Raw genomic sequence first — 113,391 nt, forward strand, 5'->3', positions numbered from 1 at the left:
AAAAGCACAACTGTGCAGCTGGGATTAAGGGCTGAACAAACCAATTCGAAAGGCAATTCGATTACAGAAAATAAAATTGTGAACAGGCATTACCTTAACTTTTTTCCTAGTGTGTTTATCAATCAGGAACTGTCAAAAAATCATGAAATGGGATTTTCTTACAGCAGAAGGATCGATCGCCCGGACTATGGGTCCTTAAATCCGTTTATTGATTTTCTTGACCTCTATTCGTACAGATTCGGAAATCCCTTTCTGAAACCGCAGTATACCAATTCTTTCGAGCTTTCTTATTCGTTCAGGAAAACATTGAATGTAACGCTTGGTCACAGCCACACCAAAGACGTGATGTCTGATGTATTGCTGACCGATACCGCAACAAAAACGATATTTATTTCTAATCAGAACCTGGCCACACAGGATTCCTACAACCTGAATGTCAGTTATCCTGTTCAGCTTACCAAATGGTGGAGCAGCAGCAATAACCTGAGCGCCTATTACAATAAGTTCAAAACACCTAATCTATTGGGAATGCCGTATGAAAGCGGCAAACTTGCCCTCAATGTAAATACCACACAAACCATTACGATCAATTCTTCTACCAATGTAGAATGGTCCGGATGGTACCAGACCAGGCAGGTTTGGGGAACTTTATTGATAGATCCCCAATATAGTATTGATCTGGGACTAAGCAAATCTTTCATGGATAAACAGATGAGTATTAAACTGGCGGCCAATGACATTTTTAAATTTCAAAAAAGCAGGATCACCAGTACCTTGCCTTCTCAAAACTATGTGATCAACGAAAGGTGGGAAAGTCAGGTTTTCAGGATAACCTGTACTTATCGCTTTGGCAGCAGCGAAATCAAGGCCGCCCGCCAGCGATCAGGAAGTTCAGATACAGAAAGAAGACGCGTCAAATCAGGCGGTTAGCATTTAATTTGAAAAAAGATTTTGTCATTCAAAAAAAGACACTACATTTGCAATCCCAAACGGGAAGTAGGTACGGTAGCTCAGTCGGTAGAGCAATGGACTGAAAATCCATGTGTCGCCGGTTCGATCCCGGCCCATACCACACTTAGATGAAAGGCCTTTTTTGAAAGAAAAAGGCCTTTTTTTTTGCATTTAAACGCTATATTTGGTTCGATTTCCATGTCAGTCTGCTCAGACTTAGATTACGAGTTAAACAGGTTTTTTTGTTTAATTTACCGATATCTGTTCCACAAATGTTCCACAAAAAAAATGGAAGGAAAATTATATCAAATATATATTCTTTAAACTTGGTTTTGATCTGCTCGTGAAATGGCCCATCAGTTGCCCAATAAGTATTTTCACAGTGGTAAAAACTACTATATGTATGATTGCATGTATCCTTTAATAATAGTAAGTGAATAAATGATCTCAGATTTGTCTTATACTTTTGGGCCGGATATTTTTGCCAGGGAAAAAGCCCCTATGGCCATTGTGAGGTCACGCACAGCAACATCTAAATAATTTCCGCTCGTGAGCAAGGTTATAGCGATCGCGACCAGCCATATGCAGACCAGATAGGCGCCTTTCTGTGGATTCAGGAACACCATAATTCCTGCTATAATTTCAATGATACCAACGATGCTCATAAAGGTATGCACATGTAAAGGTAGAATGGATTTAAGCGCAGGGTTAAGATACTGGGACCAGTCCGTTAAAAGATTGGTAAATTTATCTGCTCCGGCAATTATCGGAATCAGACCGTAAGTTAATTTTAATAACCTTTGAACCTTTTTAACAAGTTCTAATTGAGTTTCCATAATGACTGTTTTATATATTAGAGGTTAGCTGTTAAAAAAGGGTTACAAATTATTTCATCGTAGTTTGTAACCCTTTACTATCTGATTGCTCTATTTATATATTACTACCCAATCCGGATATCTATGAATGCATCAATAAGTGACGATCAATTAATACAAAAAATATTGAATGGCGAAAAGCATCTTTTTGAAGTTTTCGTCCGCAAGTTTAATCAGCAGCTTTACCGGATTAGTATGTCCATTGTTAATGATGAGCAAGAAGCAGAAGATATTATGCAAATCGCCTACCTAAATGCTTATCAAAACTTATCAGGTTTCAATAATCAATCGAGCTTCAGTACCTGGTTGACTAGAATACTCATCAATGAAAGCATTTTGCATAAAAAACAAAAGATGAACTTGAAAATCAAGGTGATAGAAAGTAAATATAAGCACATCGATACTAAAACCCCTTTAGGCAATCTTATGAATAAGGAATTAAAAATAATCCTGGAAAAAGCTGTAGCGGCGTTACCTGAAAAGTACAGGATCGTATTCGTCATGCGTGAGGTACATGGCATGAGCACCAATGAAACCATGGAAGCCTTGGACATCGGTGAATCTAATGTTAAAATTCGTTTAATCCGAGCCAAAGCGATGTTACGTACCGAATTAAGCAGTTACTGGCAACCGGGACAACTTTATGAGTTTAACCTGGTCCGGTGTGATGTAATTGTAAAACATGTGATGACCCAAATCAATCTTATCTCTTCGTCTGTACAAGGTTGAGCTGTTAGATTAGAATCATCCAAGCCAAAACCCCGGAAAATTATGCTTGTTGCTAAATCATATAATTTTCAAATATAAGCCCTCTAGATTCTCATCAACTTGCATTTGGCACGACAAGCGACAGTTTTTCTCTGTAATGTTATGTTTCAAAAGAGTAACGGTTTCATTCCTTTCAAAAATGAACCCATTTTCCTTTGAATCTATTTCAACCAGGCATGTAGCACATCTGCCCATTCCTCCGCATTCTCCAAAAGAATCAAGAAACAGTTTATCTTTTAGGAGTGTCATTAGGTCCCTGTATTCGCCCTTAAATGTGCTAACTGGAGATGTTTTTCCAGATTCAATCACAATGAAATTTATAAGTTCGTTTGTCATCCCTGAAATACCTGTTAGTTCGATTTATGTGTAAGTCTAGGCCATAATAGTCACCTGCATTGTTACTCCGGTTTTTTATTATCTTCATACTGATGGGCTCTCCGCAGATGTTCGACTAACTTAGAAGAGCGATATCCAAAGCCTGCCCCGTAGCCATTGATCACTAATCCTTTGACATTATACCTTGAAGAAGAAATGGCATAAACAATGCTCTCATCCGATGGGTCCGTCATGCCTTCAAAACGGTAAACCTCGTCAATCACGAAATCTTCAGGCGACAACTCTAATGAGTTGTTTTCACAGAGCAGGCATTCCTTTTCTTCATGCAATAAAAAATCTGTCACATAGCCTCTTATAATCAAATCGTTTACGGCTTCACTAAGCGTATCATAATTATGTCGTAAGTATTTGTTGTTCATAATCTTAGGGAATTTGGATCAATTAGTTACACAATTTACTTAGGTACTCTGTAAGCTTTCCTCAAGGCCAATCGACTTAGGAAACAGAATGTTATTCTCCAGGTGGATATGCAAGTGCAGGTCATCTTCAAATTCTTTTAATAACGAATAAGTGACTTTATAGGTATTACACGCGTCTAAAGGCGCATGATAACTACCCGTTAATGCATTAATTTTTCGAAAGCGTTCACCTTCTGTATCATGTTCATGCATCATCATCCGTATAGGGTGCTGAACACTACCAAAGGCTGCCTGTAACTTTGTTGCAGAGTGCTTTGCCTGTTCCAGTTGACGGATATAGGGAAAAAGTATAAGCTCTTCTTTTTTCATATGTGCTGTCAGTTCTCCCGCAGAGTCTGCAAACAACTGGGCTATTGTTGAAAGTTCAGGATGGGCCTTCCCATGTACGCTTACGATTTTTTCCAAAAAAGTGCTGATTTCCTGAATGCTTTTTTGAACATACCGATGGTGGATTTTTTCTATATAATCTGCTAATAAGTCTAGCGGCCAGGAATTGTAATTAACCGATGACCCTGAGTCTTGATCTTTTAGCGATTCAAGATGGGCGATCAAACCGTCACTCTCAATCTGCTTCTGATTACAGGCTTCTTGAATAGTCCTGTTGCCGTTGCAACAGAAGTCAATTCCATTCTCTTTAAATACCGATGCGGTCCGGTATTCCCGCGCTACTAATTCACCAATGATGGTTTGTTTTGTGATATGCATAATATATGGTTTAAAATAACTATTGTTTGCGGTCATTAAAATCTGCTACGGCCCTTCATGTCTTAGGCTTACCATTGTTTCCAACACCCTCTTTCTTGACCCAGAATTCATCGGAGAATTCATCTTTGAAGCTGTCTTTATGGTCTGTTTCCAAAAACAGGGCAACCCCTTGCAATGTTGACCCGGCGAGTTGAGTTTCCAGGATGGGAAAAACAATCCGCTCTTCAAAACGGATGTGATTAGCTAGCATATCAACAAGTATCTTAAAGACGCTTGCTTCAGCATTTGTACTATTTATTTTCTCAATTTGCATGGTAATAGCCAGATGGTCAGTTTTAGCGTGCCGGCAAACGGCGTCATCGATTCTATTAAATAATAATACCTCTTCGTTTAAAAAATGATCTTTCAGATGTGCATTCCAAAAATAATTGAGGTACTTCTTAAGCCTGACTGTTTCGATCCGTAATTTAAGCCCCTGATTTATTTTCCAGCAAAATAGCAGTCCCAGATGATGTTCTCTGGATAGTGTTTTCAATTCATTGCTTCTCTTAATAGGTTGATTTTTCATGGGAGATAACTGATTTTTTCCATCGGATTAAACATGCTCAAGGGCTCGTATGCCGTGAAAGGTTCTCTTTAATTCCCTGCCAGGCAATCATCAACAAAACAACTGATTTGGTAATGTCGAACAGAAAAAAAACAAAATGAGTATAGCTTGGAACCTGAGTTTTGCCCTCAATAATCTGGATCGCCCGACTATCCAAAACGGGCAGCAACCAAACAGACTGCAGGACTAAAATGACGCACATGATCAAGATTAATACAGTTACCAATCGCGAAGCAAAGCGCACAAGCAGACTGATGCCCAGAATAGCTAGAAATGCCCACTCAAACGTATTCAGTGCCTTGAAAACAACACGCCCTACCGACAATCCTTCCTGCAGAGTCAATACAGAGAATTTTAAAGGCGCTTCCACAAAACTGATCGAGGTAAAAAAACCAAGCCAAAATATGGCGATACTGCTTCTGAGTAACTGTAGTCGTCTATTGATAATGTTCATTTCATAGATTTTGATTTCTTGCTACACTATAACTCTTCCTGCTCCTCCCCGCATGGCCTGGAGTTTACTTAAAAACATAATGGCCATCGTCTCCGCTCTCTTTTTAGTGTTCTCGGCGGTTTCTCCTTCAAATAAAATGTCAATGGTTTGGTAGAAAAGCTGGATCCAGCGGTCAAAGTGCTTCGCTTCTATCGGCAGGGGTGCGTGCCTTGCAAACGGGTTACCGGTGAAACCAGGAACCCCAAACAGCACAGCATTCCAGAAAGCATACATCTTTTGCAGATGCGGTTCCCAGTCCTGGATCACTTCATTAAAAATCGGGCCGATAACATCATCTTGCTGAACCTTGTTGTAAAACTGATTCACAAATAAAATGATGTCATCCAATCCTTCAATATCCTTTTTTGTTTCCATAGCAAAAGGTTTTAGTTTGTAAATAGCTGAACTGATGATGATGTAAAATGATAATATACTGCCCAGGCCGCAAAAACAATCAGCAACACGAAAATCCAGAAAGGGATGCTCTGCGGGGTTTCACTGCCAACGATCATAAAATTTTTCTGATCACCTTTACCGTAAGCGTTGACCATGATCGGAATCACTCCATCCACAACCGCATTTTCTTTAATGCCTTCAATAGAAATTGCCGGGCCATTTCTCACCTCAAAGGGGACCAGGCGAATGCCTTCTTTTCCCGTAGGGTCTTTACTGATGATTTTTAAAGTATGTTTACCGTCTACCAATTTTGTAGTATCCAGTTCAAAATTAACTGGTGCAACCAGTTCAGCAACCGGTTGGTTTTCCTGGTCAATGAAAATATAGATTTTACTGCGTTCTTCCATTATAATCTGTATTTAGTACAATTTGTTTGATGTGGTCCCTGGCATGCTCACCCGGTCTGAGCAACCATTTAACCGAATAAAAAAGTGTAAAAAGAACGATGATCACTGCGATGGCAATAATGATGAAATCCTGGTTCCCTTCCGGACCTGTCCCGTGGGTGATGCCTTTTAATAATGCTGGCTGTTGTTTTTCACATACAGGGCAGGCATTAGCTGAACCTACACTGAGACCAAAAAGAACTGTCAAGATGGATATTCTGATCGTATTGTTTTTCATCGTCTTCTATTTACCGGTTGCTTTTACTTTTTCCATTAGTTTCTGTACCTGCTGTAGAGTGACTTTTTTTCCGTTGTTGCCCCAGCTGGTACGCTCGTGGTTCATAATCGCTGTAACTTCTTCAGCTTTTAATCTGTTATTTGTGCCCACAGCAGGCATCACGCCAAATCCCTCTTTCTCTCGTCCGCTGTAACCATTCATAATGATATCTACGAAAAGTTCAGGGTTCTCATCTAAAACTATCTTACTGCCTTTAAGTGGTGGAAATGCACCTTTTAGACCTTCACCGTTTTGCTGATGACAGCTTTGACAATTGTTGGTATATAACATCGCGCCGTTCAGTTCTTTTGTTGCACCTGGCTTGCTCCCCGCATTCGGTTCACCGGTCTTTTTATATAAAAAGGCGGGCTTAGGCGCGTCGCCAGGCAACTTAGTTTGCTTTAAAGCTTGAAGATAGGCTACCAGTTGCATGGCTTCTTCTTTTGCTACAACTTTGCCTTTTTGGCCGTTCATAAACTCTTCGGGCACACTTACACTTACATCACCTTCTGCCAGTTTATCTTTGACTTCAAACATCCAAGTGTAGGCAGGCATAATGGACTCTTTTACAACGATGCGAGGGTTAAACAAATGGGAAAGCTGCCATTCCCTGCTTGGCTGGCGTGAGCCAATATTGGTCAGGTCTGGCCCCGTACGTTCAGTGCCCATCAAGGTGGCAGTATTTCGCCAGAAATCCGTACGATAGTTATCAGCGTAATCCGCAGCAATGCTGGGGCGTTCTCCCCAAACCTTGTCCATATCGACATTTCGCACCTGCTGGGTGTGACATGCGACGCAGCCGTTAGCAATAAATACTGCTTTTCCTTTAATAGCTTCTTCGCTTAGCGCCTGTGCAAAAGGGAGCGGTTCATTATTGGTCTGGTTATCAAGTGCAGGAATAATACAGACAAATAAAGTGAGACCAACAAAAAGTAAAAATGCCGTGGTAAACAATTTGGTATGGTTGTTAAAAAATTCCATCTGAAATCTGGTTATATTATAAATTACGTTCTGTGGCCGTGTAGGATTGGTTGAGTTTTTCAATAGCAGCTTCACGGACATCTAGTGTTGTACTTCCTGTCAGCATCTTGTACAGATTATAAGCAAAGAAGAGATGTGAAAGCCACATCAGGCTGCCGCCGATGGCACGCCATAACCAATAAGGGGTCATAAATACCACACTATCAATGAAAGGTTTGCCCTGCATCCACATCATCCCTTTAAGTGTACTGCCATACATGAGCGGAATGGTATAGAATAACAATCCGATCAGTGCAAGCCAAAAATGCGCGCCCACTGTAATTTGGGGAGCCTCTTTTCCGGTGAGCCTGGGAACTAGGGCATAAATACCTGCCCAAAGTAAAAAACAGATGATACCATACATGGTTATATGCGAATGGGCGACGGTGAAATCGGTGAAATGCCAGATCAGGTTAGTGGAACGAAATGCTTCCGCGGTTCCCTGAAGCGAGCCAGTAAAGTAAAAAATGATACCGATGAGAAAGAACGGGAGAGTATAACTGGAGGGTATTTTGTACCAGGCGCCTTTGAAGGTCAGCAAGAAGTTTGTCGTTCCTGCCGCTACCGGGATCACCATACCAACACTTCCGACTATTGCTGTAGTCTGCAACCACCAGGGGATGGAACTAAACACAAAATGGTGCGTGCCGATCACAGTATAAAAGAGAATCTGTGCCCAGAAAGCCAGTATACCCAGACTATAGGAATAAATCGGCTTGTTGAGTTGTTGAGGAAGAAAATAATAAACGATACCCAAAGTAAACAGCATAAACCACATACCTACTCCCTGGTGCATGTAATACCCTTGGATAATCGTTTCTCCAAGTCCGTCCTGCCAGAAAGGCACATAAGCAACAATAGCAATCACTATAGCAAAGATTATAGCGGCGACAATGTACCAGTTAGAGATGTAAATCTCTTTAGTTTTTCGACGTGCAATTGTCTGTAAGAAGTTAATCAGCGTCAATAACAGTCCAACGCCGAAAAACAGCATAACCGGCCAAATGTACTCCCGGTACTCGCCACCACCGTTGTTGAGCCCTGACATCAGACAAATCGTTCCCAAAAACACGGAAATATTTATCAGGTAAAGGGTGTACCAGCCGAGTTTTATGCTTTTAAGCGCAACATTACTGACCCGTGGAACAACATAGTAACCCAATCCAAGCATGCCTAAGGATGCCCATCCCCAGAATACCGCATTCGTATGTACGGGACGTAAGCGACCAAAACTTAGCCAACTTAACTGGTCTGCATCCGGTGAGATAAATTTAATTCCCAGATATTCTCCGACAGTGGTTCCGAAAATTAACCAAAAACAGGCAGTCCCTGTAAACCATAAAATAAGCTTTGAAAGTGCAGGATCTATCTGTGGCCTTTTAACTGCTCTTTTTTTTACGGCAACCACCGGTAAAACTGCGTCTGTATTGACCTGTTGCAGTAAGCCTTTGGTGTCTTCAGGCTGGAGAGTTCCTGAAAGTTCCTGATGATTTAAAGTAAAATCCAGTGCTAGCTTTCGCTTGATCAGCACTTGTTCAATATCATCATTGCCTGGTTGCTGAAGATAGGCAGCTAGCTTTTCTGCTTCTTCAAGGTTTTTTTTGTTCTGGTAAACTTGAAAAAGCTTACTGACTTTGATCGTCATAAGAAAAGCTCCTGCGAGAATGGGAATGGCGATGAGCAAAACGGTAATTATCACACCTCCCTCTGTCCAAAATGAAGATGGTGCCTGTCCTTGCGCATGCGCAGGAAGTGAGTTAAATGTGAGAACCGAAATGACTGAAAACCAGATCAAAATCGAAATACCATGATCATCGTTCTGTTTATCCTTGTCTCTTCTAAATTTCAGATAGCTATCAATTTGCCTGGAATCCATATCAACTAGATATTCTTTAAGCGGCTTTGACCCCCCACTGTTTCTATCGGAAATCTTTTTAATCTGTTTTACTTTCTCATAAACATATAATGCAGCAAAAAGCAAGAACAGAAGCACGATAGCGAAAAACCACATCAGCTCCCTGGCATTAGAATTATGCACCACGGTGCCTTGTGCTTCATCAGCGAAAACCGGAATGGAAATGCAGATGAGCGAAAGGAGGACGATTAACTTCTTGAATGTATTCATGGTTGTTGTTAAATATATTAATACCTTTTTATCCTTTTTTAAGGCAAATTTTTATTTTTTTAATCTCGTGACTCCTAAATTTAAGTCTTCATTGAACTCTTCTATCGTCGTATTTTCCAGCATTTGATGGATACGTTCCCTGATTGCTTTGAATTCATTGTGCAGTGGACATGGATCGGTTTCAGAACAATAATCGAGACCCAAGCCGCATCCGGTAAAAAGACCATTTCCATCAACGGCCTCAACAACTTCAGACAATCTTCTCTTGAGGGTGACATCATCCATGAAAAAGCCTCCATTTGGCCCTTTAGCGGACTTGATGATGTTTCTGCGTCCCAGATCCTGCAAAATTTTCGCTAAGAAGTGTTCCGGGGAATTAATTCCTGTTGCTATTTCCTTAATGCCCACCCTTCCACCATTGGCAGTCCGGTGTGCGATGAAGAAAACTGCTCGCATTGCATATTCACACGTTTTAGAAAATATTCCCATAACACAAGCAAAACTAAGTAAATTTTCCGAACATAAAAGAGTTTATTGTCTTTTATTGCGCCAACTGATCACAATTTATTTCTGATCATTTATTTCAGTCATTAAACTTTCTTTTTTATTGCTTAATCTTTATACATTAATCCGCTAATGAGATATTTACAACAATCAATAGAATGGTTGTAGGCCTACCCTATTGCTTTCCCACTGCAATATATTGCAGGATTTGACCTAAGTGATTATAACGACCTCTTGAATACTATGTTAACAGACGTAAGTCAAACGAGACGATAAATACTGAAGTCCTTCCAGTGGCAGTGTTATACTCCTTTAGCAGACCGACGTCCCCGAAACTGGTGTAGAGTTTCCGGCCAAATACTTCCACTTTGGTCACCGAGCGGGAATATTCCAGGTCTTCCAGCCAGATGCGGCCCTCAGACCAGCTATCGGCGTCCGGATTGTACCGGACTACGTTTTGAGTAACTGAGAAAACAGTATAAGGTTCAAAATAATTGATATATCCATACCCCAAATACAATGTTTGGTCAAGTACAAAAACCGCATTGTCTCTGGGGGTTTGCTGCAGGAAGAAAAAGCAGCAGACAGAGGGCAAGGGTAAATATCGGGAGCAATAATTTCATAATTCTGAGCTTGTTAGAATTCTAGATGCAGCAAACATAGGATCAGGTAAGATGCATTTTGCATGCTAACAAATAATAATCTGCACAAGGGAGTGTGAAAGTTAGAAATTCTTTTATGTAACTACCATTTTCGTATCTTTAAGTACCTGATCAGGACAATCAGGATTTAGTTGAATTTGTGCTACTAAAAATTAGAGCAGTAATGTAAAATATTGAAAAACAAACATTTACTGAATCGGATCAATGGACTGAAAATCCATGGGTCGCCGGTTCGATCCCGGCCCATACCACACTTAGAAAAAGGCTTTTTTTTGCGTTTAAACGCTATATTTGGTTCGATTTCCATGTCAGTCTGCTCAGACTTAGCTTACGAGTTAAACAGGTTTTTTTGTTTAATGTATTTTAATAGCGCCAATAATTCCGCTAAGGCTTCCCGGCACCTTCTATGCCGAAGCATGTCCAGAAACTTATGAAATAAATAGTTTAAAAAACAGATATTTATATATCGCATATAACCTTGTATATTTATGAGTTAGCGATAACAGTTCAGACAAATCAAAAGTAACCATCGTGGACTACTTAAAAAAAATTATAGATGAAATTGAAGTTCACTCAAAGGAAGGAATAAAAGTATGCTTTGAAAACGGAATAAATCCTAATGATTATTTTAAAGGTAAGCCACTAATCTATGAACTCATTACAGAATATTCACGGGGACCAAAATTTAAGGAATGTTTTAAAGTCTTTGTAGATTATGGCCTGAACTTCGATGATAAAATATTGTTGTCCGTTTTCTTGGACGATGCTGTCTCTTTGGATGCTTTATTAAGTAACAATAAGCAGGCGTTAAAGAATAAATATACATTTGACTGTACATTTACCCCTTTGTATGAAGTATCATTGCTTCATATTTGTGCAGAATACAACCACCTTGCCTGTGCCAGAATACTCGTGAAACATGGCATTGATATAAACATTAAGGCTGCGATTGACGAAAACGGTTTCGGCGGACAAACGCCAATTTTTCATACAGTAAATCAGAACTCAAACAAGTGTATTGATGTAATGAACTACCTTATTTCTGAATCAGCAGATTTAACGCTAACTGTCAAAGGGCTTGTATGGGGGAAAGGTTATGAATGGGAAACATTTGTTCCATCTGTTAATCCACTTAGTTATGCAATGATGGGACTACTCCCCCAATTCCAAAGAACGGAAAAATTGATTTATGAAGTTGTTGCCGTTTTACTTAGAGCGGCCTACGGCATCGATTATACACCTTTAAATGTCCCTAATAAATATTTAAATAGTTAATTCACCGAAACTACCGCAGCGTTCATGGACCGGTATTATTCTCTCAGTTGTCAAAAGATCAGCCCAAACATAAGGTAGATAACTGTGCATCCACATTAACAACTAACCGCTGCCAGGCAATAAAAATGCTTAACCAAACACCTCCTTTGCTTTTTTAACCGCTTTTGACAGATCAATCCCTTTACCAAGTACCCCTTTGAACAGGTCACCGGTTTCTTTCAGCCTGTCTATCGAATTGAAAATTGTAAAATCTTTCATAGTAAGACCAGGCTTCAGCTCGTCCCAGTCCAGCGGCATGGAAACCGTAGCGCCCGGTTTCGGTCTCAGCGAATATGGCCCCGCGATGGTTGCTCCTGGTCTGTTCTGTAGAAAATCAAGGTACATCTTTCCTTCTCGGTTGGCAATCATACGCTCCAGGCTGGTGAATTCGGGAACCTGCTGATGTACCAGAGTGACGATGATCTTGGCGAACATCTGGCTTTGGTCATAGGTATACTTTGCACCCAGCGGGATATAGATGTGCATTCCTGTCGAACCAGATGTTTTTACATAACATGGAACGTCTATCTGACCGCACACTTCTTTAACTATCTGCGCGACATGGATGACCTCATCGAAAGTATTTTTATCCGGGTCAAGGTCAATCACACAGTAATCCGGGTTGTCCGGGCTTTTGCTCCTTGAAAACCATGGATTCATCTCAATACAGCCGAGCGATGCCATCCAGAGCAAAGCAGCTTCATCGTTACCCAGCAAATACGCTTTGTGTTCCCCTTCACTGGTGATATAAGGGAAAGTATCCGCCCAGTCAGGCGCCTTTCCCTTTACATCTTTCTGATAAAAACTCTTGCCATGAATTCCACCAGGAAAACGGTTAAGCGACATCGGCCTGTCCTTCAGATAAGGCAGAATATAATCAGCCACCTGGTAATAGTAATTGAACATATCCCTTTTGCTCACTTTATCTTCCGGCCAGTAGAGTTTGCTCAGGTGTGTAAATTTCAGTTCGTGACCATTTACCTTGCGGACCTGCGTTTCGTCCTTCGGGTTTAACAGCGTCTTTCGGCCTGCAGATTTAGGCGGTCTGATTGCCGAAGCATGCTGGTCTTTGTGCACGGGTATAGTCTCTTTCTCATCAGGAAGCGCCGTCTCAACGATTGCCTTGGTTTCTACTTCGGTCTCGCGGATCACTTCCCTGGCCTTCTTGTCATCCCTCATTCCCTGGAACGAGGGATGGCGGAATACACCGTCGTTGGTCACCTCGGAAAAGGCAACTTCGCAGACCAGTTCAGGCTTAAGCCAGGTTGCCTTAGCTTTAGGCGGGTTCGGCCGGAAGCGGGAAGGTTTATTTATATCCGGAATCTCCTCAAATGGACTTTTATCAGTTATCAGTGGCCTGAACTGCGCCATCATCTTTTTTTGTGCTGCATTGTTGAAGCCTGTGCCCACTTTACCCACATACTGCAACCTACCATCTTCATACACGCCCAGCAGCAAAGAACTGAACTGCTTAGGCGTATCCTCGTTTTTGGTAAAACCTGCAATGATGACCTCCTGTCGCTTACTCACTTTGATTTTAAGCCATTCCTTAGACCTGTTATTTTTACTGTATAGACTATCAGATTTTTTTGCAATAACACCTTCCAGTCCCATTTTAGATGCTGCATTGAAGAACTCGCTCCCCTTGGCTTTGAAAACCTTGCTGAGCCTTACACGGTCATCATCCTGCGGCAATACCGCTTCCAGAATCGCCTGGCGCTGGGCTAAAGGAAGATCCGTAAAGTCCCTGCCTTCGTACCAGATCAGATCAAACACGTAATAGACCAGTTCCCCATCCGCCTCACTGCGCCAGTTCTGGAGATCGCCAAATTTCGAAACTCCTTTTTCATTGATCACCAGGATCTCACCATCCACTACAATGTCCATTTTCCAGGTTTGCAGCACCTGGAAAATAGGATAGAATTTTTCATTAAACTGTTTATTGTTGCGCGACAATATTTGTACATCCCGATTCTTCAGACAAAAACCCAGGGCCCGGTAACCGTCCCATTTGACTTCATACACCCATCCCGGATCATCAAATGGCTTATCCACCAGTGTAGCCAGCATGGGCGTCATCCCGATGGGTATCTTTGATTTTGTCCCCTTCTTTAACAATGTTTTAATCTCCGGACTCAGCTCCTGCGGGTTTTCGTTGACCGCCTCCTGTTCGAAATTAGCCGCGACAACTTTAACTGCGCCTTTTTTTACAGTTTCCTCATGGCCATGCTGCCACACTTTCTCACTGCTTTGTTCCACCTGCCTGATGGTCTTTCCCGAAACCACCGATTTATCCTTTTTAGTGATATCACCGGCTTTCGGTTCGGACGTTTTGGTAAAATCACGTTTTTCCTTGTATCTCTGAAGGCTCATGACATGAGTATTTTAATGCTAAACACCAGCAGCCGCATTAAAGTTTCCTCATTTTGATATCACATTAGCCAAAAATACAGGCATTGACCTGGTGGTTAGTTTAGAGACAATCTATTTTTGGTTCAAACAGGATTATCTTAGATAAATGCTGTAGCGTTCCCCCAATTCCGCGCGTTTTAACAACAGAATATAAACTAACCATGAACAAAAAACTACATTCAATAAAAATCCTGTGCGCGCTATTCATCCTGCTGACCGGCTTTGCTGCCTGCAAAAAAGACACATTAAAAGTTGACACCGAGAAAAATTATACAGAAGAAAAAACCACTCCTGCTACAGACCTGGCTGGCGGGGCCATGCACCTCAGCTTAAAACCTAATGGAGTTGCAGACATCAATCCAGGCGGAGACATCATGTGGAGAGGCACCTATACCATCAGCGGGAAAAAGATTACGGTGACAATCCCTGATTTGGACAAGAAATTTAAGTTTACCATTTTGTCAGAGACGGAACTGGAATCTGAAACGGGTGTAAGACTGAAACTCCATCCAACTCCTTAATCAGGCTCCTTTTTTCGCATTCAAACTACCCATGAGCTGACTGTACAGATCCTCATCTTTCTCTTTTCTGGGCTTAAGTTTTTTAATGGTCGGCCGTTTTCCTTTAGCTTTGGCCTCAATCAGTTTCAGCAACTTGGTATGGTACTCATCCTTATACCTGGATACGTCAAAATCTTCGGCATATTGATTAACCAATGCCAGCCCCACTTCAAGTTCCTTCTTATTGATGGTAACTTTGTCATTAATTTTAAGTTCGTCCTGATCCCGGATCTGCTGCTGGAACCGGATACGCGTTACGACCAGTGCGTTGTCTACCGGGTGTACAATACATAAACTTTCCGAACTACGGAGCACAAAGCGTGCAAGTCCGGCTTTCTTCGATTTTTTCAGCACTTGCAGCAGCAATGCATATGCTTTATTACTTTTAGCCTCCGGCTCGGCATAGTAGGATGTCTCATAAAACATCGGGTTGACTGAAGCAATGTCTACAAAACTTTCTATTTCTATGGTTTTGGTCTTTTCAGGGGCAGCTGCTTCAAAATCACTCTCCTCAACAATCACATAATTGTCGTCCTTGTATTTGTAACCCTTGACAATCTTTTCGTATGGCACCTCTTTCCGCGTGTGTTCGTTGACGCGCTGGAACTTGATGTGCGCATGGTCGCGCCCGTCCAGCATGTCCAGATCCAGCGATGAGGTCTGAACAGCAGAGTACAGTTTAATCGGGATACTGACTAATCCGAAGCCAATAGTCCCTTTCCAAATTGATCTCATATTTCCTGATTTAAGTCCTTATTAATGCCATGAGGATGATGCGCCTCTATTTGATCGGCTAGTAAATGCAGCAGGTCTTCAGCCAGCCTCCCGGGATTCTGACAGATATGGAGATAGCTATAGGCATCCGGTTCAAAACTTGCCACCAGATTTCCCTGCTGAAACACTTTTACTTTACAGCTTTCGCCATTATGGTGCAGGTATTCACCAACCTCAAAATGATAAACTTCCTTGTCCCGGCGGATTGTTATCGGATAATTTTCCATAAACTGTGCTGTTATTCTATTCAACATTATTCAAGACGATTACGTGAGTCTTACATCACATGCCTGATGCATAGCATAACAAATGCGCCCGCGGGTTGTTTCCCTGGATTATTCTAGCCCTGCATTTTAATTGCCAAAACCAATCCAGCATAATAAATTCATCAACAGCAAAATATCATTAATCATAAGTATCTTTAACACAACTGAAGACTTTATGCTGCAAAACAGGGTTGACCCCAACGGAAACATCATCAAAACCCCGGCCCGTGGCGCCTGGATGGGAAACCGGGGCGTTATCCACAACCCCGCCAAAGAGATCGTACGGCCCTTTAAACTAAAAGCCTGGATCACCTGCCTGCTTCATTTCAAAGGATGGCACAGGGAGGTTATGGCCCCAAACCGCTATACCGAACTGTTCTTTATGGACGAAGCCACTGCCCTTGCATCCGGCCACAGGCCGTGTGCAGAATGCAGGAGAAGTGATTATAAAAAATTTAAGTCCCTGTGGATTAACGGAAATCCTGAATACCAATTTGACGAAAAAACCCGGATTTCTGAAATAGATGACATTATGCATAAAGAGAGGATCGGCAGTGATCACCTTAAGATCACTTACAGGGAAAATTTCTATAATTTACCTGACGGAGCCTTTATACGCCATGAAAACAAAGCTTATCTGGTAATGGGTACTAAATTGCACCTATGGTCCCCCTCTGGCTATGTGCGTGTAATTGATCCGCCGGAAGCAGATCAGGTTGAAGTACTTACGCCTAAATCAATAGTGAACGCCATTCAATCCGGATATCTCCCGCAAATATCAGTGTTTTGTTAGACTCATTTTGTTTAAAAAAATTCATTTTTATGCAAGCATAGCAATATGTTTTGTAGTATTTATTTAACTTAGCATACTATAATTCTTAACATAAATGGTAGCACAAATCTTATTTATAGCAATTACAGTGGCTGCTATAGCCCTGTTTAGCTATAATCTCAGAAAAGTTATCCGCAACATCCGTTTGGGCAGATCCGAAAACCGGTCTGATCAGCCTCAGAAAAGATTAATGACCATGCTCAAAGTAGCATTTGGACAAACGAAGATGTTTTTCCGTCCTGTACCTGCTTTGCTCCATTTTGTGGTATATGCTGGTTTTGTCATCATCAACATCGAAGTACTGGAGATCATGATAGACGGGATTTTCGGCACACACAGGGTCTTCAGTGGATTGGGGCTATTTTACAATGCGCTTATCGGTTCGTTTGAATTTCTCGCTCTGGGGGTATGGTTGGGTTGCGTGGTATTCCTGATCAGGAGAAACCTCATTAAACTTAAAAGGTTTACCGGGGTTGAAATGACCCGCTGGCCCAGATCAGATGCCAATTTAATCCTCATTTCAGAAATCCTGCTGATGACTGCTTTCCTGATTATGAATGCTGCTGATGCAAAACTTCAGACAATGGGTGCAGGCCATTATACGTCAGCGGGTGCATTTCCGGTCAGTCAATATCTGCAAGGATTTTTACCCGCTTCAGAAAGCGCTCTGATTGCCCTTGAGCGTGGCTGCTGGTGGTTCCATATCATCGGCATCTTTTGTTTCCTGAATTACCTGCCTTATTCCAAGCATTTCCATATTTTATTTGCCTTTCCCAACACCTATTTTTCTAACCTGGAACCAAAAGGTGAATTCACAAATATGGCAAGTGTAACCAACGAGGTGAAGGCAATGCTGGATCCTTCATTTACACCGCCTGAAGCCGAAGCCGGACGCTTTGGCGCTAAAGATGTCAATGACCTTACATGGGTGAACCTGATGAATGCTTATACCTGTACTGAATGTGGAAGATGCACCGCTGTTTGTCCTGCAAACATTACCGGCAAATTGCTTTCCCCGCGTAAGATCATGATGGACACCAGGGACCGAATGGAGCAGGTCGGAAAAAATATTGATAAAACAGGCAATGGTTTTGACGACGGAAAGTCCCTCCTCGACACACACATCAGCAGAGAAGAAATCTGGGCCTGCACCAGCTGTAATGCCTGCACACAGGCTTGTCCTATAAATATAGATCCACTGGCCATCATCACAGAACTGAGAAGATATGCTGTAATGGAGGAATCGCAGTCGCCCGCCAGTATAAATACCATGCTTGGCAATATTGAAAACAATGGAGCGCCATGGAAATACGCTCCCGCAGACCGGTTTAACTGGGCTGATGAAAGCTAATCACGATAAAAAATGAGCGAGAAACTGAATTTTGAAGTGCCGACCATGGCACAATTGATAGCCAGAGGCGAAGAACCTGAAATCTTATTTTGGGTAGGCTGTGCTGGCAGTTATGACGAAAGAGCACAGAAAACCACACGTGATATTTGCAGGATCCTTCATCATGTCGGTATAAAATATGCCGTACTCGGTACCGAGGAAAGCTGTACCGGCGACCCTGCCAAACGTGCGGGAAATGAATTCCTCTTCCAGATGCAGGCGATGACCAATATAGAAGTGCTAAACGGTTATAATATTAAGAAGATTGTTACCGGCTGCCCGCACTGCTTTAATACCATAAAAAATGAATATCCTGGATTAGGCGGCGATTATGAAGTCATTCACCACACCCAACTCATCCAGCAGCTCATTGATGAAGGAAAGCTGAAAGCCGAAGGCGGCGAAAGCTTTAAAGGAAAAAAAATCACCTATCACGACCCTTGCTATCTGGGTCGGGGAAATGATGTTTACGAGGCTCCCCGGAAAGCACTCGAGGTCCTTGACGCTCAGCTTGTAGAAATGAAACGTTGCAAGTCTAATGGGCTTTGCTGTGGAGCTGGAGGTGCACAAATGTTTAAAGAACCTGAAAAAGGCTTCAAAGACATCAATATTGAAAGAATAGAAGAAGCCCTGGAGACTCAGCCTTCCATCATAGCGGCGGGCTGTCCGTTTTGCATGACCATGCTTAGTGACGGAGTAAAATTAAAGGACCAGGACCAGCATGTCCAGGTTTTGGACATCGCAGAAATAACAGTCAGGGCAAATGGACTCTAATACGCTTTATATTGCCTCCTTAAATTCCGGAAGCAATGGCAATTGTTATTATATCGGCAATGAAACCGAGGCAATACTTGTTGACGCAGGCATTTCCTGCAGGGAAACTGAAAAAAGAATGTCCCGGACAGGACTTTGTATGAGCAAGGTCAAAGCGATCTTCATTTCACATGAGCATTCCGATCATGTAAAAGGACTTTGTACGTTGGCGGCTAAATATAACCTGCCAGTTTATATCACTTCCGGCACGTTAAAAGGGTGCAGGTTTAACTTGCGCCAGGACCTTATAAGACCTTTATGCAGCAACCAGGTAACACAGATAGGCACCCTTGCTGTCACCAGCTTTTTAAAAATTCACGATGCTTCAGAACCACACAGCTTTATGATTTCCTGCGGCAGCACAAACGTAGGGGTATTTACGGACATTGGTGATCCCTGTGAGCAGCTGATCTTTCATTTTAAGCAATGCCATGCTGCGTTTCTGGAGGCAAATTATGACGATGAAATGCTCAGTACGAGCTCCTATCCTTATTTTCTTAAAAGCAGGATCAGCGGCGGAAGAGGTCACTTGTCCAACAAAAAAGCTTTGAATCTGTTCAATACCCACAGACCTCCCTTTATGACGCATCTGCTGCTCGCCCATCTTTCTAAGGACAACAACTGCCCTGAACTGGTGAAAGCGCTCTTTAATTCACATGCAGGTAATACTGAAATCATTGTAGCATCCCGGTATGTGGAAACACCGGTTTACACTATTTCTGAGCAAATCGCTGCGTACTCAATTTAATCAGTTTTTCATGGAGGTCTGACAGGTCCTGAGGTTCCATATTTTTCAGCGGTATCACCATATAAGTTGCCATGCTGTCTACATCCCCCTCATCTTTATCATTATACGTTTGCACAATTACATCATCACTTTTCGTACGCAGGAATAAGTCCCCGCTTTTATCCGTACCATAATAATCCAGATCCTTAAATTTCAACAGATTGAAAGAGAAATACTCTACCTTTCCAGTTGTAAAATGACGTTTATATCTGCAAAATCCAGTGTTGGTAACATTAAGTTCATACCGGTCTACAGATAGTGGGCCGGATGTATTGTCGTAATGACTGCTGAGTAGCTTCTGAATATAATTAACCTGTTCATCGAAGGAGAACACCGGAGTAAAAGCCATAAAAACCACGCACAAAAACAGAAACAAGCACATTTTCAAGAGTAATGTAAACTTTTTCATTACGTTAATTATTTAGCCCCGCCAAGTTAATTAAATTCGTATTTTTGAACTATGAGTTTTTCTCCACAATCCAGAGTATGGGTCTACCAGAGCGACCGTGCCTTTTCGAATGCCGAAGTGAAAACTATTCAACAGCAGCTGGATGAATTTAGTGCGCAATGGAAAGCACATGGCCATCAGCTAAATGCAAAAGCAAAAGTACTTTACAATTTCTTTATCGTATTTATTGTTGATGAAGCATCCGCAGGGGTTACCGGGTGTTCTATTGATTCCTCAGTCAGGATCATCAAGGAAATCGAGCGGACTTATGAGGTTGACCTGTTCAACAGGTTCAATATGGCTTACAAACTTGACGACAGGGTTATTGTAGTAAACAAGGAGGATTTTGAAACACTGGTAAACATAAAGGCCATTGGTCCCAAAACAATTGTATTTAACAACATGGTACAATCTCTTCAGGAGTTTGAGACTAAGTGGGAAATCCCATTTGAACAAAGCTGGCATAACACGATATTTGCCCACTTGCTCTAATCCTAAAAATCCAGTGGCCCCAGTCTCCGCATATTGCGCATGATCAGGTACTGCCGGTGACGAATGTATGGAGTGGCTTTTTTAGGCGTCCATCTTCTGGGATTGGGAAAACAAGCTGCTATTAAGGCCGCCTGGGACCGGCTCAGTTTGTGACAGGACTTTCCATAATAAGCTTGTGCAGCAGCCTCGGCACCATATATCCCATCTCCCATCTCTATTACATTCAGATACACTTCAAGTATTCGCTCTTTACTCCATAATATTTCGATGAGCAGGGTAAAATAAGCTTCAAATCCTTTACGGATCCACGATCTTCCAGGCCATAAAAATACATTTTTGGCAGTTTGCTGAGAAATGGTACTCCCGCCTTTTATTCTCTTGCCTTTCTTATTGGTCTTAAATGCCTTTTCTATTGCCTTCACGTCAAATCCGAGGTGCTTTAAGAACAACTGGTCCTCGGCAGATACTGCCGCGCGTTTCATATTGTCAGAAATATCCCCGAAATCCACCCATTTCTTATCCATTTTATAGGGTTTGTCATCGGCGTTACGCTCTATGTTGCGCTGGACCATCAAAAGCGTAATGGGAGGATCAACAAAACGGTAAACCAAGACCCAAAAAACAGTAACCATCAGAAACCACAAAAGCACTTTGAGTGCTATCGAAGATATTTTATCTAAAAGCGGTGATTTGACTTTAGCTTTAGCCCGTCTTTGTTTTGTCATCGGCCAAAGGTAAGATTTACGCCAATGATTCTAAACAAAAAAAGCGTCCCGATGTAAGATCGGGACGCTTTTAATATCTGATATAGCAGATTACTCAGCTACAACTTCAAAAGGAACCTTAACTTTCACTTCTTTGTGCAAGTTTAAGTTAGCGATGTACTCACCAACAAATTTAGGCTCAGTTTCGAATGTGATGCGACGACGGTCAACATCAAATCCTTGTTGTTTCAATGCGTCAGCGATCATAATGGTGTTTACTGCACCAAATATCTTACCGCTTTCGCCGGCTTTAGCACCGATAGACAATTTAACCTCAGTTAAACGTTCTGCGATACCTTCAGCGTCTTTCTTAATTTTATCTTGTTTAAAAGCAGCTTGCTTTAAGTTCTCTGCTAATACTTTTTTAGCTGAAGGAGTAGCCAACTGAGCAAATCCTTGTGGGATCAGATAGTTACGGCCATATCCAGGCTTTACAGAAACGACATCATCTTTTTCCCCTAGGGACTTGATATCTTGTTTTAAAATAATTTCCATCTCTCAGCTCCTATTTTAATTGGTCAGCAACAAAAGGCAACAAACCGATGTGACGTGCACGTTTTACCGCCTGGGCCACTTTACGCTGAAATTTCAATGAAGTGCCGGTTAAGCGGCGTGGTAAAAGTTTACCCTGGTCATTGATGAATTTCAACAAAAAGTTTGCGTCTTTGTAATCAATATATTTAATACCATTCTTTTTGAAACGGCAATATTTTTTTCTGTTATCGTCCACTTTTGGAGCAGTAACATATTGTATTTGATCCTTCGCCATTATACTGCAGCCTCCTGTTTAGGTTTTTTATTAAAAGCCCCGCTACGTTTTTTCTCATTATAGGCTACCGCATGACGGTCAAGTCTAATGGTTAAGAAACGCAGTACACGCTCATCACGCTTAAGCTCCAATTCCAATTTACTAATCAATTCACCTGAAGATTTGTACTCTGTAAGATGAAAGAACCCGCTTGCTTTTTTCTCAATCGGGTACGCTAATTTTCTCAAACCCCAATTGTCCTCTTGAACAATTTCGGCTCCGCTGTCAGAAATGATCTTGCTGAATTTAGCTAATGCTTCTTTAGCAACTTCTTCTGACAACAACGGGGTTAGAACGATAACAGTTTCGTACTGATTCATTGTTATTTATTTATTTTTATGTTTTATCCGCTTTAATTGCGGGTTGCAAAAATAGAAATAAATTTCTATTAATCAAACACATAATTAAAAGATTAGTAGCTGCCGAACAGATAATTGATACCAAAAGTCATTCTTTTGATCCGCACATTGTAAGCAGAGTAGCTGGTTAGCGCTGAAGGAATGATGTACCCCAGCGAAATTTCTATTCTCTTATGCACTACAGCACCTATTTTGCCCAGCGCAGTGATGTTAAAGGGATTAAAGTCTACCGGCTGCAGTTCAAATCCTTCTTCTCCTCCAGGTACAGCAGGCGAAAAAAGACGGCCAGGTTTATTGTTGCTGTAACTGGAGTAGTAAATACCGGCTCCAATTCCCGCGAACACCCTGAAGCGGTCCCTGCTATAAAAACTGTATATAAACTGTGGCTCCAGACCAAATGATTTCTGATCAAAACTATGTATCGAATTGCCGGTTGAAACTATTTTATTCTTACTCATGTATAGTGACGTCCCCACCTTCAGTGTATACCGCATCATGGCAGGATCCAGAAAAATATCAAACCCTGCAGTGAGTATGGGATCATATGATGGTGTGGTCACTGCTTCATCGTTTGCAAGTACGTGGAGGCCCTTATAGGTAGCGCTGCTTATGCTCAGGCCCGTGCCAGCGAAAACCTTGACCCGGGAAATCTTTGTTTTAGGTGGTTTTTGATTATTGATCGCCGAAACTACCTTCAACAAATCTTTCTCTTCATATCTTAATGTATTCAAATCAAGAGGATTATACGAACCCACGCCTTCATTGCCTGTAAGCTCAGCCATTAATTGGTCCCTGAACTTAAAATCCCCAATAACAGTAGCCGAACGTGGTGCCAGAAATAGTGCCCTGAATAACTCATAAGGTTCCTTGCTTTTTTTATTTAACAAATAGAACCGCTCCTTAATCTCGTCCGTGTAAGAGAATAAGGTTAGGTTTTTCCCCTCCTGCAGGAGTTTTAGAAAAACTGTTCCGCGTTTAGTCGTAGTATCCAGGCCATGTTTCAGCGCAGAGATCCTGGTTGGCGACTGACTTAAACTCACGGTAAACCTTTTAAAATCCGCCTTGTTTTCAATACCGTAACCCTGACAATTTTCGACAGTAAAGGTCTGAGGAGTCATGGTCAGATCTTTTTTGAACCGGATTTCCGAAGGTGTAAATGGCCCACCCTCAAAGTCAACATAGCCTTCGAGCTTTTCCTTAGTATTCGTAATGATATATCCTTTAAGATAATTTGACTGTGAACGGCACAAGAGAGGGGTAGCCAGAAATAGGCAAATGAGTAAGCGTTTCATTACTGGTATATTTAGATAAATCAAAGTTAAATTTATTTACCATGTTTAGGTGCTATTGAACATCAATTTTTATTTTCTCACATTTCCCTTCCGCTCCGTAAAAAATTTATAATTTCGTTGCGATGGAAAATTTTATAGTTTCTGCCCGTAAGTACCGCCCGGCAACGTTTGAAACCGTTGTTGGACAAGGACACATTACAGGCACCCTAAAAAACGCCATCAAAAACAATCAGCTGGCACAAGCATTCCTGTTTTGCGGCCCACGCGGCGTAGGCAAAACCACCTGTGCGCGAATCCTGGCAAAAACGATAAACTGCACCAATTTAACTCCTGAACAGGAAGCCTGCGGCAAATGCGAATCCTGTATATCTTTTCAGACCGGGCATTCTTTTAACTTTCATGAACTGGATGCCGCATCCAACAACTCCGTTGACGATATCAGGAGCCTGATAGAGCAGGTCCGCATACCCCCTCAGGCGGGTAAGTATAAGATCTATATCATAGATGAGGTGCATATGCTTTCAGCAAATGCCTTCAACGCATTTCTGAAGACACTGGAGGAACCACCTTCCTATGCTATTTTTATATTAGCTACCACAGAAAAACATAAAATACTGCCTACTATATTATCACGCTGCCAGATCTTTGATTTCAACAGGATCCAGGTTGATGATATTTCCGGACTTCTGAACAGGATTGCGCTGCGTGAGCAGATCTCGGTCGAAGCAGATGGCCTCCACATCATCGCGCAAAAGGCAGATGGAGGCTTACGGGATGCCCTTTCGATGTTTGACCAGATCGTGAGTTACACCAATAAGAATGTAACTTACAAATCGGTTATAGACAATCTGAATATACTCGACTACGATTATTACTTTCAGCTGATCCAGTACCTCAGCTCAGCTGATGTCAGTAAGGCCCTGATTCTCTTTGATGAGATCTTAAATAACGGTTTTGATGGAAATCATTTCATCAATGGGCTGGCAAGCCATTTAAGGAATCTTCTGGTTGCCAAAGACCCGCAGACCACCAAATTATTAGAGGTAAGCGAGAACATCAAACAAAAATACATCGGGCAGAGCCAGCAAACATCAGTCTCATTTATATTGACTGCGCTGAACCTGGCCAACCAATGCGACCTAAACTACAAAAACAGTAAGAACCAGCGCCTGCAGGTAGAGCTGACACTAATCAAAATGTGTCACATACCTTCGGTACTTCAACTGGCACAGCAACCCAATTCCGCAACTGACAACGATCAGATTAAAAAAAAAACTAATGTAAGTGCTGTTGTTCCGGTTCCGGCTGAGCCGGAAGCGCATCAGGCCGCCCGGCAAGACACCAGCCAGCTCTTACCTGTTCCCGAAGAAAAACAGGTTGCCGATTTACCGGAAAACATCCTGCCGCCCTCTGGTCCAGGCCCCGCGCCAACACCATTAAGCACAGCTCCGACAGGAAAAATAACACTTAGTCCGAATACAAATTCAAAGATCAGCAGCCTTATTCCGTCCTTAACAGACCTTGAGCGCATGGCAAACGGAGAGGATAGCGACGAACCAAAATATATCAATGGAGACACTAAAGAACCATTTACCTACGAACAGCTGATGCTGTACTGGAACCAGTATGCCAATCAAACAAAAGAAGACGGAAAAATAAATGTGTATACCATAATGACAGCTTCAGAACCCCTGCTGGAAACACCTGAAGAAATCACGGTACATGTTGAACACAAGATACAGGAAGGACAGCTTCAGGATGAAATGATCGACCTGCTAAATTTTCTAAGGCCGAGGCTCAAGAACTTTAATATCTCCATACAGTGCAAACAGGTAACGCGCGCTGTCGTAAACAGGCTTTATACCAATGTAGAAAGGTACCAATACCTTGTAGACAAAAACCCTAAACTGGAAGAAATGAGAAAAAGGTTTAACCTGGATGTCAACTCCTAAAACTTTTTCCCGGGCTTATCGTTAACAGGATAGCCTTCATCATCAAGATCGTCCCGTTCATCTTCCGGAGTGCGGCCAAGTAACTCATCTTCAGGGCTCAGTTCAAGATCCTCCTCATCACTGATGCGCATTGCGGCACTTTCAAAACTTTCATCAATCTGCTTGTCTTCACTGTACTCAGATCCATTATAAGGATTGGCTTCATCATAAGTTGAAATGCTATCCTCTCCGTTTGGAGCAGAGGTGTCGTAAGGCAGCGGATGATCGTAGCCTGTGTCCTGGTCCGCTACATCAAACTCAAAACTGTTTTTATCTTTATTGAAGGACAAATTACTAAAGTCTTTTGTCTCGCCCAGATCAGTAGGATGAAGTTTATCAGTCCTCTTACCAGTTCCCTGATTGTTGTTTTGACCCGTATTCATATGGTTAGGTTTTTATAGGGATATAACCTGAAAATATCTTTAAATGTTTTGAATTATTTAACGCCCTCATTTAAAAAAGAGCCGTCCCAACTTAATGAAACAGCTCTTCTTATGGAAATAAAAATTATCTTATAAATTTGCCAGCGCAGTATTTAAAGTTTGGCTTGGGCGCATTGCTGCGAATGCCAGTTCATCATCAGGGTGATAGTAACCCCCGATATTCTGCGGTTTACCTTGCGCGCCTATTAATTCTGCTACAATCTTAGTTTCATTCTCGGTTAAAGCTTTGGCAAGCGGCTCAAATCTGGCCTTCAATTCCGCATCTTTAGTTTGCGCAGCCAGACCTTCCGCCCAATACAATGCCAGGTAAAAGTGCGAACCCCTATTGTCTATCTGACCGACTTTACGTGCCGGTGATTTATCATTTGCCAGGAATTTCTCTGTTGCCAGATCTAGTGTTTCTGCAAGCACCAAAGCTTTCGGATTGTTTTGCGTTTGTCCCAAATGTTCAAGTGAAACAGCCAGGGCTAAAAATTCGCCCAACGAATCCCAGCGTAAATAACCTTCCTCGATAAACTGCTCAATGTGTTTTGGCGCAGAACCACCTGCCCCGGTTTCAAACAGGCCACCACCATTCATTAGCGGAACAATGGACAACATTTTCGCCGAAGTACCCAATTCCAGGATCGGGAACAAATCTGTTAAGTAATCGCGAAGCACATTGCCTGTCACAGAAATTGTGTCCTCTCCTTTACGGATCCTGTTTAAAGTAAATTTAGTAGCCTCTACCGGCGACAGGATACGGATATCTAACCCTGCAGTATCATGGTCTGCCAGATACTTGTTAACTTTCTCAATAATTTGTCTGTCATGCGCCCTGTTTTCATCCAGCCAGAACACCGCCGGTGTAGCCGATAAACGGGCCCTGTTGACCGCCAGTTTAACCCAGTCCCGGATTGGTGCATCCTTGGTCTGGCACATCCGGAATATATCCCCTTTTTCTACCTGCTGATCAAAGAAAACTTTACCATCTGCATCAGTGACACGGATTGTGCCATTTGCAGCGGCCTGGAAAGTTTTGTCATGGGAACCATATTCCTCTGCTTTTTGGGCCATCAGACCAACATTCGGCACTGAGCCCATTGTAGTTACATCAAAAGCACCATTGGCTTTGCAATCATCAATAGTGGCGGTATAAACACCAGCATAGCAACGGTCAGGAATCAGGGCAATGGTATCCTGAGGTTTACCATCTTTGTTCCACATCTGACCGGATGTGCGGATCATTGCCGGCATAGAAGCATCCACAATCACATCAGAAGGCACATGCAGGTTCGTAATTCCCTTATCAGAATTTACCATAGCCAGTGCAGGTCCATTTTCAATTGCAGCATCAATAGCCGCTTTTACCTCTGCTTCTTTTGCATTTCCAGTGATTTTAGCATAGACATCCCCTAAGCCATTACGGGTATCTATGTTCAGCGTGGCGAACAACTCTGCATATTTCGCGAAAACATCAGCAAAATACACTTCTACAATGGCACCGAAAATAATCGGGTCAGAAACCTTCATCATGGTTGCCTTCAGGTGTGCTGACAACAAAACACCGGCGGATTTAGTCTCCCCAATTGCTTTGGCTACAAATGTTTTAAGGGCAGACAGGCTCAGTGCCGAACTGTCTATTACCTCACCTGCTTTCAAAGGGGCTAAACCTTTCAGCTCAGTTACCGCACCATCAGCGCCGACAAACTCTATTTTAAACTGAGTTGCCTCAGCAACAGTTACCGATTTCTCTGAACCATAAAAATCACCCTCACTCATGCTCGCAACCCTGGTCTTAGACTCCCGGGACCATGCACCCATTGAATGCGGGTTATTCCTGGCATAATTCTTAACCGCCTTAGGCGCCCTTCTATCTGAGTTTCCTTCCCGTAAAACCGGGTTAACAGCAGAACCTAAAACCTTTCCATATTTTGCCTTAATTGCTTTTTCTTCATCGCTTTGCGCATTATCCGGGTAGTCAGGAACAGCAAAACCCTGTGATTGCAATTCCGCAATAGCGTCAGCCAATTGCGGAATAGACGCTGAAATATTTGGTAATTTGATAATATTGGCCTCCGGCGTAGTTGCCAGCTGCCCCAGTTCTGTCAACGCATCTCCAACTTTTTGATCTTCTTTTAAAAACTCAGGAAAATTTGCCAGGATCCTTCCTGCTAAAGAGATATCCCTGGTCTCCACATCAATACCCGCTGAGGCTGTAAAAGCTTGTACAATTGGCAAGAATGAATAGGTAGCCAGCATTGGCGCTTCATCTGTTTTGGTATAAATAATTTTTGATGTATTTGACATATCTTTATAAATACGGTTATATAATGAAAATTGAAAGCTTATCGTCTATAATAAACGTGCTTTCGGTTAAAATCGCCTAAAGATAGGATAAACAGATGAAAATTTTAGCTTTGCCACAACATGAAATCACTTTTAACCGCCACCCTTATTCTCTTCGCTGCAATCACATCTGCGCAAACAGGACAGGACACCACAAAAAGATTAAATGAGGTAACCATCCGTCCATACTTTTCCATACAGCCTTTACTGAGATCAACCGGAAGCATAGGCTTCGCCGATCAAAATATCATCGACAGGCAGCCATCCAATTCATTGGTAAATGCTGTAAATACAATATCGGGTGTCCGGATGGAAGAACGTTCACCCGGCAGTTACCGCCTCTCCATAAGAGGAAGTTTGCTGAGGTCTCCTTTTGGTGTCAGAAATGTAAAGATCTATTTTGGTGACTTTCCGCTCACTGACGCAGGCGGTAACAGTTACCTCAACGCACTGGACGTAGCAGGCGCAGGATCATTGCAGGTACTAAAAGGCCCGCACGGAAGCATTTTTGGTGCAAACTCCGGAGGGGTGGTCCTCATACAGCCGCAGCTGGTTCCTGCCGACAGCACCCTGGCCACGCTAAAGATGGAAGGCGGATCTTTTGGCACATTTCATCAAAATGCAACATTGAATCAGCAGTTTAAAAAATATACCATCAATATTACCCAGGCCTATCAGCGCAGTGACGGCTATCGTGACCACAGCGATATGGACCGCAAATATTTTCAGCTGTTCCAAAAGTACGATTATGCAAAAAAAGCCAGTTTAAAGGCACTTCTTTTCTATTCGGATCTCCGGTACAACACTCCCGGAGGACTGACTGCCGCGCAGTTCCTGGCCGGTCCGGAAGCGTCAAGGCCCGCCACACCTGCAACCAAAAGTGCCATTGAACAAAACGCCGGAATTTACAGCAAGACCATTTACGGCGGGGTTTCCAGCGACTGGATCATAACTGACCATTTCAAACACGTCTTGTCTGTTTTCTCTACTTTTACAGATTTTAAAAACCCTTTCATTACCAATTATGAAAAGCGTAAAGAATTTACACTTGGCCTGCGCTCTTATATAGAATACGCCAGACAGGCCCAAAACATAAACTGGAAACTCAACGCCGGACTGGAAAGCATGCAGACTTCCACAAACTACGACAACTTCGACAACGATTTTGGAATCCCCGGGAATATCAAAGAGGCGGATGATCTGAGGGCATCAGGAAGTTTTGCATTTGTACACCTTAACTTTGACCTGTTTAACAAACTGCTTATTGAAACCTCGGCAAGCGCCAATTTATACGAATATACTTATAAAAGCATTTCGCCGGTTCCCATACCAAAGCGGGTTAAAACTTTCCATGTGCAGCTGATGCCCAGACTGGCACTATCTTACCTGATTGATCCCCGGTTTTCCTTAAGAACATCCCTCAGCAGAGGATATTCACCGCCATCGCTTGGAGAAGTACGGGGATCAAATAATGTGGTGAACACCAGCTTACAACCGGAATATGGATGGAACTATGAAGCTGGTGTCAGGTATCAAACCATGGATGGCAGACTTTTTCTGGACGTAGGCGGCTATTATTACAAACTGAAGCAGGCAATTGTGAGACGTGTTGATCAGAATGAAAAAGATTACTTTGTAAATGCGGGAGGCACTAAACAATGGGGACTTGAAACCTCGCTTTCCTATTGGGTCCTGCCCGCAAAGTCATCTGGTTTTATAAGAGGGCTTCAGCTGCGCAATGCTTACACCCTTAGTCATTTTAAATTTGAAGAATACCTGAACAATACCGATAATTTTTCCGGAAATGCGCTGACAGGAGTCCCCAGGGCAGTCGTGGTCAGCAGTGCCGACATCCTGCTGCCAAAAGATTTTTATGTATTTCTGCAGCACAACTATACTTCAAGCATTCCTTTAAACGATGCCAACACTGTCTACGCACGGAAGTACCACTTAATCCAGGCCAAAGCAGGCTGGAGGAACCTCAGGATCGGCAATACACCGGTAGAGGTATTTGCCGGGGCAGACAACCTGCTGAACCAGAAGTACAGTCTTGGCAATGACCTGAATGCTGTTGGGAACAGGTATTTTAACGCCGCAGCAACACGAAATTTCTATGCAGGGCTGGCATTAAAGTTCCATGGAAAAGAAAATAGATCCATATGGTAATGTTATATTCTGGTTCACACTTTCTTCACACCTCCTTCACACCAAAGCCACAAACAGGTACCTTTTTGTGAAGAAAGTGTGACTCAGGTGTGTTTCATGTGAGGGACAGTTATTTACAAGACGTTTAAAGTACAGCTGGAAAACCGCGGATGGACCGGGTAATTATAATTTGGCAGGGCAATTGCAGTATTCTTTTTCCAAATCCTAAAAAATGCAGAACATGAAATTATCATTCTTTTTTTTGGCCATGGCAGCGAGCCTGCTAACCGCCTGCAACAGCGAAAAGTCAGATAAGAAGACGGCTGACAGCACTGGGCTGATTGCTGAAGATACTACATTTACAGCTACAAGACCGGCAGAAGGCAACAGCACGGAATGCTATGTCTATATTAAGAACAGGGATACGGTTTCCATGAGACTGAATATAGCCGGTGAAGAATATACCGGTGAGCTGAACTACAGATTTTTTGAAAAGGACAAAAGCACAGGCACTTTTGCCGGCGAAATGAAAGGTGATACCCTGATCGCTGAATACACCTTTGACGCTGAAGGGATGAGATCGGTCAGGGAAATTGTCTTTTTACGGAAAGGCGGAAACCTGGTAGAGGGATATGGCGATATTAAAGATGAAGGCAGTAAGGTGATGTTCAAAGACAGGTCTAAACTCACTTTTGGAGATACGGTGGTGCTTGCGAGGGTGCCTTGTAATTAAAAGATCACTGTGACTAACCTTAAAATTCCTCAAAGCGTTCCCAAAAACCGTCCACAGGAAGTTTTGCAAAGATATTTACCGGTTCTTTTTTCACGGGATGAATAAATTGCAGGCGACGCGCATGCAGGCAAATGCTGCCCTTGCGGCTTCCCCTTGGATACCCATATTTATTATCGCCCACTATGGGACAACCCAGGGTCGAAAGCTGCACACGAATCTGATGTGAACGCCCTGTAAGCGGGTCCACTTCTATCAGGTAATAGCCACCCAGCTCACCAAGCAGCCTGTAGCTGAGTTCCGCACGCTGGCTTCCGGCAACTTCTGCCTGGTGTGGCGTCACTACATTTTTTTGAGGATTCTTGACCAGCCAGTGCACCAAAGTACCTGAGGGCCTTGCGGGTTTGTTGCGCACAACGGCCCAGTAGGTTTTCTTGACTTCACGGTTCTTAAATACCGCATTCATCCGTTCCAGCGCCTTGCTGGTCTTGGCAAACAGGATGACTCCGCTTACCGGCCTGTCCAGGCGGTGCACTACGCCCAAAAAAGCACTGTTTGGTTTATTGTATTTTGCAGCCAGGTACTTTTTTACCTGTTCGTCCAAAGGTTCATCCCCTGTTTCGTCAACCTGTACAATATCCCCGGCACGCTTCATAACAGCTATGAGGTGGTTGTCTTCGTAAAGTATATCCTTATCGGTTACCGGCATTTAGTATTGCTCCTTTTCGTTAGGAAAATCCTTTGCTTTGACATCTTTAATATAAGATTGTGTAGCTTCCAGTATCCCCTCATACAGGTTCAGGTACTGACGCAGGAACCTTGGCTTAAAGCCTTTGGTCAGTCCGATCATGTCATTCACGACCAGCACTTGTCCGTCACAGTCGGTGCCGGCACCTATACCAATGGTCGGTATGTGCAGGCTCTCCGAAACCTCCCTGGCCAGCTTGGCGGGGATCTTTTCAAGCACAATGGCAAAGCAGCCTGCTTCCTGCAGGGCCAGCGCATCTGTCTTTAGTTTTTCAGCTTCCTCTTCCCCTTTGGCCCTTACGGTATAAGTTCCAAACTTATAAATGGACTGCGGGGTCAATCCGAGATGTCCCATCACAGGAATTCCCGCAGTGATGATGCGTACCACAGACTCGGCAATTTCAGTTCCGCCTTCCAGCTTTACACCGTGTGCGCCTGATTCCTTCATGATCCTGATTGCAGAATTTAAAGCTTCTTTTGAATTGCCCTGATAGCTTCCGAAGGGAAGGTCTACAACCACAAACGCACGTTTTGCTCCCCGTACTACGCCCTGGGCATGATAGATCATCTGATCTAAGGTGATAGGAAGGGTCGTTTCATGTCCGGCCATCACATTGGAAGCCGAATCGCCCACCAGCAATACATCCACACCAGCATCGTCAAGAATGGTCGCCATAGAATAATCGTAAGCAGTCAGCATTGCAATCTTTTCTCCGCTGTGCTTCATCTCCTGAAGTATGTGTGTGGTTATCCGTTTAACTTCTTTATTTACAGACATGGCGCTATCGTTTTGTACCCGCAAAATTAGGTTTTACAATTGAGAATAAAGGAGATTTAAAAAAATTGAAATAAAACCACGCAAATCTCCTATATTTGTACCCCGAAATGAACGGATTCTATAACAGCACATTCTTCTTTTTTTACACCACCAAATTTTCATTATTACCATGACTAACTATATAAAGTTACCTGCGATCTTGTTACTGGCAGATGGTACTGTTTACTACGGTAAAGCCGCGGGCAAAATAGGCACAACCACAGGTGAGATCTGTTTCAATACGGGAATGACCGGGTACCAGGAAATCTTTACTGATCCATCATACTTCGGACAGATCATGGTCACTACCAATGCGCACATTGGTAATTATGGGATCCATAAAGATGAAATTGAGTCAGGCAGCATCAAAATTGCCGGTCTGGTCTGTAAAAACTACAACATCGGCTTTAGCCGTAAAGAAGCTTCAGAGTCTATACAGGATTATTTCCAGAATGAGAATATTGTAGGCATTTCTGACATTGATACCCGTGCACTGGTACGCCATATCAGAAATAAAGGCGCGATGAATGCGATCATTTCATCTGAGATCACTGATCTGGAAGAACTGAAAACGAGACTTGCAAAAGTCCCTTCGATGGATGGCCTGGAGCTGTCCTCTCAGGTATCCACTAAAGAACCTTACTTCTACGGCTCACCGGACGCTGCACTTAAGATTGCGGCGCTGGACCTGGGCATCAAGAAAAACATCCTGCGCAATTTTGACAACAGGGACGCTTATGTACAGGTATTCCCCGCCAAAACTACATTTGAAGAAATGGACAAATGGGGTGCCGACGGTTATTTTATCTCGAATGGCCCTGGTGATCCTTCGGCAATGCCCTACGCCATTGAGACTGTTAAAAAGGTACTGGGCGCCGGCAAGCCTATGTTCGGCATCTGCCTTGGGCACCAGCTGCTTGCCGAGGCAAACGGGATCGGGACGATGAAAATGTTCAACGGACACAGGGGATTGAACCACCCGGTCAAAAACATCATCAAAGACCATTGCGAAGTTACTTCTCAGAACCATGGTTTCGGCGTGATTCCTGACGAAGTTAGAAATTCAGATAAGGTAGAGATCACCCACCTCAATTTAAATGACCAAAGTATAGAAGGCATCCGTGTAAAGGGTAAAAAGGCATTTTCAGTACAATACCACCCTGAGTCTTCACCCGGCCCTCACGATTCGCGTTATCTTTTTGACGATTTTATTGCCATGATAAAGGGCGAACTGGCCTGGTAGTCTAAATTTCACCCGGCAAATACATCATTTTACCGATATTTTCAAAAGAAGTAACCCCTGGTTACTTCTTTTCGCATAAAACCTTATTACATTTAAGCCATGAATAACACTAATGCGATCATAAGTGTCAAAAATCTGGTCAAAAAATACGATGATTTCACTGCTGTAAACGGAATTACTTTTGACGTTTATGAAAATGAGATCTTCGGGTTATTAGGGCCTAACGGAGCGGGAAAGACCACTACACTGGAGATCATTGAGACCCTTCGGGAAAAAACTTCCGGGGAGGTGCTGGTTGATGGCTTTTCTGTAGACCGCGAAGCGTCAAAGATCAAAAGGATCATTGGGGTACAGCTACAGGCTGCCGGCTATTACCCCAATCTTAATCTTGTTGAGCTCATGGAGCTTTTTTCCGGGCTGTATGGTGTAAACATCAGACCCATGGAGATGCTGGAAAAAGTCAACCTGCAGGATAAGGCAAAGGCAAAATACAAAGCACTGTCAGGTGGGCAGAAACAGCGTTTCTCCATCGCTACTACGCTGATCAATTCTCCAAAGATCATCTTTCTGGATGAGCCGACCACGGGGCTTGACCCCCAGGCACGCCGTAATTTATGGGACCTGATCATTGACATCAGAAATAACGGGACCACAGTAGTGCTCACCACACATTATATGGACGAGGCCGAACAGCTCTGCGACCGGGTGGCTTTTGTAGAGCGGGGAGAGATCATCGTGCTGGATACTCCGGACAACCTGATCGACAACCTGGTCAGCAGTGGATTTGAACGAAAAAAAGAAGTTAAAAAAGCCAATCTGGAAGATGTTTTTATCCATCTCACCGGCAAAGAATGGCGGGAAGACAATTAAAAAAATGAGTAAATCCTATAGTAATACAAAAGCTACGCTGGCCCTTGCAAAAGCGAGTTTCCGTTCCATTATGCGCAGCCCGTCGGCGGTCGTCTTTACACTGGCTTTTCCACTGATCTTTATCCTTGTATTTGGATTTTTAGGCGGCGGTGGTGTCCATGTAGACGTAGCAGTAGCACCAGGTTCTGATCTGCAAAACCCGGTGATAAAGGCGCTTGAAAACATCAGTGTCATACGCCTGGTCAAAGACAAAGATGCTGCTGAGATCAGAACAGCACTCGAAAAAGGAAATTATGATGCAGTAATTGAGGTGCAAAGAAATAAAGCAGGTACACCGGCTTATATGGCCAATGTAACATACACTTCTGCTTCTTTGGATAAAGGTAATATCCTTAAATCTGTATTGAACAACCTCCTTTTCACGCTGAACAGCAAAGATGTAAGGCCGACCGTGGCTCAGCTCAACGAAAGTACGGTGAAAGGCAGGATCTACAGGACCATAGATTTTATACTTCCCGGTCAGCTTGGTTTCTCTTTACTGAGCACCGGTGTATTCGGCACTGCCTTCGTGTTTTTTAGTTTGAGACAGAACCTGGTGATCAAACGCTTTTTCGCAACACCCGTCAGCAGATCCAGTATTGTATTTGGAGAGGGCATCGCAAGAATTGGCTTTGCTTTACTGGGGGCCATATTCATCATCCTGATCGGGCACTTTTTCTTTAAGTTTACCTTGATCCATGGTGTCATCACAGTATTAAACATGCTCTTGCTCGCCCTGATTGGCCTGATCGTATTTATGGGTTTTGGCTTTGTCGTATCAGGTGTGGCCAAAAGCGAAAGTACCATTCCTCCTATTTCCAATATCATTACTTTACCCCAGTTCCTGTTGTCAGGCACTTTTTTTTCTATCGATGCATTTCCTTCCTGGCTGCAGCCGATCAGCCGTGCACTGCCGCTGACCTACCTGAACGATGCCATGCGAAAAGTGGCCTTTGAGGGAGCAGGACTGTGGGACGTAAAACATCAGATCCTGATCCTGGTCATCTGGGGAATTGGCATCTACGCAGTGGCGGTAAAGGTATTCAAGTGGGAATAATAATGCTCAAAATCCTTGAAAATAAGGCCCTAATGAAAAAATATTCCGATCAAACCGTATAATTTAAAATTTATTCTAACTTTGGATAATGCCTTAGTAATTGTAATTTTTACACTAAGGCTAATTAACTAATAAAAACCAATAAAAATGAGTTTAATAATTGATGTTCATGCGCGGCAAATACTTGACTCCCGTGGCAATCCTACAATTGAAGTAGATGTAATTACAGAAAATGGCATTCTTGGTCGTGCTGCAGTACCTTCTGGTGCTTCAACCGGTGTGCACGAAGCTGTAGAGCTAAGGGATGGTGATAAAAAAGTTTACTTAGGCAAAGGTGTATTGAAAGCCGTGGCTAATGTAAATGATAAGATCGCTGCTGAATTGAAAGGTATTGATGTATTTGAACAAAATGCGATCGACAGCTTACTGATTAAGCTGGACGGCACTGAAAATAAAGGTAACCTTGGTGCCAATGCAATTTTAGGCGTTTCTTTGGCAGTCGCCAAAGCTGCAGCTCAGGAAAGCCGTCAGCCTTTATACCGTTACATTGGTGGTGTCAATGCCAATACATTGCCTATCCCGATGATGAACATCGTAAACGGAGGTTCTCACTCTGATGCCCCTATCGCTTTTCAGGAGTTCATGATCATGCCGGTTGGTGCTTCGTCTTTCTCCGAGGCATTGAGATGGGGAACAGAAGTATTCCATAACTTAAAGGCTATCTTGCACGACAGGGGCCTTTCTACCGCTGTAGGTGATGAAGGTGGTTTTGCGCCAACTTTTGACGGCACAGAAGATGCGGTTGAGACCATCCTCAAAGCTATCGAAAAAGCAGGTTACAAACCGGGTGAGCAAATCTGCCTTGCATTTGACTGTGCGGCTTCTGAATTCTATAAAGACGGCAAATACGATTATACTAAGTTTGAAGGCGACAAAGGTGCGGTCCGTACCAGCGCAGAACAAGCTGAATACCTGGCCTCACTGACTGAAAAATACCCGATCATCTCTATTGAAGATGGTATGGGCGAGGATGACTGGGCAGGATGGAAATTGCTGACCGACAGAGTAGGTGACCGTGTTCAATTGGTTGGTGACGATTTGTTCGTAACCAATGTGAAACGTTTACAAAGAGGTATCGATGAGGCTACCGCGAATTCTATCCTGGTAAAAGTAAACCAGATCGGTTCGTTAACCGAAACCATCAATGCGGTTTCCCTGGCCCAAAACAATGGTTATACCTCAGTAATGTCTCACCGTTCGGGTGAAACTGAAGATGTAACTATTGCTGACCTGGCAGTTGCCTTAAACTGCGGACAGATTAAAACCGGTTCGGCTTCACGTTCTGACAGGATTGCAAAATACAACCAGTTGCTGCGTATTGAAGAAGAACTTGGAGCTGCTGCACGTTTTATCGGCAAAGACTTTAAGTACGCTTACAAAAAATAGATCGTAACAGTATTATTGACATACCTGTTAAAAGGCCCGGCTGCGTCATGCAGCCGGGCCTTTTTTTGTTTCATACAGAACCCACCGCATATTATTCCTGTAATCCAAGCAAGCAGCACTCATTATCCAAATTAAATTCTGTTTTAAATCAACAATTGGACATAATTAATTGAAAAATCACAAACACAAGGAATTAACAATTCTACTTCCGACCTTCGGCCCTGAAATAAAACATTAAGGTACTTTACTCCGGAACGATCATCCGGGGATAAGTTCACAGGGAGTGGTTATCCTGTGGTCAACAAATCATTTTCATAAAATGGTTAAAATTTAGGTTTAACAGCAGGACCGTTCCGGATGGAAGTTCCTGCTGTTTATGGTTCAAAGCCCATCAGGTTTTCTATAATAGCGGCCGTCCTTTCATAAGGATATTTGTGGGTGATGAAATAATGTTCTGCGTTGATCTCCGGATTCCAGGTATTGAAGCCCTGACCGTCTGCAATGAACTTTCCCGGCCCGTTTACGTAAAAATATTTCCCGGCTCCTCTAACCGCACATAAAACTGCCGTCTGGTCCCATGAAGGCCTATTGCTCTGAGGATTTTTATCGTATGTTTTTAAGTTATACCGGTATGCCCATGCCACTGGATTTTTATTAGTATCCATCTTCGCAACGCCTGCTCCGGTCATGATGTGCTGCCCTATCTCAAACCCACTAAATAAAATAGGTTTTGGCCATTTACTGAAAGCTTCAAAAGAAGCTTGTGCGTCCTTTTCTACGTTAAATTCTTTTCCCTGCGGAAAAGCACCCGCCATAGCCACCCAGTTCTTCACTTTCTTTTTTACCAGGTCAACTCCTGAAAGACCGGAGAATTTGTCCGCCTTTGAATTGAGCAGGTCCCTGATGTTCGATATAAATCCCACTGTGACAATAGTTACACTATTGTCAGCCTGTTTCGCAAGTACTTTTCTGTAAACTTCAACAGCGGCAGGGTAACTTTCAACTTTTTTTTTCATGAGAAAACGGGTGACAAGCGAATCATTCCAGTTATTACCCGCTGTGAAGCCCGGCGATCCAGTCGATGCAACACCAATGGGCATATCCGCCCTCCCAAAATACCGGTTAAACACTTCGATAGTAGGCGCTATTGAAGGATGCGCATCACTTGCTATGGTAGCTAGTATCTCACATTCGCCCCTTTCTGCCAGTGCATACAGCAATGTAATGGCGCCAACATCGTCATAATCCGGGCCCATATCTGTGTCAAATATGATGAGGGGCCTGCTGCTCTTTTTCGTCTTTTCCTGCGGAGCAGACCAGCCACCTGATAGAATAAGCGTACTGAAAACCAGTACAGACCAGCCGATTGATTTAATTTTCCTGTTCAAGATCAATTTTTACTCAATATAACCAATATGTGGATAAGTGTATAAACTCATTTGTATAAAACTCCGTTTTTTTTACCTTTGATAAATGAATCGTTTACTCGAACTGATACGCAATAAATATATCCTCGCCGTAGTTGCATTTGCAGTATGGATGCTGTTCTTTGATAAAAACGATTTCATCGCACAATATGAATACAGGTCAGCAGTAAATAAACTTCAGGAAGAAAAAGACTTCTACGTAAAGGAAATATCCCAGGTAAAAAAAGACCTGAACGAGTTGAATACCAATCTAAGAACAGCAGAAAAGTTTGCCCGTGAAAAATACTTCATGAAAAAGGACAATGAGGATGTTTTCGTAATCGTCAAACAAGCTCCAAAAGACTGACAGGCTCCCGTCAATATCCAAATTTCGGAAGCGCCACCTTATACCTGACCACAACAATCCTGAATGCGAAAATAGCCGCGATGACCACAACTTTGGCAATGTCTTCTTTCAAATCAAAATAGAGCAATAAAAAATAAAGTAAGCCGCCTAAAATGCAGGCTGTCGCATAGACTTCCTTTCTAAAGATCAGGGGTATGGTATTTAACAATGTATCTCTGATAATGCCTCCAAAGCATCCCGTAATGGTCCCCAAAGCAATGCAAATACCCGGGCTGAGTCCGAAGCTGATTCCTTTCTGAACGCCCAGAATGGTAAACAATCCAAGTCCCATCGAATCGAACAGGAACAATGTGACCTTAAATTTTTTGATATGTGTTTTGAAGAAAATAGTTGCTATTGAACTAAGCAGTATGAGCAGGCAATAATTAACATCCCTCATCCAGGCAACCGGAGTGTCACCCAACAGCAGATCCCGCACCGTACCGCCGCCAATAGAAGTTACAAAGGCAATGATCAGCACCCCAAACGGATCCAGTCTTCTTTGCATAGCTGCGAATGAACCGGATATCGCAAAAGATATTGTCCCCAGAATCTCGATAGCTTCCATTGTACTGATCTGCATACGCTATATCGTTAAATTTCGCCGTTTCTTTTTCTAAAAAACCATTCCAGGGTCAGCAGTGAGAGGATAAATGCAAACAACCACTTAAAGTTAATCAATTCCTCATACTTGCGGTCTTCATAGCTCAATGTTTTAATTTGCTCATTACCGGTGATATCCTTCATAATGCTCAGCAAATCCTGGGGCATGTACATCTTGCCGTTGGTTTGCGCAGACATGCTGTTGAGCAACTGGTGATTGGCCAAAGTCTGCTGGTATTCCGCATTCAATGCATTTACATAAAACAAACCCCGGGCGCTATGCCTTTTATTACCAAGCGTTGTTGAGGCTGTAAAAGTATAATTCCCTGCAGGCAGTGTCCCCGCATCAAGCTGATAGGCCGATTCAGTTCTGGAAAACAAAAAATTATAAATCTTTCCTTCCATATTCTTAAGCTGCACATTCACATCAGGTGTATTTACGGTCTCGTAACTGTCGTTGTACAAAACCGCATTGATCAGCACATTTTCGTTTTCATCAAAAGTATTTTTGGAGGTATAAACCTTAAATTTCCTTTTATCATCCTTTATTGCCAAATATTGGACGGTATTGGATATCAAGCCATTAAAAACCCCTGCCGGTTGATCCTGCTGTGCCTCGGACAAGCGCCATCTCCACATTCCTTCACCAATCAGATACCCTATTTTACGTCCGTTGTCATTCACGAAAAACAGCAATGGTGCGCCCGTCCTGATCTTCCCTATCCGCTGGCTCAAAGCTACCGCAGCATTGGCAGCAACCGTTATTTTCCCAAATGGAGATTGTAAAGGATCAAAATCCTCTATAATTTTGGCAGCCGAAGGATTCAAATCAAAAGCTGTAAAATTCGGATCAGCATAGCCAAAGACATCTTGCAGTGTGGCGGGGTTGCCATTGTAATTTACCTGTTTCTGGATTTGATTGAACGCATAAAGATCGCTTTGCGCACCCAGAATATACCATACTGCTGCCTTGCTTTCCTGTATCTTGCCCAGGAAGGCATTGACTTCTCCCTGCGCAGCCGGTAACTGATATAAAATGACCAGGCTGTAATCTTTCACATTCAGGCCATTCAATTCATCCCCAAGGGCAACTTTAAGATCGTAATATTTGTTTAAAGCTATCGCTTCTTTCAAAGCCGCGATATCCGGATGAGGTGCCGCAGCTGCAATCAGTACTTTCTGACGTGCGTCGATCACATCAATAAAGACTTGCTGTATATTATTTCGCTCAGATATCTCGTTTCTAAGAGGACTTAGCTGTACCGTGTATTTCCGGAGGCCTAGCCTGGAAGCTTTCAGTTTGACCGGCACATGCTGCACAAAAGCATTAGATGTTACTTCAACTTTACTTTCATACACCTGCCTGCCATTTTCCATCACAGTAAGCCTGGTTGCCTCTCCTTTGCTTTCAAATGCCTGGACCTGTATTTCCATCGTAAATTCATTGTCCAGGTATACAAGGCTATTGTGGTTGACATTGGAAATGAGCACGTCTTTTTTGGGCACAGTATCTCCAAGTGCAATGGTATAGACCGGTGCTTTTAACTTATTAATATCATAAAGAGGGCTACCGCCGCGATTAAAGATCCCGTCAGAAGCCAGGATCACTGCCCCGACGTTACGGTTCAGCAGCTCATCATTGAGCCGGTCGATGAACTGAAAACCGTTGGTCAGTTTGCCTTTGTAGCTAAAGTCAAATCCGTTTCTTACGCCATCACTAAAATTATAAACTTTGACTTCATAGGATCTAGCCAGCTGATCTGCGAGTCTCTGCAGATCTTCCTGATATTGCTTTTCATTAAATCCCAGCGGTTTAATGCCCCCAACAGACAGAGAATTATCCTGACCAATTACAATGATGGGCTTTTCCAGGTTGTAAGATACCCTTCTTACCAGCGGAAAGAACAGCAAAAATCCTATCCCGGCTACAACGACGACCCGTGCAGCGGCAAGGCCATAGCGCAATCTTTTATCCAGATGTTCTGTACGCCGATATAGGAGCCATGCAAAAAGCAGGCCTGTCAGCAAACATCCGGAAAGGACAAGTAAAGTATATATTGTAAAAGAATCATTCATCATGCTACAGCATGCCGCCGCACACAGACAGCACCTGTCCGGTTACATAAGCGCTCATATCTGATGCAAGAAATACACAAACATTGGCAACATCTTCTGTTTCGCCGGCTCTTTTCAAAGGAATTCCCTCTTCCCACCCTTTGACAACCTTAGGATCCAGTACATCCGTCATTTCTGTCCGGATAAACCCGGGAGCAACCACATTGGTACGGATATTCCGTGAGCCCAGTTCCTTTGCCACAGATTTGGAGAATCCAATGATACCCGCCTTAGATGCAGCATAATTGGCCTGTCCGGCGTTGCCCTGTACACCAACTACGGAACTCATATTGATGATAGAACCTTTGCGCGCCTTCATCATGACCTTTGAAACCGCCTTGGTCACATTAAAAACGGACTTCAAGTTTACATTCATGACCTCATCCCAGTTTTCCTCTGTCATGCGCATCAGCAATCCGTCCTTGGTAATCCCTGCATTGTTCACTACGACATCAACCGTTCCAAAATCAGCAACAATATCATTGATCAGTCTTTCAGCTTCCTCAAATTTGGATGCATCAGAACGGTAGCCCTTCACCTGTGTACCGAAACTCTGCAGTTCCTGTTCTAAGGCCTGTCCTTTTTCTACTGAGGACAAATAAGTAAAAGCCACGTTGGCACCTTGTTCCGCAAATTTCTCGGCGATCTTACGGCCAATTCCTTTAGATGCACCTGTAATCAATGCTGTTTTTCCTTCTAATAACTTCATCTGTAATTATGTTTGATTGAATGTTTTTAAATTATAGTGTTAAGATACGAATAGAATCAGTCAATCCTAAATCGCGGGTTCCTGCTGGCTTAGACAGTGAAAACTACCCAGACCCCAAATGATATCTGTAGAGTCGATCCCTACAACCTTCCTATCCCGGAAGACGCTTCTTATGATTGCCAAAGCTTTTTCATCGTTCACATCCCCGAATGTCGGCACAATTACAGCCGAATTTGCGATATAAAAATTAGCATAAGATGCCGGCAGCCGGGTATCTTCATGGATCACCGGTGAAGGCATCGGCAGCTGAACGATATTCAGGGGCCTGCCATCCAATAACCTCAGGCTTTTTAAAGTTTCCAGATTTTCCTGCAGCAGGAGATAGTTTTCATCCAGCGGGTTACTTTCAACCACGGTCAGTACGGTATCGGCGTTCACAAATCTGGTGATGTCATCAATGTGTCCGTCAGTGTCATCACCCACTATGCCATCACCCAGCCACAGTACTTGTTCAGCACCATAAAATTCCAGCAGATAATACTCAATCTGCGCTTTAGTCAGCCCTGGGTTTCTATTTTCATTCAGCAGGCAGGCAGTTGTAGTCAATATTGTTCCCGCTCCGTTAAACTCCACTGAGCCACCTTCCATAACAATTCCCGGATTGTATACCGGCAGGTTAAAGTACTCTCCAATCTTGGTTGGGATCACATCATCCAGATCATAGGGGGGATATTTACCGCCCCATGCATTATAATCCCAGTCTACGATCGCTTTTTTTGTACCCGCAGTATTTAATAAAAATGCCGGGCCATGGTCCCTGCACCAGGCATCATTGCTGGTATTAAAATAAAACTCGATCTGGTCCAGGTCAGCTCCCGCTTTTTCCAATTCTGAAATCGCAAACGACCTGGTTTCCTCATCGTTAACATTAATCCTGACTTTCTCGCCTTCTGCAACTACCTTTATAAACTGACAGTAAGGCGCATAGATGGTGTCTATTTTTCCCGGCCAGGAGGCTTCTTTATGAGGCCAGCTTAACCATGTTGCCTCATGTTTTGACCATTCAGCCGGAAAACTGTAGCCATTCTTTTTGGGACTGCTGTTGAATATTACTTCGTTAAATGATGACATTTTTAAATCTTAATCTTCGTCAATAAACCTTTTGGTGATCGGCTGATAAGAATCTATCCTGCGGTCCCTTAAAAAAGGCCAGTGCTTGCGGAAGAAGTCAGATTCAGCTAAATCAAGCGCAACAACCTCCGTCTCTTCCTCGTCATGTGAACTTAGATATAAGATCCTTCCCTGAGCATTCGTAGCAAAACTCCCGCCCCAGAATTTCATTGCACCACCCTGCTCAAAACCAACACGGTTTACACTTACAACGGGGACTCCGTTTGCAACAGCATGCGAACGCTGGATGGTTTGCCAGGCATTATACTGGTCTTTATTTGTTTCCTCGTCCTGATCTGTTGCCCAGCCAATCGCTGTTGGGTAGAACAAAATCTCAGCACCCATCAGCGCCGTAATGCGCGATGCCTCAGGATACCACTGGTCCCAGCAGATCAGAACACCGATTTTCGCGAATTTTGTCTGGAAGACCTTATAGCCCAGATCGCCCGGAGTGAAATAAAATTTCTCATAAAAGGCAGGATCATCCGGGATGTGCATTTTACGGTATTTACCCAGATAAGCACCGTCAGCATCTAAAACCGCAGTAGTATTGTGATACAGACCTGCTGTGCGTTTTTCAAATAATGAAGCGATGATCACTACACCCAATTCTTTGGCTACTTCAGCTAAGGCATCAGTAGAGGGGCCGGGAATAGCCTCGGCCAGGTCAAAGTTTGAATAATCTTCAACATCACAAAAATACAGAGAAGTAAAAAGTTCCTGCAAACACACAATCTGTGCCCCTTTTGCAGCAGCTTCCCTGATTTTCACAATCGCTTTATCTAAATTTTCCTGCTTATTACTGGTACAGCTCATTTGCACCAATCCAACTTGTACTTTTGCCATTCTTTGTCAACAAATAATTCGGCGCAAAGTTAGTAAAAAAAAGAAAGATAGGACTCAGGAAGAAACGGCATCCCTGTATTCCTGCTGCAGTTCAAACAAGCATCTGGCACACAGGCATCCATCGTAAAGTTCACTGATATACTGAACCTCATTCAGATCGAGCTGCACCGCACTGCACTGGCATTTGGTGTATGCATTTGCCTTACATTCTATCGGTGTGCCGCAGCGCTCGCAGGGTATGATCTCATGTTTAGCCATCGGTACAAAGGTACGATGTTTTATAACACCTGTTTTACAACTTTTGTCATGCGATGATTAAAAATAATTAAATAAAAAGGGCGGTCCCGACAGATGTCGGGACCGCCCTTTTTATTACAAATTTTGAGGTCTCAAAATTCCATTCCGTATTAGCCGGAGCAACTGATGCATCCTTCTTCCATTGTACACACCGGGCCCTCTATAATCTCTTCAGCAGCCTGTGCCTGTTCAATGTGCGCAGGGATCACCGGCTCCATATTTTTACCGGCCTGGTTCTCTACTGTAAATTTAACAGCCTGAGAAGCAGCTTGCGTACGCAGATAGTACATACCTGTTTTCAATCCTTTTTTCCACGCATAGAAATGCATAGAAGTCAGTTTGGATGTATTCGGCGCATTGATGAACAGATTCAGCGATTGTGACTGGCAGATGTAAGCACCTCTGTCAGCAGCCATATCGATAATGCTGCGCATCTTGATTTCCCAAACGGTTTTATAGAGTTCCTTGATATAATCAGGGATCTCAGCGATGTCCTGGATAGAACCATTAGCTAAAATGATCCGGTCTTTCATTGCCGGGGTCCACAGACCTAAGGCTACCAGGTCTTTTAGTAAATGTTTGTTGACTACGATGAACTCTCCGCTCAATACCCTTCTGGTATAGATGTTAGAAGTATAGGGTTCAAAGCATTCATTATTTCCCAGGATCTGAGAAGTTGAAGCAGTAGGCATCGGAGCTACCAGCAATGAGTTGTAAACACCGTCTTTAACCACTTTCTCACGTAAGGTCTCCCAATCCCAGCGGTTACTCTCCGGTTTTACATTCCAGAGGTCAAACTGGAATTTGCCTTGTGATAGCGGAGAACCTTTAAATGTCTGGTAAGGTCCGTTTTTAACCGCAAGATCATGAGATGCAGTCATTGCAGCAAAATAGATCGTTTCAAAAATGTCTTTGTTCAGGATACGTGCACCTTCACTTTCAAAAGGCAGGCGCATCAAAATAAAGGCATCTGCCAGTCCCTGGACACCCAAACCAACCGGTCTGTGGCGCATGTTGGAGTTTCTCGCCTCTTCTACAGGATAATAGTTATAGTCGATGATTTTGTTCAGGTTTAAAGTGGCCTGATAAGTTACATCATATAATTTTTGGTGATCAAACTCACCGTTGATCACAAATCTTGGCAACGCTAATGAAGCAAGGTTACACACTGCCACTTCATCTTTAGAAGTATATTCGATGATCTCGGTACAGAGGTTGGAACTTTTAATCGTTCCAAGGTTCTGCTGGTTAGATTTGCCGTTAGCCGCATCCTTATATAACAAATAAGGAGTACCGGTTTCAATCTGCGAATCCAGTATTGCGAACCACAATTCCTGTGCTTTAATGGTTTTACGTGCCCTGCCTTCTTTTTCATAACGCTCATATAAAGCGTCAAATTCCTCGCCGAAGCAATCTGCAAGACCAGGGGCCTCGTGCGGACAGAACAGGCTCCAGTCGCCATTCTCTTCCACTCTTCTCATGAAAAGGTCACATACCCAAAGCGCATAGAACAGGTCACGTGCACGCAGTTCTTCCTTACCATGGTTTTTACGCAGGTCAAGAAAACTAAGCACATCGGCATGCCATGGCTCCAGGTAAATCGCAAAGGCACCTTTACGCTTGCCACCGCCCTGATCTACATATCGTGCAGTATCATTAAATACTTTCAGCATTGGCACTATCCCGTTGCTTGTTCCGTTGGTGCCACCGATATAAGAACCTGTAGCGCGGATATTGTGGATGCTCAGGCCAATACCGCCCGCACTTTGCGAAATCTTAGCAGTCTGTTTCAAAGTATCGTAAATACCTTCAATACTGTCATCCTGCATAGTCAGCAGAAAACATGACGACATTTGGGGTTTAGGAGTAGCTGCATTAAACAGGGTTGGCGTAGCATGGGTGAACCAGCGCTCGCTCATCAGGTTATAAGTAGCTATGGCACTGTCAATGTCACTTTTATGAATCCCGACCGCCACACGCATGAACAAATGCTGCGGCCGCTCTACGATCTGTCCCTCAATTTTCAGCAAATAAGACTTTTCCAAAGTTTTAAAACCGAAATAGTCAAAGCCAAAATCCCTGTCATAAATAATGGTACTGTCGAGCACATCTGCATTATCCCTGATTACTTCCCACACATCATCAGCGATCAGCGAAGCAGGCTTGTCTGTTTTAGAATCAATATAATTGTACAGCATCTCCATTGTCTTAGAGAAAGACTTGGTTGTGTTTTTATGCAGGTTTGATACCGCTATACGTGACGCCAGCAGTGCATAATCCGGATGCTTGGTGGTTAAAGAGGCAGCCGTTTCCGCAGCAAGGTTATCGAGTTCTGACGTAGTTACCCCATCATACAGACCTTCAATCACCTTTTTGGCAACATCTATAGGATCCACAAGGTCAGCGTTGAAACCATAACATAACTTCTCGATCCGGGCAGTTATCTTGTCAAATCTTACCGCCTCTTTGCGGCCATCTCTTTTTACTACAAACATATTTTCTAGGTATTTATGGTGCGTATTGGACTTCAGAGCGACAAACCCAGCATCGGCACCGATTATAATTTATTTATTAATTTTCTTATCGTCTAACCCCGATAAGCCTTAAAAATCATCATCCAGAGAGAAAGCCGAAGCCTTATCTTCAGTAGAGGTCAGCACACCGCTTTTCTGATAGTCGCCCACCCTCTTTTCAAAGAAGTTGGTTTTTCCCTGCAGCGAGATCATCTCCATAAAATCAAACGGATTACTGGCATTATATATCTTGCTGTAACCCAGTTCCTGAAGCCACCTGTCGGCCACAAACTCAATATATTGCGACATGAGCTTTGCATTCATTCCGATCAATGCCACAGGCAGGGCATCAGTAATAAACTCCTTTTCTATTTCCACAGCATCTTTAATGATGTCGTGAACCGCTTTCTCACTCAGTTTATTCTGCAGCATACTGTACAGCAGACAGGCAAACTCACAGTGAGAACCTTCGTCTCTGGAGATCAGCTCGTTACTAAAAGTCAGGCCAGGCATTAAACCGCGTTTTTTTAACCAGAAAATGGAACAGAAGCTTCCGCTGAAGAAAATACCTTCTACCGCAGCAAAAGCTACCAGGCGTTCCGCAAAGTTACCGCCTTCGATCCAGCGCAAAGCCCATTCTGCTTTTTTCTTCACACACGGAACCGTTTCTATCGCATGGAACAGCCTGTCTTTTTCATCAGGATCTTTGATATAAGTATCAATAAGCAGCGCATAGGTTTCTGAATGGATGTTCTCCATCATGATCTGAAAACCATAAAAGCAGCGTGCCTCAGGCAACTGTACCTCACTCATGAAGTTTACCGCGAGATTTTCATTCACTATACCATCACTAGCAGAGAAGAAAGCGAGAATGTGAGAAATAAAATGTCTTTCACCATCATTCAGATTGTCCCAGTGCTTCTGGTCATCCGAAAGATCAATCTCTTCTGCAGTCCAGAAGCTGGCCTCACTTTTCTTATACATCTCCCAGATCGCAGGGTATTTAATCGGCAAAAGAACAAAACGGTCTTTGTTCTCCTTCAATAATAATTCTTCTTCTTGCATAAGCCTCTGTTAACTAGGGTAAATGATTTGTTGAACTTAAAAGCCCTTAATAAATCCAGTAGCCGAGGGAACTAATACCTAATGACAAGATTAAAAAGACATGAAATCCTCTGACAACCTTAAGCAACTAAATATTAAACCTTTAACTAAGAATCTGTGTGTGATTTATTAAAGAATCTTACTAAAACAAATATAAAGTAAGCCGCCTTTTTTGTAGAACAAAGTTGTTAACACGCTGTGGGTTTCACATACTGAGACCATCAAATTAACGTCGTAATCAGTCAGCAAAAAAGCTAATTATTTCTTTTTTAGGGGGTACTGAAAAAAAACAATTGTTAATAATTTAAGAAAACTGACTTTGAGAGCAGGAAAGTTAGCGGATTATTCCTTTTCAGTGGCGTAGCTGATTTCCAGCCGGGCCACCCCTTTTCCATAAAAACCAAGGGCCTTTGCGGCAGCAGCGGAAACATCGATTTTAAACTTTTTGGAATGCGGGCCCCGGTCATTGATCTCCACATCTACAGAACGGCCATTATCAGGATTGGTCACTGTCACTATCGTTCCAAATGGAAGGGTAAGGTGTGCCGCAGTCAGTTTCTTTCCCCGGTAACGCACACCGCTGGTCGTTCTCCGGCCTTCAAACTTACTGGCATAATAAGTTGCATAAACCGTCTCAGAAAATATCCGCGATGTTTTATCGATCACATCTAACGCATAATTCTTAGCTTTTGTAATACTCCCTGAAGGTTCATTAGTGCTTTCTTTTTCAGGTTTATCTTGGCTGAAAGCCAAAGAAGAAATCAGCATCCCGCATAATAATAAACAATACTTCATATATTTACTTTAGTTGGTGAACACTGCAAACATAAGCAAACTCAACTCTTATAAACAAACAATGCCCGACAAGTTATCATCGGGCATTATAGCAATATCATTACTGATTAAATTATTTCTTATCAGGCACAAAACTCATAGAAATTGAGTTTACACAGTGACGTGTATTTTTATTTGTAAATCCTTCACCAATAAAAACGTGCCCCAGGTGTGCCTTACAGTTTGCGCATACAATCTCCGTCCGGGACCCGTCAGCGTCCGGAATCCTGATCACGGCTCCCTTGATCTCATCGTCGAAACTCGGCCAGCCGCAATGTGAATCAAACTTAGAATCTGAGCGGTAGAGCGGCGCATTGCAACGACGGCAAACATAAGTACCTTTCTCTTTATTGTTGAGTAACTTGCCTGTTCCAGGGTATTCGGTGCCTTTACGCACGATCACATCCTCTTCTTCTTTGGTTAATTTATTCCATTCCATATTACCAGTTGTTTTTTTAGGCGCTTCCTTTTTAGGCTGCTGGGCACAAGCCAACAGGCCCGTCATAGCTAACAAAGCCCCCAGCATAAATGTTTTACCGATCAATCTCATCTTTTCCTTTATTATTTATTAAATATACGCAGCACTGCGCCCGATAGTTTCATCAGGAAGTAATAATAATGTCATTCTACCGGGCATAGAACTAGAAAAGCTCCAACGAAACAAGTTTCATCAGAGCTTTCAGTTTATACAAGAAGATCTTATTCCTATTTTAACAGCCTGGCCATCGCTTCACCAATCTCAGCAGGGCTTTCCACTACAGTAATCCCGCACTCAGCCATAATTTTCATCTTGGCAGCGGCTGTATCATCAGCACCGCCAACGATCGCACCCGCATGACCCATTCTGCGTCCGGCCGGAGCAGTCTGGCCCGCTATAAAACCAACCACAGGCTTAGTCCCGTTTTCCTTGATCCAGCGCGCAGCTTCAGCTTCCATGCCCCCGCCAATCTCGCCAATCATGATGATGCCTTTAGTTTCAGGATCATTCATCAGCAACTCCACTGCTTCCTTCGTAGTTGTCCCGATGATCGGGTCACCACCAATACCGATTGCAGTAGTGATACCCAGACCTGCCTTTACTACCTGGTCTACCGCTTCATAAGTAAGAGTACCTGATTTCGACACCACACCTACAGTACCTTTTTTAAAGATAAAACCTGGCATGATACCAATTTTGGCCTCATCAGCAGTGATGATACCCGGACAGTTAGGACCAATTAAACGGCAGTCTTTATCTGAAATATATTCTTTAACCTGGATCATATCCTTGGTTGGGATACCTTCAGTGATACAAACAATAACCTTGATGCCCGCTTCGGCTGCTTCCATGATGGCATCAGCCGCAAACGCAGGCGGAACAAATATGATAGATACATTAGCGCCGGCTTTGTCAACCGCATCCTTTACCGTATTAAACACTGGTCTTTCCAAATGAGTCTGGCCGCCTTTTCCGGGTGTAACACCACCTACAACGTTTGTCCCGTACTCAATCATCTGAGCAGCGTGATATGAACCCTCATTACCTGTAAAGCCCTGAACAATAACTTTTGAATCCTTATTTACTAAAACACTCATGTATCTTTAATTTTTGTGCAAACTTAGGTATAATTGTTTTTAAAAACAATTATACCTAACGCGCTCCCCCTATTAAAAAACGACTTTATTCAAATCTTTTTTTCCACTCTCCGGTCGGGTATAAACCAGATTACTGCGACCAGAACATAGCAGGCAATCCCGATCAGCGGACTGATAAAACTACCCCCAATCGCAACCAGATAAATCAGGGTCGAAATGATGTCTTTAACGTGCCCCTTAAAGGCAGAAGAAAAATCTGAGTCAGGCCCGTGCAAGCTGACCAAAGTCCGTTCCAGGATAAAGTAAGCCATTGCAGCCATGAACATGACACAGCCATAAACCATCACCGGTAATGTTTCAAAATGATTTTCGCCCATCCAGGCAGTAGCGAAGGGAAACAGCGACAGCCAGAACAGCAGATGCAGGTTTGCCCATAGCACTTTCCCATTGACCTTTTTCACCAGCTGCAGCATGTGGTGATGGTTGTTCCAGTAAATTCCCACATAAATGAAACTCAGCACATAACTCATAAATACCGGGGCCAGTTCCAGCAAAGCATGAAACGAACTGTCGTGAGGAACCTTCAGTTCCAAAACCATAATTGTAATAATGATGGCCAGTACGCCATCACTAAATGCTTCCAACCTGTTTTTATTCATGAATTAAATATAATATTTGTATTCAAATTTATATAGCTTTCAGATACAAATGAAACCACTAAAAATATACTTCAGAATATTGCAGACAGGAAACGGGATTTACCTGAAAACCAGGAACGAGGTAAACAACCTCATCGTGGACACCATTGACCGGAATCCGAGCAAGTCTGCATCAGCGATCCGGGAGATCGCTATCGAAGAGTTTAAGAATAACCCCGCCGCTCAAAAAGTCTTGATGAAGAGTGAGCGGTTCTTCATAGACAACATAACCGCGGTAGAGATCTTTGTCACTTTTCTGCCCGCGGAGAAAAAACCGGCGGACCAATTTTATACCCAATGGAGGTTCTTTCAAAATTCAGCACCATACAGGCTTGTCCAGTATCTGGATGAGAACAGGATTGTTGTATACAGTGAAAAGACCAAAGTCCTGCATACCATTAAACTGGACAAGGACGTTACCGTTATTGTCGACGAAGCTGTTTGATTTCTATATTTTTAAAGTCGACCGGCTGACCCTCACTTTGCAGCGCAATAAAACCGCTGCTCAGCAATTTGCCATCCTGTTTGTACTTAGGATCAAAGCCATTGGCTACGCCACCACCTATTTGTGGCTTTGAATATTGCAATACCGTATCGCCATTGATGATGTGGGTGATCAGTGAGTCACCCAAAACGATCAGTTCCCCCCTTACCCACTGCTCACCGTCATAAGTTTTGGAAGTCGAATTGATACAATGATCGGGCGAAATCCTGCCTTTGTAGATCACGTCAGTACCGGGCGAGCACATATTACCGGTTGGCCTTGGCTTTCCGTCGCCCAATCCGGCCAAAAGCTGCATTTCAATGGATATCGGCCAGTCCTGTTCTTTGAGCATCGTTCTGGGATCCTGTGAATGGAACATAACCCCGCTGTTTAGCAGCGTATATCCCGGCGCCCCTTTCTGAAGCTTGCCCACAAAACGGTACTCAAACTTGAGGTGATAATAAGAATACGGGGTCTTATAATACAAGTGTCCAAACTGGTCGTTGAAATCGCCATACTGATCATACCTGATCTTGATGATTCCATCTTCCACCCTAAAAGTATTGCCATAGTTTTCCCCTACCTCATGGTGATGGATTTTCACGAACCAGTCGTTAATGTCCTTTCCGTTAAACAGTTTTTTCCAGCCTTTTTTATCGTCGCCTGCGGTATCAGAAGTTTTTTTCATCTGGCCGCAGCTGGACAGCATAAAGCAGGCAATCAGAGCCAGGAAATACGTATTTTTCATTTGTGTGAGATTAAGGATTTGGTTTCCGCACAAAATACAAATTAAAAAACAGTTTCAAAACCCGGCTGCGGGAGGGAACGGTGCCTGTAGGATCACCTGATCAGCACCAGCGAACCGGTCAATGGCTTCGCGGATTTTTTAGTGACTACATAATAATAAGTACCATCAGGAACATCAGCGCCTTTGACCTTGCCATTCCAGAAGGGCTGTTTCGCCGAACCATCAAACACGCTGACACCAAAGCGGTTGTAGACATGTATTTTTGCATCCGGATCATCTTCAAGGCCTGCTACAGTCCAGAGGTCGTTGACACCGTCACCATTTGGACTGAAAGCATTGGGTGGCACTGGTGGCGCGCAGTAGGGCACGACGATATATGTGGTACTCGCCGTACAGCCACTGGCATCCTCCACTTCCAGGAAGTATTCTCCCGGAGCTGTCACTTCCAGGAAATTTGAAGTACCCGCCACACCATCCCAGGTATAAGTCATAAAGCCCTGGGCTGCGGTCAGTTTTAAATTCTGCCCCCGTATGGTACAAATCTGCGTTTGGGCTGGCGCCTCAAGTTTCAGCAACTCGTTGATTTCTACTGGCGCAGTCGGGCTTCGCGGGCCGGTACAGTCCTCACCCAAATTAATAGTGGCATCATAATTACCTGCCTGACTCACCTTTATCTCCCTTGAGGTCTCTCCGGGGATAACACTTCCGTTTCTCTGCCACCTATAGGTAAAAGTAATTCCGTCGATATCCGGATCCTCCACACTCAGTGTCACGGTATCCCCATAACAAAGTGACAGGTTTTTACTGCGTGTGATGACGGGGGCCGGTACTTCAACTTCGTTTAATTGTACGGACTTCATCGGCATAGGCCTTTCCGTGCAGGGATCGATATAAAATAACTGGTACCTGCCGGGCAGCTCCGCCTTCAGGACGTTTGAAGTTTCAGATAAAGGCTGATCATTCCTGAACCATTGATACTTCATGCCTGGGGTGGTGCTGGTGGCGCTGAAAGTAAATTTGCAACCTTTGAGCATAGATACCGTATCCGGATAATTAAAATCGATTATGGTTCGCTCAGGATCCCGAAGATAAAAAGGACCAACGTCCACATATTCTCCACATGACAATAAAGTAATTTTAATGCTGTACATCCCCCTGTCCGACAAAGTCCACTCAGTCAGGCCTTGTAAACTATCAATCTCTATACGATCTCCATAATTTTCCGGATCCCTGTACCACTGCACCAGGTAATCTGCTGGATTACTGCCAGGCAGGTTTACCCTGAACTTATACTCCTCACCATTGCTTACGCAATAAGCATCCTTTAACCCTGCGTCCACGGAAACCAACAGGCCATTTCTGCCAAATGTATCCTTACCAACATTTTTTGTAGCTGGCGCCATCGGAATCTTCACAATCCCCTTATCGGTGGCCAGCCAAACTGCAGTCTGACAAAACAGCTTGTCTCCCTCTTCAACGCCTGCCAGCTCGAGTGCTATGCTATTTACCCTCCTTTCGAAATCAAAAAGTTTAGTGAACCCTATTTTATCAATTTCAGAAGTCACATCAGGACTAAATGATCGTGCTGAATAATAAAGACCGTCATTTGCTCCCGCCAAAACTATCTTATCATTAAAAATATCCCTGAAAAAATTCAGTTCCTCGAGGTCATTTATATTGAAATCCAACTTCCTTCTAACCTCGGCTAATCCGCAACTTCCGGAAGTCTTGACAAACAAGCCTTTGTTCGTGCCCCAATAATCAAAGCCTTTTTTACCACCGTCTTTTTCCTCATTAAAAGGGGCTTCAAAATAGGTGCAGTTTACAATTCCATCATAGACAGGAGAGCTTTCCGGCAATAAGGTTTCTGTAGTCACCGTATCTACTCTGTTATAGTAGGCAGTAGTTAAATTGCCGAAGCACTGCGAAACGGGATGAACCTTATATTGAAAATCAATGGACTTAAGACTGGAATTGCTGATCTCGATATCCGGACTAGATCCGGTACTTACTGGGGTAAAAGACGCAAATGTGCCATCATCCCTGAAAAGTGAATGTGCCAGGGTGTAAGTAGCAATGGCCAGCCAATCGCGTTTACCGTGATAACCTTCCAGATATGTATTCCTGCTGGCATGAACGACAGCAATTCCGTTTATCTGCTGTCGCGAACCCGGCAAAACAATTTCTGTCAGCGCGGCCATATTTTTAACCTGGTAGAGCTTATCCCCGGCAAGGAAATACATTTCACTGGCATTATAGCCCGCAATGTCTGTGACAAATACATTAGGTATTGTAGCAAAAGGAGTAAAAACAGCATCACTGCTAAGCTTATAATAAACTTTACCAGCATCAGAAATCGCCCATACGGACTGGTCTTCTCCACAAACGATTACCTTGCGCATGTCAATAGCCTGTGTTTCCGGAAAACTCACCCTGCTCTGAAATATTGACCCGACATCCTGTGGACATGCACGAACAGCCCAAAACAACAGCAAAAAGACAAGTAGAGAAGTCAATTTCATAGAGCAATTTAATGATTTTCAGCTAAATATCGGCTTCCGCCTTTTCGATTGCCTCGGGGGCTCGTAGCCAGCAAATATTTTTCCTCGTCAAATTCATTCTCACTCTTCGCGATCACAATGGTCGCAATCCCGTTGCCGATCATATTGGTAATCGCCCGGGCTTCAGACATGAACCTGTCTACGCCCAGCAAAATGGCTATGTGTTCTACAGGCATGATCTTCAGCGCCGTTAAAGTAGATGCCAATACAATAAAACCGCTTCCGGTCACTCCTGCGGCACCTTTGGAGGTGACCATCAATACCGCAAGTACACTGACCTGCTGCCCAAGAGACAGGTCTACCCCAAACACCTGGCAGAGAAAAATGACGGCCATAGAAAGGTAAATCGCTGTTCCGTCGAGGTTAAAAGAATATCCGGTAGGAATCACCAGTCCCACCACAGACTTTTTGCAGCCGATGGCTTCCATTTTTTGCATCATACTGGGAAGGACAGATTCAGAAGAAGAAGTGCCCAATACAATCAGGATCTCCTGACGGATATACCTCAAGTATTTCCACAGGCTAAACTTATAATACCTGCAAATGCCGTTGAGCACCACAAAAATAAAAAGAAAACAGGTCAGGTATACCGATCCCATCAGCTTAGCCATAGGCAATAGAGTCTTTAACCCATAAGTGCCGACGCTGAAGGCCATCCCGCCGAATGCGCCAAGAGGCGCCAGGCGCATCACCACTTTCATGATATTGAAGAAAACTTTAGAGATCTTATCGAATGTACTCAAAAGAGATGCGCCCTTTTCTCCCATTTTATTGAGCCCGTAGCCAAACAAGATCGCAAAGAACAGGATCTGCAGGATGTCCCCCTTGGCAAAAGACTCAAAAATGTTGTGCGGGATAATGTGTGTCAGGAATTCTACCCAGTTGATGCTGCCCGCCTGATCGGTATAGGATTTGATTTTGCTGACATCACCTTCTGCGGTCTGTATGCCTGCACCCGGCTTTAATAAATTGGCTACCAGCATCCCTATAATAATGGCAGCGGTCGTCACGATCTCAAAATAAAGCAATGCCTTTCCGCCTACCCGGCCTACTTTTTTCATATCACCCATATGGGCTATGCCCAGCACAATGGTCAGAAAAATGATCGGAGCAATCAGCATACTGATCATATTGATAAAACTCTGGCTGATCAGTTTGGCATGCGGTGCAAAGCCCGGAAAAAAAGCGCCAACCAGTATACCAAGCACAATAGCGGTCAGCACCTGAAACGTGAGATTTGAAAAAATAGATTTCATCGGACTATAATACTGATTTTTTATTATAATATGATTTCTCTGTTTTTTGCATTATCATTGACATCCAGAGCCATGAAATATTTTTTGATCCTGACATCCGCCCTATTTTTTTTGACTTTATCCTGCACCGCACAAAAAAGAACCGCATTGCAGGATCTGGACGATATCCGCAGGGCTTATGAGCAGGGAAAGTACCTGCAGGCGCTGGCCAAATTAAAAGTCGCGGAAAAGCAAAGTAAAAAGACAGGGCCTGAGCTTCTATATTTGAAGATTCTTTTGCAAAAAGCAATTTTACCACCCGCAGACGACGATGCCTTTTACAGCCAAATCGAACAGTTTGACAGTCTGGAAGAGCTGCGTGACAACTGCAAAATATACCTGCATTTTTACGGGCCTTCAAATGCGGAAAGCCCTAAACTGAAGAAAGTGCAGCAAATCCAGCTAGACCTCCGCGAATATCCTGTCGCAAAAGTTCAGTTTGATGAGCTCATGCATTTGCGCAAAATCCAGAAAAAACATAGCGATTAATGGCACCAAAAAAATAGTATAGGTGGAATAATTAAAGTATCACAGAGACGTTTACATAACAATCGGCCATATTAACGATTATCCCTATACGTCTATGGAAGAAAAGAGAAAGTGCCCTAAATGCAAAACAGGTCGCCTCGAGGAACGTGTCAAGCGTCCTGTGATTGTTAAAACGCTGCTGTTTTGGTTGCCCCTAAAACGGTATCGTTGTTTTGATTGCGACCGGAAATCTTATGTCCTGAGTAGCTGAAAGCGTACTGTTGCTAAATCTTCATGACTTCTTTTCAACCTCTTCTAGGGGGTTGCTAGGGGGTTGCATGATCCCCCGGGCTTTTCAACCCTTTTACCTGGTTCGCGTGATCACCTCGGGGACATTGAGCAGCAAAGGACAGAGAAGCCTGGCATAAAGCAGGCAGTAAGCAGGAAATTAAATAGTAGTGATGCCGGTTGAGTTAAACTGAAGGTCGTACAAGCGTTTGTAATAGCCATCCAGTTTAAGCAATTGCTGATGTGTCCCCATTTCTTTGATCTCGCCTTTATCCAGCACCAGGATCTTATCGGCTTTTTGAATGGTTGACAGGCGATGGGCAATGACGATAGAAGTCCTGCCCTGCATCAGGTTCTCTATAGCCCTTTGAATCAGCATTTCAGTTTCCGTATCTACAGATGAGGTAGCTTCGTCGAGTACCAGGATAGAAGGATTGTATACCAGCGCACGAATGAACGAGATCAGTTGCGCCTGACCAGCTGATAAGGTAGCTCCGCGTTCCATTACATTGTACTGATAACCGCCCGGCAATCTTTCAATAAAATCATGGGCGCCGACTTTTACCGCCGCGTCCACAACCTCTTCCATGGTGATCTCCGGGTTGTTTAAAGTGATGTTGTTGAAAATGGTATCTGAAAAAAGAAAAACATCCTGAAGTACAGTTGCGATATTGCTGCGCAGGTAGCTGAGCTCGTAATCCTGAATCCGTACTCCGTCTATTTTAATGTCTCCTTTTTGAATTTCATAAAAGCGGTTCAAAATATTGATCGTCGATGACTTTCCCGCACCCGTAGCACCGACCAAAGCAATCGTTTTTCCGGCCTCCACTTCAAAAGAAATGTTTTTCAGCACATAGTTCTCCTCGTTATAGGCAAACCAGACCTGCTGAAAAGAAATCTGTCCGGTCATTTTATCCGGGGCGAAGACGCCTTTATTTTCTGTAACCTCATCTGTATCCAGCACCTTAAACACGCGCTCGGCACCAACCATCCCCATCTGGAGGGTGTTAAACTTATCCGCAAGCTCCCGGATTGGACGGAACAGCATACTGATGTACAGGATAAATTCTGCGATTGTTCCTGGTGTGACTTCCAGCGGATTGGCTAAAATGCTCCTTGATCCGTACCAGATCAGTAAACCGAGCGACATGGCCGAAATGATCTCTACAACCGGAAAAAATATGGAATAGTACCAGTTTGACCTGATGTTCGCATCGCGGTAACGCGCATTGATCTTTACAAACTTTTTGTATTCCTGTTCTTCCCTTGCGAAATACTGAATGATCGAAACGCCGGTAATGTGCTCCTGCAAATAGGTATTCAGATTGGATACCTCTGTCCTGATCTCCTGGAAAGCTGATTTAATTGCTTTTTGAAAGATCGAAGTCGCAATGATCAGTAAGGGCATGGGCAGCAGTACAACGAGGGTGAGCGCCCAGTCTTTATAGATCATTACACCAATGATGACGATCACCATCAGGATGTCTCCGATGATGACGATCAGGCCTTCAGAAAAAATTTCCGCAATTGTCTCCAGGTCTGATACTGTTCTTGTGATCAGCTGTCCTATAGGCGTATTGTCAAAGTACTTTAACCGGAGCCGGGTGATGTGGTTAAACACATTTATCCGGAGATCGCGAACCGCCGACTGCCCAAGGGTGTTGGTCAGCAGGGTATGGCTGAACTGTATCCCGGTCTGCAGTACAAGCAGCAGCAGCATAACTACCGTCATGGAGAGCAGGCCCGAATAGTTGTCTTTCATGATGTAATTGTCCAGTGTATACTGAATCAGAAAGGGCCGTGCCGGAGCGATCAGCGCCAGTAAAATCGTCAGCACCACAGCCCAGGCAAAGATATTGCGATAGGGCTTTACGTATTGAAAAACTCTTCTCAACAAACCTGCATTGATCGCATCTCCTGTTACTTTCGACATATTTATTTTACAAATGGATAGCTTACGCTGACCAGGTACAAGCCGCAGGCGGGCACAGATTGCCCGGCGTTACAGCGGTCCTTACTTTCTATAATTTCTTTAAACTGTGTTAGGTTAATTTCATTTTTGCCAATTCTTACCAGTGTCCCGATTATTGCACGGACCATGTTCCGCAGAAACCGGTCTGCCCGTATGGTAAATTGCAATCCGCCGTCACTGGTTTCAAAAAAAGCTTCCGTGATCCTGCAGTTGTTGGTAAATGTCTGGGTGTTGGACTTACTGAAGCAGGAAAAATCGGTATAAGCGGGCAACAAAGCTGCGGCTTCATTCATTGCGTTCAGATCCAGGGCACCCTTATACAGCCATGAACGGTCTAGTTTAAAGGGGTCTTTGTGGAAGTGCAGATGATAATGATACGCCCGCTCAGTAGCGTCAAACCTGGCATGGGCATCGGCTGCAACTTCAAAAATGCGCTTTACAGCAATTTCGTAGGGCAATAGAGAATTGATTCCCGCAACCCATTTTGAAGGTACCCCGGTTTTCACCGGCTCTTCTTCACTGGCAGGGCCCAGGTCAAAATGAGCATAAAACTGGGTGGCGTGTACCCCGGTATCGGTCCGGCCGCAGCCTACCGTACTTACCTGCTGCCTGAAGTACACCGATAGTGCCTTGTCCAGGCATTCCTGCACGGTCAGCGCATTTGGCTGTATCTGCCAGCCGTGGTAGACGGTACCATTATAAGACAGTTCAATAAAATAACGCTGCATGTTCAATCTTACAAATCTAATATTCTTAATCTGTTTTTAGATTGGTTAGTTTCTGTCTTTTAATATCTTTGTTTAAATTATGGAATTGATATGATACAACGGGTTCAGTCTGTATGGCTATTTCTAGCAAGCCTCACTCTATTTTTATTATTGTTGTTGCCTGTCGTTAGCAACCAGATCAATGGTTCGGAATTTTGGATCATGGTCACCGGATTGTATCAAAAAACCAATGAAACTGCGATAAAAGTGGAGTCATTCAGACCGCTTTATATTTCCGCCGCCGCAGTTGGGCTGATCTGTTTCATTTCCATATTTGCCTTCAGGAACAGGACAGCACAAAAACGCATCATTATAGCAGCGATGGTGCTCATCATCTCCCTGTCCTATTGGATCTTCAATTATGCGCAAAAAATACCCGGCGGTATTGCCAGTGCATCTTATGGTGTCGGTGCATTTTTACCCATTTTAGCGGTACTGTTTTGCGCACTTGCATTGCGCGGTATCCGCAAAGACGAGCAATTATTGAAGTCCGCCGACAGACTCAGATAATTAATTCCCTCATTTTTATTTAGTTACGCTTCTGGAAAATATCAATTATTAAGCTTACCTTTGCGGCTTAATAAATTATATTACATGATAAACCCATTTAGTAAATTGGGGATAAGTGATGATGTTGTTAATGCCGTAAAGGATTTAGGTTTCGAAGCACCTACCCCTATTCAGGAACAAAGTATTCCTGTACTGTTAGAGGGCAATAACGATTTTGTTGGTTTGGCCCAAACAGGAACAGGAAAGACAGCCGCATTCGGTTTACCTCTGTTAGAATTGATAGACTTTAAAAGCAATAAGCCACAGGCACTGATTCTATGCCCGACAAGAGAGCTTTGCTTGCAGATTACCAGCGACATCAAGAATTTCTCAAAAAACATCTCTGGTGCAAATGTAGTTGCCGTATATGGCGGTGCAAACATTATGCAGCAGCTGCGTGAAATTAGAATCGGTGTACAAATAGTAGTGGCTACACCGGGCCGCATGCTGGACATTATAGGACGTAAGGCTATAGATTTCACCAACGTGAAATATGTAGTACTTGACGAAGCCGATGAAATGCTCAACATGGGCTTCCAGGAAGACATCAATGACATCTTGTCTACAACTCCTGATGATAAAAAAACATGGTTATTCTCCGCTACTATGCCTCCTGAGGTAAGAAGAATAGCTAAAAATTACATGGAATCGCCGGTTGAGCTGACCATGGGAACAAAAAATACCGGTAACGTAAATATCGAGCATGAATACTATACCGTACGTGCAAGAGATAAATATGCTGCTTTAAAACGGATTGTGGATTTCAACCCAGAAATCTTTGCGGTAGTATTTTGTAAGACCAAACTGGATACCCAGGATGTGGCCGAGCATTTGATCAAAGATGGTTACAATGCAGATGCACTCCACGGAGACCTTTCCCAGCAGCAGCGCGACAAAGTAATGCAGCGTTTCCGCGACCGTCATATGCAGTTGCTGATTGCTACAGACGTTGCAGCACGTGGTATTGATGTAAATAACGTGACGCACGTGATCAACTATTCTTTACCTGATGAGATTGAAAGTTATACCCACCGTAGTGGCCGTACAGGCCGCGCCGGAAAAACCGGTATCTCCATTTGTATTGTCAACTCTAAAGAGATTGGCAAGATCCGTCAGATTGAAAGGATCATTGGCAAGAAGTTTACGAAAGCCGATCTGCCTACAGGTTTTGATGTCTGCGAAAAACAATTGTTTGCTTTGGTACACAAGGTTCATAATGTAGAGGTTAACGAAGCCCAGATCGAGCAGTATATGCCACGGATCATGGACGAGTTTGCTGAATTGAGCAAAGATGAAGTGATCAAACGTTTTGCGTCTTTAGAGTTCAACAGGTTCCTTGAGTATTACAAAAATGCACCTGACCTGAATTCTACTGCTGATGACAGAGGAGAACGCGGTGAGCGTGGGGAACGCGGAGAACGGGGAAGCAGACCATCAAGAGGAAGTGACGGGTATACCCGGTTTTTCATTAACCTGGGATCTGTAGATGATTTCACCAGAGGTGATTTGTTATCTTTTGTCTGTAACAACGGAAAGATCAGCGGAAAAGCAGTTGGTAAAATTGATTTAAAAGGTGTCTATTCCTTCATCGAAGTAATGGATGACACTGCTGACTCTTTGCTCAACAACTTCAAGGGTGTTGAATTCAACAATCGTGGTGTAAGGATAGAAAAGACAGCTGATGGTGATGGCGGCGGACGCAGTCGCGGCGGCTTTGGCGGCGGCGAGAGAAGAAGCGGCGGTGGCGGCTATAGCGGCGGCGGAAGAAGCGGCGGTGGCGAGCGTAAAAGCTATGGCGGCGGCAGCGGAAGACGCGAAGGCGGAAACAGCGGCGGTGGATTCAGGGATTTCTCTGGCAGAAGCCGTGAGGATCGTGGTGGAAGCGGTGCAGGAAGACGTGAAAGCGGCGGCAGCGACAGAAGACGCAGATCTTAATCACAGCATATAAAAAAAGCCCTTCAGCAAATGCTGAAGGGCTTTTTTTTGCTTTTAGTTCAATTGTTCGGTAAGCAGGCGCATTTCTATATGGGGAGAGTGCTTTTCATATAAAATGGCATATACCGCCCTGCTGATCGGCATGTCCACTTTATATTTTTTATTGATGTAATGCATACAGTTTACCGCATAATATCCTTCTGCGATCATGTTCATTTCCAGCTGCGCCGATTTAACGGTATAACCCTTTCCAATCATGTTCCCAAAGGTACGGTTACGGCTGAACTGTGAGTAAGCGGTAACGAGCAGGTCGCCGAGATAGGCAGATTCATTAATGTCCCTGGAGATCGGATGTACAACGTTTACAAATCTGTTAATTTCGCGGATAGCATTAGAGATCAGTACCGCCTGAAAGTTATCTCCATAGCCAACGCCATGACAAATTCCACTGGCTATCGCGTAAATATTCTTCAGTACCGCTGCGTATTCTGTTCCAAAAATATCATCAGATATATTGGTCTTGATGTACCTGGTATTTACCAGACTGGCAAATGAAGTGGCTAGTTCTGTATTTATAGAGGCAATGGTCAGGTAAGACAGTTTTTCCAGCGCAACCTCCTCGGCATGGCAGGGGCCGCTGATCACTACGATGTCCTCCAGGGGAACATTGTATTTTTCATTCAGAAATTCCCCGATGATCATGTTTTCGTCAGGTACGATACCTTTGATGGCTGATATGATCTTCTTGCCGCTGAGCTGATCTGCTGTAATGTCCTGCAGGGTTTCTTTTAAGAAAGCTGCCGGAACGTTCAGTATGATATAATCTGTCGCGCTGATGATCTTTACCAGATCGCCGGAAATATTTTCCTCCGGGATCCTGATCTCGACTGAGCTTAGATAATTGGGGTTATGTTTATACTTCTGAAGATGAGTGATTGCTCCGGCGTTGCGCATCCACCAGTAGATCTCTTTTGAAGTAAAATTATCTGAAAGCATCTTGATGATCGCAGTAGCCCAGCTACCACCCCCTATCATTGCAATTTTAGGTACCATAGCAATTAAATAAAAAACCCCGGTCTTTGTTTTAAACCGGGGCAATTTACTTATTAAAAACGACTGAGGCCGTTACTTTTTATTTCGGTGCCGCAAACAATTGATCCTTAGTGGTTTTTTCTACTTTGGCGCCGTCCTTTAAACGGTTCTGTATTGCGGAGTAGGGACCTGTTACTACTTCCTGACCTGCCTTAAGGCCTGATTTGATGATGATATACTGGTCGTTTTGAATACCAGTGGTCACTTCCGCCTTTTTTATCGTACCATCGCCTTTATAAATATAAACATATTGTTTAACCGTTTTATCCGTCAGTTTGGATTTTTGCTGATCTGCATTTGCATTGTTGCCTTCGGTGCCGGGCGCAGGCTTACCGGCGTCTGTAAATACCGATTGAATTGGGACAGCCAATCCTTTTACGGATTCACTTTCGATATCAACAGTAGCGCTCATCCCCGGCCTGAACGGCGAAGGGAGGTCTTTAGCACCTTCTTTTACGTCGCTGTAAGAATCAGCGAGAATGCGCACCTTAACGTTAAAATTGGTCACCTGATCGGTAGAAACAGCCGTACCCACATCTTTAGAAGAGCTTGCGATCTCTGTTACGATGCCCTTGAACTTCTTATCGGCAAATGCGTCAACTTCTATTGAAGCATTGTCATTTACATTTACACGGTTAATGTCGTTTTCGTTGACATCAACATTGACCTCCATAGTAGACAGATTAGAAATACGCATGATTTCGGTGCCGGCCATTTGCGCCGTACCAAGGATACGGTCACCAAGTTCAACAGAAAGTTTAGAAATAACACCATCAACAGGGGCGAATATGGTTGCTTTCGCCAGGTTTGCACCTGCTTCCTGTACATTTGCAGCCGTCTGGGCCAATTGATATTTAGCAGCCGAATAGTCCTCCTTAGCTCTTCCGAGATTCGTTTTGGCTGTCAGATAGGCGGCTTTAGCAGCGTCGAATTCGGATGCCGAAATCACTTTCCTTTTAAACAGCTCGACATTACGTTTATAAGTGGCCTCTGCGTTTACAAAGTTACCTTCGTTTTGCTGCAGCATCTGCTGAGCGGCTGCCACACTTGCCCTTTGTGAACTGTTGGAGGCAATAGCCCTGTCGTAACCCGATTTCAGTACATCCGGTCTTACTTTGATCAGAAGCTGCCCCTTCTTTACTACATCCCCTTCCTTTACCAAAAGCTCTGTCACCTCACCCGATACTTCAGAACTTAATTTTACTTCTGTTTCGGGCTGAACTTTTCCACTGGCGGTAACCGTCTCAATAACGTTTTTCTCACTCGCCTTCTCTACAGTGACCTTTTCCGCTTTATCCCCGCCAATTAAACCGGTAAACTTTGCGACCGCAAGCAACGCGATCAGGACGCCTACTATTATTAATATGGTTTTTAATTTCATCTAATGTTGATTTTTATATTGTGTATGTGCCGTTTGGCGATAATGGTCCTTTAAAATTCTATCTGTTTGCCCAGGTAATAGTCAATTAGTTTTGATTTGAACAGCAGGTCATACTTGGCCCTGATCATGTCTATTTCGGCCTTGTTCCTGTTGGTCTGTGAGGTACTGTAATCCAAAGAATTCACCAGCCCTACGTTATATCGCTGCTCTATTACAGAAAAAGATTCCTTGCGGGCAACGAAAGTTTTTGAAGTCGATTCAAAGGTGCTCTGCGCGGCTTTAAGGTCAGCTACCGCCTGGTAGATCACTTTGTTCAGGTTGTTTTTGGCGAGCTGCTCATCGGTCTGGCTCTGCATATAACTGATTTTCGCCTTCCTCACTGCTGTTCTGGCCCTTAAACCATTGAATATCGGGATTTGCAGACTGAAGCCTACATATTGGCCAAAATTGTCTTTGATCTGGTCTTTAAAGCGGTATCCCTTAGTGAGTGTATTAAATCTTGGGGCCAAAACAGGATCATTTCCAGTCCGGGTAAATCCAACAGTATCAAAACCCGCGGGAGTGACCCCCACGAAGGAAGTCCTGCCGCTTGAATAATTGGTATTTAAACCTGCGCCCAGTGATAAGCTTGGATAATAGTTCCCTTTTGCGATATCAACAGCTTTCTTTGAGGCCTCCGTGCGCAATGCCGCCAGTTTAATATCGGGAAAGAGTCCCAGGGCACTGGCGTATATTTCTTCCGGATTGTACACTGCTGATGCATTGCTGAAGCTGGAGATATCCGGAGCCTGAACAACATATTTTGTAGAAGAGGGAATGTCCATCAGCTGTGCCAATGTCAGATAAGAAATAGTCAGCGCGTTTTCTGCGGTTGTCACATCAAGCTCGGCAGTAGCTACCTGTGATTTGGACTCGGCAAGGTCAGCCAGTGTCTTGTTACCGACATCAAGTAATTCCTGCTGTTGTTTCAGTTGCTGCTGAGCTACTGCCAACTGTTGCTTTGCAGCTACCAAAAAATCCTTATTGTACAAGATCTGCATGTAAGAAGTGATTACCTGAAGGATCAGGTCATTCTTTACTTTTTCCGTATTTGTTTTGCCGGCATCTAAAAGCAGTTTATTCTGCCTGATCTGGTTCAGTTTCTGAAAACCCTGAAAAAGATCAACGCCAGTAGAAAGGCCCCCGTTAAATGAAGAGAATTTCTCGCTGTTAAACTGGTTGGTTGAAGGGTCGACACTTCGGCCAAAATTAATATTATAGCTGCCGTTGCCGTTTAAGGTTGGCAATAACGCAGCCCTGGATTGCTTCAGATCTTCATCCGAAAGGCTTTCACTGAGCTTAGACTGCTTAACCTGAAGGTTATTATTTAGAGTTTCTTCTATGGCCTGACGTATGGTGATCAGTTCCTGGGCAGAGGCGTTTTGCACTATACCTGACACAAATAACAAAGTAAATATTAAGGTAAGCCTGGATACTGCACTGTTAAGGACAATTCTTTTCATAATTTAAATTTCACAATATTAACATAAACAACTTATTCATTTTGTAAATTTTCAGGTACAACAACCGTATTTTTTTATCTAAGTTTGAACATGTACCTAATAAAATCCCCGCTTCTGTTAAAATGGTATTACCCATCGCTTACCTGGCATAAAAACAGGAATGACAAAGTCATTTATTTAACCTTTGACGATGGACCCATACCCGATGTTACAGCTTTTGCATTAAAAACTTTAAAAGCCTTTAATGCAAAAGCTACTTTTTTCTGTATTGGAGATAACATTAATAAACATCCCGAAATTTTTGAAAACATAAAGAACGAAGGCCACAGCATCGGCAACCATACTTTCAATCATCTGAAAGGCTGGTCAACACCGGATGAAATATACCTAAAAAACTTTCAAAAGTGCCAGGAATTAACAAAAACGCATTTATTCCGCCCGCCTTACGGCAGGATTAAAAAGTCTCAGATCACGAAGCTCCTCACTGTACACCCCGACATGCAGATCGTCATGTGGGATGTTTTAAGCGGAGATTTTGACATCAGCCTTGATCCGCAAAAATGCTTTAAAAATGTGGTAAAACATACCGGAAATGGGTCCATCGTCGTCTTTCATGACAGTATAAAGGCCTATGACCGTCTTAGATATGCATTACCCAGGGTACTACAGCATTTTACACAACAGGGCTATCATTTTGAGTCTCTTTAGTCTTTCCTTATATCTAACCACAGGCCAAAAACTAAAAATCATAAAACAAACTCTGTTTCAGACCGTTACAACAGACAGACTAAAACCAGGCGTTCATTTTCGTACAGCGGCGTCCAGTTATGAACGCCATTTCGGATAACCCGGTCTGACAGCCCGGTTATCAGGTAATTTAGAATAGGTATAAATAATATAATGATCTTCAGATGATGGCTCAGGCCTGTTTTTTTTTGTAAATTCGCTACAAATTATAAAATACTTACCCCTTTAACCTTTTTATCAATGGCTTTTGATATAGAAATGATCAAAAAGGTGTATGCAAACTTCGGCCCCAGAGTAGAGGCGGCACGTAAATTAGTAGGCAGACCCTTGACACTTTCAGAAAAAATACTTTACGCTCATCTTTGGGATGGCCAAGCAAGCACCGCTTATGTAAGAGGTACTGATTACGTAGATTTTGCTCCTGACCGTGTGGCCATGCAAGACGCCACTGCACAAATGGCCTTGTTACAATTCATGCAGGCCGGCAGGCCAAAGGTTGCCGTACCTTCCACTGTTCACTGTGATCACCTGATCACCGCAAAGAACGGCGCTGAAATAGATTTGCCTGCGGCAAATACAGAAAGTAAGGAAGTTTTCGATTTTTTAGCTTCAGTTTCAAATAAATATGGCATCGGTTTTTGGAAGCCGGGTGCAGGGATCATTCACCAGGTAGTACTTGAAAATTATGCTTTCCCGGGTGGAATGATGATTGGTACTGATTCACACACAGTAAACGCTGGTGGTTTGGGTATGGTTGCTATCGGTGTTGGTGGTGCTGATGCCTGTGATGTAATGGCAGGATTGCCCTGGGAGCTTAAATTCCCCAAGCTGATCGGGATCAAACTAACGGGAAAATTAAACGGCTGGACTTCTCCTAAGGATGTGATCCTTAAAGTGGCCGGGATCTTAACCGTAAAAGGTGGTACCGGTGCCATTGTTGAATATTTTGGCGAGGGTGCAAAGAACCTGAGCTGCACCGGGAAAGGAACCATTTGCAACATGGGTGCCGAAATCGGCGCTACTACTTCTACTTTCGGCTATGACGAGAGCATGGAGCGCTACTTACGTGCTACCAACAGGGCTGATATCGCTGATGCCGCCAATGCAGTAAAAGAACACTTAACAGGCGATGCAGAAGTTTATGCTGAGCCGGAAAAATATTTTGACCAGCTGATCGAAATTGATCTTTCAGAACTTGAGCCTTACCTGAATGGTCCTTTCACACCGGATCTGGCTACACCTATTTCTAAAATGAAAGAAGTAGCAGTTGCCAACGGATGGCCGTTAAAAGTAGAATGGGGCTTGATTGGTTCTTGTACCAACTCATCCTATGAAGATTTGTCAAGAGCAGCATCTATTGCTAAACAGGCTATTGACAAAGGCCTGACGACAAAGGCTGACTTCGGGATCAACCCTGGATCAGAGCAGGTGCGCTACACCGCAAACCGTGATGGTCTGCTGGGAACTTTTGAAGAGCTGAACGCCACCATCTTTACCAACGCCTGCGGGCCATGTATTGGCATGTGGGACAGGGTCGGCGCAGAAAAACAAGAAAAAAATACCATTGTGCATTCGTTTAACAGGAATTTTGCTAAGCGTGCCGATGGCAATCCAAATACCTTCGCCTTTGTAACTTCTCCGGAAATCGTAGCAGCAATTGCCATCGCAGGTGATCTGAGCTTTAACCCTTTAACTGACACTTTAACCAACAATAAAGGTGAACAGGTGAAGTTAGATCCGCCAAAAGGCGATGAACTGCCGGCAAATGGCTATGCTGTAGAAGATGCCGGTTACCAGCAGCCTGCGGCTGACGGAAGCGGTGTAAACGTACTGGTTTCCCCTACTTCACACAGGCTGCAATTGCTTGATCCGTTCACACCATGGGAAGGCACTGACCTTAAAGGCCTGAAACTCCTGATCAAAGCAAAAGGAAAATGTACCACTGACCATATTTCAATGGCCGGGCCATGGCTGAAATTCCGCGGGCATCTGGACAACATTTCAAACAACATGCTGATTGGTGCGGTTAACTACTTTAACGAGAAAACTGATGATGTAAAAAACACCCTTACCGGCGAATACGGTCCTGTACCAGCTACTCAGCGTGCCTATAAAGCAGCAGGTCTGGGTTCGATCGTAGTTGGTGATGAAAACTACGGAGAAGGTTCAAGCCGTGAACATGCCGCTATGGAACCACGTCACCTTGGCGTACGTGCCGTTCTGGTTAAATCTTTTGCCCGTATCCACGAGACCAACCTCAAAAAGCAAGGTATGCTTGGCCTTACCTTTGCCAACAAGGATGATTATGATAAGATTCTGGAAGACGATGTGATTGACATCCTTGGTTTAACCACATTTACACCGAATGTTCCGTTAACACTGGTATTAAACCATGCTGATGGCACTAAAGAAGAAATCCTGGTAAACCACAGCTACAATGAGCAACAGATCGAATGGTTCAAAGCAGGTGGTGCGTTAAATATCATCCGCCGGGAAGCTGCGGCTAAAAACGCTTAATTTTATAAGACATAGTAAAAAAAGCATGGTCAAATGACCATGCTTTTTTATTGTAGTATAACGAGACAAATGAAATACAGATCGCTTACTCTGAAATTACACATCATGTCCGTGTTTTTGCGCAAATACATGGACTTGACTTGGAGGTGACATGGACTAGACATGGACTTTAGTTTCGTAATCCCTCAAGAATGCTATAGCTTATTAGATTGTTCCGCTGATTTATTTCGGGTTCTTACACTAAAGATTAACTTTTTAAAAACTCCTGAAACCAATATCCTGAGTCTTTTATCGTCCGCTGCTGCGTTTTAAAATCATTATAGACGAGGCCAAACCTGGCATTAAAACCTTCGGCCCACTCAAAATTATCCATGAGTGTCCAGGCCATGTAGCCGGTGACATTTATTCCCTCCTGTTTAATTTTTAACAGCGCGCCAAGATAAAGCCGGAAATATTCAATGCGTTCGGTGTCCTGTACGCAGTTCCCGGTAAGTTTATCATGACAGGCCGCGCCGTTTTCCGTGATCATAATATTTTTGATGTTCGGATAAGCCGCGAACTGTTTGATAATGTTATAAAAGCTATCAGCATTGATCTCCCAGCCCATGGCTGTATGGGGTTTCTTCCTGCTTTTTGCTTTTACTTCCCAAGCCTGAAGGATTGGCACAAATGGATTGTATTTAACCGTTATCGGGAAATAATTTTGAAGGCCGATAAAATCGAAATCAAAGCTAAGCCGCCCGGTGTGCCGCCAGGTAGAATGCTGGATGGTAAACTTCTCCATCACATCCCAATCGGTCTCCGGATAGCCCATACCCAGGGCCGGCTCGATAAAGAGCCGGTTCATCAGGCAATCAAATCTGCTGGCAGCCATTACGTCCGCTTCGCTTTGTGTGTATGGAACTACTTCAGAACAGGAGAAACTAGTCCCGATATTGGCTCCGGGAACTTCTGACCGGAGAATCCTTCCTCCGTCTGCCTGGGCAATAGCGGCGTGGTGAACTGCAGAAAAGAAACTGGTAAGCCCGGTTTGCCCGGGGGCATGTATACCCAGCATATAACCGAGTGAAGTAAAGCCAAAGGGCTCATTTAACACGATCCAGTTTTTAACCTTATCGCCGTATGTTCTGGCACAAAGCGTTGTGAATTCATTGAAAGCATGATTGATGCTGAACGCGGTCCAGCCACCCTCCCGCTCCAGTGCTTCCGGCAGGTCCCAATGGTACAGGGTAACATAAGGGACAAGACCATTGGCCAGACATTCATCAATCACATCGTGATAAAACCGGATTCCTTCTTTATTTACAGGGCCTTTTCCAAAGGGCAATACCCTGGGCCAGGATATAGAAAAACGAAATATCTTAAAGCCAAGTGTTTTGACCAACCTGATGTCTGATTGGTACTGGTGATAAAAGTCGCATGCTGTCGCGGGATGATGTCCTTTTTTAATTTTCCCCGAACGTTTAGAGAAAGTGTCCCAGATGGAAGGTCCTTTGCCATATGAATCAGCTGCACCCTCGATCTGCGTCGCAGCGACTGCTACACCCCACAAAAAATCAGGACCAAAATCGGAAGCTTTAATCATATCTATTTATATTCTCGCAGCAATATGGGATTCCCGTATTAACTTAATGTTAAGCCGATCTGTTTGAGCAGCAGAGCCGCATTGAAGGTTTTGCAGGGCCCGTGTTTCAGCTTATAATCAAAACTCATCTCTCCTTCGGAGATCTGTATGTCAAAATGATAGTTCCTTATTTCCTTAGGATGATCTGCTTCCATTTCAGAAAGCTGAAGGTCATGCGTGGCAAACAGTACGGGCGTTTTTTGTGCGATCAGTTTCTCGATAAATACCTTTGAACCGAGGTATTTATCCCTGCTGTTTGTCCCCCGCAGCATCTCATCAATAAGCACGAATGAAGCAGGATCACGAGCAGTGGCGTCCAAAATCATCTTTAGCCGATTCAATTCCGCTTTAAAGGTTGAGGTCTGGTCATTTAAAGAGTCCTTGATCCGCATATAAGACAGCAGGCTGAATATAGATAACGACAAATCTTTTGCGCAGACAGGAGCCCCGGCAAATGCCAGAACCATATTGATTCCAACAGTTCTGAGAAACGTACTTTTTCCGGCCATATTAGATCCGGTAATAATATCGGCCGTGGGCAAATCCGTCAGCAAAAAATCATTTGCTACCCTGGTTTTCTCCGGGATCAGGGGATGTCCAAGCCCGCTTGCTTTCAAACTGAAATCATCATTTATTGTGGGGAACTTCCAGTCAGGATGATTATAGTTCAGGGTAGCAAAAGAAATGAGTTCTTCGAATTTACTGATCCTGCTTAGTCCGGCGATGAGCTCATCAGCTGAGTTTCTATGCCATTTTGCAAGTCTTACTGAACATCTTAAATCCCACACCAGAAATACATTTAAAACCGCTCCGACAACCATATTAAGCCTGGCATCAAAATCTCTCACAATATTAGAAAGCGCTTTAATCTGACTGCTTGCAGGTACGGCAGCGGAGGAGGTATTCAGGAAATTCCTGATATAAGCAGACTCCCAGTCAATACTTTCCTGCCACTTAATGGTTTCAGAAAAAGCGGTAAGCAAATTCGCACTCCCTGAGAAACCATAGTAAATCTTGTTTATTCCGCCTATGTAATAAAAAATAACAGCTCCGTTAAAGAGGGCGCCCAATGCGAATGCTTTCCACATTACCCCTCCCAAAACAATTGCCGCTATAAATAAGGTCATTATTAACAGCGGACCCGCTGTGATATAAAATCTAACGAACCAGCTGTCAGTGAACCCGAGCTGGACCGGCAGCTGATGCTCAAGTTTGTCTTTTAGTATGGCTAGCTGTGCTGGTTTATGGTCCTGGAGCTGGGCACGAAAATGAAATGTCTGATCTATCCGGTTTGTCAGTTCGAGAACAGCGGCCTGCCTGTGTGATATGTGTGCTTTATCAGCAGCTTTAAGCAGATGAGATGCGAGCAGATCTAAACCTTCGGTGGTCTTACAACGGTTAACATAGGCAAACAATGACCCGGGACCGGTAATATCAAGATCTGACGAATATGGATGCGACTCATCGTTATAGGTCTCCCCGTCACTATATTGATTGTTACGCGAAATGATATGGTCCACTTCATTTTGATACACCCAAAACAATTTTACTGCATAATCGAGTTGCTTTTGCAGTTTGGTTTGTCTTTTTACCAAAACAAGGAACAAAACAACCGGTAAAGTGATTAATACACCCATAAACCAGGAATAACCAAAGTTGATGATTAAGGCCACAATTAAGATTTCTCCTATAAAGGCTCCTAACCTGGACAATGAAATTTTATTGAGCAGACGTTTTAAATTATCTATAGTTAGCTGTTGAACCTGGATGTTTTTTTCGTAATCTGCAAGGATACTATCTTTTGTTTTTACCATTATATTTGTGACCCGCTTAACTGGTATGTTTTTATGACAATTGAAAATTAAGGTTGTTACGAGCGTGAGGGACTAAAGGTAATAAATAGATGAAAATAACATTGCTCGTAGTAGGAAAAACTGAGGACAGATACCTGATCGAAGGCATTGATAAATACCTGAACAGGCTGAAGCATTATATCGGTTTTAATATGATTGTTATTCCGGATGTCAAAAACACCAAAAACTTAAGCGAGGCCCAGCAGAAAAGCCGCGAAGGGGAATTGATCCTGAAACATATTGGCAATGCTGACACAGTGATCCTGCTGGATGAGAAAGGCAAAAAATATACTTCTGTGCTGTTTGCAAATTATCTGAACAAACAAATGATCGGAAGTGTTCAGCATGTGATATTTGTGATAGGCGGACCGTATGGATTTGATGAATCTGTGTATAAAAGGGCAAATGGCAGTATGTCTCTCTCGGACATGACCTTTTCCCACCAAATGGTACGGTTGTTTTTTGTAGAGCAACTTTACAGGGCTTTTAGTATCTTAAAGGGAGAACCCTATCATCATGAGTAATTTATGGAATTCTGTTCCAGCCATCATCATTATATAAAGAAGGAGTCATTATGCAACTACCAAGTGATTTTAAAAGAAAATACCAGTTCAAAAGCGACAAGAAGAAAGACCGCCTGAGTTATATCATAGCCATTGTTATTTCGGCTATCGCCTTTATATTGTTGTGGTTTTTCCTTTAAAAACTGTTATATTTCTGAAATAATAGTTTACATTAAGAAATTAATTACATGTCCATTTCATTGCCAGGCCGCAGGCAGGCACTAAAAACAATCGGTCTAACTGCCGGAGTTTCCTTATTGAAAGTCCCTGCGTCCAGCGCGGCTACAGAGAAAAAACCTCCGGTTTCCTTTAAATTCTCGTTGAATATGAGCACCATAAGGGGTCAAAAGCTTGGCTTTATCGAAGAATTGCGAACTGCGGCAAAAGCGGGCTTCAGCTCGGTTGAGATCTGGATAGATACTTTTCAAGCTTACCTGCAGAATGGCGGGTCAACGGCAGAGGCCAGAAAGATCATTGATGACCTTGGAGTTACAGTGGAGAATGCTATTGGCTTTGCCAAATGGATCGCCGAAGATGAGCTCACCAGGAAAACTGCCCTTAAACAATTACAGGAAGAAATGGATTTGCTGGCAAAAATAGGATGCAAACGTATAGCAGCCTCTCCAATGGGTGCTACCGCGTTGCCACTGATTGATCTGAATACCATTACAGAACGCTATATCACCGTTTTGCAAATGGGCCGGCAAACCGGCATTAAGCCGCTTGTGGAAATGTGGGGAGGTTCGGAAAACCTGAAAAAAATTAGCCATGTGCTGTATGTAGCAACAGAAAGCGGCCACAAAGAAGCCAGCGTGCTTTTAGATGCTTTTCACATTTTTAAGGGAGGGTCAGATCCGGAGAGCTTGTCTTTCGTAGGTGAGCATGCGATAGAAGTCTTTCATATCAACGATTATCCGGCGAATATCACTCCTGCTAAAATATCAGAGCCGGACAGGATCTATCCGGGAGACGGAATTGCGCCGCTCAGGCAAATGTTGAAAGTCCTGAAAAACCCAAATAAACCGGTAATATTATCCCTCGAAGTATTTAACGAAAGCTATTATGCCCAGGATGCCCTGCTGGTTGCTAAAACCGGCCTGGCCAAAATGAAGGCTATTGCTGCCGGAATATAGACACGCCCAATTATAAATGTTATGCACAGAACAATTTTCTTAAAATACCTTCTGGTACTTTTCTTAACATCCATCTCAGCCCGCAGTTTTGCACAATCGGCAGAGGCTGAAGCAAAAATTCAGGAAGCGATTAAAAAATACGAGGCTGTTGGCCTTTCAGTAGCTGTTGTAAAAAAAGGCAGGATCATCTATACGCATTCCTTTGGGCTGAAGGATATCGAAAGCAATACCCCACTGAAAGAAAACAACTTATTTCGAATTGCTTCCATTTCAAAATCATTTTCGGCCACATCTGTAATGCAGCTTGCGGAAAAGGGAAAACTTTCATTAGCAGATGACTTCAGCAAGCTTGTAGGTTTTAAAGTACGTAATCCTAAGTATCCCGAAACTGTGATCACCCTCAAAATGGTGATGTCGCATACTTCAAGCATAAATGACAGCCAGGGATATTTTAACCTGGATGTGATCAACCCTGCTAAAAATCCGGATTGGGCAAAGTGCTACAACGGTTATGAGCCGGGTAAAGGATATCAATATTGCAACCTGAATTATAATATGACAGGAGCAGTCATCGAAAACCTTAGCGGGGAACGTTTTGACCAGTATGTAAAGCGCCACATTCTTGACCCTTTGAAATTGTATGGTGGATACTGTGTGGATTCCCTGGATAATAGCTTATTTACGACACTTTATGAATACGATACTGTTTCTAAAAAGTTCACGGCGGCTCCCATGGCTTATGCGCCAAGAAGGGAAGAACTGAAAAATTATATGATGGGTTATAGTACACCAATACTGTCACCTACCGGTGGAATGAAGATTTCTGCTCCTGATCTGGCCAGGTACATGACCATGCATATGTACAGAGGCGAATACAACGGGGTTCGGATCCTGTCAAAAAAGAGCTCTGCTACTATGCAGGCTAAAATATCAGATCAGGAAGGGTATGGGCTCGCCATACGTACGGTGGACAACTTAATACCCGGCAAAATAATGAAGGGGCATACAGGTTCTGCCTATGGGTTATACAGTACCATGTTTTTTCAGCCGGATGAAAAATTCGGATTTGTGGTGATCACCAACGGATGCAGGGATACTTATAGCAATGGTTTTAACGACCTGCTGGCTACTACGGTCAACATTCTTTATGACAACTTTATTAAATAAAAAAGGGGTCCTTAAACCCCTTTTTTACTTGTCATGCTTGCCTTTTTAGCAGGTTGGGCCGTTTTGGCCGGTGCCTTCGCATTGGCAGGTTTCGGAGTTGCTTTTGGCTTTTTCTCCAGCTTCTCTTCTGTTTTTATTCCTTCCTGTTCCGGACCCGCAGTAGCAGCTTCAGTAAACAGAGGAAGATCTTTTAGCAGATGGTACCAGCTGACGATCTTCTTCATGTCTGAGGTATATACTTTTTCACGGTCATGACCGGGTGCTACCTCTTCAAAGAACTTCTTCAAAGCAGCTCCATCTGATTTTGCATCAGGTATATTCCCTTTTACTGCGGCGATGTTTGCGAGTACATCCACGAGCTTAAGATCGTCTTCCTGACCATAAACTGTAATGTCTTCTAAAGAAGCAAGTTTTGTGGTGGCAATGTTGGCCACAATTTTAACTTTTTGAGCGTCAAGGCTCTCAAGTACGTATCCGCCTTTGTTTTGGCCGACCAGCTTAAATAGGCCCGGTCTGCCGGATACTGCTACTATTCCTCTTAAATTCATATTAATCTTCTATTACTTCTATTCCTAAAATCCTGTCGCCTTGTCTGATATCGTCTACAATATCTACATTTTCTACGACTTTACCGAAACAGGTATGATTTCTGTCCAGATGAGCAGTATTATCTCTGCTGTGGCAGATGAAAAACTGTGATCCGCCGGTGTTTCTTCCCGCATGCGCCATAGAGAGTACACCACGGTCATGATACTGGTTTTCACCGGTCAGTTCACAATCTATTTTATAACCCGGACCGCCGGTACCTGCCAAATGTGCTTTTGCAGGGTCCTTAGAATTCGGACATCCTCCCTGGATCATAAAATTGGGGATCACCCTGTGAAATGTAATGCCGTCATAAAATCCTTCAGCTGCTAGTTTTTTAAAGTTAGCTACTGCTATTGGTGCATCCTGTTCGTAAAACTCAACAGTCATGTCACCTTTCTCTGTTTTAATTATTGCTTTGCTCATGATCTTTTTTTGTAAAAGGCCAAACTTAGTAAAACTGCGCTAGCATTCGTCAATATTTTTTAAAAAAAAACGTTTACTTAGTTATATTTACGACATAACGACACGGACCTTGAAGAAAGTATTGCTCATCTGTTTATTATTCACCTTCACATTGGCTGTCAAGGCTTCATCGATCCTGATCTATATGGACGAAGATCAGAAGAACCATTTGAAAGCTTATGGAATTGCTTACTGGAGTATTAATCAATCTGCTGATGTAAGCTGGCTGCTCAATTACAGGGGCGGGAGCTTTTTGATCGGCTACAATAAAACCATAGAGGATGAATGCAAAGCCAGGGGCGTTTCCTATCAGGTACTTGCGGATGGAAAAGTAACAGGTATCCTGAACGAGATCAGTGATCCGCAGGTGAATATGGAAATGGTAAAACTGGAAAAGGCACCGAAGATTGCCGTGTACTCTCCGAAAAGCAAACTTCCCTGGGACGATGCGGTAACAATGGTGCTCACTTATGCCGAAATTCCATATGATGTGATCTACGATGATGAGGTTTTGAAAGATAAACTAACAGGTTATGACTGGCTGCATCTTCACCATGAGGATTTTACGGGTCAATATGGGCGGTTCTGGAGTTCATTCAGAAACGCGGCCTGGTACCGCGACGATGTAAAAAACCAGGAAGCGACCGCCAAAAGAAATGGATTTAAAAAAGTTTCGGAAATGAAACTTCAGGTCACTAAAAGGATAAAAGAATTTTGCGTGGGCGGTGGCTTCCTCTTTGCTATGTGTTCGGGTACAGACAGCTTTGATATCGCCCTGAGTGCCGAAGGCGTAGACATTTGTGAAAGTATGTTTGATGGAGACGGCGCAGATCCTGCGGCCCAGTCTAAAATCGACTTTAATAAAACGCTTGCATTTAAGGATTTTAAACTGGACATCAATCCGGGCAACTATGAGTTTTCCAATATTGATGTAACCCAGAACAGAACCCTGATCCAGTCTAACGATTTTTTTACTTTATTTGATTTCTCGGCCAAATGGGACCTGGTGCCCACCATGCTCACCCAAAACCACGATAAGGTCATAAAAGGGTTTATGGGTCAGACTACGGCTTTTAAGAAGAGCCTCGTTAAACCGAGTGTGACTGTACTGGGAGAAAATAAGGGTGCAGAAGAAGTACGTTACCTGAACGGAGAAGTGGGAAAAGGTCAGTTCACATTTTATGGAGGCCACGATCCGGAAGATTACCAGCACCAGGTTGGGGATCCGCCGACGGATCTGAACCTGCATCCAAATTCTCCGGGCTACAGATTGATATTAAATAATGTGTTATTTGTCGCAGCCAAAAAGAAGCCACAAAAGACGTAGATCTCTAATCATAAAAGTTCCAGCTTACTCCGAATTTCAGCAGCTGCCGGTCTTGCATCGGGTACCTGTCTACGGTATAATATCCTTTTGAGAAAAGGCCCTGGTTTACGTAGTCACATTTAACGAATATATTTGCCCTTCTCAGACTGGCCTTAACCCAAACGTCGACAATAGGTTCGGTATTGAAAGAATGGTTGTTTTCCGGCAAAAATGGAATGTAAAATTGTCCGGCTGCCGGAGAATACGCATAGGCCTGATAAGAAGTATTGTAGCGAAGGTCAAAGCCGATATTGGTTTTTAACACCTTAAAGAAGGTCTGATCAAGGTAAAAACTGTTGAAGGTATAAATCTCTGGTGTACGGAGTTTTCCCGTATTATCTGTTTTTTGATAGACTACATAGCTGTCCAGATTAAACTTGCCGTAGGTAAATTTCTTGCCGAGGGAAATTTTTAGCAGGTTGACGCTGCCATTCAGCTGTGCGGGCAATATCCCTTTGGCAAGGTCTTTATTCTCTGTAAAATACAGATAGTTATTGATCAGGTAATATTCTGCGCCGGCATCCAGCTTTAATTTATCATTTAGGTAATTGAAAGCAAAGTTGATGGTCTTAGTTCGTTCAAAACCCATTTGCCAATTGTAATGGTTACCAAAATAACGGTTATAGATCTCTTCCGGCGATTTGTTTTGAAAGTATGAACCTAAGACAATACGCCCTACGGATTTGCTGAGCAGCACATTACTTTTGGCCTCGTAAAGAAAATCACCTGTATTCCTGCCCTGAAAGATTTGCTGAAGGTCCACATTCAAGTCAATGCGGTTGCTAAACCTGTATCCGGCAGAACCAAGAAGGGTAACGTTTTGAAAAGTCGAATTGTAGTCGTAATAGTCAGTACCATCTCTGTAAAGCACGGACTGATTATATTTATAAAATTCATGCCTGATGCCCGCATCAAGTTTTAGTTCGTTTTTAATGATGGTGTTCGATTTGGCGCGCAAAAAGAAACTGTATATAAATTCGTTTTGTATCCGCCGGTAGGAAGTGCTGTCATTGGTATATGCCGGGTCTGATGCCCCTTTCGGAATTACTGAAAGGTCGTCCGTCTCGTCTTTTTGAAAGTCGTAAGAATTGACGTCATATTTCAGTGTGTAGGCGATTTTATTGGTAGGTAATATTTTTTGGGTGATCTCCTGTTCAGTGCTGTCTATACGACCTACGAAATAGGTTTGTTTGAGCATAAAGGAACTTTGACGGTAGAGCCTTTTGGCACTGGTCAGCCTGATGGCTTCGGCCTGCCTGTCGGTCGCTATTGCACTATTGTCCTGACTCTGGTTGCTGGCTGAAAAAATTTCTTCATTATATATGGATCCGTTTTCCTGGGCTTTTAGTGTATTAAAAACACCACTTGCCCATAAATTGTATCTTTTGCTGGGAGACTGGAACCAGGTAAACAATGCGCCGTTCAGGTGATCACCGCGCTGACGCCGGTAAAAACCATTTGCCCCAATCCTGTTAAAATTGGCACCTATATTCCAGTTGGGCTTAATATTTTGGGAGTGGATAACTTTGAATACCTGTTCAACTTCGCCGGCACTGACATAATAAAGACTGGTGAAGGGTGTCCGCGCCTGGTAATACCTGACGTCTTCGTGCGTCATGGCATAAATATCAAGTGTATGAAAACCCGCATCAAAACCAATGGTTTTTGCCGGCTCAAAAAGCAGTGGCATTTGGGACAGCCCGAGATTGCCGGTACTGATCGTAGGTCTTTTTGGCTGCACCAGCACACTAAAGTTATGGAAACCAGTTAAAGTGGTATCCAATGCTAATGTCTGGATACTATCTTTTGTAAGTCTGAGCGTGGTATACCTGATAAACCTGGAGGTAAAAATAATGGAATCTTTGCCTTCCTCTTCTTGCTTTCGCAATGAGTCCAGTTCCTTATTTTCATTGACGGTAGTCTTTAAATCCTGAGCGAACAGTGTTCCGCTGCTAAGGATGGAAAGAAAGAAAATGAATAGGACAATGTTTCTGCGCATTATAAGGTTGATATTAACTGGCTCAATATTTTTGTCATGTTTGGTTCCGCAGCACTTGCCGTCTCCAGTATTTCTTCGAGACTCACAGGTTGAAGTACCTCGGGAAAACCCTCATCTGTAAGGACTGAAATTGCAAATACAGGTATACTCATATGGTTGGCCACAATTACCTCCGGCACCGTACTCATTCCTACAGCATCACCACCAATGATGCGCAGGTAGTTGTATTCGGCTTTGGTTTCAAGATTTGGCCCTGTTACGGCAATGTAAACGCCTTTATGGCAGGTAATGTTGTGGTCTTTGGCAATATTTAATGCTGTTGCTATTAATTTTCTGCTGTACGGCTGACTCATGTCTGGGAATCTTGGACCCATGTCTGAATCATTACTCCCTCTAAGCGGACTTTCGGGCTGCAGATTGATGTGGTCACTGATGATCATGAGATCTCCTTTTTTGAACTCAGGGTTGAGAGATCCGGCAGCATTAGAGACAAAAAGATGTGCAATACCCAATGCTTTCATCGCCCTGATCGGGAAAGTGATCTGCTGCATACTATAGCCTTCATAGTAGTGCAATCTACCTTGCATGGCGACTATTTTCTTCCCTTTGAGTTTGCCGAAGATCAGCTTGCCAGAATGAAATTCCAGCGTAGAAATCGGAAAATTGGGAATATTGGAATACATCAGGCTGTATTCAACTTCAATGTCGCCGACAAGGCCACCCAGCCCGGTACCCAATACTATTCCTATCTCCGGCTGGAAATTATCTGTTTTTCGCTTTATATATTCAACGGTCTCGTGAAGTGCCTGAAACATAGTTTAAGATCTTTTGGTCAAAGGTAGCTTTATCTTCATGGTCCAAAGCTATTTTAACCGGTAAATAAAATACTGGCAAATTTAAAAGTAATTCTTTTAATACAGTACTTCTCAAACGTTGCGCATCTTTTTCAGTGGTAATGATCAATTTATCTGCTGAAGTGTCCTGATTAAACATACTGATCAGCCTTTTGATGTCCTGCGGTTTGAAATTGTAATGGTCTGAATAATTATAATGATGGATCTTCTGGCTATACTGCCCAAGGTAAGCTACCAATGGTCCTGGGTTGGCTATACCGGTGAGCAGAAAGATGGCTGTACCCGCGGAAATGTCCTGCAAAGGTTTTGCTGCAGACGACCGTAAATTAATGAGCTGACCGTAGACAAGTCCGGAAAAAAACAAGTTTTCTTTTGCCTCATTATCAAATTTGCGCCCGCACTGTAGTCTTTGTCCGGGTGTGGTTTCCAAAGGAGCTTTTGTTACCAGCAAAGCATTTGCCCTTTTATACCCCCGAAATGGCTCTCTTAAATTGCCAGCCGGCAAAAGAAACTGCCAGCCCAGTAATTTTTGGTATTCGAAAAGCAGAATGCTAAATCCGGGTTTTACAGCCCGGTGCTGAAAGGCGTCATCGAGAATGATCAGGTCATGATCTGCTTTAAGCAAAGCTATGCCCCTGGCCCTGTCTTCACAAACCGCGACAGTAACTTCAGGAAATTTGGTATAAAACTGCATAGGTTCATCGCCAATGGTCTCTGCGGTAGCGGTCTGGTCTGCAATGATAAACCCGTTGGTATTGCGGCCGTAGCCTCTGCTAAGTATGGCAATGCGTTTATTACTCAACAGGCTGACCAGGTATTCTGTAACCGGGGTCTTGCCTGAACCGCCTACAACAAGGTTGCCAACACATATGACAGGGATTTCAAAGCGAACAGATTTAAATATACCGGTGTCATATAGTCCATTCCTTATCAGGACGACTATCCCATATAGGGCTGAAAACGGAAGTAACAATAGCCGCAGGTATTTTATCATGAGCAGGACTCAAAAATAACAATAAAATAATTACTTATCTTTGCCAAAACAATTATTCATAACATGCTTAAAGGATTTTTTAACGTACCTGTCCCGGTTAACGAGCCTATTTTGGCTTATGCCCCGGGGAGTAAAGAACGTGAACTTTTGAAGGAAGCGATAGCCGATGCCCGCTCCAAACAGATTGACATGCCAATGTTTATAGGTGGTCAGGAAATACATACCGGCAATAAAGGTATTACAACCCCTCCGCATGACCACCAGCATGTGCTTGGCAGATACAGCAAGGGCGACAAGACCCATGTACTACAGGCAATTGATGCAGCATTAGCGGCCAAAGCTGAATGGGAAAATCTTGCATGGGAACACCGGGCAGCGATATTCCTTAAAGCTGCGGACCTGATCGCAGGACCTTACCGCTATAAACTGAATGCGGCGACAATGCTTGGCCAGAGTAAAAATGCTTACCAGGCAGAGATTGACGCTGCATGTGAGCTGATCGATTTCCTGCGTTTCAACGTAAGCTACATGTCTGATATTTACAAGCAACAGCCTCCGGTTTCACCAAAAGGTTCATGGAATCGGGTAGAACAACGCCCTCTGGAAGGTTTTGTATTTGCGCTTACACCCTTTAACTTTACTGCCATAGCAGGAAACCTGCCAACCTCTGCTGCTATGATGGGCAATGTGGTGGTATGGAAACCTGCAAACACACAGATCTTTGCTGCCAATGTACTAATGCAGGTCTTTAAAGAAGCAGGTTTGCCGGACGGAGTAATCAACCTGGTATATGTATCCGGTCCTGATGCCGGTGAGGTGATCTTTAGTCACCCTGATTTTGCAGGAATCCACTTCACAGGTTCTACAGGAGTATTTCAGAACATCTGGAAAACCATTGGCAACAACATCCATAAGTTTAAAACCTATCCGCGTATAGTTGGCGAGACCGGAGGTAAGGATTTTATCCTGGTACATGGTTCGGCTGACGCGGAGGTATCGAGCACGGCCATCGTCCGGGGTGCCTTTGAATACCAGGGCCAAAAGTGTTCTGCTGCCTCGCGCGTTTATATCGCGAAGAGCATATGGCCCAAAGTAAAAGCATTCATGCAGCGTGACCTGGCTACGTTCAAAATGGGCGGAACTGAAGATTTCAGTAACTTTATCAATGCCGTTATTGACGAGAATTCATTTGACAAGCTCGCTAAATATATAGATGAGGCCAAAAAGGATACTTCGGTAGAAATTATCGCGGGCGGCGGTTATGATAAATCAAAAGGTTATTTTATTGAACCGACTGTTCTTGTGGTTAAAGACCCTATGTACACAACTATGTGCGAGGAGCTTTTCGGCCCGGTTTTAACGGTTTATGTTTACGATGATGCAGATTTTGACCAGGTATTGGACATCGTCGATTCAACTTCTATCTATGCCCTGACAGGTGCTTTTATTGCGCAGGACCGCTATGCGATTGAGAAAGCCACACATCGTTTGAGAAATGCAGCCGGAAACTTTTATATTAATGATAAATGTACAGGTGCAGTAGTAGGCCAGCAACCGTTCGGAGGCGCCAGAGGTTCTGGCACGAATGACAAGGCAGGCTCCATGATCAATCTTCTGCGCTGGGTTTCTCCACGAGCGATTAAAGAAACTTTTGATCCGCCTAAGGATTACAGGTATCCTTTTTTGGCTGAAGATTAGCTGAAAAAGCAATAAAAAAACTCCCGGTGCTATCGCCGGGAGTTTTTTTATTGCTTTTTGAATATCAGGTTATTTTCCAGCCTGCATTTTAAACACCGGTGATACATCGTCAGCATTTGACGCGCTAACATTTAAGTCTTTGATCAAGCCAGTTGCCAGACTATAAACCCAGGCATTTACAGAGAGTTCCTGACCGGATGCCCATGCATTTTGCACTATGGAGGTACTCATGATATTTGCGGCTCCTTCTATTGCATTAAGCTCCACCAATCGATCAGATCTCCTCTGTGGATCTTTAATGGTTGACATCTCGCGTTCATGCATGCGGTAAACATCTTTAATATTCCTGAGCCAGTTATCGATCAGGCCTACCTGTTTGTCGCCCAGGGCTGCATTTACGCCACCGCAGCCATAATGTCCGCACACGATGATGTGTTTCACTTTGAGTACGTTCACCGAATAATCCAGCACACTTAGCAGGTTCATGTCTGTATGCGTAACCACATTGGCAATGTTGCGGTGCACAAAAATATCACCGGGCATGGTGTTCGTAATCTGATTGGCAGGAACACGGCTGTCAGAGCATCCGATCCAGAGTACCGGCGGTGTCTGGCCGGCAGATAATCTGTTAAAGAATTCAGGGTCTTCTCTTAAAGTTTCCGCTACCCAGTCTTTATTTCCCTGTAATAGTCCCTGATATGTAATTTGATCTGTATGTTGTTTTTCTAATTTAGCGCACATAATAGTTTAATTATTAATTTCTTCAATAGGTTTACTGTTCAGTTTTGGTACAGTGTACTGTTTTTTAATATCTTCTAATGTCACGATAATACCCTTAGTATAGGCATTATGCTTATAATTAAAGATGGTTTCCAGCACGTCCGGGTCTATATACCGGGAGTTTGAGCCGTCAATGGTGACATTGGTTTCTTTGGGAATCTTGGTAAGTACTACCTGAATGGCAGCTTTGTTCAGGAAAGATACTTCTTCCGCGAGTTTGATCCTGATATTTTTCTTATCACCGTCTTCCTGTATCTTGTAGAAGAAAGGATTCCGCATGTTGGTACGTAACAAGTAGAATATCGAAAACAACATACCAATAGCCACTCCTTTTAAAAGATCAGTGAGCAGTACGGCAATAATAGTGATGACAAATGGAATGAACTGGTCCCATCCCTTATGATACATGTGCTTAAATAAAGCTATACGTGTAAGTTTATAACCCGTCATCAAAAGTATTGCAGCTAAACAGGCCAAAGGTATCATATTTATGAGTCCTGGTATAAATAATAAAGATAAAAGTAACCAACACCCATGGAAAATAGCTGACATTTTAGTTCTTGCGCCAGCATTAACATTGGCCGAACTGCGTACAATAACTGAGGTCATTGGTAAACCGCCAATCATACCGCTCACAATGTTGCCCGTACCTTGTGCCATGAGCTCCCTGTTTGTGGGAGATACCCGTTTGATGGGATCGATCTTGTCCACAGCCTCAATACTCAATAAAGTTTCTAAACTGGCCACGACAGCTATTGTCGCTGCCATAATCCAAACTTTACTATTCCCTATCTGAGAAAAGTCCGGCATGGTAAATAATCCTGTAAATTCAGACCAGTTGTTTACTACAGGTATCTCAACCATTTGTTTAGCGCCCAGTGCATAAGGCGTATTTTGGAAAACAAGCGCCAGAAAAACCCCAATGACTACGACAATTAATGGTGCAGGCACCAGGCTCAGTTTTTTGAACTTTGGCCATATGATCAGGACAGCTATAGACAACACACTGATCACAATAGCAGCAGGCCCAAAATGATCCAGTGCATTACTGATTGCAGAAAAAGTATTTTTGTCATCGCCCTGAAAAAAACTTTCGTCGCCAAAAAAATCTGAATCAACGCCAAGGGCATGTGGCAATTGTTTGAGTATGAGTGTAAGTCCGATGGCTGCGAGCATCCCTTCAATCACACTGGAAGGAAAATAATTGCCAATAGTTCCTCCTTTTAACAGTCCAAGTATAAGCTGTATTACCCCTGCAAGAACAACTGCAAGTAAAAATATCTGATAACTGCCCAGCTGGGCAATCGCGCCCAGTACGATCGCTGTCAATCCGGCCGCAGGCCCGGCGACACTTAATTGGGAGCCGCTCAAACTTGCAACGACAACTCCCCCTACTATACCGGTAATAAGTCCGGCAAATAAAGGCGCGCCAGAGGCCAGGGCAATCCCCAGGCACAATGGCAAGGCCACTAAAAAAACGACAATACTGGCTGGCAGATCACGCTTTAAATTCTTTTTCAATATATATTTCTTCACGTCCAATCTCGAAAAGACTGAGTTCCCACTTTGCATAAAACTATGTTTTAATGTTTTCAAACTAATTCCTAAAATGCATACCTGTCCCATAAGGGTGGTTTATGCCTGATGAACTAGCAGTGGTTGGGAGGTGGTGTAGGTACTAAAGGGTGATAAGGATCAACGTACCGTTTAAAATGGTCTATAAAGCTGTTGCTCATCCCAATCTGGGGCAAGATCGACGTAAAGCAATAGTCGTAGTGAAAATCGACCTTGTAATCGCAGAGCTTCACTTTAGTTTTGCCCGCGTCGCCGTCTGCACTGTGCTCCAGTTCGATTTGCATGATCACAGAATTCATAATTTCCTTGTCGATATGACTAAAAAATACAGGTGCACCTGAAATTATCATCTTTGCCAAAAAGACATTTAAGAAGATCATAACAATAAGAATGCGGTATCTCCTAAGAAACATTGTATTTTTTATTTTTTGTCACACACTCCAAAAATAGCTCCAAAGCTTAGAAATCAGCAAATTCTCCTGTAATAAAAATGTAATTTAGTTGTTGCAGGATATTTCTCCTGTTTAAATAAAGAAAACCTTTATGGGATAATGCGCTAATTACAGTAATTTTGCCGTAACAACTAAATATGAAAAAAACACTTCTAGCCCTTATATTTCTTTATCCATTTCTACTATTGGCACAAAGTAATAATGCCCCTTCAACTTATGACGCACATGAGATTGCGATAACAGGATATCTGCAAACCCAGTATCAAAGAGCCCAGTCAGAAGGCATTTCATCCTTCTCGGGCGGTGATTTTGGCAAAAATTCGAAAGACAGGTTCATGATCAGAAGAGGCAGATTAAAAATTGACAGGGCGGATAAATATTCAAGCATTGTATTTCAAATTGATGCGACCCAGAATGGGATCCAGCTGATGGATGCCTTCATTCAGTTTCATCAGCCGAATTCTAAAGTACTGATATTTACTGCCGGCTTATTTAACCGCCCTTTTGGACATGCCATAGTTTATTCGTCAGGCTACCGTGATTTTCCTGAAAGGGCCAGGATATTTCAGACATTGATGCCCAGGGAACGTGACATTGGTGCGATGATCAGCCTCCGGCCGGAGGGTAAGTTTAAATTTCTTACAGCCGAGGTGGGTGTAATTAATGGAAGTGGATACAATGCTCGTGATTATGACTCGAGAAAGGATATTGTAGGCAACCTGGGGTTTAAGTTTGACAGCCTCGCCAACAAAAAATTCCACATTGGCTTTGGAGGCTCTATATATAAAGGATCGGTACGCAGCGATACAAAAACCTATTTTTCTTATAATGGAAACAGTTATATAAACCATACTGATTCTGCAAATATAGACTGGAATGCAAGGCGCGACTATTATGGAGCAAACCTGCAGTTGCAGTACGATAATAGTTTTGGAGCAACAACATTCAAGGCTGAATATATTGAGGGAACGCAGCCGGGAGTTGCTGCTTCCTCCACAGTAAATGGTCCCGCAGCCAGCACCAGTTTTGGGACGCAGCCTGCCACAGACCTGTATCTGAGGACTTTCCGTGGTTATTATCTGTGGCTAACCCAGAAAATAGCGAAAACAAAATTTACCGCAATAGCAGCATACGATGTTTATGATCCTAACAAGAAGATAAGTGGGGCTGATATAGGGGTTGCCGAAAACACTACCGCAGGTGACATCAGGTTCAGTACGTTTGGTTACGGGTTCACCTATATGATCAACCCCCGGTTAAAACTGACTGTATACAATGAGCATGTGACCAACGATGCATCAAAACTGCCAAAATATACCGCCGATCTTAAAGATGATGTTTTCACAACCAGGCTTCAATACCGCTGGTAAATACTTAAAGTTTTTAATAATGAAGAATAAAATAGAGCAGCTTCAGGATAAAATTAAAATGGCTCACTCCGGCGGTGGTGCAGAGAGAATTGCGGCCCAGCACAAAAAAGGTAAACTCACGGCACGCGAACGCATCCATTTTTTATTGGATGAGAATTCTTTCGAAGAGATCGGTATGATGGTAACCCACCGCAGCACGGACTTTGGGATGGAGCGTGAAAAATATTTAGGTGACGGTGTCGTGACGGGCTATGGAAATATTAACGGCCGCTTGGTTTATGTTTTTTCACAAGATTTCACCGTATTCGGAGGCTCTCTTTCAGAAACCCATGCAGAAAAAATTTGCCGCATCATGGAAATGGCCATGAAAAATGGAGCCCCTGTGATCGGACTAAATGACAGTGGCGGCGCGAGGATTCAGGAAGGAGTTGTTTCACTTGGCGGTTATGCGGATATATTTTACAGAAATGTTCAGGCATCAGGTGTTATCCCCCAATTGTCTGCAATCATGGGTCCATGTGCCGGCGGTGCGGTCTATTCACCTTCCATTACTGATTTCATCCTGATGGTGGAACATACCTCCTATATGTTTGTAACCGGGCCAAATGTGGTTAAAACAGTAACGCACGAGGAAGTGAGTTCGGAGGAACTGGGTGGCGCATCTGCACATGCAACGAAATCCGGTGTCACGCATTTTGCCTGTATAAATGAAATGGATGCCATAAACCATGTAAAAAATTTGTTGAGCTATATGCCCCAGAACTGCGAGGAAATACCCTCTCCGCTTCCTTATATAGCATCTGATGAGACCAGGCCTGCATTGAATGTAGTGATGCCGGAAAACGCCAGTCAGCCATATGATGTAAGGGAAGTGATTGCTGAAATTGCAGATACTGATAGTTTCCTGGAAGTGCATAAGAATTTTGCGGAAAATATAGTAGTTGGCTTTGCGCGTCTCGCTGGCAGGAGCATTGGCATTGTTGCCAATCAGCCGGCCTATCTTGCCGGGGTACTTGACAATGATGCCTCAATAAAGTCTGCAAGATTCGTCCGTTTCTGTGACTGTTTTAATATACCGCTACTGGTTCTGGAAGATGTCCCTGGCTTTTTACCGGGTACGGACCAGGAATGGAACGGCATCATAACAAATGGAGCCAAATTGCTGTATGCGTTCTGTGAGGCAACAGTTCCGCGAATTACCGTCATTACCCGGAAGGCGTATGGCGGAGCCTATGATGTAATGAATTCTAAACATATCGGCGCTGATCTGAATTATGCATGGCCCACTGCTGAAATTGCGGTAATGGGGGCTAAAGGAGCCGCAGAGATTATTTTTAAAAAGGAAATTACCGCTGCTGAATATCCGCAGGAAAAATGGCTGGAGAAAGAAAAATTGTATTCTGACACATTTGCCAATCCTTATCGCGCAGCAGAAAGAGGTTTTGTAGATGAGGTGATTGAACCTGCCCAAACCAGAAATAAACTGATAAAGGCTTTTAAGATGCTGGAAAATAAAGCAGTCAGCCTTCCGAGGAAAAAACACGGAAATATTCCTTTATAATGAATTTAAGTCGGACGGATATTTTACTAATGGCCTTCTGTACAGGCCTCATCGTTGCGAATATTTACTACTGCCAGCCTCTGGTGATTCTGGTCGCCAGGGAATTTGGCCTGACTGAGAGCCATGCCGGTAAGATCAGTTACCTGACTCAGGCCGGTTATGCACTTGGTCTGTTTTTAATTGTCCCCCTGGGGGATATGTTTGAGCGCCGCAAACAAATTCTGATCATAACGTCCCTGGCTGTTGCGTCCTTATTGCTGGCTGCCCTTTCACAAACCTTTCTGTTGTTACAAATTGCCTGTGTATTGATTGGAGCAAGTTCTATTATCCCCCAACTTATTTTACCAATGGCAGCCAACCTTAGCTCCGACGAAAAGCGGGGATCTACAATCGGGATCATTATGAGCGGCCTGCTGATCGGCATTCTGGCCTCAAGGAGCATAAGCGGCAGCATAGGTTTTTTATGGGGCTGGCGAACTATGTATTTCATCGCGGCTGGCATTTGCTTATTGCTTTTGCTTTTGATGGCCAGGCGTTTTCCACGAAGTAAGCCTACATTTGAGGGTAATTATAGCGCACTCATGCTGTCTATGTGGCACTACATAAAAACACAGCCCGTTTTACGTGAAGCTTCTATTATTAATTTTTTGGCCTTTGCCATTTTAAGCGCATTCTGGACAACTATGGTATTGTTCCTTGCCAACCCCCCTTTCAGTTTTCAAACCTTACAAATCGGATTATTTGGGATCGCAGGCGCCGCAGGTGCCCTTGCTGCCCCACTGGTGGGGAAGTTGAGCAGTGGTAAGAACCCACGCAGAAACTTACTGACAGGTCTGATTCTGCAACTGGTCAGTATTGCTGCATTTTACTTTACCGGAAGCCATTTATACTTTTTTATAGCTGGTATAATTTTGATTGATATTGGTCAGCAGGCCATCCATGTAACTAACCAAACACGTATATACACCCTTGTACCGGAAGCACGAAACCGTTTGAATACCATATTTATGTCGGTTAGTTTTGTTGGTGCATCGGTTGGTTCTGCATTGGGCTTATGGCTGTGGGACAGAGGCCAATGGCCATTGTTTTGTCTTGGCATTGCTTTGATTGTGATTTCGAATATCTTAATATATCACTTTTATAGCCACAAAATTAAGCGGCATGCGGAAAGTCCGGATTGAACAAATTAACTTTGATTTAACCTGGTCCATCAGGCATGAGGTGATGTATCCTAACCTGCCCTTTGATACCATAAAACTGGCTAACGATCCCGATGGGATACATTTTGGACTGTATGCAAATGATCAGCTGACCGCGGTAGTGTCCTTATTTAATTCAGGCCCTGTTCATCAGTTCCGAAAGTTTGCAACCCGGGTCGACGCTCAGGGCAAAGGATATGGCACGCTTTTGTTAAAACATGTTATCAGCTATGTTAAGGATGTAGGTGCCGAAAGATTGTGGTGTAACGCCAGAGTTTCGGCAGCAGGCTTTTACAGTAAGTTCGGCTTTAAAGAAACTGACCAGCTGTCGCAGAGCAATGGTATCGACTTTGTCATTATGGAGTTACAACTTTATAATTAACTTTAGGCTCAATTCCCGATTTATATATTTACTTACAATAAAAACAGAATAATGGCTAAAAAGAAACAAGACAAGCAGGATCATGTTGTTGTGGTCACTAAAAAATCACTCCAGTTTTTCGAAGAATATATCAATAATCCATCTCCGACCGGTTTCGAATATCCGGGCCAAAAGTTATGGCTGGATTATTTAAAACCTTATATCGATGAAAGCTTTATCGACAACTATGGTACTGCTGTTGGTGTAATTAATCCTAAAGCTGAATTTAAAGTTGTTATTGAAGCTCATGCTGATGAAATTTCATGGTTCGTAAATTATATTACTAATGATGGCCTTATTTATGTGATACGTAATGGGGGTTCTGACCATCAGATCGCACCTTCGAAACGGGTAAACATCCACACTGACAAAGGGATGGTGAAGGCCGTATTTGGATGGCCGGCTATACATACCCGCAGCGGCGGGGAAAAAGAGGAAGCCCCTGCATTAAAAAATATTTTCCTTGACTGTGGCTGCACTACCAAAGAAGAGGTGGAAAAACTTGGCGTCCATGTTGGCTGCGTAATTACCTACGAAGATGAGTTTATGGTTTTGAACGATCGTTATTATGTAGGCAGGGCCTTAGACAATAGGGCTGGTGGTTTTATGATCGCTGAAGTGGCACGTCTGCTTAAGGAGAATAAAAAGAAACTGCCTTTTGGCTTATATATCGTTAACTCGGTGCAGGAAGAAATCGGGTTGCGCGGCGCTGAAATGATTGCCGACAGGATTAAACCACATGTGGCGATCATTACCGACGTAACACACGACACCACAACCCCGATGATCAATAAAATTACACAGGGTGACCTGGCCTGCGGTAAGGGTCCGGTTGTTTCTTACGCGCCGGCAGTACAGACCAATCTGAACAAGCTGCTGATCGAAACAGCAGAAAAGAATAATATTCCGTTCCAGCGTCAGGCGTCGTCACGGTCAACAGGAACAGATACGGATGCCTTCGCTTACTCGAATGGCGGAGTCCCTTCTGCATTGATCTCCTTACCCTTGCGTTACATGCATACAACTGTTGAAATGATCCACAAGGAAGATGTAGACAATGTGATCCGTCTGATTTATCATTCCCTGTTAAATATTAAAAAAGATCACGATTTCAGGTATTCTAAATAATCAATTATTTTATTGCGTTGGTGACAAAAAAATTTACTTATGAACGATCAATCAGCAAAATTTATAGAAAAGATTAAAGACTCTTATCAACTGACCGATCCTCATATTTATTTGGGCGCGGGTATTTTAGATGGCAAAGTACTCGCCGAAGCTGAAGTAAACCTGTCGCTCCGTATGATGAACAGGCACGGTTTGGTAGCCGGTGCAACAGGCACCGGAAAAACCCGTACCCTGCAGTTACTTGCTGAGCAATTGTCTGATGCAGGTGTCCCCGTATTTATGCTGGACGTAAAGGGTGATCTGTCCGGACTAAACCAGGCCGGCCCAGTCAATCCTAAAATTGAGGACAGGGCTAACCAGTTAAACAAACCCTTTATCCCTGCCGGCTTTCCAGTTGAGCTCTATTCTCTATCCGGCAAGCTTGGGGCGCAAATGCGTGCCACCGTTTTGGAATTCGGACCAATCCTGCTGGCAAAGATTCTCGACCTGAACGACACACAAGCCGGGGTGCTGGCGGTTATCTTTAAATATGCAGATGACAATAAAATGCCGGTTATCGACCTTAATGACCTTAAAAAATTGGTTTCTTATCTGGCCGAAGAGCAAGGCGCTGAAGAGATCAAAAGCACATACGGAAAAATATCAACAGCTACTTCAGGTACCATCCTAAGAAAAATTGTGGCTATTGAACAGCGGGGCTTGGGTGCTATGTTTGGTGAACGCTCATTTGATATTGAAGATCTTTTTGTGAAAGTTGATGGTAAAGGCATGATCAGCCTGTTAAATATCTCAGATGTTCAGAATCAGCCGGTTTTATACTCTACTTATCTGCTAAGTCTGCTGGCGGAAATATTTTATAGCATGCCGGAGGCAGGCGACCTGGACAAGCCTAAGCTGGTGTTCTTTTTTGATGAAGCACATTTACTTTTCAAAAATTCTTCAAAGGCATTCTTAGAGCAAATCGAAACCATTATCCGGTTGATCCGCTCAAAAGGAATTGGTGTATTCTTTTGTACACAGGCACCAACAGATGTACCGGAGAGTGTCCTGTCTCAATTGGGCAACCGGATACAGCATGCTTTAAGGGTATTTACGCCAAATGATGTTGATGCCATGAAAAAAACAGTGAATACCTATCCAACGTCTGATTTTTACAAGATCGACCAGACCCTGACATCCCTGGGCACCGGGCAGGCATTAATCACAGTTTTGAACGAAAAAGGCATCCCAACGGAAGTTGCGGCAACTATGCTCACCGCACCAAGAGCCATCATGGGGCCATTAAATGCAGCAGATTACAATGATCTTATCCGATCGAGTGCCGTTGCCACAAAATATCAGGAAACCATTGATCCCGAAAGTGCTTATGAAATACTCACAAAACGAATTAATGATAAACTGTCAGAAGAGGAAAGCCAAATCCAGCCCGAAGTGACAGAGACACCTGCAAGAGGCGAAAAAAGCATCATCGAAAAAGTAATGGGCGCTACAATTACCCGACAGATCGGCAAAGAAATCGTACGTGGCTTATTTGGCATGCTTACAGGCAAAAAGCCCAGGAGCAGTGGGGGTAAAAGCATATTTGGATTTTAAATAAAAACTATCTTTACCTAAATCAAAAAATGTATTTTAGCTCCACAAAATATATTTACTGTTTACACTGATTATTAACTTATTCATTATTATTGAATGAAACCTACCTTACTAATATTAGCTGCCGGTATGGCAAGCCGCTACGGCAGTATGAAACAAATTGACGGCTTTGGCCCCAACGGCGAGACCATTATTGATTATTCTATTTATGACGCTATCAAGGCTGGCTTTGGCAAAGTAGTCTTCATCATTAAAGAAGAATTTGTTGACAATTTCAAAGCCATATTTGAACCTAAGCTGATCGGTAAAATTGAAACCGATTATGTATTCCAAAACTTCGACCTAAAGCAATTTGGTATCGAGGAAGAAATCTATCGCGAAAAACCATGGGGAACTGCACATGCAATCCTTTCTGCAAGAAAAGTGATCAAAGAACCATTTTGTGTAATCAACGCCGATGACTATTATGGTTTTGATGCATTTAAGAAAATGGTCGTTTTCTTAAATACTGAAGCTTCCGACAGCAATTATTCTATAATCGGTTATCAAATCGGCAAAACATTATCCGACTTTGGTTCTGTTTCCCGCGGTGTCTGCAAAACAAACGAGGCTGGATACCTGGAAGAGATCACTGAACGTACCCAGGTTTATAAAAAAGGCGATGCTATTGTTTATGAGGAAAATGGGGTTGAATATCCTTTAGATTTCGAAACGCCCGTTTCTATGAATTTCTGGGGCTTTACTCCAGCCGTCTTTAAACTAACTGAAGACCTGTTCAGGATCTTTGCACTGGAAAATAAAGAAAAACCAAAAGCTGAATTCTTTATCCCGCTGATAGGCGAAAATCTGGTTAAAACAAATACTGCATCTTTTAAAGTAATCCCTACGGCCAATCAATGGTTTGGGGTAACATATAAGGAAGACAAACCTTTTGTTCAGGATAGCATAGACCAGCTTGTAAAAGATGGCACATATCCGGAGAATCTCTGGAATTAATTAAAAAGTTCTAAAACGATCAATAAAAGAGAAAGCCCCGGGTATATTACCCGGGGCTTTCTCTTTTATTTGATACAAACAATTATTTTTTATCGTCTTTTACTTCTTCAAAGTCTACATCGGTTACATTATCGCCACCATCATTTGCCTGTCCGCCATTGGCAGCTGCACCTTCCGGTTGTCCCGCTCCCGCTTCCTGACCGGCTTTATACATCTCTTCAGAAGCAGCATTCCATGCGCTTTGTAATTCTTCCTGAGCTGCATCAATATCAGCAAAATTTCTTGCAGCATGCGCATCCTTAAGTTTTTTCAAACCTGCTTCAATAGGTGCTTTTTTATCTTCAGAGATCTTCTCTCCAAATTCTTTAAGCTGTTTCTCTGTTGAGAAGATTAAAGCATCAGCACTATTGATCTTTTCAGCTTCTTCCTTAGCTGCTTTATCTGATTCAGCATTTTTCTCTGCCTCTTCTTTCATTCTTTTGATCTCCTCATCAGTCAAGCCAGACGAAGCCTCAATACGGATTTTCTGTTCTTTACCAGTAGCTTTATCTTTCGCACTCACGTGTAAGATACCATTTGCATCAATATCAAAGGCTACTTCCACCTGAGGAACACCCCTTGGAGCCGGTGGAATCCCATCGAGGATAAAACGTCCGATCGTACGGTTCTGAGCCGCCATAGGACGCTCACCTTGCAAGATGTGGATCTCAACCGAAGGCTGATTATCAGCAGCAGTAGAGAAAGTCTCTGCTTTTTTAGAAGGAATTGTCGTATTTGCCTCAATTAACTTAGTCATGACACCACCCATAGTTTCAATACCTAAAGAAAGAGGGGTGACATCCAGTAACAATACATCTTTTACTTCTCCGGTCAGTACACCACCTTGAATTGCAGCACCAATAGCAACTACCTCATCCGGGTTTACTCCTTTAGAAGGTTCTTTACCGAAAAATGCTTTAACTGCTTCCTGAATCGCAGGGATACGGGTTGAACCACCGACAAGAATGATTTCATCAATATCGCTGGTTTTCAAACCTGCGTTTTTCAGAGCTGATTTACAAGGATCAATTGTACGCTTAATTAAATCAGCAGCCAATTGTTCAAATTTAGCACGGCTCAATGTTCTGACCAGGTGTTTTGGTCCTGTCGCATCAGCAGTAATATAAGGCAAATTGATCTCTGTTGAAGTTGTGCTGGACAATTCAATTTTAGCTTTTTCAGCAGCCTCTTTTAAACGCTGTAATGCCATTGGATCCTGGTGCAGGTCCATGCCATTCTCATTTTTAAATTCTCCTGCCAGCCATTCGATAATGATATGGTCAAAATCATCTCCACCTAAATGGGTATCACCATCAGTCGATTTTACTTCAAACACACCATCACCCAGCTCTAATACCGAAACGTCATGTGTACCGCCACCACAATCAAACACAACGATTTTCATATCCTTGTGGGCTTTATCCAGGCCATAGGCCAAGGCCGCCGCCGTTGGTTCGTTAATGATCCGCTTAACGGTTAAACCAGCAATCTCACCAGCTTCTTTTGTTGCCTGACGCTGGGCGTCATTAAAATATGCAGGAACGGTAATCACCGCCTCTGTTACTTCATGCCCCAAAAAATCTTCAGCAGTTTTCTTCATTTTCTGCAAAATCATCGCCGAAATCTCCTGAGGAGTGTATTTCCGATCATCTATCTCTACACGTGGTGTATTATTATCACCTTTAACTACCTTGTAAGGCACACGTGACGTTTCCTTAGACACTTCAGCAAAGCTGCTTCCCATAAAGCGCTTAATCGAAGATATTGTTTTTGTTGGATTAGTGATCGCCTGGCGTTTCGCCGGCTCGCCTACTTTACGTTCTCCATTTTCTGCAAAAGCAACAATGGATGGCGTAGTACGCTTACCCTCACTGTTGGCTATAACTACAGGTTCGTTACCTTCCATTACGGCTACGCAAGAGTTTGTTGTTCCTAAGTCTATACCAATAATTTTTGACATGCTATTTATCTCTATTTATGTTATGAAATCCTTTTATTTATATCTGTTTAACAAGCAATGTGCCAATCGGGTTTTGGCAGAAAATCATGCCCTGCTACAATAATTAAAGAAATTTATGGCGGAAAGCTGTTACAAAAATGTGACAGTATGACAGAAACAGGGATTAGAGCAGCTTCTCCTGTTCCAAAATCCTTTCTAAATGATGATAGCCGATGCCGAAATATGCTTTTGTTTCCGCAATTTTCTGTTTTATTTCCAGTTTTTTAGCGTCACGGATTTTATTACTTTTCTGATTAATTGGCTTAATACCCACAATCAGGATGTTTTTGGGTGTGTGTGCATCAGATATAAACTCGAAAACTTTTGTCTTATAGCCGAAATATTCCAGTATTAGCGCTCTGATCCCATCAGTTACCATTTCCGCTTGCCGTTCCATAAATATTCCATATTTAGTCAGCACAGATATTTCATTTTTAACCTTATTCCTTTCCATTTCGCGTCTGATCTGCTTATGGCAACATGGAGCCACCACAATTAATTTGGCATCGGCTTTAATCCCTTTAATTATGGCATCGTCTGTAGCTGTATCACAAGCATGCAGCGCAATTAGCAAATCAATATTCGAAACATCATAATCCTCAATAGTTCCCTGAACAAAATCCAGTTCTTTGAATCCTGACTGCCTGGCAATGGCATTACACAAGCCGACCAAATCTTCCCTATACTCTACTCCGGTAACTTTAACTTGTTCCGCCAGTACCTGATGCAGATAATCATAAAGTGCAAAAGTAAGATATCCTTTGCCCGACCCCATGTCCGCTACCTGCTTGATGCTTCCTGGCGGAAATTCTTTAATCAGGCCATTTAAAATCTCGATATATTGATTAATCTGCTTGTATTTATCCTGGGCGTTCTTAAAAACGTTCCCTTCGGGATCAGTTAGTTTCAGTTCGACTAAATAAGGCTTTCCAGCCGGTTGAATCCATCGCTTTTTTTCCTTGTCATGCGACAAATCCGGCTTAAGCACTTTGCTCAGCATTTGCTCTCTAACAGAGATCAACTGCTTTTTGCCATGTTCCAGGATAACTTCTTTTTCTGCAGTAAATAGCGTCGCCACTTTAAAATCGTTACTTGTAAAATGACCAACCAGACTGATTCCCTCTTCTATCGAAAAGTTCTTAATGATGTCACGTGTCTTATAGCGATAAGTAAACGACAGCATGTATGTTCTTTTGATCTTTACTTTTCTAACATAAATATTCTTCAATTCCTTCTCGTTTCCCTGGTAATTACCAAGAGAAATTTTAACAAATACATTAGAAGAAATGCTTTCTGCCAACTGATCTTTGAACTGCTGTAAATGGTGTTGATTAGACATAAATTTGATTACTTTACAAAAGTAACCATTTAGAAAAGGAATAGTAAATTAGCTTTATGGAATCCCTCTTTTTTGTTGCCATCCTGCCACCGCCGGAAATTAGCGCCGGCATTGATGAAATCAGAAAACAATGTTCAATAGACTATCAGGTATACAGTGCACTTAACCCCCCTGTACATATTACCTTAATCCCCCCTTTTAAGCTAAATGTAACCTTGGAGAACAAGTTAATAACAAGTCTTCAATACTGCCGAAACTTTAGGCCATTTGAACAGGAATTACGTGACTTTGATGGCTTTCCTCCTAAAGTAATATTCATCAGGGCCAACAAAAACTCTGGAATTACAGCGCTCCATAAAAGTATCGCTACTAAAATCAGGCCCTACTTAAAAGAAAAACCGGGGTCAATCAATCCGCACATCACGATTGCTTACAGGGATGTTGAGGAGCATGTTTATGAGAAGATCATTCAAGACTATAGCAAAAAGCGTCTCCGGGCTAACTTCAATGTAAACAAATTTGCCTTGCTAAAGCATGACGGCAAGAAATGGAACCTGTTCAAAGAATTCGACTCCAGGCCCGGGGAAGAACAATACTCAATAGATCTTTAAAAGAAAAACCCTGACCGGTGCCGGTCAGGGTTTTTCTTATGATAATCAGGGAATATTATTCGCCCTTATCTTCTTTCGTTTCAGCAGCAGGCGCCTCAGGTGCAGCCTCTTCTTTCGCTGGAGTTTCTTCAGCAATCTCTTCTACTTTTGCTTCAGCCACCTTTTCTGCTTTAGCAGCAGGAGCGTCAGATTTCTTAGCTTTGCTTCTGCCTCTACGAGTACTTTTCTTTTCAGCAGATGCAGCTTCACTACCGTAAACTTCGTTATAGTCTACAAGCTCGATTAATGCCATCTCCGCGTTATCACCTAAACGATTGTTTAATTTGATAATCCTGGTGTAACCACCCGGGCGATTTGCAACCTTAGCAGCAATATCACGGAACAATTCAGTAACGGTTTCTTTATCCTGTAAGTAACCAAATACTATACGGCGGGAATGCGTCGTATCAGTTTTTGATTTTGTGATGATTGGCTCAACATAAGTACGCAACGCTTTAGCTTTAGCCAAAGTAGTTGAAATTCTTTTATGTTTAATTAATGACGAAGCCATATTAGCCAGCATCGCTTTACGATGTGAATCTGTTCTTCCTAAGTGATTTATTTTTTTACCGTGTCTCATTTTTAAATTTATTCAGTATATACCGTCTCTTTGAGATTAATCTGAGGGAATTATATACTATTAACAATTATGTTATTTTGCTATGTATTACTCTTCGTCCAATTTAAATTTGGAAAGATTCATTCCGAAAGACAGGCTTTTAGATTTCACCAGCTCCTGGATCTCTGTTAATGATTTCTTTCCAAAATTCCGGAACTTTAACATATCTGCAACATCGTAAGATACAAGATCTGCTAAGGTACGGATATCTGCAGCTTTCAGACAGTTCAATGCGCGCACCGAAAGATCCAGATCAACCAATTCTGTTTTTAGGATCTTACGCATGTGCAAAATCTCCTCATCAACTTCTTTGGTCTCTTCCTTAGCCTGAGACTCTAATACAAGATTCTCATCAGAAAACAGCATGAAGTGCTGGATCAAAATCTTGGCAGCCTCTTTTAATGCTTCCTCAGGATGAATAGAACCATCTGTAGAAATATCCAGAATCAATTTTTCATAATCCGTTTTCTGCTCAACACGATAATTTTCGATCGTGTATTTCACATTTTTCATTGGAGTAAAGATCGAATCAATCGCAATAACTCCAACAACGGCATCATTTATCTTATTCTCTTCTGCAGGAACATAACCACGCCCTTTATTTATGGTCAATTCTACTTCTAAAGTAACAGATTTCTCCATGTTACAGATAACAAAATCAGGGTTAAGAACCTCAAAATTGTTAGAGAACTTGGTGATGTCCCCGGCAACAAATTGTTCCTGGCCATTTACCACGATAAAAACCTTCTCAGAATCACCTGAATCACCTACTTTTTTAAAACGTACTTGTTTCAAGTTAAGAATGATCTCAGTTAGATCTTCAACCACACCCTTAATCGTAGAAAACTCATGAGATACCCCAGAAAAACGAATACTCGTAATGGCATAACCCTCTAATGAAGAAAGCAATATTCTTCTAAGGGCATTACCAATTGTTACACCGAAACCGGGCTCTAAAGGACGAAATTCAAATATACCATCGAAATCCGTTGATTTCTGCATGATTACCTTATCGGGTTTCTGAAATGCTAAAATTGCCATTTATAATGTTTTTAGATCGTTATTAAAATTATGTAACGCAAAAAAGTTAACTGCCTGTGGGCAGCTAACTAAATATATTACTTAGAGTATAACTCTACTATAAGGTTTTCCTTGATATTTTCTGGTATCTCATCACGATTTGGATATGCCAAAAACTTACCGGTCAATTCATTTGCGTTCCAGTCTAACCAATTGAATTTATTGATTATTCTTCCAGCTACAGAATTTGTGATGGCTTCCAAAGTTTTGGATTTCTCGCGAACCGCAACGACATCTCCGGCCTTCAACTGGTACGAAGGAATATTGACTACTTCACCGTTAACTGTTACGTGTTTATGGCTAACTAACTGACGGGCAGCTGAACGGGTTGTAGCAATACCTAACCTGTACACTGTGTTGTCCAGACGCGCTTCCAATAACTGCAGTAAGTTATCTCCAGTAATACCTTCACGAGAAGATGCTCTGGTAAACAAGTTACGAAACTGACGCTCTAATACACCATAAGTATATTTAACTTTCTGTTTTTCCATTAACTGTACTGCGTACTCGGATTGCTTTCCTCTTCTTTTTGAAGCACCATGTTGTCCGGGCGGATAGTTTTTTCTATCCAATACTTTATCAGGACCAAAAATTGGTTCTCTGAACTTACGCGCGATTTTGGACTTAGGTCCTGTATATCTTGCCATTGTTTTTTGTTTTAAAGTATCATGCAACCTACAGCTGCAGACTCTTAGCTTTAAAAATTAATAAATTAAACTCTTCTCTTCTTAGGAGGACGGCAACCATTGTGTGGAAGCGGTGTAATATCCTTGATTGACGTTACTTCAAGACCTGAAACCTGCAATGTTCTAATTGCTGACTCACGACCTGAACCAGGACCTTTCACAAAAACCTCTACTTTACGCAGACCTAAGTCAAATGCTACTTTACCGCAATCAGATGCAGCTTGTCCTGCAGCGTATGGAGTGTTCTTTTTAGAACCTTTGAATCCCATTTTACCCGCTGAAGACCATGAAATAGTTTGACCGTTGTTATTTGTCAAAGTAACAATGATATTGTTAAAAGTAGCATTGATGTGTGCCTGACCTACAGGTTCTATAACAACAATACGCTTTTTGGTAACTTTTTTACTTTTAGCCATAATTATTATTCAGTACTAATTTTATTTAGTAGCTTTTTTCTTGTTCGCAACTGTTTTTCTCTTGCCTTTACGTGTACGGGAATTGTTCTTAGTACGCTGACCACGTACCGGCAAACCTTTCCTGTGACGCAGGCCGCGGTAACAACCGATGTCCATCAAGCGTTTGATGTTCAACTGAACTTCTGAACGCAAAGCACCTTCCACTTTCACGCCGTCGTTAATAATGGTACGGATTGCTGATAATTCATCATCCGACCAGTCCTGTACCTTCTTGCTGAAATCGATACCTGCTTCAGTCAATATACGCTGTGCAGTTGATCTACCTATTCCGAAGATATAAGTTAATCCAATTTCGCCTCTTTTGTTTCTTGGTAAATCAATACCTGATATCCTTGCCATATTTGTACTAAATGTTTGATTATTTGATTAAACGACAGATTGAGTAACCCGTACATTCAATCCAATCATACTTCAATAATTTCTTAACCTTGACGTTGCTTAAATTTTGGGTTCTTCTTGTTAATAACGTAAAGTTTACCTTTACGACGAATAACCTTGCAATCAGCGCTACGTTTTTTAATTGATGACCTAACTTTCATTTTATTTATATCTATAAGTAATCCTGCCTTTTGACAAATCGTAAGGCGACATCTCTAATTTTACTTTGTCTCCCGGTAAAATTTTGATGTAGTGCATCCTCATTTTTCCCGAAATATGAGCGATAATCTCATGTCCATTCTCAAGTTCTACCCGAAACATGGCGTTTGATAACGCTTCCTTTATTACACCGTCTTGTTCAATTGAGGCTTGTTTAGCCATATAATATTGATTTTTACTGTATTAGCTGCTGTTAAACAGGGACGCAAAATTAAATAAAAAATTTTAATTATTTACTTTTTTTTTACTAAAACTTCTTCTATCAATGAAAACGTTGATAAAACATCGGCCTCTCCTTTTCTCACCGCTACTGTATGTTCAAAGTGAGCCGACGGCCTGTTATCTTTAGTAGTGACAGTCCAGCCGTCCGACCAAAATTTCACACCCGCTGTACCCGCGTTAATCATAGGTTCTATAGCAATCACCATTCCTTCTTCCAGTTTAATCCCACTCCCTCTCTTTCCATAATTTGGAATCTCCGGCTTTTCATGCAGCTTTATGCCGACACCATGTCCTACGAGCTCTCTAACTACACCAAATCCATGGCTCTCCGCCAGATTTTGAACAGCAAAGCCCACGTCCCCTGTTCTGGATCCTACTACCGCTTTTTCGACAGCCAGTTTAAGACATTCCTGGGTAACTTCTATCAGCTTTCGTTTTTCATCACTAATTTCTCCGATCGAAAAGGTATAAGCAGAATCACCGAAGTAGTTGTTCTTAATTACACCACAGTCTACAGAAATTAAGTCTCCTTCCTGAATTATATAGTCACTTGGGAAACCATGTACGACCTGTTCATTAGGCGATATGCACAATGAATACGGAAAGCCATTATAATTCAAAAATGCCGGGATAGCCCCATGATCCCTGATAAAAGTCTCAGCATGCTGATTTAGCTTCTTTGTGGTAACCCCCGGCTCTATGATCTTGGCCACTTCAGCTAAGGTTTTTGAAACCAACAGAGAACTTTCTCTTATTAACTCTATCTCGTCAGGAGATTTGTAATAGATTTTAGACATCCTCAATTACTAAATCACAGCATCGCTACCACTTGGCGCAGGAATCCCTGTCCTTCCGGTAACTCTGCCAGTCTTCATCAATCCATCATAATGACGCATCAATAAATAACTTTCAATCTGCTGTAAAGTATCCAGAACTACACCTACCAAAATCAAAAGAGAAGTACCTCCATAAAAATGGGCAAATTCAGACTTAATGCCAAACTTCACAGCAATTGAAGGAAGTATCGCGATTATAGCAAGAAAAATAGCACCAGGGAAAGTAATCTTTGAAATCACATCATCGATAAACGAAGAAGTAGATATACCAGGTTTAATTCCCGGAATGAAACCACCATTTTTCTTCATATCATCCGACATTTGTGTAGGATTTACCGTTATAGCTGTATAAAAGAATGTAAAAGCAATAATGAGAAATGCAAAAGTTAAGCTGTAGGCCAATGAAGTATAATCACTGAATTGAATTAACCAGGTATTCTGCAAAGAGGGAAAAAACCCTGTTACCGTAGCTGGTATAAACATCAGAGCCTGAGCAAAAATGATTGGCATTACACCCGCAGCATTTACTTTTAGCGGAATATATTGTCTCACTCCTCCGAATTGTCTGCTTCCCACTATCCTCTTTGCGTATTGAACAGGAACCTTACGAACTCCCTGAACAATCATTATGGTGAACATTACCACAGCGAATAACGCTACAATCTCTACTACAAGTGCAATTAAGCCTCCATCACCTACAAATCTTGAGCTGATCTCCTGCTGCAAAGCAATTGGCAGACGCGCAATGATACCAACCATGATTATAAGAGATGTACCATTACCTATGCCTTTGTCTGTGATCTTCTCACCTAACCACATTACAAACAATGTACCTGCAGACAAAACAAAAGTCGAAAGCACAAAAAATAACGTATGATCAATTATAATTGCCTCCGGAGGAACCTGTGTTTTAACATACCCGACCGCCTGGACAGCAGTAATGGCGACCGTTAAATAACGTGTAATCTGATTGAGCTTCTTTCTTCCGCTTTCCCCCTCTTTTTGCATCTTTTGAAATGAAGGGACAGCGATACCCAATAGCTGAACTACAATTGAGGCAGAAATATAAGGCATAACGCCTAAAGCCAGGATAGACACCCTGGAAAATGACCCTCCGGCAAACATATCCAACAACCCCAAAAGGCCTGACTTTGTATTGTCACCTAAAAGATTTGCATCAACCCCAGGCAAAACCACATGGGATACAAACCTATATATTAAAAGAATCATGAGCGTATATAAAATACGCTCTTTCAATTCCTGGATTTTCCAAATATTACTTAGAGTAGTAAACAGCTTCTTCATTAATTACAATTTTTCGATTGAGCCTCCAACAGCCTCAATAGCTTTTTGTGCAGTTGCAGAAAAAGCATGTGCTTTAACTTCCAATTTAGATTTAACTTCACCACGACCTAAAATCTTTACAAGGTCATTCTTAGATGCCAAACCATGCTCACGCAAAGTAGTAAAATCTATACTTGTCAATTCAAATGTTTCTGCCAGGTCTTGTAAAACGTCTAAATTCACGCCCACGTACTCAACTCTGTTAATCGGTTTGAAACCCACTTTAGGAACACGGCGCTGCAATGGCATTTGACCACCTTCAAATCCAATTTTTGTAGAGTGACCAGAACGTGATCCAGCACCCTTATGACCGCGTGTTGAAGTACCACCACGACCTGAACCAGTACCACGACCAATTCTTTTACTATTTTTAATAGAACCTTCTGCAGGTTTTAAATTACTTAAGTTCATGTTTGAAACTTATTGTGCTGCCCTTCGCTTTCACTAATCAGGGTCAACGGTTAAACAAATATATAAAGGTTGCAAATGTAGTTATATAACTCATATTTGCAACCTTTAATAAAATTATATGCTCTCGATAGCTACTAAGTGATTCACTTTTCTCACCATTCCAATAATGGCGGCAGTCGCTTCAACTTCTACACTCTGGTTCATTTTATTTAAACCTAAAGCCTGCATCGTTCTTTTTTGGCGTTCGCTTCTATCGATAATGCTCTTTATCTGGGTTATTTTAATCTTCGCCATAATATTATCCGTTAAAAACTTTATTTAAATCTACACCGCGGTGCTGAGCTACAGTATATGCATCACGCATTTTTGTCAATGCATCAACAGTCGCTTTAACCACGTTGTGGGGATTTGATGAACCTTTTGATTTTGCAAGTACGTTATGAACGCCTGCACTCTCAAGTACAGCACGCATCGCACCGCCGGCAATAACTCCGGTACCAACCGCAGCAGGCTTAATTAAAACAAAACCGCCGGAGAACTTCCCGATCTGCTCATGTGGAACAGTTCCATTTAACAAAGGCACTTTTACCAAATTCTTTTTAGCATCATCTATGCCTTTAGCAATTGCTTCTGTTACCTCTTTCGCTTTACCCAATCCATAACCTACGATGCCGTTTTCATCTCCAACAACTACGATTGCTGAGAAGCTGAAAGTACGACCACCCTTGGTTACTTTGGCTACACGTTGTATGCTAACTAAACGATCTTTCAATTCGATTTCGCTAGTCTTAACTCTTTTTATATTGATAGTTGACATCTTATCCTATTTTCAGATTAAAATACTAAACCAGCTTCACGGGCACCTTCTGCCAGCGATTTAACACGTCCGTGGTATAAGTAGCCATTTCTATCGAAAACAACTTCTTTAACACCAGCTGCTATTGCTTTTTCAGCAACCAACTTACCTACAGCTACTGATTGCTCAGATTTATTTCCTGAACCAGAAAAGTCTTTTGACAAAGATGAAGCTGATACAATTGTATTACCGGTTACGTCGTTAATGATTTGAGCATAAATTCCTTTATTGCTTCTATAAACCGATAAACGTGGACGGCTTTCAGAACCTGTTAATCTTTTTCTGATTCCTTTTTTTATACGATCTCTACGAGATAATTTTTTCCCTGCCATGATGATTATTTTTTAGAAGCTGATTTACCTGCTTTTCTTCTTAACACTTCTCCTACAAACTTGATACCTTTACCTTTATAAGGCTCGGGAGCACGCAGCGAACGGATTTTCGCAGCCACCTGACCAATCAGTTGTTTATCAATACTTTCCAGTATGATCTTAGGGGTCTGACCTTTTTCTGAGGTAGTCGTTACCTTAATCTCCTCAGGCAACTGGAACACATAATGGTGAGAATATCCTAAAACAAGATCCAGGGTATTTCCCTGATTAGTAGCACGGTAACCCACACCCACTAATTCCTGTTGTAATTTATAACCTTCTGTTACACCAATAACCATATTATTTAACAAAGAACGGTACAGACCATGTAACGCTTTGTGTCTTTTCTGTTCTGACGGACGTGATACAGTTAGTATTCCATCTTCCTGACTTACAGTGATATCCGAATCAACTGCTTGAGTTAGCTCACCTTTAGGACCTTTTACAGTTACAACGTTATCTTTCGAAACGGTCACTGTAACACCTGCAGGGATATTAATTGGGGCTTTTCCTATTCTTGACATTTTGCTATCCTCCTTTAATTAATAAACGTGACACAAAACTTCGCCACCAATATTTAGTTTCGCAGCTTCTTTATCAGTCATCACACCTTTTGATGTAGACAAGATTGCGATACCTAAACCATTCAATACTCTTGGCATATTCTCAACACCCGCATATTGCCTTAAACCTGGTTTACTGATACGTGTTAAAGTACGTATTGCAGGGATCTTAGTGATGGCATTGTATTTCAATGCGATCTTAATAGTGCCCTGGGTTGTAGTCTCCTCAAATTTGTAATTAGCAATGTACCCTTTATCAAAAAGTACTTTTGTAATTTCCTTTTTAAGGTTCGATGCTGGAATCTCAACAATTCTGTGATTTGCCTTGATGGCATTTCTTACTCTTGTAAGATAATCCGCTATTGGATCTGTATTCATTTTATATATAATTGTGATAGTGGTTTCCTTCCCGACCTATTCGGGACGACCTGCCATCGGTTAATTTTTATTTTTCAGTTAAAGACTGATCTCTATAACCGCTAAAGCCGTATTACCAGCTTGCTTTTCTGACTCCGGGTATTTTACCTGCCAAAGCCATGTCGCGAAAAGTTACCCTTGATATTCCAAAAGTACGCATATAACCACGAGGACGACCTGTTAACTTGCAACGGTTGTGCAGACGCACAGCTGAAGAGTTCTTTGGTAATTTGTCTAATCCTTCATAATCACCGGCAGCTTTAAGTTCTGCACGTTTATCTGCATATTTAGCTACCAATTTTTGGCGCTTAACTTCGCGAGCTTTTACTCCTTCTTTTGCCATTATTGATTTGTATTTTGATTTTTAAATGGTAATCCAAATTGTTTTAAAAGTTCCAATGCTTCAACATCAGTAGTAGCAGTCGTCACAAAAGTAATATCCATACCTAAAATCTTGCTGATTTTGTCGATGTTGATCTCAGGGAAGATGATTTGCTCAGTAACACCTAAAGTGTAATTGCCTTTTCCATCAAACCCTTTGTCATTGATACCTTTGAAATCGCGGATACGAGGCAAAGCTACGGAAATTAAACGATCTAAAAATTCGTACATGTTGTTATCACGTAAAGTTACACGTACGCCAACCGGCATACCTTTACGCAATTTAAAATTAGAAATATCCTTTTTAGATTTTGCCGGAACTGCCTGCTGTCCTGAAATCGTAGTCATCTCAATAATAGAGCTGTCTATGATCTTCTTATCAGTCACAGAAAAACGACCAACGCCCTGGTTGATTGAAATTTTCTCTAACTTAGGAACCTGCATAACACTTTTATAGTTGAACTTATCCTTAAGTGCGGTAACTATTTCCTCTTTATATTTGTTCTTTAATCTTGGTACGTAAGCCATTATTTGATCTCCTCTCCTGATTTTTTACTAACCCTAACTAATTTCCCATCAGCATTAAGCTTTCTGCCAACGCGCGTAATTTCTCCTGATTTAGGATCAACTAATGCTACATTAGAAATATGAAGAGCAGCTTCTTTTTTAATGATGCCTCCGTTAGGAGTAGCAGCATTCGGTTTTGTATGTTTTGATACAAGGTTAACACCTTCTACGAGTATCCTGCTTTTAGTAGTCAGTACAGAAAGTACTTTCCCCTGTTGGCCTTTTGAATCGCCGGCTATAACCTTTACTAAATCTCCTTTACGGATTTTTATTTTTGGTGTAGTCACTTTATTTTTCATTTTATAATACCTCCGGTGCTAATGATACAATTTTCATGAATTGTTTTTCACGCAGTTCTCTTGCTACCGGGCCAAAAATACGTGTACCACGCGGCTCATCTTGTGCATTTAATAATACTGCTGCATTGTCGTCGAAACGGATATAAGAACCATCTTTACGTCTGATCTCTTTCTTAGTTCTTACAACAACTGCTTTAGAAACTGTTCCTTTCTTAATGTTACCTGAAGGCAATGCACTTTTAACGGTAACAACAATTTTGTCACCAATAGAAGCATATCTCTTTCCAGTACCACCAAGTACACGGATAACCAATACTTCTTTTGCGCCGCTATTGTCGGCTACGTTTAATCTTGATTCCTGTTGTACCATGTTATTTAGCCCTTTCTAAAATTTGTACTAATCTCCAGTTCTTGTTTTTACTCAGCGGACGAGTCTCCATAATCAGCACTGTATCACCAATACCGCAATCGTTTTTCTCGTCATGAGCCATAAATTTGGTAGTTTTCTTAACAAACTTACCATAGATCGGGTGTTTCACTTTACGTTCTACCGCTACAACAATAGATTTATCCATCTTGTTGCTCACTACCAACCCGGTTCTTGTTTTTCTTAATTGTCTTTCCATTTCGACTCTAAAGTTATTTAGTTTCAGTAGCTGACTCTGCTTTACGCCTAGTCACTTCAGTATTTAATCGGGCAATATCTTTTCTTACCTTGCTAATGCGGGAAGGATTTTCTATGGCCGAAATTGTATGCGCGAATTTTAACTTTACTAAGTTTTCTCTTTCTTCTGCAATCCTGGCTACTAGTTCTTCTTGTGAAAGCCCTTTGATTTCTGAGTTCTTCATTTTATTAATTTTTATGTTGTGGGTCTAGCGGTTATAATAACAAGTTACTTACAACATTCAACCCAAAACTCTTATTATGCCTCTACGTAATCTCTACGTACTACAAATTTTGTTTGGATCGGTAATTTTTGAGCTGCAAGTCTCATCGCTTCTTTAGCAACTTCTAAAGGAACTCCTTCTGCTTCAAAAATAATACGTCCGGGTCTAACTACGGCTACCCAATATTCTGGAGCACCTTTACCTTTACCCATACGTACTTCAGCTGGTTTCTTAGTTACCGGTTTGTCCGGGAATATCCTAATCCACACCTGGCCTTCACGTTTCATGAAACGAGTTACCGCAATACGGGCTGCCTCTATCTGACGACTGGTAATCCAGGTCGACTCTAAAGATTTAATCCCGAAAGACCCGAATGACAATTCAGCACCACGAGTTGCTAAACCTTTCATTCTGCCCTTTTGCATCTTTCTGAACTTCGTTCTCTTTGGCTGTAACATTTTATTTTAATATTATCGTTAAACGATCTGTTAACTATTATTTACGAGGACCTCTGTTTTGAGTATTTCCGCCTCTATTATTTCCACCTGCACCAGGTCCGCCTTGACCAGGACCTCTTCCGCCACGATTACCACCACCGCGGTTATCGTTTCTTCTGTCTCCACCGCCACGGTTATCTCTGTCTCTGCCACCGGCAAATGCACCACCTTCTGGTCTGCCACCTTTGCCCGGAGCATTGCTCGCAGCGCCGATGTTTGGAGAAAGATCACGTTTACCGTAAACTTCACCCTTACAGATCCATACTTTAACACCTATTTTACCATAAGTAGTCAGTGCCTCAGCCAATGCATAGTCAATGTCAGCGCGGAAAGTATGCAAAGGAATTCTTCCTTCTTTGTACTGTTCGCTACGAGCCATCTCTGCACCACCCAAACGACCAGAGGTCATAATTTTGATACCTTCAGCTCCCATGCGCATAGTTGATGCGATGGTAGATTTCATTGCCCTGCGGAACGAGATCCTTGCTTCTAATTGTTTTGCTACACCTTCTGCTACGAGTTGTGCATCGAGCTCAGGACGTTTAATCTCAAAAATATTGATCTGAATTTCCTTTTTAGTCAATTTCTTCAACTCTTCTTTGATCTTGTCAACTTCCTGACCTGCTTTACCGATCACAATACCCGGTCGAGCTGTATGGATGGTAACTGTGATACGTTTCAATGTACGCTCAATTACCACTTTAGCTACTCCGCCTTTCGCAATACGGGCAGAAAGGTATTTTCTTATTTTTTCGTCCTCAACTAATTTATCAGCATAGTTGTTGCCACCGAACCAGTTAGAATCCCAACCTTTGATGATTCCTAACCTGTTACCTATTGGATGTGCTTTTTGTCCCATTTCTGTTAATTAGTTTGAGTTTCAACGTTTTTACTATCTACTACCAAGGTTACATGGTTTGAACGTTTACGTATTCTGTAACCGCGTCCTTGAGGTGCCGGTCTTAATCTTTTTAATTGACGACCACCGCCTACCATTATCGTTTTCACATATAACTGGTTTTCTTCAGGGCGAGAACCTTCATTTTTAGTTTCCCAGTTCTTGATAGCCGACAATAACAGTTTCTCAACTCTTATTGCTGCATCTTTATTGGTAAACTTTAAAATATGTAAAGCTTTCTCAACACGCTCACCTCTGATAAGATCTACAACCAAACGCATTTTGCGCGGTGAGGTTGGACAATTGTTTAATTTCGCTACTGCTTCCATCTCTTAATTATTTTTTCTTTTCAGAGTGACCCCTAAATGTTCTGGTTGGAGCAAACTCTCCCAGCTTGTGACCAACCATGTTTTCTGTTACGTATACCGGTATAAATTTATTACCGTTATGTACTGCAAATGTATGACCCACAAAATCTGGTGAGATCATTGATCTGCGAGACCAAGTTTTAATGACAGACTTTTTGCCTGAATCATTCATAGAGACTACTTTTTTCTCTACGTTATGGTCAATATAAGGTCCTTTTTTTATCGAACGAGCCATTATTTCTTCCTTTTCTCTATGATGAAACGATTTGAGTATTTTTTAAGTGTACGGGTTTTGAAGCCTTTAGCATACATACCGTTCCTTGACCGGGGCTGACCTCCTGATGAGCGACCCTCACCACCACCCATAGGGTGATCTACCGGGTTCATTGCTACCGGACGGGTCCTTGGACGACGACCTAACCAACGGCTGCGGCCAGCTTTACCTAATACCTCATTTGCATGATCTGAATTGGAAACCGCTCCGATTGTTGCTAAACAAGTTATCAAGATCAATCTTGTCTCACCTGAAGGCATTTTCAACGTTGCATATTTACCATCACGGGCAGCCAGCTGTGCATAAGCACCGGCGCTGCGCGCCAACTGAGCACCACGGCCCGGATGAATTTCCACATTGTGCACAATAGATCCCAAAGGAATATTGGCCAGTTTCAAAGTATTTCCTACTTCAGGAGTTGCAGTATCACCTGACACCACCTTTTGCCCTACTTGCAGCCCTTCAGGCGCAATAATATAACGCTTCTCACCATCTGCATAATTTAATAATGCGATACGTGCAGTACGGTTAGGATCGTATTCAACAGTAGCTACTGTTGCAGGAATGTCGAACTTATCACGTTTAAAATCAATTAAACGGTAAGATTTTTTGTGACCACCACCCATATAGCGCATAGTCATCTTTCCTGTATTGTTACGTCCTCCCGATTTCTTAGAAGATACAACCAATGATTTTTCGGGCTTGGTTGCTGTAATCTCCGTAAAACTGGCACCTACTCTAAAGCGGGTTCCCGGAGTGACTGGTTTAAATTTTCTTAAGCCCATAGTTTATAATTATTCAATTCTTATTAAATATTAGCGTAATAATCTATTGTTTCACCTGCTTTAAGTGTCACGATAGCTTTTTTATATTTCGGGCTACGTCCTGTAACCAATCCACCTTTAGTATTTCTAGACTTCACTTTGCCGTCTACAACCATGGTGT

123 protein-coding genes and 2 tRNA genes (2 of these 125 only partly in view) are annotated in these 113,391 nt (G+C 42.8%); 39 read left to right on the top strand and 86 right to left on the bottom strand.

Features of this window, described 5'->3' with window-relative positions:
• A protein-coding gene (locus tag QEP08_RS13845) for an outer membrane beta-barrel protein (RefSeq protein WP_285058874.1) crosses the window boundary here: on the top strand, nt 1-930 show its 3' end. The gene continues 1,527 nt to the left of window position 1, outside the view; 930 of the gene's 2,457 nt are visible here — the last part of the coding sequence; its start codon lies off the left edge, out of view; it ends in the stop codon at nt 928-930.
• Nucleotides 931-999: 69 nt separating this feature from the next.
• Nucleotides 1,000-1,072 (top strand) — tRNA-Phe (locus QEP08_RS13850).
• A gap of 337 nt (nt 1,073-1,409) precedes the next feature.
• Here the strand turns inward: QEP08_RS13850 and QEP08_RS13855 are convergent.
• Nucleotides 1,410-1,787: a hypothetical protein gene (locus QEP08_RS13855; protein WP_285058876.1), complete on the bottom strand. Its 378-nt coding sequence runs from the start codon at nt 1,785-1,787 to the stop codon at nt 1,410-1,412.
• Between the two features lie 123 nt (nt 1,788-1,910).
• Between QEP08_RS13855 and QEP08_RS13860 the strand changes: the two genes are divergently transcribed.
• Nucleotides 1,911-2,555: a sigma-70 family RNA polymerase sigma factor gene (locus tag QEP08_RS13860; RefSeq protein WP_285058877.1), complete on the top strand. Its 645-nt coding sequence runs from the start codon at nt 1,911-1,913 to the stop codon at nt 2,553-2,555.
• Nucleotides 2,556-2,612: 57 nt separating this feature from the next.
• Here QEP08_RS13860 and QEP08_RS13865 read toward each other — a convergent pair whose 3' ends face one another.
• The 12 genes from QEP08_RS13865 to QEP08_RS13920 all read right to left on the bottom strand — a co-directional run bounded on the left by QEP08_RS13865 (nt 2,613) and on the right by QEP08_RS13920 (nt 10,496).
• On the bottom strand, nt 2,613-2,930 hold the full coding sequence (locus tag QEP08_RS13865) for a 2Fe-2S iron-sulfur cluster-binding protein (RefSeq protein ID WP_285058878.1): 318 nt from the start codon (nt 2,928-2,930) through the stop codon (nt 2,613-2,615).
• Nucleotides 2,931-2,992: 62 nt separating this feature from the next.
• Nucleotides 2,993-3,349 carry a phosphoribosylpyrophosphate synthetase gene (locus tag QEP08_RS13870; protein ID WP_285058879.1) on the bottom strand — a complete coding sequence of 119 codons (357 nt, stop codon included), beginning with the start codon at nt 3,347-3,349 and terminating at the stop codon, nt 2,993-2,995.
• A 39-nt stretch (nt 3,350-3,388) separates the two neighbouring features.
• The gene (gene ric, locus QEP08_RS13875; protein ID WP_285058880.1) at nt 3,389-4,114 is read right to left on the bottom strand and encodes an iron-sulfur cluster repair di-iron protein; all 726 of its coding nucleotides are present in this window, start codon (nt 4,112-4,114) and stop codon (nt 3,389-3,391) included.
• Nucleotides 4,115-4,169: 55 nt separating this feature from the next.
• Nucleotides 4,170-4,682: a hemerythrin domain-containing protein gene (locus QEP08_RS13880; RefSeq protein ID WP_285058882.1), complete on the bottom strand. Its 513-nt coding sequence runs from the start codon at nt 4,680-4,682 to the stop codon at nt 4,170-4,172.
• A gap of 37 nt (nt 4,683-4,719) precedes the next feature.
• A complete protein-coding gene (locus tag QEP08_RS13885; RefSeq protein ID WP_285058884.1) occupies nt 4,720-5,175 on the bottom strand; it encodes a hypothetical protein in 456 nt (151 codons plus the stop codon).
• A 21-nt stretch (nt 5,176-5,196) separates the two neighbouring features.
• Entirely contained in the window at nt 5,197-5,589 is a 393-nt protein-coding gene (locus tag QEP08_RS13890) for a group III truncated hemoglobin (protein WP_285058886.1), read from the bottom strand.
• An 11-nt stretch (nt 5,590-5,600) separates the two neighbouring features.
• A complete protein-coding gene (locus QEP08_RS13895) occupies nt 5,601-6,017 on the bottom strand; it encodes a cytochrome C (protein ID WP_285058887.1) in 417 nt (138 codons plus the stop codon).
• Nucleotides 6,001-6,294, bottom strand: a complete 294-nt coding sequence (locus QEP08_RS13900) for a hypothetical protein (protein WP_285058888.1) — start codon at nt 6,292-6,294, stop codon at nt 6,001-6,003. Before QEP08_RS13900 ends, QEP08_RS13895 begins: the two co-directional genes overlap by 17 nt.
• A 6-nt stretch (nt 6,295-6,300) precedes the next feature.
• Nucleotides 6,301-7,314, bottom strand: coding sequence for a cytochrome c (locus tag QEP08_RS13905; RefSeq protein WP_285058889.1), 1,014 nt, complete (start codon nt 7,312-7,314; stop codon nt 6,301-6,303).
• A gap of 16 nt (nt 7,315-7,330) precedes the next feature.
• Entirely contained in the window at nt 7,331-9,478 is a 2,148-nt protein-coding gene (locus QEP08_RS13910) for a cbb3-type cytochrome c oxidase subunit I (RefSeq protein ID WP_285058890.1), read from the bottom strand.
• A 51-nt stretch (nt 9,479-9,529) separates the two neighbouring features.
• On the bottom strand, nt 9,530-9,967 hold the full coding sequence (locus tag QEP08_RS13915; protein WP_285058891.1) for an RrF2 family transcriptional regulator: 438 nt from the start codon (nt 9,965-9,967) through the stop codon (nt 9,530-9,532).
• Between the two features lie 256 nt (nt 9,968-10,223).
• Complete coding sequence (locus QEP08_RS13920) at nt 10,224-10,496, bottom strand: hypothetical protein (protein ID WP_285058893.1); 273 nt, start codon at nt 10,494-10,496, stop codon at nt 10,224-10,226.
• Nucleotides 10,497-10,798: 302 nt separating this feature from the next.
• Here QEP08_RS13920 and QEP08_RS13925 point away from each other — a divergent pair.
• A tRNA-Phe gene (locus QEP08_RS13925) sits at nt 10,799-10,895 on the top strand.
• Nucleotides 10,896-11,175: 280 nt separating this feature from the next.
• Nucleotides 11,176-11,919: an ankyrin repeat domain-containing protein gene (locus QEP08_RS13930; RefSeq protein ID WP_285058894.1), complete on the top strand. Its 744-nt coding sequence runs from the start codon at nt 11,176-11,178 to the stop codon at nt 11,917-11,919.
• 129 nt (nt 11,920-12,048) lie between these two features.
• Here the strand turns inward: QEP08_RS13930 and ligD are convergent, their stop codons facing one another.
• Entirely contained in the window at nt 12,049-14,331 is a 2,283-nt protein-coding gene (ligD, locus tag QEP08_RS13935) for a DNA ligase D (RefSeq protein WP_285058895.1), read from the bottom strand.
• A gap of 200 nt (nt 14,332-14,531) precedes the next feature.
• On the opposite strand from ligD, the gene QEP08_RS13940 reads away from it, so the two are divergent.
• The gene (locus QEP08_RS13940) at nt 14,532-14,891 is read left to right on the top strand and encodes a hypothetical protein (RefSeq protein ID WP_285058897.1); all 360 of its coding nucleotides are present in this window, start codon (nt 14,532-14,534) and stop codon (nt 14,889-14,891) included.
• On the opposite strand, the gene ku is transcribed toward QEP08_RS13940, so the two are convergent.
• Nucleotides 14,892-15,665, bottom strand: coding sequence for a non-homologous end joining protein Ku (gene ku, locus QEP08_RS13945; RefSeq protein WP_285058899.1), 774 nt, complete (start codon nt 15,663-15,665; stop codon nt 14,892-14,894).
• Nucleotides 15,662-15,931: a hypothetical protein gene (locus QEP08_RS13950; RefSeq protein WP_285058900.1), complete on the bottom strand. Its 270-nt coding sequence runs from the start codon at nt 15,929-15,931 to the stop codon at nt 15,662-15,664. Before QEP08_RS13950 ends, ku begins: the two co-directional genes overlap by 4 nt.
• A 214-nt stretch (nt 15,932-16,145) precedes the next feature.
• On the opposite strand from QEP08_RS13950, the gene QEP08_RS13955 reads away from it, so the two are divergent.
• The 4 genes from QEP08_RS13955 to QEP08_RS13970 all read left to right on the top strand — a co-directional run bounded on the left by QEP08_RS13955 (nt 16,146) and on the right by QEP08_RS13970 (nt 19,753).
• Nucleotides 16,146-16,763, top strand: a complete 618-nt coding sequence (locus QEP08_RS13955) for a hypothetical protein (protein ID WP_285058902.1) — start codon at nt 16,146-16,148, stop codon at nt 16,761-16,763.
• 94 nt (nt 16,764-16,857) lie between these two features.
• Entirely contained in the window at nt 16,858-18,153 is a 1,296-nt protein-coding gene (locus QEP08_RS13960; protein WP_285058904.1) for a 4Fe-4S dicluster domain-containing protein, read from the top strand.
• Between the two features lie 12 nt (nt 18,154-18,165).
• Nucleotides 18,166-18,966 (top strand): (Fe-S)-binding protein, encoded by an 801-nt coding sequence (locus tag QEP08_RS13965; RefSeq protein ID WP_285058906.1) that lies wholly within the window; start codon nt 18,166-18,168, stop codon nt 18,964-18,966.
• Complete coding sequence (locus tag QEP08_RS13970; protein ID WP_285058907.1) at nt 18,956-19,753, top strand: MBL fold metallo-hydrolase; 798 nt, start codon at nt 18,956-18,958, stop codon at nt 19,751-19,753. Before QEP08_RS13965 ends, QEP08_RS13970 begins: the two co-directional genes overlap by 11 nt.
• Here the strand turns inward: QEP08_RS13970 and QEP08_RS13975 are convergent.
• A complete protein-coding gene (locus tag QEP08_RS13975) occupies nt 19,719-20,201 on the bottom strand; it encodes a hypothetical protein (protein ID WP_285058909.1) in 483 nt (160 codons plus the stop codon). The genes QEP08_RS13970 and QEP08_RS13975 overlap by 35 nt on opposite strands.
• Nucleotides 20,202-20,252: 51 nt before the next feature.
• Here QEP08_RS13975 and QEP08_RS13980 point away from each other — a divergent pair, with 51 nt between their 5' ends.
• The gene (locus QEP08_RS13980; RefSeq protein WP_285058910.1) at nt 20,253-20,732 is read left to right on the top strand and encodes an ABC transporter ATPase; all 480 of its coding nucleotides are present in this window, start codon (nt 20,253-20,255) and stop codon (nt 20,730-20,732) included.
• A gap of 2 nt (nt 20,733-20,734) precedes the next feature.
• Here QEP08_RS13980 and mtgA read toward each other — a convergent pair whose 3' ends face one another.
• From mtgA to QEP08_RS14005, 5 genes are all read right to left on the bottom strand, one after another.
• Nucleotides 20,735-21,457, bottom strand: coding sequence for a monofunctional biosynthetic peptidoglycan transglycosylase (gene mtgA / locus QEP08_RS13985; RefSeq protein WP_285058912.1), 723 nt, complete (start codon nt 21,455-21,457; stop codon nt 20,735-20,737).
• A 90-nt stretch (nt 21,458-21,547) separates the two neighbouring features.
• Nucleotides 21,548-21,991, bottom strand: coding sequence for a 50S ribosomal protein L9 (gene rplI / locus QEP08_RS13990; RefSeq protein ID WP_285058913.1), 444 nt, complete (start codon nt 21,989-21,991; stop codon nt 21,548-21,550).
• Between the two features lie 10 nt (nt 21,992-22,001).
• Complete coding sequence (rpsR, locus tag QEP08_RS13995) at nt 22,002-22,265, bottom strand: 30S ribosomal protein S18 (protein ID WP_131594648.1); 264 nt, start codon at nt 22,263-22,265, stop codon at nt 22,002-22,004.
• Nucleotides 22,265-22,624, bottom strand: coding sequence for a 30S ribosomal protein S6 (gene rpsF, locus QEP08_RS14000; protein WP_285058915.1), 360 nt, complete (start codon nt 22,622-22,624; stop codon nt 22,265-22,267). The genes rpsR and rpsF overlap by 1 nt, the downstream gene beginning before the upstream one ends.
• 92 nt (nt 22,625-22,716) lie before the next feature.
• The gene (locus tag QEP08_RS14005) at nt 22,717-23,955 is read right to left on the bottom strand and encodes a hypothetical protein (RefSeq protein ID WP_285058916.1); all 1,239 of its coding nucleotides are present in this window, start codon (nt 23,953-23,955) and stop codon (nt 22,717-22,719) included.
• 122 nt (nt 23,956-24,077) lie between these two features.
• Between QEP08_RS14005 and QEP08_RS14010 the strand changes: the two genes are divergently transcribed.
• Entirely contained in the window at nt 24,078-25,907 is a 1,830-nt protein-coding gene (locus QEP08_RS14010) for a DNA polymerase III subunit gamma/tau (RefSeq protein WP_285058917.1), read from the top strand.
• Here the strand turns inward: QEP08_RS14010 and QEP08_RS14015 are convergent.
• Nucleotides 25,904-26,329 (bottom strand): hypothetical protein, encoded by a 426-nt coding sequence (locus QEP08_RS14015; RefSeq protein WP_285058918.1) that lies wholly within the window; start codon nt 26,327-26,329, stop codon nt 25,904-25,906. The two genes, QEP08_RS14010 and QEP08_RS14015, sit on opposite strands and share 4 nt — an antisense overlap.
• 129 nt (nt 26,330-26,458) lie before the next feature.
• Entirely contained in the window at nt 26,459-28,678 is a 2,220-nt protein-coding gene (locus tag QEP08_RS14020) for an NADP-dependent isocitrate dehydrogenase (RefSeq protein WP_285058919.1), read from the bottom strand.
• 120 nt (nt 28,679-28,798) lie between these two features.
• Here QEP08_RS14020 and QEP08_RS14025 point away from each other — a divergent pair, with 120 nt between their 5' ends.
• Nucleotides 28,799-30,883 (top strand): TonB-dependent receptor, encoded by a 2,085-nt coding sequence (locus tag QEP08_RS14025; RefSeq protein ID WP_285058921.1) that lies wholly within the window; start codon nt 28,799-28,801, stop codon nt 30,881-30,883.
• Between the two features lie 220 nt (nt 30,884-31,103).
• A complete protein-coding gene (locus tag QEP08_RS14030) occupies nt 31,104-31,595 on the top strand; it encodes a hypothetical protein (RefSeq protein WP_285058922.1) in 492 nt (163 codons plus the stop codon).
• Nucleotides 31,596-31,614: 19 nt separating this feature from the next.
• Here QEP08_RS14030 and QEP08_RS14035 read toward each other — a convergent pair whose 3' ends face one another.
• A complete protein-coding gene (locus tag QEP08_RS14035) occupies nt 31,615-32,301 on the bottom strand; it encodes an RluA family pseudouridine synthase (protein ID WP_285058923.1) in 687 nt (228 codons plus the stop codon).
• On the bottom strand, nt 32,302-33,117 hold the full coding sequence (gene panB, locus QEP08_RS14040; protein ID WP_285058924.1) for a 3-methyl-2-oxobutanoate hydroxymethyltransferase: 816 nt from the start codon (nt 33,115-33,117) through the stop codon (nt 32,302-32,304).
• A gap of 169 nt (nt 33,118-33,286) precedes the next feature.
• Here panB and carA point away from each other — a divergent pair, with 169 nt between their 5' ends.
• The 4 genes from carA to eno all read left to right on the top strand — a co-directional run bounded on the left by carA (nt 33,287) and on the right by eno (nt 37,811).
• The gene (gene carA / locus QEP08_RS14045; protein WP_285058926.1) at nt 33,287-34,399 is read left to right on the top strand and encodes a glutamine-hydrolyzing carbamoyl-phosphate synthase small subunit; all 1,113 of its coding nucleotides are present in this window, start codon (nt 33,287-33,289) and stop codon (nt 34,397-34,399) included.
• Between the two features lie 99 nt (nt 34,400-34,498).
• Nucleotides 34,499-35,269 carry an ABC transporter ATP-binding protein gene (locus QEP08_RS14050; RefSeq protein WP_285058927.1) on the top strand — a complete coding sequence of 257 codons (771 nt, stop codon included), beginning with the start codon at nt 34,499-34,501 and terminating at the stop codon, nt 35,267-35,269.
• 4 nt (nt 35,270-35,273) lie between these two features.
• Nucleotides 35,274-36,365, top strand: coding sequence for an ABC transporter permease (locus tag QEP08_RS14055; RefSeq protein ID WP_285058928.1), 1,092 nt, complete (start codon nt 35,274-35,276; stop codon nt 36,363-36,365).
• A gap of 147 nt (nt 36,366-36,512) precedes the next feature.
• Nucleotides 36,513-37,811: a phosphopyruvate hydratase gene (gene eno, locus QEP08_RS14060; RefSeq protein WP_285058930.1), complete on the top strand. Its 1,299-nt coding sequence runs from the start codon at nt 36,513-36,515 to the stop codon at nt 37,809-37,811.
• Nucleotides 37,812-38,185: 374 nt separating this feature from the next.
• Here eno and QEP08_RS14065 read toward each other — a convergent pair whose 3' ends face one another.
• A complete protein-coding gene (locus QEP08_RS14065; RefSeq protein ID WP_285058932.1) occupies nt 38,186-39,199 on the bottom strand; it encodes a nucleoside hydrolase in 1,014 nt (337 codons plus the stop codon).
• An 85-nt stretch (nt 39,200-39,284) separates the two neighbouring features.
• Here QEP08_RS14065 and QEP08_RS14070 point away from each other — a divergent pair, with 85 nt between their 5' ends.
• The gene (locus tag QEP08_RS14070) at nt 39,285-39,584 is read left to right on the top strand and encodes an FtsB family cell division protein (protein ID WP_285058934.1); all 300 of its coding nucleotides are present in this window, start codon (nt 39,285-39,287) and stop codon (nt 39,582-39,584) included.
• Between the two features lie 10 nt (nt 39,585-39,594).
• Here the strand turns inward: QEP08_RS14070 and QEP08_RS14075 are convergent, their stop codons facing one another.
• From QEP08_RS14075 to QEP08_RS14130, 12 genes are all read right to left on the bottom strand, one after another.
• Complete coding sequence (locus QEP08_RS14075; RefSeq protein ID WP_285058936.1) at nt 39,595-40,206, bottom strand: trimeric intracellular cation channel family protein; 612 nt, start codon at nt 40,204-40,206, stop codon at nt 39,595-39,597.
• A gap of 11 nt (nt 40,207-40,217) precedes the next feature.
• Nucleotides 40,218-42,302: a hypothetical protein gene (locus tag QEP08_RS14080; RefSeq protein ID WP_285058938.1), complete on the bottom strand. Its 2,085-nt coding sequence runs from the start codon at nt 42,300-42,302 to the stop codon at nt 40,218-40,220.
• A 4-nt stretch (nt 42,303-42,306) separates the two neighbouring features.
• Nucleotides 42,307-43,050 (bottom strand): 3-oxoacyl-[acyl-carrier-protein] reductase, encoded by a 744-nt coding sequence (fabG, locus tag QEP08_RS14085; RefSeq protein WP_285058939.1) that lies wholly within the window; start codon nt 43,048-43,050, stop codon nt 42,307-42,309.
• Nucleotides 43,051-43,116: 66 nt separating this feature from the next.
• Complete coding sequence (locus QEP08_RS14090; RefSeq protein ID WP_285058941.1) at nt 43,117-44,181, bottom strand: agmatine deiminase family protein; 1,065 nt, start codon at nt 44,179-44,181, stop codon at nt 43,117-43,119.
• A 9-nt stretch (nt 44,182-44,190) separates the two neighbouring features.
• Complete coding sequence (locus tag QEP08_RS14095) at nt 44,191-45,066, bottom strand: carbon-nitrogen hydrolase (protein ID WP_285058943.1); 876 nt, start codon at nt 45,064-45,066, stop codon at nt 44,191-44,193.
• A 54-nt stretch (nt 45,067-45,120) separates the two neighbouring features.
• A complete protein-coding gene (locus tag QEP08_RS14100) occupies nt 45,121-45,324 on the bottom strand; it encodes a cysteine-rich CWC family protein (RefSeq protein ID WP_285058944.1) in 204 nt (67 codons plus the stop codon).
• Between the two features lie 149 nt (nt 45,325-45,473).
• Nucleotides 45,474-47,858 (bottom strand): ribonucleoside-diphosphate reductase subunit alpha, encoded by a 2,385-nt coding sequence (locus QEP08_RS14105; RefSeq protein WP_285058945.1) that lies wholly within the window; start codon nt 47,856-47,858, stop codon nt 45,474-45,476.
• A gap of 108 nt (nt 47,859-47,966) precedes the next feature.
• A complete protein-coding gene (locus tag QEP08_RS14110) occupies nt 47,967-48,941 on the bottom strand; it encodes a ribonucleoside-diphosphate reductase small subunit (RefSeq protein ID WP_285058947.1) in 975 nt (324 codons plus the stop codon).
• 381 nt (nt 48,942-49,322) lie between these two features.
• Nucleotides 49,323-49,775 carry a septal ring lytic transglycosylase RlpA family protein gene (locus QEP08_RS14115; protein ID WP_349019038.1) on the bottom strand — a complete coding sequence of 151 codons (453 nt, stop codon included), beginning with the start codon at nt 49,773-49,775 and terminating at the stop codon, nt 49,323-49,325.
• A gap of 112 nt (nt 49,776-49,887) precedes the next feature.
• Entirely contained in the window at nt 49,888-50,364 is a 477-nt protein-coding gene (locus tag QEP08_RS14120; RefSeq protein WP_285058948.1) for a methionine-R-sulfoxide reductase, read from the bottom strand.
• Between the two features lie 155 nt (nt 50,365-50,519).
• On the bottom strand, nt 50,520-51,389 hold the full coding sequence (sucD, locus tag QEP08_RS14125; protein WP_285058950.1) for a succinate--CoA ligase subunit alpha: 870 nt from the start codon (nt 51,387-51,389) through the stop codon (nt 50,520-50,522).
• Nucleotides 51,390-51,478: 89 nt separating this feature from the next.
• A complete protein-coding gene (locus QEP08_RS14130; protein WP_285058952.1) occupies nt 51,479-52,048 on the bottom strand; it encodes a TMEM175 family protein in 570 nt (189 codons plus the stop codon).
• Nucleotides 52,049-52,097: 49 nt separating this feature from the next.
• Between QEP08_RS14130 and QEP08_RS14135 the strand changes: the two genes are divergently transcribed.
• The gene (locus tag QEP08_RS14135) at nt 52,098-52,532 is read left to right on the top strand and encodes a hypothetical protein (RefSeq protein WP_285058954.1); all 435 of its coding nucleotides are present in this window, start codon (nt 52,098-52,100) and stop codon (nt 52,530-52,532) included.
• Here the strand turns inward: QEP08_RS14135 and QEP08_RS14140 are convergent.
• The 3 genes from QEP08_RS14140 to QEP08_RS14150 all read right to left on the bottom strand — a co-directional run bounded on the left by QEP08_RS14140 (nt 52,510) and on the right by QEP08_RS14150 (nt 57,136).
• On the bottom strand, nt 52,510-53,319 hold the full coding sequence (locus QEP08_RS14140) for a 3-keto-disaccharide hydrolase (protein ID WP_285058956.1): 810 nt from the start codon (nt 53,317-53,319) through the stop codon (nt 52,510-52,512). The two genes, QEP08_RS14135 and QEP08_RS14140, sit on opposite strands and share 23 nt — an antisense overlap.
• A 92-nt stretch (nt 53,320-53,411) precedes the next feature.
• Complete coding sequence (locus tag QEP08_RS14145; RefSeq protein ID WP_285058957.1) at nt 53,412-55,841, bottom strand: T9SS type B sorting domain-containing protein; 2,430 nt, start codon at nt 55,839-55,841, stop codon at nt 53,412-53,414.
• A gap of 8 nt (nt 55,842-55,849) precedes the next feature.
• Nucleotides 55,850-57,136, bottom strand: a complete 1,287-nt coding sequence (locus QEP08_RS14150; RefSeq protein ID WP_285058959.1) for a dicarboxylate/amino acid:cation symporter — start codon at nt 57,134-57,136, stop codon at nt 55,850-55,852.
• Nucleotides 57,137-57,208: 72 nt separating this feature from the next.
• Between QEP08_RS14150 and QEP08_RS14155 the strand changes: the two genes are divergently transcribed.
• Complete coding sequence (locus QEP08_RS14155; RefSeq protein WP_285058960.1) at nt 57,209-57,664, top strand: hypothetical protein; 456 nt, start codon at nt 57,209-57,211, stop codon at nt 57,662-57,664.
• A 427-nt stretch (nt 57,665-58,091) separates the two neighbouring features.
• Here the strand turns inward: QEP08_RS14155 and QEP08_RS14160 are convergent, their stop codons facing one another.
• Nucleotides 58,092-59,864 (bottom strand): ABC transporter ATP-binding protein, encoded by a 1,773-nt coding sequence (locus tag QEP08_RS14160; RefSeq protein ID WP_285058962.1) that lies wholly within the window; start codon nt 59,862-59,864, stop codon nt 58,092-58,094.
• Between the two features lie 2 nt (nt 59,865-59,866).
• Nucleotides 59,867-60,631 (bottom strand): tRNA pseudouridine(38-40) synthase TruA, encoded by a 765-nt coding sequence (gene truA, locus QEP08_RS14165; RefSeq protein ID WP_285058964.1) that lies wholly within the window; start codon nt 60,629-60,631, stop codon nt 59,867-59,869.
• A gap of 90 nt (nt 60,632-60,721) precedes the next feature.
• On the opposite strand from truA, the gene QEP08_RS14170 reads away from it, so the two are divergent.
• Nucleotides 60,722-61,180, top strand: a complete 459-nt coding sequence (locus tag QEP08_RS14170; protein WP_285058966.1) for a DUF4293 domain-containing protein — start codon at nt 60,722-60,724, stop codon at nt 61,178-61,180.
• An 84-nt stretch (nt 61,181-61,264) separates the two neighbouring features.
• A complete protein-coding gene (locus QEP08_RS14175; RefSeq protein WP_285058968.1) occupies nt 61,265-63,154 on the top strand; it encodes a DEAD/DEAH box helicase in 1,890 nt (629 codons plus the stop codon).
• Nucleotides 63,155-63,208: 54 nt separating this feature from the next.
• On the opposite strand, the gene QEP08_RS14180 is transcribed toward QEP08_RS14175, so the two are convergent.
• The 3 genes from QEP08_RS14180 to QEP08_RS14190 form a co-directional block, all read right to left on the bottom strand.
• Nucleotides 63,209-64,207, bottom strand: coding sequence for an NAD(P)H-dependent glycerol-3-phosphate dehydrogenase (locus QEP08_RS14180; RefSeq protein WP_285058970.1), 999 nt, complete (start codon nt 64,205-64,207; stop codon nt 63,209-63,211).
• 79 nt (nt 64,208-64,286) lie between these two features.
• Nucleotides 64,287-65,627 carry an efflux RND transporter periplasmic adaptor subunit gene (locus tag QEP08_RS14185; RefSeq protein ID WP_285058972.1) on the bottom strand — a complete coding sequence of 447 codons (1,341 nt, stop codon included), beginning with the start codon at nt 65,625-65,627 and terminating at the stop codon, nt 64,287-64,289.
• 50 nt (nt 65,628-65,677) lie between these two features.
• Nucleotides 65,678-67,129 (bottom strand): TolC family protein, encoded by a 1,452-nt coding sequence (locus QEP08_RS14190; RefSeq protein ID WP_285058974.1) that lies wholly within the window; start codon nt 67,127-67,129, stop codon nt 65,678-65,680.
• 90 nt (nt 67,130-67,219) lie between these two features.
• Here QEP08_RS14190 and QEP08_RS14195 point away from each other — a divergent pair, with 90 nt between their 5' ends.
• Complete coding sequence (locus QEP08_RS14195) at nt 67,220-67,837, top strand: polysaccharide deacetylase family protein (protein WP_285058976.1); 618 nt, start codon at nt 67,220-67,222, stop codon at nt 67,835-67,837.
• 279 nt (nt 67,838-68,116) lie between these two features.
• Complete coding sequence (locus QEP08_RS14200; RefSeq protein WP_285058977.1) at nt 68,117-70,393, top strand: aconitate hydratase; 2,277 nt, start codon at nt 68,117-68,119, stop codon at nt 70,391-70,393.
• Nucleotides 70,394-70,640: 247 nt separating this feature from the next.
• Here QEP08_RS14200 and QEP08_RS14205 read toward each other — a convergent pair whose 3' ends face one another.
• Together QEP08_RS14205 and QEP08_RS14210 are read right to left on the bottom strand one after the other, a co-directional pair.
• A complete protein-coding gene (locus QEP08_RS14205) occupies nt 70,641-71,978 on the bottom strand; it encodes a GH1 family beta-glucosidase (protein WP_285058979.1) in 1,338 nt (445 codons plus the stop codon).
• 38 nt (nt 71,979-72,016) lie between these two features.
• On the bottom strand, nt 72,017-73,831 hold the full coding sequence (locus QEP08_RS14210; protein WP_285058980.1) for a MutS-related protein: 1,815 nt from the start codon (nt 73,829-73,831) through the stop codon (nt 72,017-72,019).
• An 89-nt stretch (nt 73,832-73,920) separates the two neighbouring features.
• On the opposite strand from QEP08_RS14210, the gene rlmH reads away from it, so the two are divergent.
• The 4 genes from rlmH to QEP08_RS14230 are packed head-to-tail and all read left to right on the top strand — an operon-like array spanning nt 73,921 to nt 76,733.
• Nucleotides 73,921-74,394: a 23S rRNA (pseudouridine(1915)-N(3))-methyltransferase RlmH gene (gene rlmH / locus QEP08_RS14215; RefSeq protein WP_285058981.1), complete on the top strand. Its 474-nt coding sequence runs from the start codon at nt 73,921-73,923 to the stop codon at nt 74,392-74,394.
• A gap of 50 nt (nt 74,395-74,444) precedes the next feature.
• Nucleotides 74,445-74,573 carry a hypothetical protein gene (locus QEP08_RS14220; protein WP_285058983.1) on the top strand — a complete coding sequence of 43 codons (129 nt, stop codon included), beginning with the start codon at nt 74,445-74,447 and terminating at the stop codon, nt 74,571-74,573.
• Nucleotides 74,574-74,621: 48 nt separating this feature from the next.
• Nucleotides 74,622-75,566, top strand: a complete 945-nt coding sequence (locus QEP08_RS14225) for a sugar phosphate isomerase/epimerase family protein (RefSeq protein WP_285058985.1) — start codon at nt 74,622-74,624, stop codon at nt 75,564-75,566.
• Nucleotides 75,567-75,587: 21 nt separating this feature from the next.
• On the top strand, nt 75,588-76,733 hold the full coding sequence (locus QEP08_RS14230) for a serine hydrolase domain-containing protein (protein WP_285058987.1): 1,146 nt from the start codon (nt 75,588-75,590) through the stop codon (nt 76,731-76,733).
• Between the two features lie 11 nt (nt 76,734-76,744).
• Here QEP08_RS14230 and QEP08_RS14235 read toward each other — a convergent pair whose 3' ends face one another.
• Entirely contained in the window at nt 76,745-77,281 is a 537-nt protein-coding gene (locus tag QEP08_RS14235; protein WP_285058989.1) for a DUF5606 family protein, read from the bottom strand.
• Nucleotide 77,282: 1 nt separating this feature from the next.
• Nucleotides 77,283-77,744 (bottom strand): peptidylprolyl isomerase, encoded by a 462-nt coding sequence (locus tag QEP08_RS14240; protein ID WP_285058991.1) that lies wholly within the window; start codon nt 77,742-77,744, stop codon nt 77,283-77,285.
• Nucleotides 77,745-77,928: 184 nt separating this feature from the next.
• Between QEP08_RS14240 and QEP08_RS14245 the strand changes: the two genes are divergently transcribed.
• Nucleotides 77,929-79,110 (top strand): asparagine synthetase B, encoded by a 1,182-nt coding sequence (locus QEP08_RS14245; RefSeq protein ID WP_285059864.1) that lies wholly within the window; start codon nt 77,929-77,931, stop codon nt 79,108-79,110.
• Nucleotides 79,111-79,114: 4 nt separating this feature from the next.
• Here QEP08_RS14245 and QEP08_RS14250 read toward each other — a convergent pair whose 3' ends face one another.
• The 3 genes from QEP08_RS14250 to lpxK are packed head-to-tail and all read right to left on the bottom strand — an operon-like array spanning nt 79,115 to nt 82,996.
• Nucleotides 79,115-81,148 carry a putative porin gene (locus QEP08_RS14250; RefSeq protein ID WP_285058993.1) on the bottom strand — a complete coding sequence of 678 codons (2,034 nt, stop codon included), beginning with the start codon at nt 81,146-81,148 and terminating at the stop codon, nt 79,115-79,117.
• The gene (locus QEP08_RS14255; RefSeq protein WP_285058995.1) at nt 81,148-81,963 is read right to left on the bottom strand and encodes a purine-nucleoside phosphorylase; all 816 of its coding nucleotides are present in this window, start codon (nt 81,961-81,963) and stop codon (nt 81,148-81,150) included. The genes QEP08_RS14250 and QEP08_RS14255 overlap by 1 nt, the downstream gene beginning before the upstream one ends.
• The gene (gene lpxK / locus QEP08_RS14260; RefSeq protein WP_285058996.1) at nt 81,935-82,996 is read right to left on the bottom strand and encodes a tetraacyldisaccharide 4'-kinase; all 1,062 of its coding nucleotides are present in this window, start codon (nt 82,994-82,996) and stop codon (nt 81,935-81,937) included. The genes QEP08_RS14255 and lpxK overlap by 29 nt, the downstream gene beginning before the upstream one ends.
• A gap of 63 nt (nt 82,997-83,059) precedes the next feature.
• On the opposite strand from lpxK, the gene pruA reads away from it, so the two are divergent.
• Nucleotides 83,060-84,694: an L-glutamate gamma-semialdehyde dehydrogenase gene (gene pruA, locus QEP08_RS14265; RefSeq protein ID WP_285058997.1), complete on the top strand. Its 1,635-nt coding sequence runs from the start codon at nt 83,060-83,062 to the stop codon at nt 84,692-84,694.
• A gap of 69 nt (nt 84,695-84,763) precedes the next feature.
• On the opposite strand, the gene QEP08_RS14270 is transcribed toward pruA, so the two are convergent.
• From QEP08_RS14270 to QEP08_RS14280, 3 genes are all read right to left on the bottom strand, one after another.
• Entirely contained in the window at nt 84,764-85,435 is a 672-nt protein-coding gene (locus QEP08_RS14270; protein WP_285058999.1) for a carbonic anhydrase, read from the bottom strand.
• 6 nt (nt 85,436-85,441) lie between these two features.
• Nucleotides 85,442-87,046 (bottom strand): SulP family inorganic anion transporter, encoded by a 1,605-nt coding sequence (locus tag QEP08_RS14275; protein ID WP_285059001.1) that lies wholly within the window; start codon nt 87,044-87,046, stop codon nt 85,442-85,444.
• 77 nt (nt 87,047-87,123) lie between these two features.
• The gene (locus tag QEP08_RS14280) at nt 87,124-87,399 is read right to left on the bottom strand and encodes a hypothetical protein (RefSeq protein ID WP_285059865.1); all 276 of its coding nucleotides are present in this window, start codon (nt 87,397-87,399) and stop codon (nt 87,124-87,126) included.
• Between the two features lie 239 nt (nt 87,400-87,638).
• Between QEP08_RS14280 and QEP08_RS14285 the strand changes: the two genes are divergently transcribed.
• From QEP08_RS14285 to QEP08_RS14315, 7 genes are all read left to right on the top strand, one after another.
• Nucleotides 87,639-88,871 carry a porin gene (locus tag QEP08_RS14285; protein WP_285059002.1) on the top strand — a complete coding sequence of 411 codons (1,233 nt, stop codon included), beginning with the start codon at nt 87,639-87,641 and terminating at the stop codon, nt 88,869-88,871.
• Between the two features lie 19 nt (nt 88,872-88,890).
• Nucleotides 88,891-90,432 carry an acyl-CoA carboxylase subunit beta gene (locus tag QEP08_RS14290; protein WP_285059004.1) on the top strand — a complete coding sequence of 514 codons (1,542 nt, stop codon included), beginning with the start codon at nt 88,891-88,893 and terminating at the stop codon, nt 90,430-90,432.
• The gene (locus QEP08_RS14295) at nt 90,432-91,613 is read left to right on the top strand and encodes an MFS transporter (protein ID WP_285059005.1); all 1,182 of its coding nucleotides are present in this window, start codon (nt 90,432-90,434) and stop codon (nt 91,611-91,613) included. Before QEP08_RS14290 ends, QEP08_RS14295 begins: the two co-directional genes overlap by 1 nt.
• Nucleotides 91,594-92,013 carry a GNAT family N-acetyltransferase gene (locus tag QEP08_RS14300; RefSeq protein WP_285059007.1) on the top strand — a complete coding sequence of 140 codons (420 nt, stop codon included), beginning with the start codon at nt 91,594-91,596 and terminating at the stop codon, nt 92,011-92,013. The genes QEP08_RS14295 and QEP08_RS14300 overlap by 20 nt, the downstream gene beginning before the upstream one ends.
• Before the next feature lie 51 nt (nt 92,014-92,064).
• Nucleotides 92,065-93,180, top strand: a complete 1,116-nt coding sequence (locus QEP08_RS14305; RefSeq protein ID WP_285059009.1) for a M42 family metallopeptidase — start codon at nt 92,065-92,067, stop codon at nt 93,178-93,180.
• Between the two features lie 39 nt (nt 93,181-93,219).
• A complete protein-coding gene (locus QEP08_RS14310; RefSeq protein WP_285059010.1) occupies nt 93,220-94,773 on the top strand; it encodes a helicase HerA-like domain-containing protein in 1,554 nt (517 codons plus the stop codon).
• Nucleotides 94,774-94,869: 96 nt separating this feature from the next.
• Nucleotides 94,870-95,769: a nucleotidyltransferase family protein gene (locus QEP08_RS14315; RefSeq protein WP_285059012.1), complete on the top strand. Its 900-nt coding sequence runs from the start codon at nt 94,870-94,872 to the stop codon at nt 95,767-95,769.
• A gap of 82 nt (nt 95,770-95,851) precedes the next feature.
• On the opposite strand, the gene dnaK is transcribed toward QEP08_RS14315, so the two are convergent.
• Nucleotides 95,852-97,768 (bottom strand): molecular chaperone DnaK, encoded by a 1,917-nt coding sequence (gene dnaK / locus QEP08_RS14320; protein WP_285059013.1) that lies wholly within the window; start codon nt 97,766-97,768, stop codon nt 95,852-95,854.
• A 163-nt stretch (nt 97,769-97,931) separates the two neighbouring features.
• Entirely contained in the window at nt 97,932-99,146 is a 1,215-nt protein-coding gene (locus tag QEP08_RS14325) for a class I SAM-dependent methyltransferase (protein ID WP_285059014.1), read from the bottom strand.
• 56 nt (nt 99,147-99,202) lie between these two features.
• On the opposite strand from QEP08_RS14325, the gene QEP08_RS14330 reads away from it, so the two are divergent.
• On the top strand, nt 99,203-99,757 hold the full coding sequence (locus tag QEP08_RS14330) for a 2'-5' RNA ligase family protein (RefSeq protein WP_285059016.1): 555 nt from the start codon (nt 99,203-99,205) through the stop codon (nt 99,755-99,757).
• A 55-nt stretch (nt 99,758-99,812) separates the two neighbouring features.
• On the opposite strand, the gene rplQ is transcribed toward QEP08_RS14330, so the two are convergent.
• The 27 genes from rplQ to rplW all read right to left on the bottom strand — a co-directional run.
• Nucleotides 99,813-100,376, bottom strand: coding sequence for a 50S ribosomal protein L17 (gene rplQ / locus QEP08_RS14335; protein WP_285059017.1), 564 nt, complete (start codon nt 100,374-100,376; stop codon nt 99,813-99,815).
• An 87-nt stretch (nt 100,377-100,463) separates the two neighbouring features.
• Nucleotides 100,464-101,456, bottom strand: coding sequence for a DNA-directed RNA polymerase subunit alpha (locus QEP08_RS14340; RefSeq protein WP_285059018.1), 993 nt, complete (start codon nt 101,454-101,456; stop codon nt 100,464-100,466).
• A 77-nt stretch (nt 101,457-101,533) separates the two neighbouring features.
• On the bottom strand, nt 101,534-102,142 hold the full coding sequence (rpsD, locus tag QEP08_RS14345; protein WP_285059020.1) for a 30S ribosomal protein S4: 609 nt from the start codon (nt 102,140-102,142) through the stop codon (nt 101,534-101,536).
• Nucleotides 102,143-102,207: 65 nt separating this feature from the next.
• Complete coding sequence (rpsK, locus tag QEP08_RS14350; protein WP_136835518.1) at nt 102,208-102,597, bottom strand: 30S ribosomal protein S11; 390 nt, start codon at nt 102,595-102,597, stop codon at nt 102,208-102,210.
• A gap of 21 nt (nt 102,598-102,618) precedes the next feature.
• Complete coding sequence (gene rpsM, locus QEP08_RS14355) at nt 102,619-102,996, bottom strand: 30S ribosomal protein S13 (protein ID WP_285059022.1); 378 nt, start codon at nt 102,994-102,996, stop codon at nt 102,619-102,621.
• A gap of 83 nt (nt 102,997-103,079) precedes the next feature.
• Complete coding sequence (gene ykgO / locus QEP08_RS14360) at nt 103,080-103,196, bottom strand: type B 50S ribosomal protein L36 (RefSeq protein WP_008244551.1); 117 nt, start codon at nt 103,194-103,196, stop codon at nt 103,080-103,082.
• 1 nt (nt 103,197) lies between these two features.
• Nucleotides 103,198-103,416, bottom strand: a complete 219-nt coding sequence (gene infA, locus QEP08_RS14365; protein ID WP_048907428.1) for a translation initiation factor IF-1 — start codon at nt 103,414-103,416, stop codon at nt 103,198-103,200.
• 71 nt (nt 103,417-103,487) lie between these two features.
• Nucleotides 103,488-104,273, bottom strand: coding sequence for a type I methionyl aminopeptidase (gene map / locus QEP08_RS14370; protein ID WP_285059026.1), 786 nt, complete (start codon nt 104,271-104,273; stop codon nt 103,488-103,490).
• 9 nt (nt 104,274-104,282) lie between these two features.
• Nucleotides 104,283-105,617 carry a preprotein translocase subunit SecY gene (gene secY / locus QEP08_RS14375; protein ID WP_285059027.1) on the bottom strand — a complete coding sequence of 445 codons (1,335 nt, stop codon included), beginning with the start codon at nt 105,615-105,617 and terminating at the stop codon, nt 104,283-104,285.
• Nucleotides 105,618-105,620: 3 nt separating this feature from the next.
• Nucleotides 105,621-106,067: a 50S ribosomal protein L15 gene (rplO, locus tag QEP08_RS14380; protein ID WP_285059029.1), complete on the bottom strand. Its 447-nt coding sequence runs from the start codon at nt 106,065-106,067 to the stop codon at nt 105,621-105,623.
• A gap of 114 nt (nt 106,068-106,181) precedes the next feature.
• Complete coding sequence (gene rpmD, locus QEP08_RS14385; RefSeq protein ID WP_285059032.1) at nt 106,182-106,361, bottom strand: 50S ribosomal protein L30; 180 nt, start codon at nt 106,359-106,361, stop codon at nt 106,182-106,184.
• Between the two features lie 4 nt (nt 106,362-106,365).
• Entirely contained in the window at nt 106,366-106,884 is a 519-nt protein-coding gene (rpsE, locus tag QEP08_RS14390) for a 30S ribosomal protein S5 (RefSeq protein ID WP_108554172.1), read from the bottom strand.
• A gap of 17 nt (nt 106,885-106,901) precedes the next feature.
• The gene (gene rplR / locus QEP08_RS14395; RefSeq protein WP_285059035.1) at nt 106,902-107,255 is read right to left on the bottom strand and encodes a 50S ribosomal protein L18; all 354 of its coding nucleotides are present in this window, start codon (nt 107,253-107,255) and stop codon (nt 106,902-106,904) included.
• A gap of 5 nt (nt 107,256-107,260) precedes the next feature.
• Nucleotides 107,261-107,818, bottom strand: coding sequence for a 50S ribosomal protein L6 (gene rplF, locus QEP08_RS14400; RefSeq protein WP_285059036.1), 558 nt, complete (start codon nt 107,816-107,818; stop codon nt 107,261-107,263).
• Nucleotides 107,819-107,836: 18 nt separating this feature from the next.
• On the bottom strand, nt 107,837-108,235 hold the full coding sequence (gene rpsH, locus QEP08_RS14405) for a 30S ribosomal protein S8 (RefSeq protein ID WP_285059037.1): 399 nt from the start codon (nt 108,233-108,235) through the stop codon (nt 107,837-107,839).
• 112 nt (nt 108,236-108,347) lie between these two features.
• The gene (rpsN, locus tag QEP08_RS14410) at nt 108,348-108,617 is read right to left on the bottom strand and encodes a 30S ribosomal protein S14 (protein ID WP_285059039.1); all 270 of its coding nucleotides are present in this window, start codon (nt 108,615-108,617) and stop codon (nt 108,348-108,350) included.
• A complete protein-coding gene (gene rplE, locus QEP08_RS14415) occupies nt 108,617-109,183 on the bottom strand; it encodes a 50S ribosomal protein L5 (RefSeq protein ID WP_285059041.1) in 567 nt (188 codons plus the stop codon). Before rplE ends, rpsN begins: the two co-directional genes overlap by 1 nt.
• Complete coding sequence (rplX, locus tag QEP08_RS14420; RefSeq protein WP_349019039.1) at nt 109,183-109,521, bottom strand: 50S ribosomal protein L24; 339 nt, start codon at nt 109,519-109,521, stop codon at nt 109,183-109,185. The genes rplE and rplX overlap by 1 nt, the downstream gene beginning before the upstream one ends.
• A 1-nt stretch (nt 109,522) precedes the next feature.
• On the bottom strand, nt 109,523-109,891 hold the full coding sequence (gene rplN, locus QEP08_RS14425; RefSeq protein WP_008244575.1) for a 50S ribosomal protein L14: 369 nt from the start codon (nt 109,889-109,891) through the stop codon (nt 109,523-109,525).
• A gap of 1 nt (nt 109,892) precedes the next feature.
• On the bottom strand, nt 109,893-110,147 hold the full coding sequence (gene rpsQ / locus QEP08_RS14430) for a 30S ribosomal protein S17 (RefSeq protein WP_084237687.1): 255 nt from the start codon (nt 110,145-110,147) through the stop codon (nt 109,893-109,895).
• 13 nt (nt 110,148-110,160) lie between these two features.
• Nucleotides 110,161-110,370, bottom strand: a complete 210-nt coding sequence (rpmC, locus tag QEP08_RS14435; protein ID WP_285059044.1) for a 50S ribosomal protein L29 — start codon at nt 110,368-110,370, stop codon at nt 110,161-110,163.
• A gap of 74 nt (nt 110,371-110,444) precedes the next feature.
• The gene (rplP, locus tag QEP08_RS14440; RefSeq protein WP_048907441.1) at nt 110,445-110,867 is read right to left on the bottom strand and encodes a 50S ribosomal protein L16; all 423 of its coding nucleotides are present in this window, start codon (nt 110,865-110,867) and stop codon (nt 110,445-110,447) included.
• A gap of 37 nt (nt 110,868-110,904) precedes the next feature.
• Nucleotides 110,905-111,765 (bottom strand): 30S ribosomal protein S3, encoded by an 861-nt coding sequence (rpsC, locus tag QEP08_RS14445; protein WP_285059049.1) that lies wholly within the window; start codon nt 111,763-111,765, stop codon nt 110,905-110,907.
• 5 nt (nt 111,766-111,770) lie between these two features.
• Nucleotides 111,771-112,133 carry a 50S ribosomal protein L22 gene (gene rplV / locus QEP08_RS14450; protein WP_055130479.1) on the bottom strand — a complete coding sequence of 121 codons (363 nt, stop codon included), beginning with the start codon at nt 112,131-112,133 and terminating at the stop codon, nt 111,771-111,773.
• A gap of 7 nt (nt 112,134-112,140) precedes the next feature.
• On the bottom strand, nt 112,141-112,407 hold the full coding sequence (gene rpsS, locus QEP08_RS14455; RefSeq protein ID WP_008244581.1) for a 30S ribosomal protein S19: 267 nt from the start codon (nt 112,405-112,407) through the stop codon (nt 112,141-112,143).
• Complete coding sequence (rplB, locus tag QEP08_RS14460; RefSeq protein WP_285059054.1) at nt 112,407-113,231, bottom strand: 50S ribosomal protein L2; 825 nt, start codon at nt 113,229-113,231, stop codon at nt 112,407-112,409. Before rplB ends, rpsS begins: the two co-directional genes overlap by 1 nt.
• A 23-nt stretch (nt 113,232-113,254) precedes the next feature.
• Nucleotides 113,255-113,391 carry the 3' end of a 50S ribosomal protein L23 gene (gene rplW / locus QEP08_RS14465; RefSeq protein ID WP_285059055.1) on the bottom strand. The gene runs 154 nt beyond the window's last position, so 137 of the gene's 291 nt are visible here — the last part of the coding sequence; the start codon falls outside the window, past its right edge — the gene reads right to left on this strand; its stop codon occupies nt 113,255-113,257.

Source organism: Pedobacter ginsengisoli (assembly GCF_030244015.1).
In the GTDB taxonomy this organism is placed as follows: Bacteria; Bacteroidota; Bacteroidia; order Sphingobacteriales; family Sphingobacteriaceae; genus Pedobacter; species Pedobacter ginsengisoli.

Bases quoted from the DNA above. Each gene is read 5' to 3' on its own strand.
- rpsH (WP_285059037.1), bottom strand. From the start codon at position 108,235: ATGAATACAGATCCAATAGCGGATTATCTTACAAGAGTAAGAAATGCC.
- QEP08_RS14340 (WP_285059018.1), bottom strand. From the start codon at position 101,456: ATGGCAATTTTAGCATTTCAGAAACCCGATAAGGTAATCATGCAGAAA.
- QEP08_RS14250 (WP_285058993.1), bottom strand. From the start codon at position 81,148: ATGCGCAGAAACATTGTCCTATTCATTTTCTTTCTTTCCATCCTTAGC.
- rplF (WP_285059036.1), bottom strand. From the start codon at position 107,818: ATGTCAAGAATAGGAAAAGCCCCAATTAATATCCCTGCAGGTGTTACA.
- rpmD (WP_285059032.1), bottom strand. From the start codon at position 106,361: ATGGCGAAGATTAAAATAACCCAGATAAAGAGCATTATCGATAGAAGC.
- mtgA (WP_285058912.1), bottom strand. From the start codon at position 21,457: ATGACAAAACAAAGACGGGCTAAAGCTAAAGTCAAATCACCGCTTTTA.
- QEP08_RS14285 (WP_285059002.1), top strand. From the start codon at position 87,639: ATGAAAAAAACACTTCTAGCCCTTATATTTCTTTATCCATTTCTACTA.
- QEP08_RS14035 (WP_285058923.1), bottom strand. From the start codon at position 32,301: ATGCCGGTAACCGATAAGGATATACTTTACGAAGACAACCACCTCATA.
- truA (WP_285058964.1), bottom strand. From the start codon at position 60,631: ATGCAGCGTTATTTTATTGAACTGTCTTATAATGGTACCGTCTACCAC.
- QEP08_RS14115 (WP_349019038.1), bottom strand. From the start codon at position 49,775: ATGAAGTATTGTTTATTATTATGCGGGATGCTGATTTCTTCTTTGGCT.
- QEP08_RS13865 (WP_285058878.1), bottom strand. From the start codon at position 2,930: ATGACAAACGAACTTATAAATTTCATTGTGATTGAATCTGGAAAAACA.
- rplV (WP_055130479.1), bottom strand. From the start codon at position 112,133: ATGGAAGCAGTAGCGAAATTAAACAATTGTCCAACCTCACCGCGCAAA.
- rpsK (WP_136835518.1), bottom strand. From the start codon at position 102,597: ATGGCTAAAAGTAAAAAAGTTACCAAAAAGCGTATTGTTGTTATAGAA.
- dnaK (WP_285059013.1), bottom strand. From the start codon at position 97,768: ATGTCAAAAATTATTGGTATAGACTTAGGAACAACAAACTCTTGCGTA.
- QEP08_RS13975 (WP_285058909.1), bottom strand. From the start codon at position 20,201: ATGAAAAAGTTTACATTACTCTTGAAAATGTGCTTGTTTCTGTTTTTG.
- QEP08_RS14015 (WP_285058918.1), bottom strand. From the start codon at position 26,329: ATGAATACGGGTCAAAACAACAATCAGGGAACTGGTAAGAGGACTGAT.
- QEP08_RS14145 (WP_285058957.1), bottom strand. From the start codon at position 55,841: ATGAAATTGACTTCTCTACTTGTCTTTTTGCTGTTGTTTTGGGCTGTT.
- QEP08_RS14120 (WP_285058948.1), bottom strand. From the start codon at position 50,364: ATGAGATTGATCGGTAAAACATTTATGCTGGGGGCTTTGTTAGCTATG.
- ric (WP_285058880.1), bottom strand. From the start codon at position 4,114: ATGCATATCACAAAACAAACCATCATTGGTGAATTAGTAGCGCGGGAA.
- pruA (WP_285058997.1), top strand. From the start codon at position 83,060: ATGCTTAAAGGATTTTTTAACGTACCTGTCCCGGTTAACGAGCCTATT.
- rplB (WP_285059054.1), bottom strand. From the start codon at position 113,231: ATGGGCTTAAGAAAATTTAAACCAGTCACTCCGGGAACCCGCTTTAGA.
- rpsM (WP_285059022.1), bottom strand. From the start codon at position 102,996: ATGGCAAGGATATCAGGTATTGATTTACCAAGAAACAAAAGAGGCGAA.
- QEP08_RS13960 (WP_285058904.1), top strand. From the start codon at position 16,858: ATGGTAGCACAAATCTTATTTATAGCAATTACAGTGGCTGCTATAGCC.
- rplO (WP_285059029.1), bottom strand. From the start codon at position 106,067: ATGAACTTAAGTAATTTAAAACCTGCAGAAGGTTCTATTAAAAATAGT.
- QEP08_RS14300 (WP_285059007.1), top strand. From the start codon at position 91,594: ATGCGGAAAGTCCGGATTGAACAAATTAACTTTGATTTAACCTGGTCC.
- panB (WP_285058924.1), bottom strand. From the start codon at position 33,117: ATGTCTGTAAATAAAGAAGTTAAACGGATAACCACACACATACTTCAG.
- QEP08_RS14070 (WP_285058934.1), top strand. From the start codon at position 39,285: ATGAATCGTTTACTCGAACTGATACGCAATAAATATATCCTCGCCGTA.
- rpsF (WP_285058915.1), bottom strand. From the start codon at position 22,624: ATGAATCAGTACGAAACTGTTATCGTTCTAACCCCGTTGTTGTCAGAA.
- QEP08_RS14325 (WP_285059014.1), bottom strand. From the start codon at position 99,146: ATGTCTAATCAACACCATTTACAGCAGTTCAAAGATCAGTTGGCAGAA.
- QEP08_RS14050 (WP_285058927.1), top strand. From the start codon at position 34,499: ATGAATAACACTAATGCGATCATAAGTGTCAAAAATCTGGTCAAAAAA.
- sucD (WP_285058950.1), bottom strand. From the start codon at position 51,389: ATGAGTGTTTTAGTAAATAAGGATTCAAAAGTTATTGTTCAGGGCTTT.
- QEP08_RS14295 (WP_285059005.1), top strand. From the start codon at position 90,432: ATGAATTTAAGTCGGACGGATATTTTACTAATGGCCTTCTGTACAGGC.
- rpsS (WP_008244581.1), bottom strand. From the start codon at position 112,407: ATGGCTCGTTCGATAAAAAAAGGACCTTATATTGACCATAACGTAGAG.
- ligD (WP_285058895.1), bottom strand. From the start codon at position 14,331: ATGAGCCTTCAGAGATACAAGGAAAAACGTGATTTTACCAAAACGTCC.
- rplE (WP_285059041.1), bottom strand. From the start codon at position 109,183: ATGGCTTACGTACCAAGATTAAAGAACAAATATAAAGAGGAAATAGTT.
- QEP08_RS14180 (WP_285058970.1), bottom strand. From the start codon at position 64,207: ATGGTACCTAAAATTGCAATGATAGGGGGTGGTAGCTGGGCTACTGCG.
- QEP08_RS14080 (WP_285058938.1), bottom strand. From the start codon at position 42,302: ATGAATGATTCTTTTACAATATATACTTTACTTGTCCTTTCCGGATGT.
- QEP08_RS14095 (WP_285058943.1), bottom strand. From the start codon at position 45,066: ATGGCAAAAGTACAAGTTGGATTGGTGCAAATGAGCTGTACCAGTAAT.
- QEP08_RS14245 (WP_285059864.1), top strand. From the start codon at position 77,929: ATGGACGAAGATCAGAAGAACCATTTGAAAGCTTATGGAATTGCTTAC.
- QEP08_RS14205 (WP_285058979.1), bottom strand. From the start codon at position 71,978: ATGATTAAAGCTTCCGATTTTGGTCCTGATTTTTTGTGGGGTGTAGCA.
- QEP08_RS13950 (WP_285058900.1), bottom strand. From the start codon at position 15,931: ATGGAAAATTATCCGATAACAATCCGCCGGGACAAGGAAGTTTATCAT.
- QEP08_RS14255 (WP_285058995.1), bottom strand. From the start codon at position 81,963: ATGTTTCAGGCACTTCACGAGACCGTTGAATATATAAAGCGAAAAACA.
- rpsR (WP_131594648.1), bottom strand. From the start codon at position 22,265: ATGGCGAAGGATCAAATACAATATGTTACTGCTCCAAAAGTGGACGAT.
- QEP08_RS14130 (WP_285058952.1), bottom strand. From the start codon at position 52,048: ATGAATAAAAACAGGTTGGAAGCATTTAGTGATGGCGTACTGGCCATC.
- rplP (WP_048907441.1), bottom strand. From the start codon at position 110,867: ATGTTACAGCCAAAGAGAACGAAGTTCAGAAAGATGCAAAAGGGCAGA.
- map (WP_285059026.1), bottom strand. From the start codon at position 104,273: ATGTCTAAAATCTATTACAAATCTCCTGACGAGATAGAGTTAATAAGA.
- QEP08_RS14305 (WP_285059009.1), top strand. From the start codon at position 92,065: ATGGCTAAAAAGAAACAAGACAAGCAGGATCATGTTGTTGTGGTCACT.
- QEP08_RS14155 (WP_285058960.1), top strand. From the start codon at position 57,209: ATGAAATATTTTTTGATCCTGACATCCGCCCTATTTTTTTTGACTTTA.
- QEP08_RS13870 (WP_285058879.1), bottom strand. From the start codon at position 3,349: ATGAACAACAAATACTTACGACATAATTATGATACGCTTAGTGAAGCC.
- ykgO (WP_008244551.1), bottom strand. From the start codon at position 103,196: ATGAAAGTTAGGTCATCAATTAAAAAACGTAGCGCTGATTGCAAGGTT.
- QEP08_RS13860 (WP_285058877.1), top strand. From the start codon at position 1,911: ATGAATGCATCAATAAGTGACGATCAATTAATACAAAAAATATTGAAT.
- QEP08_RS14275 (WP_285059001.1), bottom strand. From the start codon at position 87,046: ATGCAAAGTGGGAACTCAGTCTTTTCGAGATTGGACGTGAAGAAATAT.
- QEP08_RS14150 (WP_285058959.1), bottom strand. From the start codon at position 57,136: ATGAAATCTATTTTTTCAAATCTCACGTTTCAGGTGCTGACCGCTATT.
- QEP08_RS14135 (WP_285058954.1), top strand. From the start codon at position 52,098: ATGAAACCACTAAAAATATACTTCAGAATATTGCAGACAGGAAACGGG.
- QEP08_RS13970 (WP_285058907.1), top strand. From the start codon at position 18,956: ATGGACTCTAATACGCTTTATATTGCCTCCTTAAATTCCGGAAGCAAT.
- eno (WP_285058930.1), top strand. From the start codon at position 36,513: ATGAGTTTAATAATTGATGTTCATGCGCGGCAAATACTTGACTCCCGT.
- QEP08_RS14020 (WP_285058919.1), bottom strand. From the start codon at position 28,678: ATGTCAAATACATCAAAAATTATTTATACCAAAACAGATGAAGCGCCA.
- QEP08_RS13900 (WP_285058888.1), bottom strand. From the start codon at position 6,294: ATGAAAAACAATACGATCAGAATATCCATCTTGACAGTTCTTTTTGGT.
- QEP08_RS13855 (WP_285058876.1), bottom strand. From the start codon at position 1,787: ATGGAAACTCAATTAGAACTTGTTAAAAAGGTTCAAAGGTTATTAAAA.
- QEP08_RS14170 (WP_285058966.1), top strand. From the start codon at position 60,722: ATGATACAACGGGTTCAGTCTGTATGGCTATTTCTAGCAAGCCTCACT.
- QEP08_RS14190 (WP_285058974.1), bottom strand. From the start codon at position 67,129: ATGAAAAGAATTGTCCTTAACAGTGCAGTATCCAGGCTTACCTTAATA.
- QEP08_RS13940 (WP_285058897.1), top strand. From the start codon at position 14,532: ATGAACAAAAAACTACATTCAATAAAAATCCTGTGCGCGCTATTCATC.
- QEP08_RS14005 (WP_285058916.1), bottom strand. From the start codon at position 23,955: ATGAAACGCTTACTCATTTGCCTATTTCTGGCTACCCCTCTCTTGTGC.
- QEP08_RS14200 (WP_285058977.1), top strand. From the start codon at position 68,117: ATGGCTTTTGATATAGAAATGATCAAAAAGGTGTATGCAAACTTCGGC.
- rpsQ (WP_084237687.1), bottom strand. From the start codon at position 110,147: ATGGAAAGACAATTAAGAAAAACAAGAACCGGGTTGGTAGTGAGCAAC.
- QEP08_RS14185 (WP_285058972.1), bottom strand. From the start codon at position 65,627: ATGAAATTAAAAACCATATTAATAATAGTAGGCGTCCTGATCGCGTTG.
- QEP08_RS13895 (WP_285058887.1), bottom strand. From the start codon at position 6,017: ATGGAAGAACGCAGTAAAATCTATATTTTCATTGACCAGGAAAACCAA.
- rplX (WP_349019039.1), bottom strand. From the start codon at position 109,521: ATGAAAAATAAAGTGACTACACCAAAAATAAAAATCCGTAAAGGAGAT.
- QEP08_RS14140 (WP_285058956.1), bottom strand. From the start codon at position 53,319: ATGAAAAATACGTATTTCCTGGCTCTGATTGCCTGCTTTATGCTGTCC.
- QEP08_RS14235 (WP_285058989.1), bottom strand. From the start codon at position 77,281: ATGAATTTAAGAGGAATAGTAGCAGTATCCGGCAGACCGGGCCTATTT.
- rplI (WP_285058913.1), bottom strand. From the start codon at position 21,991: ATGGAAATTATTTTAAAACAAGATATCAAGTCCCTAGGGGAAAAAGAT.
- QEP08_RS14090 (WP_285058941.1), bottom strand. From the start codon at position 44,181: ATGTCATCATTTAACGAAGTAATATTCAACAGCAGTCCCAAAAAGAAT.
- secY (WP_285059027.1), bottom strand. From the start codon at position 105,617: ATGAAGAAGCTGTTTACTACTCTAAGTAATATTTGGAAAATCCAGGAA.
- QEP08_RS13915 (WP_285058891.1), bottom strand. From the start codon at position 9,967: ATGGGAATATTTTCTAAAACGTGTGAATATGCAATGCGAGCAGTTTTC.
- QEP08_RS13880 (WP_285058882.1), bottom strand. From the start codon at position 4,682: ATGAAAAATCAACCTATTAAGAGAAGCAATGAATTGAAAACACTATCC.
- QEP08_RS14075 (WP_285058936.1), bottom strand. From the start codon at position 40,206: ATGCAGATCAGTACAATGGAAGCTATCGAGATTCTGGGGACAATATCT.
- QEP08_RS14175 (WP_285058968.1), top strand. From the start codon at position 61,265: ATGATAAACCCATTTAGTAAATTGGGGATAAGTGATGATGTTGTTAAT.
- QEP08_RS13955 (WP_285058902.1), top strand. From the start codon at position 16,146: ATGCTGCAAAACAGGGTTGACCCCAACGGAAACATCATCAAAACCCCG.
- lpxK (WP_285058996.1), bottom strand. From the start codon at position 82,996: ATGATAAAATACCTGCGGCTATTGTTACTTCCGTTTTCAGCCCTATAT.
- QEP08_RS14025 (WP_285058921.1), top strand. From the start codon at position 28,799: ATGAAATCACTTTTAACCGCCACCCTTATTCTCTTCGCTGCAATCACA.
- QEP08_RS14280 (WP_285059865.1), bottom strand. From the start codon at position 87,399: ATGATAATTTCAGGTGCACCTGTATTTTTTAGTCATATCGACAAGGAA.
- QEP08_RS14270 (WP_285058999.1), bottom strand. From the start codon at position 85,435: ATGTGCGCTAAATTAGAAAAACAACATACAGATCAAATTACATATCAG.
- rpsE (WP_108554172.1), bottom strand. From the start codon at position 106,884: ATGTCAACTATCAATATAAAAAGAGTTAAGACTAGCGAAATCGAATTG.
- QEP08_RS14315 (WP_285059012.1), top strand. From the start codon at position 94,870: ATGAAACCTACCTTACTAATATTAGCTGCCGGTATGGCAAGCCGCTAC.
- infA (WP_048907428.1), bottom strand. From the start codon at position 103,416: ATGGCTAAACAAGCCTCAATTGAACAAGACGGTGTAATAAAGGAAGCG.
- QEP08_RS14330 (WP_285059016.1), top strand. From the start codon at position 99,203: ATGGAATCCCTCTTTTTTGTTGCCATCCTGCCACCGCCGGAAATTAGC.
- QEP08_RS13885 (WP_285058884.1), bottom strand. From the start codon at position 5,175: ATGAACATTATCAATAGACGACTACAGTTACTCAGAAGCAGTATCGCC.
- QEP08_RS14220 (WP_285058983.1), top strand. From the start codon at position 74,445: ATGCAACTACCAAGTGATTTTAAAAGAAAATACCAGTTCAAAAGCGAC.
- QEP08_RS14030 (WP_285058922.1), top strand. From the start codon at position 31,104: ATGAAATTATCATTCTTTTTTTTGGCCATGGCAGCGAGCCTGCTAACC.
- QEP08_RS14195 (WP_285058976.1), top strand. From the start codon at position 67,220: ATGTACCTAATAAAATCCCCGCTTCTGTTAAAATGGTATTACCCATCG.
- QEP08_RS14105 (WP_285058945.1), bottom strand. From the start codon at position 47,858: ATGTTTGTAGTAAAAAGAGATGGCCGCAAAGAGGCGGTAAGATTTGAC.
- rplN (WP_008244575.1), bottom strand. From the start codon at position 109,891: ATGGTACAACAGGAATCAAGATTAAACGTAGCCGACAATAGCGGCGCA.
- QEP08_RS13980 (WP_285058910.1), top strand. From the start codon at position 20,253: ATGAGTTTTTCTCCACAATCCAGAGTATGGGTCTACCAGAGCGACCGT.
- QEP08_RS14055 (WP_285058928.1), top strand. From the start codon at position 35,274: ATGAGTAAATCCTATAGTAATACAAAAGCTACGCTGGCCCTTGCAAAA.
- rpmC (WP_285059044.1), bottom strand. From the start codon at position 110,370: ATGAAGAACTCAGAAATCAAAGGGCTTTCACAAGAAGAACTAGTAGCC.
- rpsN (WP_285059039.1), bottom strand. From the start codon at position 108,617: ATGGCAAAAGAAGGAGTAAAAGCTCGCGAAGTTAAGCGCCAAAAATTG.
- ku (WP_285058899.1), bottom strand. From the start codon at position 15,665: ATGAGATCAATTTGGAAAGGGACTATTGGCTTCGGATTAGTCAGTATC.
- rplR (WP_285059035.1), bottom strand. From the start codon at position 107,255: ATGGCAGGGAAAAAATTATCTCGTAGAGATCGTATAAAAAAAGGAATC.
- QEP08_RS14230 (WP_285058987.1), top strand. From the start codon at position 75,588: ATGCACAGAACAATTTTCTTAAAATACCTTCTGGTACTTTTCTTAACA.
- fabG (WP_285058939.1), bottom strand. From the start codon at position 43,050: ATGAAGTTATTAGAAGGAAAAACAGCATTGATTACAGGTGCATCTAAA.
- QEP08_RS13890 (WP_285058886.1), bottom strand. From the start codon at position 5,589: ATGGAAACAAAAAAGGATATTGAAGGATTGGATGACATCATTTTATTT.
- QEP08_RS13965 (WP_285058906.1), top strand. From the start codon at position 18,166: ATGAGCGAGAAACTGAATTTTGAAGTGCCGACCATGGCACAATTGATA.
- QEP08_RS14240 (WP_285058991.1), bottom strand. From the start codon at position 77,744: ATGAGCAAAGCAATAATTAAAACAGAGAAAGGTGACATGACTGTTGAG.
- QEP08_RS14160 (WP_285058962.1), bottom strand. From the start codon at position 59,864: ATGTCGAAAGTAACAGGAGATGCGATCAATGCAGGTTTGTTGAGAAGA.
- QEP08_RS14110 (WP_285058947.1), bottom strand. From the start codon at position 48,941: ATGCAAGAAGAAGAATTATTATTGAAGGAGAACAAAGACCGTTTTGTT.
- QEP08_RS14010 (WP_285058917.1), top strand. From the start codon at position 24,078: ATGGAAAATTTTATAGTTTCTGCCCGTAAGTACCGCCCGGCAACGTTT.
- carA (WP_285058926.1), top strand. From the start codon at position 33,287: ATGACTAACTATATAAAGTTACCTGCGATCTTGTTACTGGCAGATGGT.
- QEP08_RS13905 (WP_285058889.1), bottom strand. From the start codon at position 7,314: ATGGAATTTTTTAACAACCATACCAAATTGTTTACCACGGCATTTTTA.
- QEP08_RS13910 (WP_285058890.1), bottom strand. From the start codon at position 9,478: ATGAATACATTCAAGAAGTTAATCGTCCTCCTTTCGCTCATCTGCATT.
- rpsD (WP_285059020.1), bottom strand. From the start codon at position 102,142: ATGGCAAGATATACAGGACCTAAGTCCAAAATCGCGCGTAAGTTCAGA.
- rlmH (WP_285058981.1), top strand. From the start codon at position 73,921: ATGAAAATAACATTGCTCGTAGTAGGAAAAACTGAGGACAGATACCTG.
- QEP08_RS14225 (WP_285058985.1), top strand. From the start codon at position 74,622: ATGTCCATTTCATTGCCAGGCCGCAGGCAGGCACTAAAAACAATCGGT.
- QEP08_RS14290 (WP_285059004.1), top strand. From the start codon at position 88,891: ATGAAGAATAAAATAGAGCAGCTTCAGGATAAAATTAAAATGGCTCAC.
- rpsC (WP_285059049.1), bottom strand. From the start codon at position 111,765: ATGGGACAAAAAGCACATCCAATAGGTAACAGGTTAGGAATCATCAAA.
- rplQ (WP_285059017.1), bottom strand. From the start codon at position 100,376: ATGAGACACGGTAAAAAAATAAATCACTTAGGAAGAACAGATTCACAT.
- QEP08_RS14210 (WP_285058980.1), bottom strand. From the start codon at position 73,831: ATGGTAAAAACAAAAGATAGTATCCTTGCAGATTACGAAAAAAACATC.
- QEP08_RS14100 (WP_285058944.1), bottom strand. From the start codon at position 45,324: ATGGCTAAACATGAGATCATACCCTGCGAGCGCTGCGGCACACCGATA.
- QEP08_RS14310 (WP_285059010.1), top strand. From the start codon at position 93,220: ATGAACGATCAATCAGCAAAATTTATAGAAAAGATTAAAGACTCTTAT.